Source organism: Citrobacter sp. Cb004 (assembly GCF_030337065.1).
Classification (GTDB): domain Bacteria; phylum Pseudomonadota; class Gammaproteobacteria; order Enterobacterales; family Enterobacteriaceae; genus Citrobacter; species Citrobacter braakii.
Genome location: NZ_JAOWCH010000043.1, coordinates 1 through 112,133 on the forward strand (window position 1 = coordinate 1; position 112,133 = coordinate 112,133).

At 50.8% G+C, this 112,133-nt stretch carries 129 protein-coding genes, 1 tRNA gene and 1 pseudogene (1 of these 131 running past the window's edge); 16 read left to right on the plus strand and 115 right to left on the minus strand.

The features are described from left to right. Positions 1-225: 225 nt before the first annotated feature. Positions 226-1,464, plus strand: coding sequence for an IS110 family RNA-guided transposase (locus tag OGV65_RS03960; protein ID WP_012291449.1), 1,239 nt, complete (start codon positions 226-228; stop codon positions 1,462-1,464). Positions 1,465-1,647: 183 nt separating this feature from the next. Here OGV65_RS03960 and OGV65_RS03965 read toward each other — a convergent pair whose 3' ends face one another. Genes OGV65_RS03965 through OGV65_RS03975 form a run of 3 tightly spaced genes read right to left on the minus strand, consistent with a single transcriptional unit; the run spans position 1,648 to position 5,067 of the window. Beyond that, positions 1,648-2,643 carry a DMT family transporter gene (locus tag OGV65_RS03965; protein WP_286454627.1) on the minus strand — a complete coding sequence of 332 codons (996 nt, stop codon included), beginning with the start codon at positions 2,641-2,643 and terminating at the stop codon, positions 1,648-1,650. A gap of 44 nt (positions 2,644-2,687) precedes the next feature. Then, positions 2,688-3,854, minus strand: coding sequence for a M24 family metallopeptidase (locus OGV65_RS03970; protein ID WP_286454628.1), 1,167 nt, complete (start codon positions 3,852-3,854; stop codon positions 2,688-2,690). 46 nt (positions 3,855-3,900) lie between these two features. Beyond that, entirely contained in the window at positions 3,901-5,067 is a 1,167-nt protein-coding gene (locus tag OGV65_RS03975; RefSeq protein ID WP_286454629.1) for a M20 aminoacylase family protein, read from the minus strand. Positions 5,068-5,412: 345 nt separating this feature from the next. Between OGV65_RS03975 and OGV65_RS03980 the strand changes: the two genes are divergently transcribed. Genes OGV65_RS03980 through dpaL form a run of 3 tightly spaced genes read left to right on the plus strand, consistent with a single transcriptional unit; the run spans position 5,413 to position 7,725 of the window. Next, positions 5,413-6,102 carry a helix-turn-helix transcriptional regulator gene (locus tag OGV65_RS03980; RefSeq protein WP_227636689.1) on the plus strand — a complete coding sequence of 230 codons (690 nt, stop codon included), beginning with the start codon at positions 5,413-5,415 and terminating at the stop codon, positions 6,100-6,102. Positions 6,103-6,104: 2 nt separating this feature from the next. Continuing rightward, complete coding sequence (locus OGV65_RS03985) at positions 6,105-6,497, plus strand: RidA family protein (protein WP_201435179.1); 393 nt, start codon at positions 6,105-6,107, stop codon at positions 6,495-6,497. Positions 6,498-6,537: 40 nt separating this feature from the next. Continuing rightward, positions 6,538-7,725, plus strand: coding sequence for a diaminopropionate ammonia-lyase (gene dpaL, locus OGV65_RS03990; RefSeq protein WP_286454630.1), 1,188 nt, complete (start codon positions 6,538-6,540; stop codon positions 7,723-7,725). A 1,019-nt stretch (positions 7,726-8,744) separates the two neighbouring features. Here dpaL and OGV65_RS03995 read toward each other — a convergent pair. The 19 genes from OGV65_RS03995 to OGV65_RS04080 all read right to left on the minus strand — a co-directional run bounded on the left by OGV65_RS03995 (position 8,745) and on the right by OGV65_RS04080 (position 25,337). Beyond that, entirely contained in the window at positions 8,745-8,975 is a 231-nt protein-coding gene (locus OGV65_RS03995) for a hypothetical protein (RefSeq protein ID WP_286454631.1), read from the minus strand. A 202-nt stretch (positions 8,976-9,177) separates the two neighbouring features. Beyond that, positions 9,178-9,771, minus strand: a complete 594-nt coding sequence (locus tag OGV65_RS04000; RefSeq protein ID WP_004109976.1) for a phage N-6-adenine-methyltransferase — start codon at positions 9,769-9,771, stop codon at positions 9,178-9,180. 185 nt (positions 9,772-9,956) lie between these two features. Then, on the minus strand, positions 9,957-10,799 hold the full coding sequence (locus OGV65_RS04005) for a hypothetical protein (RefSeq protein WP_286454632.1): 843 nt from the start codon (positions 10,797-10,799) through the stop codon (positions 9,957-9,959). A 128-nt stretch (positions 10,800-10,927) separates the two neighbouring features. Further along, positions 10,928-11,485: a 3'-5' exonuclease gene (locus OGV65_RS04010; protein ID WP_000208226.1), complete on the minus strand. Its 558-nt coding sequence runs from the start codon at positions 11,483-11,485 to the stop codon at positions 10,928-10,930. 9 nt (positions 11,486-11,494) lie between these two features. Beyond that, positions 11,495-11,914 (minus strand): hypothetical protein, encoded by a 420-nt coding sequence (locus OGV65_RS04015; protein WP_004109992.1) that lies wholly within the window; start codon positions 11,912-11,914, stop codon positions 11,495-11,497. A 63-nt stretch (positions 11,915-11,977) separates the two neighbouring features. Next, a complete protein-coding gene (locus tag OGV65_RS04020; protein ID WP_000386471.1) occupies positions 11,978-12,622 on the minus strand; it encodes an AAA family ATPase in 645 nt (214 codons plus the stop codon). Beyond that, a complete protein-coding gene (gene dfrA51, locus OGV65_RS04025; RefSeq protein ID WP_286454633.1) occupies positions 12,622-13,098 on the minus strand; it encodes a trimethoprim-resistant dihydrofolate reductase DfrA51 in 477 nt (158 codons plus the stop codon). The genes OGV65_RS04020 and dfrA51 overlap by 1 nt, the downstream gene beginning before the upstream one ends. Further along, positions 13,095-13,490, minus strand: a complete 396-nt coding sequence (locus tag OGV65_RS04030) for an HAD family hydrolase (RefSeq protein WP_160956520.1) — start codon at positions 13,488-13,490, stop codon at positions 13,095-13,097. The genes dfrA51 and OGV65_RS04030 overlap by 4 nt, the downstream gene beginning before the upstream one ends. Before the next feature lie 19 nt (positions 13,491-13,509). Further along, entirely contained in the window at positions 13,510-14,613 is a 1,104-nt protein-coding gene (locus tag OGV65_RS04035) for a thymidylate synthase (protein ID WP_286454634.1), read from the minus strand. A gap of 179 nt (positions 14,614-14,792) precedes the next feature. Next, on the minus strand, positions 14,793-15,671 hold the full coding sequence (locus tag OGV65_RS04040; RefSeq protein ID WP_286454635.1) for a pyrophosphohydrolase domain-containing protein: 879 nt from the start codon (positions 15,669-15,671) through the stop codon (positions 14,793-14,795). An 82-nt stretch (positions 15,672-15,753) separates the two neighbouring features. Then, positions 15,754-16,896, minus strand: coding sequence for a class Ia ribonucleoside-diphosphate reductase subunit beta (gene nrdB / locus OGV65_RS04045; protein WP_002231164.1), 1,143 nt, complete (start codon positions 16,894-16,896; stop codon positions 15,754-15,756). A 107-nt stretch (positions 16,897-17,003) separates the two neighbouring features. Next, a complete protein-coding gene (nrdA, locus tag OGV65_RS04050) occupies positions 17,004-19,319 on the minus strand; it encodes a class 1a ribonucleoside-diphosphate reductase subunit alpha (protein ID WP_168979028.1) in 2,316 nt (771 codons plus the stop codon). A gap of 77 nt (positions 19,320-19,396) precedes the next feature. Continuing rightward, complete coding sequence (locus OGV65_RS04055) at positions 19,397-19,966, minus strand: RuvC family protein (RefSeq protein ID WP_002214145.1); 570 nt, start codon at positions 19,964-19,966, stop codon at positions 19,397-19,399. Between the two features lie 12 nt (positions 19,967-19,978). Beyond that, on the minus strand, positions 19,979-20,725 hold the full coding sequence (locus OGV65_RS04060) for a hypothetical protein (protein ID WP_060453965.1): 747 nt from the start codon (positions 20,723-20,725) through the stop codon (positions 19,979-19,981). Beyond that, positions 20,715-22,631 (minus strand): AAA family ATPase, encoded by a 1,917-nt coding sequence (locus OGV65_RS04065; protein WP_006812553.1) that lies wholly within the window; start codon positions 22,629-22,631, stop codon positions 20,715-20,717. The genes OGV65_RS04060 and OGV65_RS04065 overlap by 11 nt, the downstream gene beginning before the upstream one ends. Next, on the minus strand, positions 22,628-22,864 hold the full coding sequence (locus OGV65_RS25405) for a hypothetical protein (RefSeq protein ID WP_000107766.1): 237 nt from the start codon (positions 22,862-22,864) through the stop codon (positions 22,628-22,630). Before OGV65_RS25405 ends, OGV65_RS04065 begins: the two co-directional genes overlap by 4 nt. Next, a complete protein-coding gene (locus tag OGV65_RS04070; protein ID WP_286454636.1) occupies positions 22,861-23,946 on the minus strand; it encodes a metallophosphoesterase family protein in 1,086 nt (361 codons plus the stop codon). Before OGV65_RS04070 ends, OGV65_RS25405 begins: the two co-directional genes overlap by 4 nt. Before the next feature lie 176 nt (positions 23,947-24,122). Next, positions 24,123-24,617, minus strand: a complete 495-nt coding sequence (locus tag OGV65_RS04075; RefSeq protein WP_168979027.1) for a GNAT family N-acetyltransferase — start codon at positions 24,615-24,617, stop codon at positions 24,123-24,125. Positions 24,618-24,692: 75 nt separating this feature from the next. Then, complete coding sequence (locus OGV65_RS04080; RefSeq protein ID WP_168979026.1) at positions 24,693-25,337, minus strand: hypothetical protein; 645 nt, start codon at positions 25,335-25,337, stop codon at positions 24,693-24,695. 744 nt (positions 25,338-26,081) lie between these two features. Between OGV65_RS04080 and repA the strand changes: the two genes are divergently transcribed. Further along, a complete protein-coding gene (repA, locus tag OGV65_RS04085) occupies positions 26,082-27,146 on the plus strand; it encodes a replication protein RepA (protein ID WP_115387008.1) in 1,065 nt (354 codons plus the stop codon). Between the two features lie 568 nt (positions 27,147-27,714). Here the strand turns inward: repA and OGV65_RS04090 are convergent. The 13 genes from OGV65_RS04090 to OGV65_RS04150 all read right to left on the minus strand — a co-directional run bounded on the left by OGV65_RS04090 (position 27,715) and on the right by OGV65_RS04150 (position 34,806). Then, positions 27,715-27,927 carry a hypothetical protein gene (locus OGV65_RS04090; RefSeq protein ID WP_006812558.1) on the minus strand — a complete coding sequence of 71 codons (213 nt, stop codon included), beginning with the start codon at positions 27,925-27,927 and terminating at the stop codon, positions 27,715-27,717. Then, on the minus strand, positions 27,927-28,262 hold the full coding sequence (locus OGV65_RS04095) for a hypothetical protein (protein ID WP_023180917.1): 336 nt from the start codon (positions 28,260-28,262) through the stop codon (positions 27,927-27,929). The genes OGV65_RS04090 and OGV65_RS04095 overlap by 1 nt, the downstream gene beginning before the upstream one ends. Then, on the minus strand, positions 28,259-28,438 hold the full coding sequence (locus tag OGV65_RS04100; RefSeq protein ID WP_004110036.1) for a hypothetical protein: 180 nt from the start codon (positions 28,436-28,438) through the stop codon (positions 28,259-28,261). The genes OGV65_RS04095 and OGV65_RS04100 overlap by 4 nt, the downstream gene beginning before the upstream one ends. Before the next feature lie 40 nt (positions 28,439-28,478). Next, entirely contained in the window at positions 28,479-28,754 is a 276-nt protein-coding gene (locus tag OGV65_RS04105) for a hypothetical protein (protein WP_004110038.1), read from the minus strand. A gap of 68 nt (positions 28,755-28,822) precedes the next feature. Beyond that, positions 28,823-29,233, minus strand: a complete 411-nt coding sequence (locus OGV65_RS04110; protein ID WP_032655922.1) for a DUF7238 family protein — start codon at positions 29,231-29,233, stop codon at positions 28,823-28,825. Next, the gene (locus OGV65_RS04115; RefSeq protein ID WP_060453946.1) at positions 29,217-29,588 is read right to left on the minus strand and encodes a DUF2591 domain-containing protein; all 372 of its coding nucleotides are present in this window, start codon (positions 29,586-29,588) and stop codon (positions 29,217-29,219) included. Before OGV65_RS04115 ends, OGV65_RS04110 begins: the two co-directional genes overlap by 17 nt. 162 nt (positions 29,589-29,750) lie before the next feature. Continuing rightward, positions 29,751-30,581, minus strand: a complete 831-nt coding sequence (locus tag OGV65_RS04120) for an SPFH domain-containing protein (protein WP_004110049.1) — start codon at positions 30,579-30,581, stop codon at positions 29,751-29,753. A gap of 3 nt (positions 30,582-30,584) precedes the next feature. Continuing rightward, on the minus strand, positions 30,585-30,785 hold the full coding sequence (locus tag OGV65_RS04125) for a hypothetical protein (protein WP_000589750.1): 201 nt from the start codon (positions 30,783-30,785) through the stop codon (positions 30,585-30,587). 91 nt (positions 30,786-30,876) lie between these two features. Next, positions 30,877-31,953 (minus strand): recombinase RecA, encoded by a 1,077-nt coding sequence (locus OGV65_RS04130; RefSeq protein WP_286454637.1) that lies wholly within the window; start codon positions 31,951-31,953, stop codon positions 30,877-30,879. A gap of 2 nt (positions 31,954-31,955) precedes the next feature. Beyond that, entirely contained in the window at positions 31,956-32,222 is a 267-nt protein-coding gene (locus OGV65_RS04135; protein ID WP_101700969.1) for a hypothetical protein, read from the minus strand. Beyond that, a complete protein-coding gene (locus OGV65_RS04140) occupies positions 32,222-33,166 on the minus strand; it encodes a 5'-3' exonuclease family protein (protein WP_181562214.1) in 945 nt (314 codons plus the stop codon). Before OGV65_RS04140 ends, OGV65_RS04135 begins: the two co-directional genes overlap by 1 nt. Positions 33,167-33,226: 60 nt before the next feature. Then, positions 33,227-34,255, minus strand: a complete 1,029-nt coding sequence (locus OGV65_RS04145) for a T4-gp32 family ssDNA-binding protein (RefSeq protein WP_071684166.1) — start codon at positions 34,253-34,255, stop codon at positions 33,227-33,229. 119 nt (positions 34,256-34,374) lie between these two features. Beyond that, positions 34,375-34,806, minus strand: coding sequence for a hypothetical protein (locus tag OGV65_RS04150; protein ID WP_000102109.1), 432 nt, complete (start codon positions 34,804-34,806; stop codon positions 34,375-34,377). A 254-nt stretch (positions 34,807-35,060) separates the two neighbouring features. Here OGV65_RS04150 and OGV65_RS04155 point away from each other — a divergent pair, with 254 nt between their 5' ends. Together OGV65_RS04155 and OGV65_RS04160 are read left to right on the plus strand one after the other, a co-directional pair. Continuing rightward, entirely contained in the window at positions 35,061-35,285 is a 225-nt protein-coding gene (locus tag OGV65_RS04155; protein ID WP_006812563.1) for a hypothetical protein, read from the plus strand. A 79-nt stretch (positions 35,286-35,364) separates the two neighbouring features. After that, positions 35,365-35,928 (plus strand): helix-turn-helix transcriptional regulator, encoded by a 564-nt coding sequence (locus OGV65_RS04160; protein ID WP_071684167.1) that lies wholly within the window; start codon positions 35,365-35,367, stop codon positions 35,926-35,928. A gap of 30 nt (positions 35,929-35,958) precedes the next feature. Here OGV65_RS04160 and OGV65_RS04165 read toward each other — a convergent pair whose 3' ends face one another. The 7 genes and pseudogenes from OGV65_RS04165 to OGV65_RS04195 all read right to left on the minus strand — a co-directional run bounded on the left by OGV65_RS04165 (position 35,959) and on the right by OGV65_RS04195 (position 44,840). Then, the gene (locus tag OGV65_RS04165) at positions 35,959-36,402 is read right to left on the minus strand and encodes a DUF7740 domain-containing protein (RefSeq protein WP_286454638.1); all 444 of its coding nucleotides are present in this window, start codon (positions 36,400-36,402) and stop codon (positions 35,959-35,961) included. Beyond that, positions 36,399-37,538, minus strand: a pseudogene (locus tag OGV65_RS04170) (helix-hairpin-helix domain-containing protein); the annotation flags it as partial. The gene OGV65_RS04165 and the pseudogene OGV65_RS04170, both read right to left, overlap by 4 nt. A 51-nt stretch (positions 37,539-37,589) precedes the next feature. Continuing rightward, the gene (locus tag OGV65_RS04175) at positions 37,590-38,285 is read right to left on the minus strand and encodes an NUMOD4 motif-containing HNH endonuclease (RefSeq protein ID WP_168188460.1); all 696 of its coding nucleotides are present in this window, start codon (positions 38,283-38,285) and stop codon (positions 37,590-37,592) included. 2 nt (positions 38,286-38,287) lie between these two features. After that, positions 38,288-40,651 (minus strand): DNA polymerase III subunit alpha, encoded by a 2,364-nt coding sequence (gene dnaE, locus OGV65_RS04180; protein WP_353655064.1) that lies wholly within the window; start codon positions 40,649-40,651, stop codon positions 38,288-38,290. A gap of 180 nt (positions 40,652-40,831) precedes the next feature. Continuing rightward, positions 40,832-42,067: an AAA family ATPase gene (locus OGV65_RS04185; protein WP_181562218.1), complete on the minus strand. Its 1,236-nt coding sequence runs from the start codon at positions 42,065-42,067 to the stop codon at positions 40,832-40,834. Between the two features lie 96 nt (positions 42,068-42,163). Beyond that, the gene (locus OGV65_RS04190) at positions 42,164-44,518 is read right to left on the minus strand and encodes a cobaltochelatase CobT-related protein (protein WP_286454639.1); all 2,355 of its coding nucleotides are present in this window, start codon (positions 44,516-44,518) and stop codon (positions 42,164-42,166) included. 109 nt (positions 44,519-44,627) lie between these two features. After that, positions 44,628-44,840, minus strand: coding sequence for a hypothetical protein (locus OGV65_RS04195; RefSeq protein WP_004110118.1), 213 nt, complete (start codon positions 44,838-44,840; stop codon positions 44,628-44,630). A 264-nt stretch (positions 44,841-45,104) separates the two neighbouring features. On the opposite strand from OGV65_RS04195, the gene OGV65_RS04200 reads away from it, so the two are divergent. Then, on the plus strand, positions 45,105-45,491 hold the full coding sequence (locus OGV65_RS04200) for a transcriptional regulator (RefSeq protein ID WP_000224608.1): 387 nt from the start codon (positions 45,105-45,107) through the stop codon (positions 45,489-45,491). Here OGV65_RS04200 and OGV65_RS04205 read toward each other — a convergent pair. From OGV65_RS04205 to OGV65_RS04305, 21 genes are all read right to left on the minus strand, one after another. Continuing rightward, positions 45,483-46,589 (minus strand): tyrosine-type recombinase/integrase, encoded by a 1,107-nt coding sequence (locus OGV65_RS04205; protein ID WP_181562220.1) that lies wholly within the window; start codon positions 46,587-46,589, stop codon positions 45,483-45,485. The two genes, OGV65_RS04200 and OGV65_RS04205, sit on opposite strands and share 9 nt — an antisense overlap. Positions 46,590-46,762: 173 nt before the next feature. Then, positions 46,763-47,179, minus strand: a complete 417-nt coding sequence (locus OGV65_RS04210; RefSeq protein WP_101700962.1) for a type II toxin-antitoxin system YafO family toxin — start codon at positions 47,177-47,179, stop codon at positions 46,763-46,765. Next, the gene (locus tag OGV65_RS04215; RefSeq protein WP_101700961.1) at positions 47,170-47,694 is read right to left on the minus strand and encodes a hypothetical protein; all 525 of its coding nucleotides are present in this window, start codon (positions 47,692-47,694) and stop codon (positions 47,170-47,172) included. The genes OGV65_RS04210 and OGV65_RS04215 overlap by 10 nt, the downstream gene beginning before the upstream one ends. Positions 47,695-47,790: 96 nt before the next feature. Next, positions 47,791-48,036, minus strand: coding sequence for a GrxA family glutaredoxin (locus tag OGV65_RS04220; protein ID WP_101700960.1), 246 nt, complete (start codon positions 48,034-48,036; stop codon positions 47,791-47,793). Then, on the minus strand, positions 48,036-48,401 hold the full coding sequence (locus OGV65_RS04225; RefSeq protein WP_286454640.1) for a Gp49 family protein: 366 nt from the start codon (positions 48,399-48,401) through the stop codon (positions 48,036-48,038). Before OGV65_RS04225 ends, OGV65_RS04220 begins: the two co-directional genes overlap by 1 nt. 15 nt (positions 48,402-48,416) lie before the next feature. Next, entirely contained in the window at positions 48,417-48,620 is a 204-nt protein-coding gene (locus OGV65_RS04230; protein WP_072643043.1) for a crAss001_48 related protein, read from the minus strand. 10 nt (positions 48,621-48,630) lie between these two features. After that, the gene (gene phoH, locus OGV65_RS04235; RefSeq protein ID WP_175538516.1) at positions 48,631-49,392 is read right to left on the minus strand and encodes a phosphate starvation-inducible protein PhoH; all 762 of its coding nucleotides are present in this window, start codon (positions 49,390-49,392) and stop codon (positions 48,631-48,633) included. Positions 49,393-49,491: 99 nt separating this feature from the next. Next, complete coding sequence (locus OGV65_RS04240; protein ID WP_072643045.1) at positions 49,492-50,883, minus strand: hypothetical protein; 1,392 nt, start codon at positions 50,881-50,883, stop codon at positions 49,492-49,494. Positions 50,884-50,970: 87 nt separating this feature from the next. Further along, entirely contained in the window at positions 50,971-51,840 is an 870-nt protein-coding gene (locus OGV65_RS04245; RefSeq protein WP_072643046.1) for a bacteriophage abortive infection AbiH family protein, read from the minus strand. A gap of 282 nt (positions 51,841-52,122) precedes the next feature. After that, a tRNA-Asn gene (locus OGV65_RS04250) sits at positions 52,123-52,197 on the minus strand. Positions 52,198-52,945: 748 nt separating this feature from the next. Beyond that, positions 52,946-53,251, minus strand: coding sequence for a hypothetical protein (locus OGV65_RS04255; protein WP_000067984.1), 306 nt, complete (start codon positions 53,249-53,251; stop codon positions 52,946-52,948). Then, positions 53,248-53,400 carry a hypothetical protein gene (locus tag OGV65_RS04260; protein ID WP_000613550.1) on the minus strand — a complete coding sequence of 51 codons (153 nt, stop codon included), beginning with the start codon at positions 53,398-53,400 and terminating at the stop codon, positions 53,248-53,250. Before OGV65_RS04260 ends, OGV65_RS04255 begins: the two co-directional genes overlap by 4 nt. Then, a complete protein-coding gene (locus OGV65_RS04265) occupies positions 53,400-53,612 on the minus strand; it encodes a hypothetical protein (protein WP_000605637.1) in 213 nt (70 codons plus the stop codon). Before OGV65_RS04265 ends, OGV65_RS04260 begins: the two co-directional genes overlap by 1 nt. Continuing rightward, positions 53,596-53,772 (minus strand): after-plasmid-ligase protein AplA, encoded by a 177-nt coding sequence (gene aplA / locus OGV65_RS04270; protein ID WP_023180936.1) that lies wholly within the window; start codon positions 53,770-53,772, stop codon positions 53,596-53,598. The genes OGV65_RS04265 and aplA overlap by 17 nt, the downstream gene beginning before the upstream one ends. Continuing rightward, on the minus strand, positions 53,772-55,094 hold the full coding sequence (locus OGV65_RS04275) for an ATP-dependent DNA ligase (RefSeq protein WP_286454641.1): 1,323 nt from the start codon (positions 55,092-55,094) through the stop codon (positions 53,772-53,774). Before OGV65_RS04275 ends, aplA begins: the two co-directional genes overlap by 1 nt. 34 nt (positions 55,095-55,128) lie before the next feature. Then, positions 55,129-55,605, minus strand: coding sequence for a hypothetical protein (locus OGV65_RS04280; protein ID WP_022649966.1), 477 nt, complete (start codon positions 55,603-55,605; stop codon positions 55,129-55,131). 81 nt (positions 55,606-55,686) lie between these two features. After that, a complete protein-coding gene (locus OGV65_RS04285; protein ID WP_286454642.1) occupies positions 55,687-56,481 on the minus strand; it encodes a hypothetical protein in 795 nt (264 codons plus the stop codon). A gap of 121 nt (positions 56,482-56,602) precedes the next feature. Beyond that, on the minus strand, positions 56,603-57,034 hold the full coding sequence (locus OGV65_RS04290) for a hypothetical protein (RefSeq protein ID WP_241165668.1): 432 nt from the start codon (positions 57,032-57,034) through the stop codon (positions 56,603-56,605). Positions 57,035-57,078: 44 nt separating this feature from the next. After that, positions 57,079-58,140 (minus strand): DNA primase, encoded by a 1,062-nt coding sequence (locus OGV65_RS04295; RefSeq protein ID WP_502874459.1) that lies wholly within the window; start codon positions 58,138-58,140, stop codon positions 57,079-57,081. A 212-nt stretch (positions 58,141-58,352) separates the two neighbouring features. Beyond that, positions 58,353-59,693, minus strand: coding sequence for a DnaB-like helicase C-terminal domain-containing protein (locus tag OGV65_RS04300; protein ID WP_006812582.1), 1,341 nt, complete (start codon positions 59,691-59,693; stop codon positions 58,353-58,355). Positions 59,694-59,753: 60 nt separating this feature from the next. Beyond that, entirely contained in the window at positions 59,754-60,479 is a 726-nt protein-coding gene (locus OGV65_RS04305) for a hypothetical protein (RefSeq protein WP_181562223.1), read from the minus strand. Between the two features lie 379 nt (positions 60,480-60,858). Between OGV65_RS04305 and OGV65_RS04310 the strand changes: the two genes are divergently transcribed. Next, positions 60,859-61,536 carry a hypothetical protein gene (locus OGV65_RS04310; protein WP_078028785.1) on the plus strand — a complete coding sequence of 226 codons (678 nt, stop codon included), beginning with the start codon at positions 60,859-60,861 and terminating at the stop codon, positions 61,534-61,536. Between the two features lie 37 nt (positions 61,537-61,573). On the opposite strand, the gene OGV65_RS04315 is transcribed toward OGV65_RS04310, so the two are convergent. The 35 genes from OGV65_RS04315 to OGV65_RS04485 all read right to left on the minus strand — a co-directional run bounded on the left by OGV65_RS04315 (position 61,574) and on the right by OGV65_RS04485 (position 96,666). Beyond that, positions 61,574-61,927: a hypothetical protein gene (locus OGV65_RS04315; RefSeq protein WP_160859104.1), complete on the minus strand. Its 354-nt coding sequence runs from the start codon at positions 61,925-61,927 to the stop codon at positions 61,574-61,576. A gap of 5 nt (positions 61,928-61,932) precedes the next feature. Further along, the gene (locus OGV65_RS04320) at positions 61,933-62,598 is read right to left on the minus strand and encodes a division plane positioning ATPase MipZ (protein ID WP_022649960.1); all 666 of its coding nucleotides are present in this window, start codon (positions 62,596-62,598) and stop codon (positions 61,933-61,935) included. A 154-nt stretch (positions 62,599-62,752) separates the two neighbouring features. After that, positions 62,753-63,502, minus strand: coding sequence for a hypothetical protein (locus tag OGV65_RS04325; protein WP_286454643.1), 750 nt, complete (start codon positions 63,500-63,502; stop codon positions 62,753-62,755). Continuing rightward, complete coding sequence (locus OGV65_RS04330) at positions 63,487-63,909, minus strand: hypothetical protein (RefSeq protein ID WP_101700947.1); 423 nt, start codon at positions 63,907-63,909, stop codon at positions 63,487-63,489. Before OGV65_RS04330 ends, OGV65_RS04325 begins: the two co-directional genes overlap by 16 nt. 350 nt (positions 63,910-64,259) lie before the next feature. After that, entirely contained in the window at positions 64,260-64,511 is a 252-nt protein-coding gene (locus OGV65_RS04335; RefSeq protein ID WP_058672013.1) for a hypothetical protein, read from the minus strand. 1 nt (position 64,512) lies between these two features. Next, complete coding sequence (locus OGV65_RS04340; RefSeq protein WP_181562224.1) at positions 64,513-65,205, minus strand: hypothetical protein; 693 nt, start codon at positions 65,203-65,205, stop codon at positions 64,513-64,515. Positions 65,206-65,218: 13 nt separating this feature from the next. Beyond that, entirely contained in the window at positions 65,219-65,542 is a 324-nt protein-coding gene (locus OGV65_RS04345; RefSeq protein ID WP_000064173.1) for a hypothetical protein, read from the minus strand. A 74-nt stretch (positions 65,543-65,616) separates the two neighbouring features. Then, entirely contained in the window at positions 65,617-66,405 is a 789-nt protein-coding gene (locus OGV65_RS04350) for a receptor-recognizing protein (protein ID WP_286454644.1), read from the minus strand. Between the two features lie 64 nt (positions 66,406-66,469). Continuing rightward, complete coding sequence (locus tag OGV65_RS04355; protein ID WP_181562227.1) at positions 66,470-70,651, minus strand: tail fiber domain-containing protein; 4,182 nt, start codon at positions 70,649-70,651, stop codon at positions 66,470-66,472. Between the two features lie 108 nt (positions 70,652-70,759). Beyond that, on the minus strand, positions 70,760-75,451 hold the full coding sequence (locus OGV65_RS04360) for a phage tail tip domain-containing protein (RefSeq protein WP_286454645.1): 4,692 nt from the start codon (positions 75,449-75,451) through the stop codon (positions 70,760-70,762). 21 nt (positions 75,452-75,472) lie between these two features. Further along, positions 75,473-76,060 (minus strand): tail assembly protein, encoded by a 588-nt coding sequence (locus OGV65_RS04365; RefSeq protein WP_001293197.1) that lies wholly within the window; start codon positions 76,058-76,060, stop codon positions 75,473-75,475. After that, positions 76,048-76,845: a C40 family peptidase gene (locus OGV65_RS04370; protein ID WP_286454646.1), complete on the minus strand. Its 798-nt coding sequence runs from the start codon at positions 76,843-76,845 to the stop codon at positions 76,048-76,050. The genes OGV65_RS04365 and OGV65_RS04370 overlap by 13 nt, the downstream gene beginning before the upstream one ends. Next, on the minus strand, positions 76,838-77,536 hold the full coding sequence (locus tag OGV65_RS04375) for a phage minor tail protein L (RefSeq protein ID WP_181562229.1): 699 nt from the start codon (positions 77,534-77,536) through the stop codon (positions 76,838-76,840). Before OGV65_RS04375 ends, OGV65_RS04370 begins: the two co-directional genes overlap by 8 nt. Before the next feature lie 89 nt (positions 77,537-77,625). Further along, positions 77,626-77,961 carry a phage tail protein gene (locus OGV65_RS04380; protein WP_000440566.1) on the minus strand — a complete coding sequence of 112 codons (336 nt, stop codon included), beginning with the start codon at positions 77,959-77,961 and terminating at the stop codon, positions 77,626-77,628. 41 nt (positions 77,962-78,002) lie between these two features. Then, positions 78,003-82,583, minus strand: coding sequence for a tape measure protein (locus OGV65_RS04385; protein WP_286454647.1), 4,581 nt, complete (start codon positions 82,581-82,583; stop codon positions 78,003-78,005). A gap of 7 nt (positions 82,584-82,590) precedes the next feature. Then, positions 82,591-82,815, minus strand: coding sequence for a hypothetical protein (locus OGV65_RS04390; RefSeq protein WP_000952684.1), 225 nt, complete (start codon positions 82,813-82,815; stop codon positions 82,591-82,593). Between the two features lie 125 nt (positions 82,816-82,940). Then, positions 82,941-83,258 (minus strand): hypothetical protein, encoded by a 318-nt coding sequence (locus tag OGV65_RS04395; RefSeq protein ID WP_000163862.1) that lies wholly within the window; start codon positions 83,256-83,258, stop codon positions 82,941-82,943. 59 nt (positions 83,259-83,317) lie between these two features. Beyond that, a complete protein-coding gene (locus OGV65_RS04400) occupies positions 83,318-84,064 on the minus strand; it encodes an Ig-like domain-containing protein (RefSeq protein ID WP_006812510.1) in 747 nt (248 codons plus the stop codon). A 74-nt stretch (positions 84,065-84,138) separates the two neighbouring features. Further along, complete coding sequence (locus OGV65_RS04405) at positions 84,139-84,522, minus strand: minor capsid protein (RefSeq protein WP_000469441.1); 384 nt, start codon at positions 84,520-84,522, stop codon at positions 84,139-84,141. A 1-nt stretch (position 84,523) separates the two neighbouring features. Further along, positions 84,524-84,997, minus strand: a complete 474-nt coding sequence (locus OGV65_RS04410; RefSeq protein ID WP_181562232.1) for a hypothetical protein — start codon at positions 84,995-84,997, stop codon at positions 84,524-84,526. After that, complete coding sequence (locus OGV65_RS04415; RefSeq protein ID WP_181562233.1) at positions 84,988-85,332, minus strand: basic helix-loop-helix domain-containing protein; 345 nt, start codon at positions 85,330-85,332, stop codon at positions 84,988-84,990. Before OGV65_RS04415 ends, OGV65_RS04410 begins: the two co-directional genes overlap by 10 nt. Before the next feature lie 97 nt (positions 85,333-85,429). Next, a complete protein-coding gene (locus OGV65_RS04420; RefSeq protein WP_071684144.1) occupies positions 85,430-86,263 on the minus strand; it encodes a hypothetical protein in 834 nt (277 codons plus the stop codon). Next, positions 86,263-86,697, minus strand: a complete 435-nt coding sequence (locus OGV65_RS04425) for a hypothetical protein (RefSeq protein ID WP_286454648.1) — start codon at positions 86,695-86,697, stop codon at positions 86,263-86,265. Before OGV65_RS04425 ends, OGV65_RS04420 begins: the two co-directional genes overlap by 1 nt. Positions 86,698-86,740: 43 nt before the next feature. Beyond that, positions 86,741-87,664 (minus strand): Ig-like domain-containing protein, encoded by a 924-nt coding sequence (locus OGV65_RS04430; protein WP_286454649.1) that lies wholly within the window; start codon positions 87,662-87,664, stop codon positions 86,741-86,743. 74 nt (positions 87,665-87,738) lie between these two features. Continuing rightward, a complete protein-coding gene (locus tag OGV65_RS04435; RefSeq protein WP_040110313.1) occupies positions 87,739-88,614 on the minus strand; it encodes a major capsid protein in 876 nt (291 codons plus the stop codon). 26 nt (positions 88,615-88,640) lie between these two features. Further along, the gene (locus OGV65_RS04440) at positions 88,641-89,537 is read right to left on the minus strand and encodes a DUF6651 domain-containing protein (protein ID WP_045339224.1); all 897 of its coding nucleotides are present in this window, start codon (positions 89,535-89,537) and stop codon (positions 88,641-88,643) included. A gap of 22 nt (positions 89,538-89,559) precedes the next feature. Further along, positions 89,560-91,134 carry a phage portal protein gene (locus OGV65_RS04445; RefSeq protein ID WP_071684146.1) on the minus strand — a complete coding sequence of 525 codons (1,575 nt, stop codon included), beginning with the start codon at positions 91,132-91,134 and terminating at the stop codon, positions 89,560-89,562. Between the two features lie 33 nt (positions 91,135-91,167). Beyond that, positions 91,168-92,424 carry a phage terminase large subunit gene (locus OGV65_RS04450; RefSeq protein ID WP_002211787.1) on the minus strand — a complete coding sequence of 419 codons (1,257 nt, stop codon included), beginning with the start codon at positions 92,422-92,424 and terminating at the stop codon, positions 91,168-91,170. 2 nt (positions 92,425-92,426) lie between these two features. Next, on the minus strand, positions 92,427-93,068 hold the full coding sequence (locus OGV65_RS04455) for a hypothetical protein (protein WP_006812517.1): 642 nt from the start codon (positions 93,066-93,068) through the stop codon (positions 92,427-92,429). A gap of 195 nt (positions 93,069-93,263) precedes the next feature. After that, positions 93,264-93,530 (minus strand): hypothetical protein, encoded by a 267-nt coding sequence (locus OGV65_RS04460; protein WP_000176291.1) that lies wholly within the window; start codon positions 93,528-93,530, stop codon positions 93,264-93,266. Positions 93,531-93,539: 9 nt separating this feature from the next. Then, the gene (locus OGV65_RS04465) at positions 93,540-94,430 is read right to left on the minus strand and encodes a hypothetical protein (RefSeq protein WP_002211789.1); all 891 of its coding nucleotides are present in this window, start codon (positions 94,428-94,430) and stop codon (positions 93,540-93,542) included. A gap of 5 nt (positions 94,431-94,435) precedes the next feature. After that, a complete protein-coding gene (locus OGV65_RS04470) occupies positions 94,436-94,690 on the minus strand; it encodes a hypothetical protein (RefSeq protein WP_286454650.1) in 255 nt (84 codons plus the stop codon). Next, positions 94,683-95,321 (minus strand): ATP-binding cassette domain-containing protein, encoded by a 639-nt coding sequence (locus OGV65_RS04475; protein WP_006812519.1) that lies wholly within the window; start codon positions 95,319-95,321, stop codon positions 94,683-94,685. Before OGV65_RS04475 ends, OGV65_RS04470 begins: the two co-directional genes overlap by 8 nt. After that, entirely contained in the window at positions 95,318-95,986 is a 669-nt protein-coding gene (locus OGV65_RS04480) for a ParB/Srx family N-terminal domain-containing protein (protein WP_000164561.1), read from the minus strand. The genes OGV65_RS04475 and OGV65_RS04480 overlap by 4 nt, the downstream gene beginning before the upstream one ends. Continuing rightward, on the minus strand, positions 95,986-96,666 hold the full coding sequence (locus OGV65_RS04485; RefSeq protein WP_023316007.1) for a ParB/RepB/Spo0J family partition protein: 681 nt from the start codon (positions 96,664-96,666) through the stop codon (positions 95,986-95,988). Before OGV65_RS04485 ends, OGV65_RS04480 begins: the two co-directional genes overlap by 1 nt. A gap of 82 nt (positions 96,667-96,748) precedes the next feature. On the opposite strand from OGV65_RS04485, the gene OGV65_RS04490 reads away from it, so the two are divergent. From OGV65_RS04490 to OGV65_RS04515, 6 genes are all read left to right on the plus strand, one after another. Then, positions 96,749-98,308 (plus strand): DEAD/DEAH box helicase, encoded by a 1,560-nt coding sequence (locus OGV65_RS04490; protein WP_006812522.1) that lies wholly within the window; start codon positions 96,749-96,751, stop codon positions 98,306-98,308. Positions 98,309-98,310: 2 nt separating this feature from the next. After that, positions 98,311-98,589 (plus strand): hypothetical protein, encoded by a 279-nt coding sequence (locus tag OGV65_RS04495; protein WP_001291547.1) that lies wholly within the window; start codon positions 98,311-98,313, stop codon positions 98,587-98,589. Positions 98,590-98,648: 59 nt separating this feature from the next. Continuing rightward, complete coding sequence (locus OGV65_RS04500) at positions 98,649-99,071, plus strand: hypothetical protein (RefSeq protein WP_181562194.1); 423 nt, start codon at positions 98,649-98,651, stop codon at positions 99,069-99,071. Between the two features lie 4 nt (positions 99,072-99,075). Then, entirely contained in the window at positions 99,076-99,603 is a 528-nt protein-coding gene (locus tag OGV65_RS04505) for a transcriptional regulator (RefSeq protein WP_286454651.1), read from the plus strand. A gap of 323 nt (positions 99,604-99,926) precedes the next feature. Then, on the plus strand, positions 99,927-100,577 hold the full coding sequence (locus tag OGV65_RS04510; RefSeq protein ID WP_286454652.1) for a hypothetical protein: 651 nt from the start codon (positions 99,927-99,929) through the stop codon (positions 100,575-100,577). Between the two features lie 83 nt (positions 100,578-100,660). Then, positions 100,661-100,888 carry a hypothetical protein gene (locus tag OGV65_RS04515; RefSeq protein WP_050194569.1) on the plus strand — a complete coding sequence of 76 codons (228 nt, stop codon included), beginning with the start codon at positions 100,661-100,663 and terminating at the stop codon, positions 100,886-100,888. Positions 100,889-101,535: 647 nt separating this feature from the next. On the opposite strand, the gene OGV65_RS04520 is transcribed toward OGV65_RS04515, so the two are convergent. The 10 genes from OGV65_RS04520 to OGV65_RS04565 all read right to left on the minus strand — a co-directional run bounded on the left by OGV65_RS04520 (position 101,536) and on the right by OGV65_RS04565 (position 107,212). After that, the gene (locus tag OGV65_RS04520) at positions 101,536-102,018 is read right to left on the minus strand and encodes a hypothetical protein (RefSeq protein WP_105625582.1); all 483 of its coding nucleotides are present in this window, start codon (positions 102,016-102,018) and stop codon (positions 101,536-101,538) included. A gap of 205 nt (positions 102,019-102,223) precedes the next feature. Beyond that, positions 102,224-102,505: a hypothetical protein gene (locus OGV65_RS04525; protein ID WP_064511562.1), complete on the minus strand. Its 282-nt coding sequence runs from the start codon at positions 102,503-102,505 to the stop codon at positions 102,224-102,226. A gap of 126 nt (positions 102,506-102,631) precedes the next feature. Beyond that, complete coding sequence (locus tag OGV65_RS04530; RefSeq protein ID WP_023316003.1) at positions 102,632-103,027, minus strand: hypothetical protein; 396 nt, start codon at positions 103,025-103,027, stop codon at positions 102,632-102,634. Positions 103,028-103,155: 128 nt separating this feature from the next. Further along, entirely contained in the window at positions 103,156-103,467 is a 312-nt protein-coding gene (locus OGV65_RS04535; RefSeq protein ID WP_006812530.1) for a hypothetical protein, read from the minus strand. A 140-nt stretch (positions 103,468-103,607) separates the two neighbouring features. Then, complete coding sequence (locus OGV65_RS04540; protein WP_162269381.1) at positions 103,608-103,823, minus strand: hypothetical protein; 216 nt, start codon at positions 103,821-103,823, stop codon at positions 103,608-103,610. Positions 103,824-103,836: 13 nt separating this feature from the next. After that, complete coding sequence (locus OGV65_RS04545) at positions 103,837-104,052, minus strand: hypothetical protein (protein WP_286454653.1); 216 nt, start codon at positions 104,050-104,052, stop codon at positions 103,837-103,839. Positions 104,053-105,658: 1,606 nt separating this feature from the next. Continuing rightward, complete coding sequence (locus OGV65_RS04550; RefSeq protein WP_048665949.1) at positions 105,659-106,219, minus strand: hypothetical protein; 561 nt, start codon at positions 106,217-106,219, stop codon at positions 105,659-105,661. 87 nt (positions 106,220-106,306) lie between these two features. Then, on the minus strand, positions 106,307-106,627 hold the full coding sequence (locus OGV65_RS04555) for a DUF5983 family protein (RefSeq protein WP_248281688.1): 321 nt from the start codon (positions 106,625-106,627) through the stop codon (positions 106,307-106,309). Next, positions 106,624-106,860: a hypothetical protein gene (locus OGV65_RS04560; protein WP_168979039.1), complete on the minus strand. Its 237-nt coding sequence runs from the start codon at positions 106,858-106,860 to the stop codon at positions 106,624-106,626. The genes OGV65_RS04555 and OGV65_RS04560 overlap by 4 nt, the downstream gene beginning before the upstream one ends. Positions 106,861-106,945: 85 nt before the next feature. Next, entirely contained in the window at positions 106,946-107,212 is a 267-nt protein-coding gene (locus tag OGV65_RS04565; RefSeq protein WP_168979038.1) for a hypothetical protein, read from the minus strand. A 187-nt stretch (positions 107,213-107,399) separates the two neighbouring features. On the opposite strand from OGV65_RS04565, the gene ydfZ reads away from it, so the two are divergent. Then, a complete protein-coding gene (gene ydfZ, locus OGV65_RS04570; protein WP_064511574.1) occupies positions 107,400-107,603 on the plus strand; it encodes a putative selenium delivery protein YdfZ in 204 nt (67 codons plus the stop codon). Positions 107,604-107,653: 50 nt separating this feature from the next. Here the strand turns inward: ydfZ and OGV65_RS04575 are convergent, their stop codons facing one another. The 7 genes from OGV65_RS04575 to OGV65_RS04605 all read right to left on the minus strand — a co-directional run. Beyond that, positions 107,654-108,025: a hypothetical protein gene (locus tag OGV65_RS04575; RefSeq protein ID WP_000766011.1), complete on the minus strand. Its 372-nt coding sequence runs from the start codon at positions 108,023-108,025 to the stop codon at positions 107,654-107,656. Positions 108,026-108,027: 2 nt separating this feature from the next. Then, positions 108,028-108,309 carry a hypothetical protein gene (locus tag OGV65_RS04580; protein ID WP_286454657.1) on the minus strand — a complete coding sequence of 94 codons (282 nt, stop codon included), beginning with the start codon at positions 108,307-108,309 and terminating at the stop codon, positions 108,028-108,030. Further along, positions 108,306-108,995: a hypothetical protein gene (locus OGV65_RS04585; RefSeq protein ID WP_016051692.1), complete on the minus strand. Its 690-nt coding sequence runs from the start codon at positions 108,993-108,995 to the stop codon at positions 108,306-108,308. Before OGV65_RS04585 ends, OGV65_RS04580 begins: the two co-directional genes overlap by 4 nt. A 58-nt stretch (positions 108,996-109,053) precedes the next feature. Beyond that, positions 109,054-110,739: a DUF4942 domain-containing protein gene (locus OGV65_RS04590; RefSeq protein ID WP_286454654.1), complete on the minus strand. Its 1,686-nt coding sequence runs from the start codon at positions 110,737-110,739 to the stop codon at positions 109,054-109,056. A 141-nt stretch (positions 110,740-110,880) separates the two neighbouring features. Further along, positions 110,881-111,453: a hypothetical protein gene (locus tag OGV65_RS04595; protein WP_071692168.1), complete on the minus strand. Its 573-nt coding sequence runs from the start codon at positions 111,451-111,453 to the stop codon at positions 110,881-110,883. A 117-nt stretch (positions 111,454-111,570) separates the two neighbouring features. Then, positions 111,571-111,759, minus strand: coding sequence for a hypothetical protein (locus OGV65_RS04600; protein ID WP_047055012.1), 189 nt, complete (start codon positions 111,757-111,759; stop codon positions 111,571-111,573). Between the two features lie 9 nt (positions 111,760-111,768). After that, positions 111,769-112,133 carry the 3' portion of a hypothetical protein gene (locus OGV65_RS04605; protein WP_171279068.1) on the minus strand. It continues 130 nt past the right edge of the window, so only the last 365 of its 495 coding nucleotides appear in the window; the start codon falls outside the window, past its right edge; it ends in the stop codon at positions 111,769-111,771.

Sequence of the window (112,133 nt, forward strand, 5' to 3'; positions counted from 1 at the left end):
TATAGTCATTCGCACCCTGAGAATTACACTTTGAAGTGATTCAGGGTATGCGCTTACTGGTTACGAATATTGAGCGAGAATCATGCGATGATCGCCGCTTTTCTTTCGAGCCAGTAGGTGCTCCACGTTCGCTAACGAATACTCAGGGCATGCAGATAACTGCTGGCTATATTTCTTTCGAAGAGCGTGGAATGCATACCAATCCCCGATAAAAAGGAGTTGGTGATGACTGAGACTAATCAATTTGCTGCGCACGTTGGTCTGGACTGGGCAGATAAAAAGCACGATGTCTGTGTTCAGTTTAAAAACGGTGAACGCACATTCCATGTGATTGAACATACGCCGGAAGCGCTTGATGTCTGGCTTACCGAGTTACACCAGAAGGTAAAAGGCAGGATCGCTATCGCCGTTGAGCTGAAGAAAGGTCCCGTGGTGTATGCTCTTCAGAAATATCCATTTATCACCGTTTTCCCCGTCCACGCTTTGTCTCTGGCTCGTTACCGGCAAGCCTTCTCGCCCAGCGGTGCTAAAGATGACCCGCAGGATGCCGAGCTGGCATTAGAGTTAATGCTGCGTTATCCCCAAAAGATAAAAGCCATTGAACCCGACAATGCCGATATCCGGTTACTCCAGCAACTGGTTGAGCAGCGTCGTCAGTTGGTTGAAGATAAGCGCCGTTTTGTGAACCGGCTAATCAACACACTCAAACAGTATTATCCTCAGCCCCTGGAGTGGTTCTCACATCGGGGTAGCTTGCTATTGTGTGAACTGATTATGCGATGGCCCAGTCTGCAACAACTAAAACGAGCCAGGCGAGACACGATCCGCAACTTTCTCAATGCCAAAGGTGGCCGCGCAATGGCCCTTACCGAGCAGCGTGTTGTGAGTATTGATAACGCCATTCCGTTGACGACAGACCCGAGTGTTATAGAGGCTAATGCTTTGATGGCAACAGCACTGGCGACACAAATTAAAGTCGTGAGTGAAATCATCAAAACCTATGACGAACGAATCGAAACGCTGTTTGACACATTGCCAGATTCGGGGCTGTTCAAATCACTTCCGGGCATGGGGCCGTGTTTGGGACCACGAATGCTTGCTGCACTTGGTGATAACCGTGACCGGTTTAACAGCGCTGAAGAAATTCAAAACTACGCAGGTATTGCACCGGTGACAGAACGAAGTGGCCAGAAATCCTGGGTTCACTGGCGATGGCAGTGTGCCAAGTTCGTCCGGCAAACCTTTGTTGAATGGGCTGCCAAGACGGTTAACTCATCATACTGGGCCAGACTTTATTATCGGGGACTGCGAGAAAAAGGAAAATCTCACCAGTCTGCAATCCGGGCTCTGGCCTTCAAATGGATAAGGATCATTTACCGCTGCTGGAAGACCAAGACCCAGTACGATGAAGCGAAGTATTTGCTGGCACTGGAAGCGCGAAAGTCGCCCTTACTGAAGCCATAAAAAAGCTTGTCGAATGTCTCAGGGCGTGAAGCGGACCTAATCAATAGCTCCGCTTGCATAGTTTTCAATTTTTAAACTGCCTCCTCTAGGGTTGCTTTCTTCTTGTTAGAAATCATTTCTTTATATTTAGAGAAAAAAAGCCGGAAAACTCTTCCGGCCGGACATATGCCCAAGTTTCAGTCATTACACATTAGAAGTTGGTGAATCTTTGTCCTTTACCCCATTATTATCTTTTGCCGGGGTTTCTGGTGCATCTGCGTATTTGGTGAATACATACAATGCCACGACAATGAGAAGAACAATGATGGTCTTGCTCAGAACCATTTCCTCACCGAGGGTGAATATGGCGACAACATAGCTAACCAGAGGCATAAGGTTCAGGGTCATTGTCGAGTTTTCCACGCCAATCTGCTTAAAAGAGTAAAGCTGAATCAGATAGCTTCCTCCTGAAATACCCATACCCAGGAAAATCAACAAGCCAAGGAGCAATGGACTGCTAAGGATGATATTAAACTGGGATAAATCAAGACCGAGTGCAAAGACCATCCCAATTCCGGCAATAGCCACAGCAATATATTGGTACAGCATTGAAACCACTGAACCATATTTAATCGCCAGGCTTTCCCGAAGGTATGCTGTCCAGGCAAGGGATAGCATTGAGATGGCGACATAAAGATATCCAAGCCAGGCCGTTCCTCCATGTACTAGATTAGTCGGCCCCACGCTCATAGCATAGATACATATAGCAGAGACGATAAAAGCACCCCATTGCCATTTGTTCATGCGGAAATTCATAAACAACATGCCAAAGAAGACGGTTGCAAAAGGTTGCATCCCCTGCACAACACCGTTTTCGGTAGCGCCGATATGTGTCAGAGAAAGAAAGTTGAAAAGCGAGAAACAACCCTGCCCTACAATCCCACAAAATGCAATTTTAACAATATCTGACTTGTCAATTTTTAATGATGAGCCCAGTTCAGTGTTAAGAGATTTGCTTTTATGTGTACATGTGAAAATAATGATTAATCCAATGACAGCTGTCAGATAACGAAAAAACACCAGTGTCATGGAATCTACAGCCATAGATAGCGGTTTAGATACAACCCCCGTTACCCCCCAGATAACAGCGACTGCCAGTGCAGCAATCCAGCCAGCAATAATATTCTTTTTACCTGTCATAATTAAGTCCATTAATAAAATATTAAAGTAATGACAAGAGTTTATTAGATGATAATAAGCTCAGGCGCGGCTCTTACAGATAACCATTCAGCTCCATTTTCAGTAATGACAATATTTTCTTCATGAACCATTGATTTACCTGGAGCATAAACCATGCCGGGTTCCAGAGTCATAATCATGCCAGGTTTTAGCAGAGTATTATCTGTTGCAGTATTTGAAGGACGTTCCGTCAGTTCCATACCCAGGCCATGTCCGATTCTACCAACGTCGTTACCCAGCGCGCCGTTTGCTTCTAATACTCCCCACATAGCCTGATAAATATCCGAGGTGGTATTACCCGGTCGGGCTGCCTCAAAGCCTTTCGTTGTTGCTTCGTAACAAGCACGATATGCCGCTTTAGTCAGTTCACTGGCATGCCCAAAAGCCCAGTTCCTGTCAAAGTCAGAGAAATATCCATCACGTTTAGCACCGGTATCAATAATCAGGACATCACCTTCCTGAATAACACGGTTTGTTGGCCCCATGATAATACTGTCATATCCATCCGGGCCTGAACCGGCAATAATATAGGGGCATTCATCAGCTCCCTCGAGCAGCATATCGATACGGAACTGTTTACAAATCTCACGCTCGGTCATCCCTGCTCTGGCATATTCCGGCACTTTGCTGAAACCGTGATTGGTAATACGGCATATTTCGCGTACTTTTTCTATCTCAGCAGAGGATTTAATTTGTCGAAGCTCATGTATATCCAGGGAAATATCAACAAACTCTTTCTTAACCGTATTTACCAGTTGATTAAAATTGTTATAAGGCATACGTAAGTGAGACTCAATACCTAATGTTGCCCCCACTCGTCCGTATTTGCATGATAAAGAGTTTAATGTACTGGCTACCAGTGAAATACCGTCATCTTCCGGGCGAGGAGAAGGCCAGGTAATGATGTTGTCAATCCAAGTTTCTGCCATTCCACTTGCGCCGATTTCTGGAATAATGGCAATTGGTTTACCACTGGCTGGAATGATTAAAAACCATGGGCGAGTCGGGCTATGCCAGAACTGTGTCAGGAACCCAGTGAAATAACGAACATTAGGTTCGGTTGTCAGAAAAATAGCATCCAACTGACGTTCACGCATTAACTTTTGAGCCCGAGCCGTTCTGTTTTCAAATTCTGCGTGTGTAAATCCACGAATTAAAGAATCTTTCAACATTATTGTATCCTCAATATGTAGGATTATCATTCCCGATGGGAGCTGATTAATCAGAGTTCAGTCTTGTACTGGCAATTTCCGCGAAGAAAAGGGCTCCTTGTTCAAGAATGTCATCATTAAAATCATATCCTGAGTTATGAAGTGGTAAATAACCTTTACCATCCAACTCAGTTCCATTTCCTATAAATACAAAGCAACCAGGCACCTTTTCCAGAAATGCGCCGAAATCTTCAGAGGTCATCATTGGCATAACATCACCGTTTATAGCATCAGCAGCAAAAATTTTTGATGCCGCTGCGAGCGCATATTTTTTTTGCTCTTCGGTATTAACGGTAGGAGAGAATTCATGCGTATAAATAAATTCGCATTCAGCATCGTTCATCATGCAAATTGAATTGCAGATTTTCCTCATTCTTGTTTCAATCAACTCCTGCACAAGCGGATCATAAGAGCGGGTATCTCCCTTTATTTCCACAAAACCAGGTAGAGTGTTTCGTACGCCATCTGTCTGAATTTCAGTACATGAGATAACTGCTGAGAATGCCGGGTCGAGATTCCTTGAGACTATAGTCTGAAGGGCAAGAATGATTTCAGCAGCGATTACCAGTGGATCACGACCCATATGGGGTCTTGCGGCATGGGCACCTTTAGAATGGATACGAATGATGAAATTATCTTCACTGGCCATGATCCCGCCCGTTCGTGTGGCAAATGAACCAGCAGGCATCCCAGGCATGTTGTGTACCCCGTAGATTTCGTCCATCGGGAAACGGTCAAACAAGCCAGCCGCAATCATCTCTTTCGCGCCATGTCCGTTCTCTTCATCCGGCTGAAAAATGAGATACACTGTTCCGTTAAAATCATAATCTGTCTTTAACAGCTTCGCTGCACCAAGCAACATGCTGGTATGGCCATCGTGACCGCAGGCATGCATCTTTCCCTCAAATGTCGAGGAATACGGCAAGCCCGTAGTTTCTCTAATACTCAGGGCATCCATGTCAGCACGAAGACCAATGGACTTTTTACCTTCTCCTTTGCGGATCACGCCAACCAGTCCGTTTCTGCCGATATTACGATGTACTTCAATTCCAAGATTTGACAACGTGGAGGCAACAAATTCCTCGGTTTCGTCAATATCAAATCCGGTTCCTGGAATCGAATGAAGATGATGTCTCCACTCTACTAGTTTGCCCACGAATTCCTGATTACTCATTATTACCCCTTAAATCAATGCATTAGCATTTCATAAAATGGTTATCAGCTGGATCTTAAGATGGAAAGAGAGTATGTCTCACGCCATCATGGTTCCCTTTATTTAACCGAAAGTATTCAACAACCCCCCGTTTAAATGCAATACTCACAATAGATTTAAGTTCAGTTTTGTGATCCGTATTGTATAACCGAAAACCACAAAATAACATAAGACATTGATTTTAATAATATTAAATTTTTATTTTATTTTTTTAGTCAACATATGTTTACCTTATATTTACGTGAAGGCTCCAAAGTAGTATCATCTTGTGGTGCAAAAAAGTTAACTAAGAGGTGGCGCATGGTGATGCAGGACGAAGTTGAAAGATACAAAGTCAGCTTCACGACAAAAGACCGCGAAATCCTGACATTGTATTTCAGGCTTGCAGAAATGGTTGCGGATTTAGTTGGCCCTCATTGTGAAGTCGTGATCCATTCACTGGAAAGTCTGGATAAGTCAGTTGTTAAAATAGTGAATGGTCATCATACAGGCAGAAAAGAAGGCTCCCCTATCACTGATATGGGGCTGAAAATGCTTCGGCTTTTTCTCCAGACCGGGGAAGTCAATTCTAGGAGTTACTTTACACGTAATAACAAAGGCGAGATGTTAAAGTCCACTACATGTGTTCTAGCCGGTGATAATAATAAGCCTGTAGGTTTATTCTGTGTAAATATGAATCTTTCAGCTCCATTCCCTGACATAATCAGAACGCTAATGCCCGATATGGCAGTAGCATTACCTATGAATGAAAACTTTGGCTCAAATGTCCATGATGTTGTGGAAAAATCGACAGATACCATTATAAATCAGGTATATAAAGACAGTTCTGTCAATCCTAAAGCCCGCAATAAAGCTGTAGTTTATCAGCTTTATGAAAATGGTATTTTTGAATTTAAAGAAGCGACATCAATAGTTTCGGAAAAATTGGGTATTTCGAAACATGCTATTTATAAATACCTCAGAGAATTCAAGTCTGAAATAAATGAAAAGGAGTGAACATGAAAAAACAAATTTCTACGGAACAGGCACCAGCAGCAATTGGCCCTTATTCTCAGGCCATTCAACTGGGTGATATGATCTTTACATCCGGGCAATTACCGCTGGACCCGGTGACGATGGCATTCCCTAAGGGCGGAATTAAAGAACAGACAATTCAATCTCTGAAGAATATCCAGTCCATACTGGAAAAAAGTGGTTCATCAATGAGTAATGTCGTGAAAACGACCTGTTTCTTGGCTGACATGGCCCACTTCGCCGAATTTAATCAGGTATATGAGGAGTTTTTTGGCACTGAATGCGCACCTGCCCGTTCCTGCGTACAGGCAGCTAAACTGCCAAAAGATGCACTGGTTGAAGTGGAAGTCATTGCATTCACTACAAAAGCATCCTGACAGTTGACCCTAGTGATCCACCCTGACTTAAGGGAATAATATGATTAAGTTACAGTCTAACCCTTTCTATAAAGGTTTAACTAGCCAGCTTTTTACAGACGGAATAGCCGCTGAAGTTCTGGCTTTTCATGAGAAAATTAATGGATATGATGCAACACCACTGGTTTCCCTGAAAAAACTGGCATCGCATATTGGTGTAAAGAATATCTTTGTTAAAGACGAATCTAAACGTTTCGGCCTTAACGCTTTTAAGGTACTCGGTGGATCCTACGCGCTGGGTAAACTCCTGGCTGAAAAATTAGATGTTCCCATTACCGAACTCGATTTTAAAACTGTCGGAACACTTTTGCCGGAACCGCTGACATTCACAACAGCGACAGCTGGCAACCATGGTACGGGTGTGGCATGGGCAGCCCGGGAATTGGGCCAAAAGGCAGTTGTATTTATGCCTAAAGGTTCAGCTCAGGCGAGTGTGGACAGGATCAAAAGTTTGGGCGCTGCCTGTATTGTCACAGATGTGAATTACGATGACACCGTACGCCTGGCCAGTATGGAAGCGGATAGCAAAGGCTGGACGCTTGTTCAGGATACTGCCTGGAAAGGTTATGTAAAAATCCCTTCATGGATTTCCCAGGGCTATATGACCATGGCAAAAGAGGCCTTTGATCAATTAGCTACCCGTGGCGAAGGGAAACCAACTCACGTTTTCTTACAGGCGGGTGTTGGTGCGATGGCAGGAGGCATACTGGGATACTGTGCCGACGTGCTGGGCCCCCGCAATTTTACCAGTATCATTGCCGAACCAGCCGCTGCAGATTGTCTTTTCCGTTCAGTTTCCACTGACGACGGGCATAGGGTGGCAGTTACAGGTTCATTAAACTCTATTATGGCCGGGTTAGCCTGTGGTGAGGTTAATCCTGTCACCTGGGACATCCTCCGCGATACAGGCAATTTTTATATAAGTGCTGATGATAGTATTGCAGCTGCAGGTATGCGTGTTCTTGGGAATCCGTTGTCAGGAGATACGGGGATTATCAGTGGGGAATCCGGAGCCCTGAATATGGGGGTGCTTTATTATCTCATGACATCCGCAGAGCCTAAGATACAGCAATACAGAGCACAGATCGGACTGACTGAGGAATCCGAGATCCTGATATTCAGTACTGAAGGAGACACTAACCCTGCCCGGTACCGCTCGATTGTATGGGATGGAATGCTTCCACTATGATATGTGGCCAGGAAGGTTACTTCCTGGCCACATAAATACAGAGTTATTATTAAAGAAATTTGTTTTATAGAGTAGATAACAGAACCGTTATTAAATATTCTTAACATCATCTAGTCGTGATTATTTTACCCAGGCCTTGAGTATCCATTCTGGCACCTGCGCAAACTCTCTTACATTATCTGTCACCAGCACGGCACTGCCGGTAATTGGCGTGTCGTTCGGCCAGTTGGTATTGCGGTCATGGCCAATGCAGTCTTTAGCTCTGTAGTGACATCAACCGCCGCCCGGTCCTAGACCGGCACAGGGTCAGCGGATGCAGGCGGGGCTGAATAAAAGTGAAAGGTTAAAAGTTGGCATAACATACAATAATTTTTGATATCCAAACTGTTCACTAACATAAATTTGAGGAATATGGGCATTATTCAATGTCCGCTCCTGGCACATTGAAGACATTACGATGGGCGATTTTTCCCCTCACGCGTGTGCGTAAATATTAAAATTTTTTCTAGAAAAGAAAAACTTACTTCCCAGAACAGGTTTTAATAAAACCTGAACTGAACGAACGAAGTGAGTGAAGTTCACCTCGAACGAAGTGAGAGGTTGTCTTTTCAGATAATACTCTCCCAGGGAGGTGAGTACAAAATTTCCTCACCAACCTGGTCGTTACATAACCTGAAAAGTTATGACCTAAGTCTACTGCCAGCTTAGGCTTGGGAAGTTATGGATGACAGCACCCCAGAACCGAGATCTTCCCACACTTTATGAAGGGGAGTACTGGATTCAACCTCTCGAAACACTCCAGACTCGACAATCATAAAGTGACCCTTCTCTCTGCCCACTTTGGTTCCCCCTTCCCCAACCCCTAAACGGTGCCGGTTCTACGCTGGTAGTGAGCTTTTTTAAACCTGACGCCAGTGACGCTATCCCCCACCCATCAGGTCGAGCTGCCGGAATCAATCCGGAAAGCGGGTAGATTTTATCACTGGCGATCTGTGTTTTAAATGGTAAGTACTTACCGATTATCTCGATTGATTATTTTCTCGACCATGAAGCTGGACGTTCAGGGCAAACACCTCATTGATGAGTTCCCCTAACAGCTGCTCCACCAGCTCTTTGTGCTCGCCTGAATGAAGACATTTGAGCGACCATTCGTAGAGACTGAAAGCCTTATCGCGATCTTTCATCATGTCACGCACTTTGGCCAGAAAATCGCTCTCAACGAGCGCTACGACGTTCGTCGGGTATACCATGATAGTTTTCCTTACTGTGGTTCATAAAATCGATTCTAGAGCGTATGGAGAGGGGTTCCAGTGGGTTCTGGAGGTGTAAAACGGTCTGGGAGTTGTTTGGAAATCACGTCTTAAAAAGCCTGCGTCTGTATATATTAATAATTAGTACTTAGTTATTTATATATACGGAAGCAGGTTCTCAAACTAACTCCCAGACTGGTGTTTACGCTGCCTTTTTACGTGGTCTCTTCTTCCTGACAACATTGGCAGGATCATAACCACCCAGCTTTTTCATCACCGCCAGCGGTATCTTGCTGATGGTGTGCCCAGCTTCCTGACAGTAGCCACGGAAGATAAGCAACATGCTGCCACCAGGGTTGATGTTCACCTCCACCAGCCCAAGTTCAACATCTGGCTCAACGAACGCCACGCGGCCGCCAGACAAGATGACGGTTTCGTTGGCGCATTCAGCCGCACGCTCGTACCACTGCGTATCGAGGGATTGTGGTATCAGCATGACCGTCGTCACTCCACGCGCCTGCTCGCGAATGGCTGCGTCTATCCAGGGGGTGATTTTGGAGTAGGGCGGGTTAAGGAACGCCACAGTGCCAGGTTCTCCCCAGCTGCACTTGAGCGCATCACGCTCAACACCGATAAAGTTCGGCAGGAGAGCATTATCTTTGTTGCAGGCGACGTCCACATCGAACTTTACGCCTATGTAACGTTGGATGGCGACAAACAACCACTGCGGTGTGCGCCAAAGGTCGCGAAGAGAGGCATCACGCTCTCGCTTTTTGATTTTTTCGGCTGCGATCATTACTTTGCTCTGATAGGTAAATACTTACCTATTTTTTCATTTAATCCAACGGATAGCAAACAAAGAAGAACGCGCCAGATTCGCAAACGGGAAGCTCTCTGGCGCGTTTTATCGATGCTGGGTATGCAATGAGCTTACCCAGCGTCCTAAAGCTCTCAGGGGGCTTTAGATCGGGTAGGGGAACATCATCCAATGGAATACTCCGCTATGAATTTTTTGACGATCGGCGACTCTTTATTAAGGGTTAGATTTCCACCTTCCCTGGTGGCGATGCCAGTGGCTGGAAAGACAGCCATCATCTGGCCAGCCTGAGTCGAAGCCGTGTTGAGCGGATATGGTTTCTCCGGGTTGCTCATTAGCGCCAGCTTAATGCTATTGCTGGTCGCCGTGTTCGCGTCAAGGATATGGCGCATTGCGATCACCGTGTAGACGCTGATTTCCGGCCCACCACTAAACCAGTTCAAAAGGTTTAAGATCTTGTCTTTCGCTTTGACTGGCGCCCCTTCGAATGCGGCAGTAAAACTCTCACTTTCCAGACCGGCTGTCGCATAGAACGATTCGTCCTTACCTTCCAGCGTGAAGCGAGGTTTGGCCGGCGCACGCTCTGATTTTGCTTTCTGGCGTTTTGGCTGCTCTTCTTCAGGTTTAGGCTCTGACTCCACTGAAGGTAAAGGAGTTGGATCTGCACCGGTAGTCTCAGTATTTCTAGCGTCAAGCTCAGGCGCTGGCTCGCTCACTATCTCCGCAATAAGGTCACGCTCTGGTTCCTCGACCTTCACCGATTCGTGCTCAATCTCCAGCTCTTCCAGAACGCTACTCAGATCGCCGGTAGAGCTGGCATTCATGACTTCATCCGCCACCGCCTCGACTGGTTTTGCGATTGCATCATCCAGACCAGAGAGAAGATCGTCGATCTCGTCGACACCGCTCATTTTCACAGCTTTCTGAACTGGTTCGTCGAGAGATTGCAGCATTGCAGTCAGTTCATCCAGGTCATCGTTTTTTACAGTGTTTGCATCTGCATTCATTTTTAACTCCTTATGTTTTTGTTGGTGCGTTTCCGCGTTTTGGTTGAGCGTATTTTGTCAAAACCTATCAGGCGGAAAAGTCATAATTACAGGCAGTTAGAAGAACTGAAGGCAAAGAAAAAGCGCCATCAGGCGCTTTCGAATGGGAGTTTGAAGAAGCCGTATTTCTCTCGGGCTTTGAAGAAACACTGCATCATCAGGTCAGTATCGTAGAGAGCACTGTGGGCCTTCTCACGGTCGTAAGTGAACCCAAGTGAGAACGCCAGCTCTTCCAGGCGCGGACGCTTCCCGTCCTCGGTAGCCCACAAGCCATCTAGCATTGAGTCAACCAGAGGGATATCTGGCAATTTCACCCCATAGCTACCGAACTCGTGGCGAATGAACGGAAGGTCAAAAGCCTCTCCGTTATGGGCGACTAACGCACTACATGCGCCCATGTACGCAGCAATCTTGCCTGCGTGGTCAGCCAGTAGCGGTTCCGTCGCCAGATCTTCCAGTGAAATGCCATGCACCGCCTGCGCCTTCGGATCGATACTGCGACGCGGGTTGAAGCGCATCTCAAGGCTGTCGATGTGCTTCTGGGTTTCCAGTTCATAACGGGTTATCGCGATTTCGATAATTTTGTGGCCGGATGTGAAGTCCAGCCCTGTGGACTCAATATCGACGCCACCGACAATCGTGGTCATTGGTACTCCTTACAGCTTCTTCGCGCCTTTCAGCAGTGCGCCACGCACAAACTGAGCAGCCTTTTTCAGTGCGTCCTCGCCACTTTCGCAGACGACCGGCTCGCGCCATTCGCCCGTTGATGTGTTGAGGATCTGGATTTGGTTGGTCTCCAGGCAAACGGACACGTACAGAACCGTACCGCCTGAGAGTTTGAGGTGCATAGGAAACAGAGGGCGCTTGGTGCCGCCATTGAACTGCGACATCGCCACATTGATGGCTTCGCCAACCTCTTCCCCAACAAGCCCTTGAACGGACTCAAACACTGCGCGGATAGCCAGACGTGCTTCACGTTCACTCATCAAAGAGCGGGATTGTTCGTCAGCAATGCGGATCAGTGCTTCAATCGCTTTACGATCTAATTCATCCGAGAGGGGAAGTTCGTCTATCATTCTGTTTTTCCTCGATTCATTTCGCGTGTCTTATTGTCACACTGCCCAACAGGGGAGCAACATTCAGTGGAAGGTCACTCGTCCTGTTATACGGCGCTCGATGTTTTCAGCGGCTCTGTCCAGCACTCGCAATACCGATCTGGCTCGCGCTTCAACCGTGCGGCACTTTTCAGAGATAACGAACACCTGCAGATCGCCGGTTTGGGGAAGTGTGTTGATTTTCGTCAGCTCACCGCACATAAGTGCGTCGATGCGAGCAACATAGAGACGGTCAAGCGATCCTCGCTGGGGACGCGCGAGATCTTTGCTGGAAAGCTCAACGCCCGGGCGAAGACCCGCGATAGCATTGAAGTTGGAAATGGCCGCTTTGTGGCAAAACTGCTCAATGTCGAGAGCCAGCTCAATGCAGCGGTCTTCGTTGGTCTGGCCGACAAGGTCAAGCGTATAAGCCATGACATCGGCCGGCGTGCGGTCAATGACAAAGCCTTCAACGCCGCGGGTGATCATCTCGATGTGTCTGGCAATCTCCATCTGAACCTGAAGACGTTCGTAAAGGGGCAAACGCTCGCCAACCTTCACCCCCAGACTGCTCATCAGCTTGCCAACGCCGGCATCCACATACGGAATGCCATAATGCGCATCGATGTACCTTGCCAGGGTTGTTTTTCCACTGCCCTGTGCGCCAGTGATTCCAATCCGGTAATCCATTACGACCTTCTGTATACGATCTGCAAAAAGCCAGGCTCATCCTCATTTGCACGTTGGGTATAAGCCGTTTCGACTGGTACGAACCCTAAAGAACGCATCATTGGCGCCGGGAAGAACGCATCCGCGCCCGGCACATCCACGCCAATATGCGACAGCCAGATCTCTTCTACGTGTGGCATAAAGAGCGAGTAAATCTGCCCGCCACCAATCACCCAGACCGGATCTGGCAGTCTCAAAACGTCATCGATGCCAGCGGGGTAGAACCCATTGGGGATATAGCCACGAGAGTGCGTCAAAACAAGGTTATGGCGCTCTGGCAGCGGGCGCTTGAGACTTTCCATCGTCTTACGTCCCATCACGACAGTGGCGTTTTTGGTGAGTTGTTTGAACAGTTTCAGATCGGTCGGGCAACGCCAGGGAAGTTCGTTGCCAATGCCGATTTCATAGTTGCGGCCGACAGCTGCAATCATCTTCATTGGCTTACCTCATAGATGGTTGGTCGCTGGTGAGAATCTGCCAGCGCAGAACGCAGACGCGGATCATGAACCAGTGCGGCGATAAGTAAGTCGCCTTTGTGCTCTGCCAGCGTGCGCTTGATATGGGTTTCAAAACTGACACCGCGCGGAACCAGGTGGAGCCAGTCATAATCAATGCCGAAGTCCTTCAGCCAGCGTTTGGTTGGGCCTTCGAGCGCTTCCGGACGACTACTGATAAGCACCACTTCAGCACCGGAGCGAGCAAAACCACGCAACATGCGGCTGGTGGGAAAGATGAGTTCATCACCGGCAATGAGAGCACCTGCATCCGCATCAGGCACTGCTTTGCGATGGCTGGCTCTCGCCAGCACACCTTCAATTTCACACAACACATACATCCCTCTGGCCATATCACACCGCCACTGGAACCTTGATCCACGGAAGAGGGCTGTAGCCGCACACCTGCACACCTTCCCACTTGAAGTCGTCCAGTTCGGCCCATTCATGCGGGAAAATGACAACCGGGTCGGACTCTTTGGGCGGCTCGCGCTTCATCAGTTCCTCAACGCCTTCCATGTGGTTGTCGTAGAGGTGAACGTCAAAGCCAAAATGCACGAATGCGCCAGCCATGTGGCCGGTGATCTTCGCGAGGAAGTGGGTGAGAATGCCGTAACCGGCGATGTTGAACGGCATACCAACAAAGGTATCGACGCTGCGCTGCACCAGGCATGAGTTCAGGATGCGTTTCGGGATGCCCAGCTCGTCCAGCAGGTTCTCCGTAATGCCGCCATCTCTTTCCAGAAGACACAACATCTGGGTGTAAATGGACTCGTGGCCGTGGCGGTTGTGCTGAATGCCAATGTCGGTGGCCATCGTCAGTCGGGTCTCAAAGTCCAGCTCGCGACTCCACAGTGAAAACACGAAATGGCATGGCGGCAGCTTCATATCTTCCAGTTCGCCAACATTCCAGGCATTCAGCAGGATGCGACGATCTGTCGGGTTGGTGCGAAGCGTGTGAACGATACGCTGTAGCTGGTCGATTTCACGGGACAACACAACGCGATCTTCACTTACGCCCAGATACCCCTCGACCTTGTACCCGCGCTCACGGAACGTGTCGATTTTGCGCAGATACTCGTTATGGCTCACGATGCGAGTGTCTTCCCACCGACGCCATTGCTTGCCATAGACCGGGCCTAAATCGCCATTTTCATCGGCCCAGGCATCCCAGATTTTGACGCCATTGTCTTTCAGGAACTGGATGTTGCCTGTTCCTTTGAGATACCACTCCAGCTCAACCAGTAACGGCTTCAGATTGACGGCTTTTCCGGAGATAAGTGGAACAGAGCCGCCCGTCAGCATGTAGTAGGAAGGGACATATGAAACACTTTTTGTGCCGGTTCCGGTGCGATCACCCGCGTGAACGCCAGTGTTGAGCACCGTTTCAACCACTTTGGCATACGAACCACTGGCAAACTGACCGTTCGTAAAGTCTCGATTCAGTAGGATAGACAAAATCAACCTCACACAAGATAAGTAAGTACATACATATTATTTTATACAAGTTTATCTGTCAGATGTGTGTAAGGCTAGGAGGGGAGTAAAAAAAATGGTGGCTCTTCGGCCACCATTGCAATGAGCAATTAAGAACTTGGACAATAAAACACGCCCGGGCAATATATAATGATAAGTACTCACTTACAATTATTTTTTACCATCTCGTAAAGAGATGAGGACTTCGCCTTCTCAACAAAGCAAGTCAGATCCACATCGCTGTAGGTCGGGGATTTGAGGATCTTGCCATCAGAAATTCTGAAGCCAATCATCATGTCAGTCCCTTCAGCATGGCGGAAGCCCAGGTCTTCCTTGTCGTATTTGCAATTCTCTACCGCCACACGACGCTCTTCGGCGTCAGCCGGCCACAGCTTGGTCATGTTGGAACGGTGGATTTCTGCCACCAGCTCAACAATATCGATACCGAGAAAATCAGCCAGGCGGTAGGTCATCATGCAGGCAACGTAGATTTTGTTCATCACGCGGCGCAGCTCCTGCACCAATTCGGAATCGCTTATCGGCTTCGCTTCGAGTTTGTCAGCCAGTGCATTTAGCATTAATGCAGCTTCTTTTGCTTCTTCAAACGGGATGGCCATATCGTCAAAGACCGTGTTGCCCGGAACTATGATGGTGTGGATGAAGCGATCAACACTCTGCTCTTGGGTGTAGTAGCTCATGCCCGTAGAGATTCCGCCTTTGATGGCCACCATTGTGCCGACGCCCACGTAAAGGAAGTCAGCCATCGCGTCCAGCAGTGCCGTCATATCCCCATTTTTGGCTGCCGGGATCCCCTCGGTAACAGCTTCTTCGTGGATCAGCTTGGCACGCAGACGCAGTAATGCCGGATCTGGAATGGCACGGCGTGGGTGCTGAAACAGTGTGTGGAACTGGTCAACCATCAGGTAGATGCTTTCCGTTGCCTTGCCAAAACCAGGATTCAACTCGTAAGGCTCTGGCTTAAATCCCACGAGTTTGTCTGCGGCAAGTTTCAGATGATCGGTCAGTTTCGTAAATTTCATGTCTTCTTTCTTTCCTTTGGACTTCATTTGATACGTCAATTGTGACCCAGCAGCGCCAGGCCACAAAGTGGTTAAACTCGGCTTAAAGGTCTGCGAACTGGCTCAGGCCGGAGCGATCGACAGCGGAGTCAATCTGGCCAACGAGGTAGTTGCTTTGTTCAGCTTCCTGCGGAGCGATCTGCAGGGTGTCTGACAGCAGCCATTTGTTCATCCATACCAGTGGATCGTCTTTGATTTCCGGGAACAGCGGTCGCAGCCCAAGACGACGCATTGCCAGGTTGGTGCGGTATTTCACATAGCTTTTGAGGATGTCGGCATTCAAGCCAATCATTGAGCCGTCTTTAAACAGATAGTCAGCCCAGCGCATTTCCTGGCCGGCCACGTCCATCATGGTCTGATAGATGAAACTCTCTTCTTCTGCGGCAATCATCTTCCACATCAGACCTTCACGACCGGTACGCATAAAGCGGATCATGCGTTCAGTACCTTCGCAATGCAGAGCCTCGTCGCGCGCGATGAAGCGCATGATCTTCGTGTTGCCCTCCAGCAGCTTCCGCTCACCAAAGGCGAACGTACACGCAAAGCTCACGTAGAAGCGAATCGCCTCCAGTGCATTCACCGACACCAGTGTTCGGAACAGCTGGCGCTGGAGAGGGTAGGGCTTGCCATCAAACTCGCTGACATACAGCCGTTCAAATTCGTCTTCGCCAAGATGCTGGCGAGCGCAGGTCATTTCGTACAGTCGGTCATATTCGCTTGAGATGCTTACAGCCCGGCTGATAATCTCTTCGTCCGTGACGATGCCGTCGAAAACGATGCTCGGGTCATCCACCATACCGCGGATAATGTGCGTGTAGCTGCGGCTGTGAATCGTCTCAGAGAACGACCAGGTCTCGACCCATGTCTCCAGCTCAGGAATGGAGATCAGCGGCAGTAGTGTTGCGTTTGGACTGCGACCCTGAACGGAATCCAACAGCGTCTGGTAACGCAGGTTGCTCAGAAAAATATGGCGTTCGTGCTCTTGCAGCTTGGTATTGAAGTCGATGCGGTCAGTGGTAATGTCGACTTCTTCAGGGCGCCAGAAGAACGAGAGTTGTTTCTCAATCAGCTTTTCGAAGTCACGGTACTTTTGCTGATCGTAGCGTGCTACGTTGACAGACTGGCCGAGGAACATAGGTTCCTTCGTTGCGTCGTTAGCGCCCAAACGGAAAGTAGAATAAGTCATGTGTTTCCCTCTGAATGTTATCGAGTGGCTTTAAACAAATTGTTATCTTATTGGTTTAAATAAGGTGCTCAACTCAATGAAAAGGTGGGGATTTCTCCCCACGCTCATCAGATTTTGCACGCGCCATCGCACTCATCTTCTGGCTCAACAACCTCCGCAGCGGAAGGTTCTAACACCTGATCGTCGTCATCACGCTTACCAGCGCCATCACGCGTGTTGTGGTAATAAAGCGTCTTCACACCTTGCTGATACGCAAACAGCAGATCCTCCAGCAGCTTCATCATTGGAACCTTGTCGCCAGGGAAGCGAGTCGGGTCGTAGTTGGTGTTCGCAGAGATGGCCTGATCGAAGAACTTCTGAATGATGGCCACCTTAGTCAGATAGCCGCGGTTGTCCGGCATATCCCACAGGTACTCGTACTGGTCTTTCAGTTGCGCGAAGTCCGGAACGACCATCTTCACGATGCCGTCTTTGGAAGACTTCACGGACACCGGGCCGCGGGGCGGCTCAATACCATTGGTGGAGTTGGTGATCTGGCTGGACGTCTCACACGGCATTTGAGCGGTCAGAGTGGAGTTACGCAGACCATGCTCACGGATACGGCCACGCAGTTCTTCCCACGGCATTTTCAGCTCGAAAGAGGTCTCCGGGTTGGTATCCAGCGTTTTGCGATAGTGGTCGACTGGCAGCTGGCCCTGTGCATATTTGGTGTGGGAGAACCAGTCACATGCACCTTTCGCTTCGGCCAGTCGGCAGCTCGCATCGAGCAGGTAGTACTGAATGGCTTCGAAGGTCTCATGCACCAGCTGGTTGCCCGCAGTGTCAGAGTAGTTAAAGCCGTTCTTCGCCAGATAATAGGCAAAGTTGGTCACGCCAATACCCAGACTACGACGTGCTTTAGCCGGGATTTCTGCAGCAGCCATCGGGTAGTCCTGATAGTCGAGCAGAGAGTCCAGTGCCGCCACAGCGTAGAACGCCACGTCTTTCAGTGAGTCCAACGTGCGGATCGCGCCCAGGTTAAACGCAGACAGAGTGCAAAGCGCGATTTCCCCGTTCGGATCGTCAGTGAACGCCAGTGGCTTGGTCGGTAGCGTGATCTCCATGCAGAGATTGGACTGGTGTACCGGTGCAATTTCCGGAACGAATGCGCCGTGATCGTTCATGTGGTCGACGTTGGCAATGTAAACACGACCAGTAGAGGCACGCTCCTGCATCAGCGTAGAGAACAGGTCGACGGCCGGGATAGATTTCTTACGGATGCTCTCGTCGGCTTCGTACTTCAGGTACAGCTCTTCGAACTTGTCCTGATCAACAAAGAACGCGTCGTACAGGCCCGGCACATCGTGTGGGCTGAACAGCGTAATGTTTTCGTTGCGCACCAGGCGGCGATACATCAGACGGTTAATCATCACGCCATAGTCGAGATGACGAACGCGGTTCTCTTCAATGCCACGGTTGTTTTTCAGCACCAGCAGGCTTTCTACTTCCAAGTGCCAGATCGGATAGAATGCTGTAGCAGCGCCGCCGCGAACACCGCCCTGAGAGCAGGATTTCACCGCCGTCTGGAAGTGTTTCAGGAATGGAATAACGCCAGTGTGGGTGGCCTCGCCATTGCGGATCTCACTTCCCAGCGCACGCAGACGCCCAAAGCCAATACCAATGCCCGCGCGACGTGACACGTAGTCGATGATTGCGGAAGACGCAGCGCTAATCCCTTTCAGACTATCAGCAGCTTCAATCAGCACGCAGCTGGAGAACTGGCGAGTAGGGGTGCGCACGCCGGCCATAATTGGCGTTGGCAGAGACAGCTTGAATGTACTGGTCACATCGTAGAAGCCTTTAACCATCTCAAGACGCGTCTTACCGGCGCAGCCATCTTCCCAATTCTGGAACAGGCACATGCCTACCAGCATGTAGAGTTGCTGTGGCCCTTCGTAGATAGCGCCAGTTACACGGTTTTGAACGAGATACTTGCTCGCCAGCTGCACGGTGGCGGCATAGCCGAAGTATTCGTCGCGCTTAGGCTTGATGTACACGCCCAGCTCGGCAATTTCTTCCTGAGAGTAGTACTTGAGAAGGTCTTCATCGTAAACGCCACGGCTGACGTTGCTGACGATGTGATTGTAGAAGTTCGGGTAGTCATACTGCCCGAAGGCGTCCTTGCGGATCTTGAACAGGCTCAGTCGCGCGGCAACCTGCGAGTAGTTCGGGGTTTCCGGAGAGATCAGATCGGCAGCGGACTTCACCAGCGCTTCATGCAGCTGGCAGGTGGTCATTCCGTCAAAAATGCTGGCAGCGGCGCCCATAGCGACAGCAGACGCGCTAACGTTGCGAATGTTTTCGACTCCCCACATCACAACGCGGTTGTATTTTTCCTCTGACAACGGCTCTGTGGAACCGTTACGTTTTACGATGCTTATCATGTATCACCCAATAAAAAAGGCCACTAAATATAGTGGCCTCATGTTAATAGATAAGCACTTACCTATCAATTACCGACTTATAAAATTCCAGCAAGAACATCGCGAACCTGGCGGAATTGATCAGTTTGCATACCGGTGTAAATCGACGCGACAGCGTCCGCAAGGTGCTCGTTTTTATTCACCAGCACTTCCTTGCCAGATTGCTTCCGGCGCAACCACGGGGCGTTTGGCTGCTTCTGCGTAGCCCACTGAATGATCTCTTCCTTCGACGTGGTCAGCTTATTCCCAACATAGTGCTTAATCTCGTTTGGCGTGACCTGTATCAGTGGCTTATCCACGCACGCCAGTACGCCAATGCAGATACCGTATGAGGTTTGTGCGCGACTGGACTGGCTACCAACCGGCAACTCGCAAAACACCATATGGGCCTGTTCGATTATGGGCTTGGCTGTACGCCAGATTTCGTTGGCGCGGCGCAGATCGTCGCTGTTTACGCGAACGGTCTTCTTGTTGCCGCCTGCTTTGGTTTCCACTAACGTCAGGCCATGAATATCCAGCTTATCCGTTTCCAGATCCAGCGTGCCGATCGCCAGACCAAAGTTGCTCATTGAAGGGTCGACGCCGACCACACGAATGGTTTTACTCATTTTTTGGTCTCCTTACCACGTAGCCCAGGTTGGGCATTCCATTAGTTTCTGTTCAAGTGTCTTCTCCGGCTCGCGACTTGGCGGCTTCGGAATGTCGCTAACAACATGAATGCTATCGTTGGTTAGAACGCCTGCAGCAATATCTGCATCAATCATGCTCTGGCCGATGAAATGCCGCATGATGTCGATCAGATGGCGTGCAGCCGTTTCATTCGCGCTGAATACATGGGGGAGAAGAACTTCAATAACCGCTACTTCACATCCCTCCTCGTAAAAGCAGAGTTTCGCACGCTTTGAAATTGGCGCGTGTCGGTCATAGTCAACAGAGAAGCTGGCGAAAGCAGCACCCGGCATTGCAACGTGATCCGCGCGTGCGTTAGCGTGTCGAATCAGATTAGTGAATGCGGTGCTGATGTGCGTCTCCATCGCATTGAAGAGCGCATTTTCTTGGATGTTCAGCGTTCCGGTTTCAGGAATCACAACGAACCCCGGCCCAGAATGTGGGAGATATCCACCTTCCGTAAATGGATTAATAAGGATCGGCGCAGTGCTTCCTGACGGCAGCATAGACAAACTCGGCATCAACGGAGTCGATGACAACAGACTGGTTAATACCGAGAACTGGTCGTCATTGATGTTTTCGTTTTTCCACAAAAGTGCAGGCGCAGCTGCTTTTGCCGTATGGTGGTTTATCAGCTTTATAGACTGCATCACGGCAAACATCTGCAAAAACTGCGTTCGGCTCAAGTTAAACGACATAGCTGCGACCCTCTTTGACTTCGACTGTGATGGTTTCCCGGAACCACGATTTCATCTCTTTGTGGGAAATGATCATCACTGTGCCGCGTTCACGCGCTTTGGCTTCCAGAATCCCCATGAGACGCTCCAGACCGGCAGTGTCGAGCGCGTCGTCAATTTCATCCCCGATAAACAGCTCGATATTCTTACTGGCGCGACTGGCAACCAGATCCTGCAAAGCAAGAGAGCACGCAATGCGTACCTTACGCTTCTCGCCACCAGACAACGTCTGGAAGGATTTGCTGGAGCCTGTTTTGGTTACGCTGATATTGAATTTGTCGCGATACTCGCCTTTCTTTGTTGTCTCCATTGTCGACCATTCGGCAACGATATTGCCGTCCGACAGCGTGTTGAGATACTCCGCAGTCCTGATGTTCAGGAAAGGCGTAACAGAAGTCAGGATGTGTGAACGCACGCCAGCTGGGGAGTAAACCTGGCGAGCTTTCTCCAGCAACAGAGCCTGTTCCTGAATGCTTTTTAACTCTTTTTTAAGTACTGCATGATTAGATTTATTGGCAGCCAGGTTGTCTTCATGGCGCTTAATGACAGCCAGAAATGGGTTTACCTCTGCCATGATGCGATTCACGTCAGTACGCGCCCGCGCCACCATCGCTTCGACGGCCACAACTTCACGTTCTCGATGACGCAGCGCACTTAGCTCATTGGTCAGGCGTTCGATTCTGGCGATGATTTCTGAGACGTCGGGTGTGGCTGCGACCAGTGCAGACTCGATGCCGAGCGCTTTCTCAAGACGAGCTTTGTGTTGAGCCACTGCCGCTGCTGATGCCTGCGCCTGGCCGATCTCATTACGCGCTTGTTCAATGAAACTCTCCTTCACGGTGGACAAATCTTCTTCGCAGTAGGGCTTTCCGCACGTAACACAAGGTGCTCCGACCTTTGTGTTGACCTCTTCTGCTTTGGTTTTAAACGAGCGAGCACGGTTCATGGACTCGTTCTGTGCCGCTTCTGAAGTGCGGATGCTTGAGCGGATCTCCGTAATCGCACCGCGCACCTTCAGCAGTTTGGCGTCATGCTCTTCTTTGGAGGCCAGCTTGCTGCGTTCGCCAGCAATCGCGTTTTCCGTATCCCGGATCTGTTCCGGCAGCGAGCGAATTTCCATCACGACTTCGGACAGCGTTACCTCCGCGCCAGCCAAATCGACGCGGGCCTTGTCCAGACGTTCGCCGCGATCGCGCTCCCAACTATCAGAGGACGCTTTGGCCGCCTCAATCTCTGACTGCGCGGTCTCGATAAGCGTGAGACAGGCGTCCATTTTGGATTTGGTAACGTCCATTCGTGCGGCTGCTGCATTAGCACGCTCGCGAGCAATGGCATAGGCTCGCGTTAACCGGTCGACGCCAGCGGCTTCTTCAACGATGGTTTTGAGGTTCTTGTCGGACATACCCGGCAGATCTGGCATTGCTTCCTGACTGGCGTAGATGGACGCCATGAACACCTCTTTCGATGCACCAATCAGGCGTTCAACGAACTCCTGCGTCAGTGTGTCTTTGCCTTTGGTCATATCACCGTCTTCGCCACGGACGATCAGCCGGTTCTTGAACTCTTTGTGTTTGCGGTGGCGAATGATGGCGTAACGCTTTCCTTCATCTTCAACAGTCACCATCACACGACAGTTTTTCTCGTGGCCTGTAGAGAGCACGTCGTCACCTTTGACGCCATGCGCAGTTTCGCCATACAGACACCACATCAGGCTGTTCATCAAAGTCGATTTGCCCGCGCCATTGCTGGCAGCAGAAGAGTCGCCACTGTTAACACCCTGAATGAGCACCAGACCGCGTTGGTCTAACTCAACTTCGGCGCTGGCTAACGCCATGAAGTTCTCAACCTGGAGCTTTAGAAATTTCATACAATGCCTCTAACTTTTTGATTCAAATGCTGGCCTTTTCGCAGTTGAAACTCCGTGTGGGCTGGGAAAGATCTGCGTTTCAGTACGCCTTGTTTGCTCAGTCTTCCCAGATAAAACGCCACAGGGTTTCCGTTGGGTGGGTAGGGCTTGTGGAACATCACCGTCTGGCCTCGTTCAAGTCTTTTCATCGTGGAGATGAAGTCCCGAAAGCTCCCAGAATGGCTCGTACTCACATTGCCTCCGCACTCTCCGCTTCGGTCAGGATCTCCTGACACAGCATGTCCAGCTTGCTCAGGTCGAAGCCGCCGTCAGTGTCGTGAACGATCTTGCAGTACGCCGCGACGGACTCGCCCAGGCTGTCTATTTTGCTGGTCTCCGCAGTACTGGCAGTGCCTTCCATCATCGATGCCTTGCGGATGAAGTTGCAGACGACACCCTTCGCGCCCATTGTTTTCAGGACGTTCTGGAGTTTGATGCCTTCTTCATCGCTCTCAACAACGGCACGGAAACGCACGTAGTTACCGCGAATTTGGTCGTCTTCCACATCGTCCTCAAGGTTGACGAACTTGGGTGCGGAGGTTTCGTGGTGGGTGAATGTGCCGTCAGGGTTGACGATCATGAAGCCAGCCAGCGAGCCAACATCGCCCCAATTCTGGTGCGTCAGCGCCCCGATGCTAACCACTCCAGGCAGCACTTCTTTGTGGTTGTGGTAGTGTCCGGACAGCAACAAACGGAAGCCGATATTTTTCAGTTCCTGTGCGTCGATGCCGACATCAGGCATGGTTGGGATCGCTTTGTTGATCGAGGTATGCACAACGACATCGTGGTTGTCGCCATCCAGCCCGGAACGCAGTGTTTTGAGGTCGCTGATAAGCTCTGCGTGGTTATTGCGCCAGCTAATCAGGTGGACGGTAACGTCGCCCATTTTGATGGAGTGAGGGCGTTTGCCGCAGACGATTTCCACACCGATTGAGCGCAGAGAGGCCGCTGCATTGGCGCTGTATACGGAATCGTTGGTTTCGAGGTCGTGGTTGCCGGCCAGCATGACCACTTCGAGGCCCAACTCTTTGATGATCCACTCGTAAGTTTCGGTCACGAAATGCAGGACGGAAGGCGATATAGCACCACGAACATGGAAAGTATCACCAGCCACCAGCATGTGCTTGCAGCCCGCAGCTTTCATGGCTTTGGCAGCTTCTTTCGTGGCGTCCAGTTGGATCTCCAGTCGAGAGTTCAGCCCGTCAGCGTTTGTTGTCGCAAAAGCATCCCAACGATGATAATGGGGATCTGATATCACCCCGTATGGCAATGTCATGTGTCTTTTCCTTTGTGGTTATTTTGATACAGATGTTAAGCGTGCTTGAGAGGCGAACAACCCAGACAACACGGAACAGAAGAAAATCTACAGGCACATGATTATGACAAAATATATAAGTAAATACCTACTTATTTTTATGGTGGTGACAATATCTAAACCGTATGGGGTGTTTATTACTTCGGATCGCGAAACAGCATCTGCGTGCCTTTGGGGGACGTGTCGAAAAGGTGAAAACCTCTGCGTTTTAGCATGTCGGCCATTTGCGAGGATTTGACGTAGCACTTCGCCATCATCGGCTGGCTCGGGTTTGAATCGATCATGTCGGACACCAGCATTGACCCATAGCCTTTCCCGCGCAGCTCTTTGACGATACTGACGGCACGGAGTTCAAGTCGTGGTGCACCGGTTGGATCGAGTGCGGCACAGAACCAGATTAGCCCGGCTTTTTTGTCATCAGAACGGCGCAGCAGGATGTAGATAAAATGCCCCGAGTATTGACCCTGCTCGTTCGTCTTGATTGCCAGCCTGGTCTGCTTCTCAAAGGTTTTACAGCCCTTAGACGTGAGGATTTCTTCGTAGAAGTGACCTTTACGCGCGCCGTCTTCAAACTCACCCATGATAAATGGCATGTCTGCCACAGTTGCTGCCCTTGAATAAAATTCACTCATGTATTAATCCCTAAAGCTCTCAGTGTCTTTCTAAGACACCATATTTTATGCCCCGGTAAAACCATGAGTTTACGTTTAAAACGTCTCATGGGGCTTCTGACGCGCTACGCTGATGTCGATTACCCCAGCTTTTGGGCGAGGGTCGACAAGATTCAACTCTTCAGCGCTGTGATACTCCGTATCGAACTCCCGATCGACATGGCGAATGTAGATGGCCGTGAGAAGGCTGTCGTCGTTCAGGAAGTGTCCGTAGGATTTGCGGATCACTTCGCCAACCTTCTCGATCTTCTCTCCACCCATGCAGAGATGGTTAAACCGGCTGTGTTTCCGCAGCATCTCGTCCACCGGGCCGGAGTAGACCTTATCGACTCTCCCGAACCGGATGATATTTCCAGTATCAGCCTCAACCAGACAAACGAGCTTGCCAGGTTCGACACGGTCTCGCCATGTTACACCAGAGCGGAGTGTGTTGAAGTAGGGAGCGTCTAATCCGATGATCGGTTTACGAAATGCCAGCAGTGGCACGTAACGTATGCAGCTGTTCAGGTGGAAGTGCGCACCGGCGTCGTGGAGTTTGAGCCGGGTTTCGTTAATCGGGCACTTCGACGCAATGCCACACAGGTCGCAGAGCAACTTCTGTTTGTTCAGGCTAGTGTTCGATTCAATGGTGTAGGAGCCATCTTCAAGACGGCGAACCCAGCGCGTGCGTTTGAGATCCATAATTCTTATTCAAATAGTTTTGTCCGGGGCAAAGATAACTGACAAGGCGCACCGATGTTTGCAAATGCCTGTTTTACTTATACCCATTATTCACAGGACCGATCCAATAATTAGATCCCCAGAGAGATCCTACAGAAGATCAAAAGAGATCCCCGATCGTCTCCAGCCGTTGCGGTTACTGGCCTGAGAGGGGGTTACTATCCACTATGGGGAGGAAAGTAACCTCTGTAGAGAGCATAATAACCGCTATGAAGAGCAAAACAACCTCTCTGGAGAGTGGTCGGTATCCACTGTAGTGAGTAGGAGACATTGTCTTAACTGGCTAACTCAGTGCCTGTTTTTCTACGTCAGGTGGCTGATATTCATAGAGATGTTGGAAGTTTTGCGTTCAGGCGTGTTTGTTTCGACCACACATTATCCCCAGAAGGGGAGTGATGGCTGGTTTTGCAATTACCTGATTTTTATACACAGGCCCGATCCAGTAATTCAGATCCCAAAGAGAACCAAAGAGACCCACAAAGACCCAAAAAGATCCCCGCACCCCGCAAACCGTTGTGCCACATGGTCTTAGAGGTGATCGATATCCACTATAGAGAGAAGATCAGCCACTATGAAGAGTAAACCAACCACTGTAGAGAGTAGAAAAACCACTATAGGCGGTAGGATAACCGCTGCGATGAGTGCTACTATCCACTGTAATCAGTAAAGGCCACCAAAGCGGTCGAATAAAAAGAGACACTTGGAATGAGCGAAAACGGCAATAAAAACATAGCGATCGTTGAAGCATTCTCAGAAACAGACAAAAAGACCGGTGAAGTTGTTACGTTAGTTCCTAACACCAACAACACAGTTCAGCCTGTTGCTCTGATGCGTCTTGGTCTCTTCGTTCCGACGCTGAAATCGACCGCCAGGGGCAGAAAGGGGCAAATGGTCTCTATGGACGCCTCTGCTGAACTCAAACAGCTGTCTCTGGCCAAAGCCGAAGGGTACGAGGACATAAGGATCTCCGGCGTTCGTCTGGATATGGATAACGACTTCAAAACGTGGGTAGGCATCATCCACGCGTTCGCCAAGCACAAGGTTGTTGGCGACACCGTCACGTTACCGTTCGTCGAGTTCGTCAGGCTCTGTGGCATACCAACGGCCAGATCGTCCGCGAAGTTACGCAAGCGCCTGGACAGTTCTCTAACTCGTATTGCCACAAACACTATCTCATTCCGCAGTAAAGGCTCTGATGAGTATTACGTGACGCACCTTGTGCAGACAGCAAAGTACAGCACAAAGAACGACACGGTCTCGCTGCAGGCTGATCCTAAGATTTTCGAACTCTACCAGTTCGACAAAAAGGTTCTTCTGCAACTCCGGGCAATTAACGAACTCTCCAGAAAAGAATCCGCGCAGGCGCTCTACACCTTCATCGAAAGTTTGCCACCTGACCCGGCACCAATCTCGTTGGCTCGCTTACGCGCCAGACTTAACTTAACCAGCCGCACCATTACCCAGAACGCGACAGTCAGGAAGGCGATGGAGCAACTTCGGGAGATCGGCTATCTCGATTACACCGAAGTGAAGCGCGGCAGCTCGGTCTACTTCATCATCCACTATAGGCGGCCGAAGTTACGCCCGGCATTGCCACCAGTTAAAGCTGCGCCGGAAGAACCAGAAGAGCAGGAAGATAGCTTGCTTGGTGATGATCAGGAGGACATCATCGATGTTGTTCCTGAAGAAAAAGACGGTGAGATGGTCATGTTGAGCAAGGAAGAACTGGCGATTCTCGAAGAGCTACGCAAGGCAAAAGCTCGCAAATAGCCCAACCACTGTAGAGAGTAGAAAGGCTCACTATCCACTGTAGTGAGCCTTTTGATTATCTGAAATCCGCTATCCACTGTAGTGAGTAACAACAACCGAAGAGTAACCACTGTAGGCAGTAGCGCTCAAATAACGAAATAAATGTTAGTGGTTACAAACCTAGATGAAACAAGGGCTGCGAGGTTAGTGGTCACTGGGTATCTTGTTAAATCCACTCTCTATAGTGGTTATCGTTGTTCCCGTCGTTATTGGCTATCCACTGTGGAGAGCAGAATCGGTTGGCCGTATTTACTAACCACTGTAGTGAGTAGATATCCGCTGAAAACAGTGAAGGTTTACTCTCCATAGTGGATACCCGCTGGAGAACGCATTCCATCACTCTCTATAGTGGTTGTTTGCTGCGGATGAACGCCTGTTTACTCCCTAAAGTGGATAGCGACGTCGATAATCGCCACTTTACTCACTACAGTGGATACCGGATGTCACGGCAGGCGTTTTACTCACTACAGTGGTTATGGGCCGGATACGCACGCGGTGAGCTGGCTACTCACCGCAGTGGTTAGGGTTATCAGTGGATTTTCTTCAGCAGACCCCAGAGTGTCCCGGCCTTCGTCGTGAGCTTACCTGTTTCCGGATCGTACATGCGCCATTCGCGACGCTGGTGGACAATGACACCGTCCTCACGTTCCAGTCGCTCCAGCACGCCGGGTTGCTTAAACCCTTTGGCACGCCAGTAGCCGCTTGTTTTTTCGATTTCCAGACCTGCCAGTGTAACCGCCATCAACCAACCTCCTTGCAGTCATCGAAAAGGTAGCTGGCGTTCTTCGCGTGAACGCCGTAGACATCACCTGATTTGTTGTAAACGAACTTGTCTTCACCCACGCCAGACAGTTTGCCGTTACGTTTGGTGAGATAGGGGGAAGACAGGACGCGATCATCGCGCACAACATAAAACTGTTCGCCGCTGTCCACAACCATCGCGCCGTAGCTGGCTTTGATGACATTGCGGATCACGTCGTTCTTCACTTCGGCCACTGACATCTCACACTCATAGACGTGCGTGTCCGCGTAGACAGGGAGGGAGAGCAGCGCCAGAGCCAGGGCTATTTTCTTCATGCCACGACTCCTTTGATAACGCCGAATGCTGAGTCGAATACCAGCACTACGGCCAGCGCATTTACCATCGCACCATTAACAGGCGCCAGCGCTTTACGGATTGCTCCGGTGAAGATGCAATCGAGCACAAAAGCTATCGAGACAATAAGTAATAAAGTGTCTAATACAGTTTTCATGATAGGTAGATACTAACTTATATATTTTTTGCTGTAAATATCACTCAAAAGTGCTGATGCCTAAGATACGCTCAAGATGAGCCGCGTCTTCATCGCTTACCGGCATCGTGTCGTCGACGTACCAGCAACTACCGTTGTGCCAACAAACACCGTCATCATCGACATACACAGAATCCGCATCCATGCCTGTGTACTCAACGAGATTGCGCTCAATTGCCGCTTGAATTTCTTCATCGTTCAGCCCATCACACTTGACCATGAACAACGGGTAAACGTCATAGTCGGTGCTGGCTGAAATGCGAACCAAAATCTTCATGTGTTTTCTCCTTGTTGGTAAGTACTTATTTATATTAATGTGCGCCATGCGGCGCACAATCATTGTGTTCAGGCTGGTGGAAAGAACTTCTCCAGCGTGCGGTCGACAGCCTTATCAATGTGCATCAGATGCCAGACGACCATATCTTTGCTTCCCAGACCGCGGGTGTAGATCACGTCGAACTTACGCCAGGCGGCGTGAAACCAGTGCGGTGTATCATCAACCGGCAGATTCTCTCCAGCCTCCTTGAAGTACTTGAGCAGCATGGCCTGTTCAGCGGTGGGCGTCGGGCCAATCTCTTCCGCGTACATTCTGATGAAACGCTGCCAGTCGGCTTCATCTTCTGAAGGTTCCGGTGCGTTCATCTCTGCAATCGCCTCACGCAGCTGCGTCGCCCATTCTGGCTCCGGGAAGCCCTGGGCAATTTCGGTATCCACTACATCCAGCGCAGCGTTGGCCGCGTCATACAGTTTCTTCACGCTTTTTCTCCTGCATTAAAAGGAACACGGTCATTGCCGCTCTGAAAGGGTTAGGGTTCTGGATCAGATGTTGTGGCGTTGAGCTATCCACCGTTCTGTGGGCCGCTCTCCACTCGCCAGGCTGTCTGGCAGGGATTACGCCGATTCTGTGTCGGTAAATAATGTCCCACGCATCTTCCGGATCGTTACACCAGTCGAAGGTTCCGGCTCCGTTCGGGCCGATGGCGACCACTGCTGTGTAATCGCCTTCCTGTGAGCCTTTCCAGCCATATTGTGAGATGAGCGGTCGATGGCCGGTGGCTTCCGCGACCAGGCAGTTAATCTCAAAGTCCGTCATCTCGCTGTAATTTTTCATTCCCGATCTCCTTCTCATCCGTTGCCGAACAACTATGTGGCGTTGTCACTTTGTACTTCTACGGATGGTAATTCCGTATTAGTAACCAATTTGTTTTCTTGTTGGTGATAATACGGAAATAAAAAAGGCGTCCAAGTGGACGCCGTATCTTTGAAAAGGCTGTTACTTCAACGCGATAAACGGAGTATTGGCCCCTTCAGTCATGTACTGAGGCAACTGGCCATTCCATTTGTTGATGGCTTCCAGCTCCATGACGTTCGGATTCTGACGTAATGCTTCACCGCGCAACTTGATGGCATCAGCTTCTGCTTGAGCACGCTTGCGGATAGCGTCGGCTTCACCTTCGGCTTGTTCACGCAGCATGTTCGCTTCTGCCTTGCGCTGTTCAACTTCCTGCTGGCGCTGGAGCGTTTTCTGGTTCGCGGTCACTTTGGCATTGATAGATTCGATGACAGTGTCCGGGTAGTCTGGTTTGCCCACCCATGACAGGCTAATAACCTCAATACCTACCGGTGACATTTCTGCCTGAATGTCTTTCAGCGCATTGTCGAGCAGAGACGCCTTGCCACCGTCGATGAACGTGTCGGTAGTCATGCGGCTGGCCAGACGGTTCAGTGAGTCCGCAATCTTCTGGCGCAGATCAGTGTCGGTAATGTCATCAACACCTTTGCGATAGGTCTGGAATACGGTAGTTACTTTGTCGCGATTAACCAGATATGCCACACCAATTTTGTGGCCGATGGCTGTACCGTCGCTCATCTGGAATGTGAACGGCTCATCGTAGGTTTTCATCTGTTTGAAAGTGGGGAAGGTGTACAGCTCGGTATTCAGACCAGTCCACTGACGGCCAACGCCGACAACTTCACCGATACCTTTGTCTTCACCCAATTTGTTTACCTTAATGCCAACGTATCCCGGTTCCACGCGATCGCAGCCGGTCAGACCCATTGTGCAAATAGCAGCCAAAGCCACCGCCAGTAAACCTTTCTTCATTACTTACTTCTCCTTAGTTTTATTGAGTGAGTTGATATACCTGCGGCCAGCTTTTAACAAGGCAACCGGGAAGACTACAGCGATGGCAAGTCCGATAAATAAGGCCAGATCGCTTTTAGCTGAGATAAGCGATGGAACCAGTAAACCGTAGATAAAGCAGACTGATATCACCGCTGAAACAGCCATGAGATAACCCTTGATCATGTGTTTCCTTTTGTCGTTTTGGTGCAGAAATGATAAGTAAGTACTTATATATTTTCAAGTATAAAAAGGGCGTCCAACGGACGCCTTGTGATTACGCTTCTTCTGTCTCTGCTGGGGACGACTCTTTCGCTCGCCGTTCGTCTATCGCCTGGAGTGCTGCGATGATTTCCGGGAGTGGCTTCTCGCGGTACATCTCGACGATCTGCGATTTGGTGTATCTCTTATCGCCAATTTCCACACGCCCGCTGGTGTTCTTTGGCAGGTATCCTTCCTCCAGCATGTACTCAACCAGCGATTCGATGACGTCCAGCCCGCGAGTCGGGTCGAAGTAGAATTTCCATGAGCATTTGCCAAACGGAGGCGCGACTTTGTTTTTAATGCACTCGGCGCCAACGTCCTGTCCGATCTTCTCTTTGCCATCCTTCATAACGGATGCGCCAAGACGGATGCGCACCGACGCGTAGAACTTCGGAGAGTCGCCACCCGGAGACGTAGTCGGATCGCCAAACATCACGCCAATTTTGGTACGCACCTGGTTCAAGAAGATGATGCACGCGTTGTACTTACGCGCCCAAAGCGCCAGAGTAGGGAAGTTCGCGCTCGTCGCGCGCGCCAGCGCTGTGTTGTCGTTCATGTTCAGCTGATCTTTGTCCTTCGCAGTGCCTTCTGCCATCTTGTCGAACTTCTCAGCTTTCGAGTTCGGAACCATCGACGCCAGAGAGTCGGCAACGATGCAGATAGGGGCTGTTTCCGGGATAAGCTCTTCGTCGCGCACCAGCTTGAGGATTGTGCCGATCAGCTCGACGGAGTCTTCGAAGGTATCCGGTTGTTTGTAGACCCACTGACCGTCGTCTTCGTCTGCGTTCAGTCCGTTCGCCACCGCCAGACCAACGTCGAAACTGTTTTCGTGGTCAAGGAACACGGCCAGACCATCCTGTTTCTGTGCTGATACCATCGCAGCCGTCGCCAAAAAGGTTTTACCAGCGCTTGGTGGCCCGAAGACTTCAACGATACGCCCACACGGAAAACCACCGTCGTAACGTCCGGAAATGGCTTTGTTCAGTGGAGGGAAACCGGAGTCAATCCAGTGGGAGACCTTCTGGATCTCGTCATTGCTGCCGATTTTCTTTTTCAGCGCCAGTGCCAGTGCGGATTTGCCTTTTGCCATGATTAGGCTCCTTTTGTTTCGTTGATTCGCTTCGAAGCAGCGGCTTCGTCAAACTTGATTGCGTCGTGGTTCAGGTGTTTGGCGACGCGAGCGATGATCTTCACAACCTGCTCGCTGACCAGCGCGAACTCACGCTCAGTTGCAGAAATGCCAGCGGCGCCCAGAATGTTCGGCAGCGCCACTACAGCGTGCTCGCCGTGGCAGAAGACAATCTCTTTAGCCAGCATGGTTGGCGTAGTTGCCCCGCCATTAATGATGGATTTCAGCATCAGCAGTACCTCTCAAATGGCAGAACAAACACTTCCAGATCTTCCAGAAACGACCGGAAATTCAGCTCGTAACACATCTGTTCGAAGGCATTCATGTCGCGTGCGCCTTTAATCGACTCGATATCGCTGGGTGGGAATTTTGTGTCGATAAGGTTCATCAGCATCATGTTGCGCTTAAAGGCTTCGAGCATCCGGCAGCCCGTCTTCTCGTTGAAGGCGTTCTTTGCCAGCTTGTTGAATGCCGTCTTATAGCGACCCTTATTGATGACAATGGAGCCGTCGTTAATGCCGCGTACCATTGCGGCCACGCTTCCCCATTCATGAAGCAGCTCTTTCGCGCCACCATCACCAATGCCACCGACGCCTTTGATGTTGTCCGAGTTATCGCCCTGCAACGCTTTCGCTTCCAGAAACGCGCGTGGTGTTGGCAGACCTGTCAGCTCTGCGAACTGTTCGAAGTTCACCTGCTTGTGCTTGGCATCTTCACGCAGGCTTACCCAGCTCACATTCTCGCGAACCAGCTGGAGCCAGTCGCCATCGCCAGTCAGCAGGTAGATGTGATCGACGGTCGGCTGTGGAGCCAGGCGAGAGACCAGCATTCCAGCCAGGTCGTCCGCTTCTGCGTCCTTTGCAATGAGTTGGTTAACGCCCAGCGCGGTCATCATTTTCAAGATGTACGGCTTCTGGATGGCAAAGCCTTCTTTCATCTTCTTCATATCCGGGTCGTCATCGCGATTCGCTTTGTACTCCGGGTAGAAGTCGCGACGTTTGTCGCTGAATCCATCCCACAAGATCATTGGGCGGGCATGGAGAATTGAGGCGTAACGACGAACGTTCTTCACGAAGCCAAAAGCAGCCTGAACTTCCATCTCGCCGTTGTGTAATTTGTCGGATTGCTGGTGGTAATAGCCCAGGCTGTTACCGTCCACAAAGAGATAATTCACCGGTACACTCCTTCCAAAAAGTAAGGCGTCCGTAGACGCCTTACTGGTCACGTTATGGGATTACAGAGCGTCCAGTTCAGCCAGCAGGTCGTCGAGACCTTCGTCAGCTGGTGCAGATGCAGTGGCAGCAGATGCTGAAGCACTTGCAGCTGCGGCGGCTTCCGGAGCTTTAACTTCTTCCGGTTTAGTTTCCGGCTTGAACTCAGCTTCAGCGGCACGCAGGATCTCTTCATCAACCAGGCTGGTGGACTCTGGAGCCGGAGTGTGTGCTGTAGCGACAGCAGCTGCACCTTCCGTATGACCAGTGATAGAGCCAAAGCCTGGCAGTTCAGCAGCAGCTGATTTTGCAGCGGAAGAAATGGCCGGAGAGGACATTGTTGCTGCCGGAGCCGCGATACCAATCAGACGACCCATAGTGCGAGCCGTAGACAGCAGACGGGTTTCGTCAGCCTGGTTCGCGTATGCGATCAGATCGTGTTGGGTAGTCCAGAGCTTCTCAGGAATGTCGCCTTTGTAGACTTTACGTTTCGGGGATACGTCGTACTTGGTGTCACGACCGGAACCGGTACGCTTAATCAGGAACGCATAGCCTTCTTCTTTGCTCAGTGGGTTGCCGATATCATCCGCAATATCTTCTGACATCACTTTGCAGATATCGTCGAAGACCGTAGACGGCAGCTCAATCAGCTGGCATTTCTCTGCGTCTGCAAAGTCTTCACGCGCAGACAGAACACCGTTGACCAGATAACGCGGTGTAGCACGCATACTGTTAATGCGCTCTTCCATCGCTTTGTTGCCCTTAAAGCGAGCACGACCTTCCATAACCATCTCACACAGCTGGCAAGCGTGGCCGTGGGTGTGCTGTTCGCAGATGTAGGCGGTGGTTACATCTTTGCCTTCCTCATTCTGATGCTTAACGTAGTGCATACCGAAAGTCTGGAAGAACACGCCATTCGGGTCGTCCTTGTTCGGAAAAATGCGCAGATAGTTATTGCCGTCTTTCAGACGGGTTAAATCAACGTTATTGCCACGTTTAGAAGCAATATCGCCACGGGTCTTGTTAAGCAGATCAAGTAATGACTTAGACATGTATTTCTCCTTGTTGTGATTGTGGCCATTGGCGCTATGCGCGTTGGGCGTTCGTTTATTCGTGGCTCTTTCGAACGAGAAGAATGATAGATCAGTGCTTACTTACGATCTAGCATAAATTAACGGGGAGAGTGGAAACGTTCGGCGCCCAAACGTTCAATCTCCACGATAGCCATTTTGGACGCCTGGACAATCATGTCGCGGCGGTGAGAGAAGGCGGCTACAGCGTGCTTGTACAGATCCGCAATGTGCCGGGCATCGTCGAGTTTCTGGCGCTTTGCGAGGTATTGCGGGTTGGTTCTTACCTTCGCCTCCAGTACGGATTCATTGAACTTAATGCCGTTCATACTCAGGTTCTTACGCTCATTGTCGTAGATTTTCGCCTCAATCGCATCGAGGGAGAGTTTTGCATCTGCGACTTCGCGTTCTGCCCGCGCCAGCTTAGAGCCGTACTCCATCAACAGGCGCGGTTGCTGACGCCAGACTTCCTCAAGATTGTCGCGGTCGAACTCCAGATCGGACATGATTTTTTCGTAGATATCGGTGCTCATGGTGTTAATTGCCTGCTTATTTATATATATCAATTTTATCATAGTGGCAGCAGGCGGTGGAGATTATGACACGATGAAATGGAGGTTATGAGATAGGCAAGCCAGTGAAAAATCAGGTGGTTCTGGTACTCTATGCGCCGTTAAAAGCTGGCCGTAGACAGCGTGCGACAACAGGGCGGGGACATGGACGGATGAATTTCATTCGCCGTTGACAGATGTCAACGCTGGTAATAGTATAATATTGTCGGAGGCGAATGAAGAAACATTCGAACAAGCACATTCAAGCGGCCATTGAATATGCTTTAGACCAAGGCTGGGTTTGGGTTGCACCGGGCGATTCTGCTCACTGCTTTTGCAGGTTGCGTTGTGGCAATCCAGAAGGTGAACACCGAGATCACCAAATGAGTGTATGGTCGACGCCGAAAAGTGCTGAAAACCATGCCAAGCGAATCATAAGCACCGTAAAACACTGCAAGTGATTTTGCCCGGTAAGGAGTGGCGACAACCGCTCCTTACCGAATATAAGAGAATACTCTGAATACTAAACGAAGAGGTACTATGGCGCTTTATAACTTCACTCTGACACTCTCAGGCGTAACGTATGAGACCGAAGGACTGGAAGACGCGCTGTACGAAAGCGGCTGTGACGATGCGCTGATTTGCGCATATGGAAACTCCGTCTATGTTGAGTTCGACCGCGAAGCTGAATCGCTGGATGCAGCTATTGCATCAGCGGTCGACAATATCGAATCAGCCGGAATCGGCGCTATTGTTGAATCTGTCGACTCTGCCCTTGTAGGCTTGAGCGACATTGCAGAAATAACAGAAATGTCTCGCCAGGCGATTGCGATGCTGAAAGATGGCACCCGCGGTAGCGGCGACTTCCCTTGCCCAGTCCAACGCATTAAAGGCCAATCTCCACTCTGGGATTGGGCTGATGTAGCCGAATGGCTACTAAAGAACGGTCGATTAAAAGAAGACAGCAACTTGGTAAATAACGCTCGTGTGCTGAGTAAATGGAACCTTGCCTTACGTGCAAGCGCTTCAAAAGATTTTCAAGAAGTTGAGTCGATCGCGGTAGCACTTATCGCACGTCGACGTCATCACGCCGAATGCGCATAAAGCAAAACCCGCCAATCGGCGGGTTTTGCTTTATGCGACTTTCTTACCAAAAATGTTGGATAGCGTGACTCTGGTCTGGCGTTTCAGCCTGTACTGTCTCACATCGCCAATCTTGTTCACTTCCATAAACTCTTTGGCCACCTTCAGTACCAGCCGATTGCGGAACACTTTGAACGCCTCCAGCTGTTCCTCTGGGTTATCCGATTCGTAGATCTCCAGCAGATGCTGGCACGCCTTCGGATCTTGCGTTTTAAGCGCCAGCGCTCTGGCACATTTACGCAGACGACTGATTCTATCGGCGCCATCCAGCCCGGCGAACGCCAGCGCCAAATCTAACGTGACCGGGCAGTCGATGATTTCCCAGAACTGCGACCGCATGGTGGCCGCAACTGCTTTATCCTGAAAATCCGCTGGGATAGCCGCCAGCGCTTGTGCAATCTTCTGTGCCTCGTTCATGGTGTTCTCTTTAATCATTTGCTAATAGTCTCCGCTACCTCTGCCAGAATTGCTTCCAGCTTTTCGCCTTCTTCTGGGCGAAAGTACAAAATGTTCGGGTTAAATCCGTAGAAAACGGTCACATCCAGCTCTGGCAGATACTCTTTGCGTCCAACCAGGTCGGATGGTTTGCTCTTGTTGTTGAAGAGTGACGTCGCCCGGCTGCCACACGTCAGCACATAGGTCGGACGCACCAGATTGATCTCTTCACGCATAAAGTCGGTGAACTGGCCGATCTCGTCTTTGGTGTAGTCCTTCTCTTTGTCCTTCACCTTTTTGCACACGCCGGTGACGTAGAGATCGCCCATGCGCAGATCGCCTGCAGTAAGCAACTTCGCCTTAAAGTCGTCGTAGCCGTTCTCCATGAAGTAACCGGTACGCCCATCATTGCCGTTCGCGTTGTCCAGAATGACCATGATTTTCGGCTTAATGCCAATGCTTGGGCGGATCAGGTCGTCTCCCAGACCCATTTCGGCCGCCATGCGAGTCATCAGTACATTCACTTCGGCAGAGCGCTTAGGGTTCATCTCGAACGGTCGAGAGGCTTTTACAGCGTCGATCACCAGATTGCCCATCAACTCTGCCTGGTCGCGCAGTCGTTCCGGATCTGTCGCTGGCAGACTGCCAGGCTCAATCGATGCGAACGCACCAACTTTTTGCAGTGACTCGCGTACCCGGCTGTTACACGCACGCTTCTCGACCGCTTCCTCAAATTGCTCAAGTGACTCGAATTTGCCGCCAACTTTCTCACGCGCTCTCATGATGGCCTGGCAACCATTCTCAGAGCAGCCTTTCACAGCAGAGAATGGCGCATACAGTACCTGGCTGCCGTCTTCCAGCGTGCGGATCTCAATTCGGTTAGATGACACGTTAACATCTGGTGGCAATACGCGAATGCCATAGGTCAGCGCATCCTTAACCAGCCCCTGGTGCTTATCCTCGCCCAGAATGGTGAGCGCAGCAGCGAAGAACTCAGCAGGGTAATGTGTCTTTAACCACATAGACTGATAGCTGATTAAAGAATAAGCAACACTGTGTGATTTGTTGAAGGCATATCCACCGAACTTCTCAAAGGCGTCCCATATTTCTTGGGCTTTCTCAGGGCTAAGACCTTCCTGCTCGGAAATAACTTTTGCAATTTTCATGTGTTTTTCCCGTCGTTATCTTCAAATGCTTGCTTTTTTTAAGATATTTGCGATTTGAGTGTTAGAGATGCCGAATTTTTCTCGCAACTTTTCATAGGTTGCGCCAGCCTTGCGCAAGGCGACCAGCTCAGCTCTTGCTTCGGCATCCAGCTTTTTGGATGCTCTCGAGACAACGATCGGCCCACCAACACGTGCCCATTTCTTCCCGGTGACGATATGGTGAATATAAAGCTCCGTTAAACCATATTCGGCCGCGAGATCTTTGTTCAGAGCGCCCTCTGACTTTTTAATGCGAATAGCAATGACGACTTCGTTGGTTAGCTTGGCGTTGTAGCGCCTCTCACCAAACTCAACGGTATCGTGTGCAATGGCGTCAGCCATGTTGTCGACTTGAGTACCATACGCGAGATTGAAGGGCGCATTGTTTGATGGTTTTCCGTCAAGATGACGAATAAGTAAGCCTTCTGGTCGTTCTCCGTGGAATGCAGTTGCTACCAGATAATGAACTGTGCGGTCGCATTTGACGCCGTTGACGCTTAGTTTCACACCCAGATGTCCAAAATCATTGATTACGCGAGGTTTGAGGATTTGCCCCTTCTTCACCCATTCGCCCCCTTTGGGGGATGTTTGTATAACATCTAATGAGCGAATGCGCCCTAAACTGGATGCTTCGTAATAACCTTCAAATTCAGGAATAGATTTCCAAACTTCTTCCACCGTCAAACTCCAAAATCAACAATATCAGCGTTGTCACTCATCGCTTCGTCATAGGTTCTGCGTTTGCCGTCAGAGCACATCAGCTTTGCCTTTTTGTGGACTTCTACTGTGCTTCCGTCTTCAAGTGACAGTGTCACCCAGCCTGCTTGCGCTCGTTCTACAAAATCGCTGCCGATCGCTTTCATCTTTTCCATGTTCTTCTTACCGATGGCGGAACGCAGAGCATCAGCCTCCGCCATAGAGAATCCAGCGAGCACACGAGAGCTTTTCATAATTTGCTCTTGATAGAGTAAAACGCCGTTAGTTTCTTTGGTTGTTTCCTCAAGACGAGGATGAATTGAATGTGGAGCCATGAAGCCTTTGGCCACGGAGACATAGTCGTCCAACATGCCGGATTGGATCGGGCCAGGTCGGAAGAGTGCGGTCGTGGCGACAACGGTTTTGAAGCTCATTGGCTCAATGCCACCGCCCAGATCTTTAAGCAGCTTGCGCATGGGGCCGGACTCCAGCTGGAATACGCCCTGCGTGTACCCTGCAGCGAACCCATCCAGAACCTTGCGATCGTCCAGTGGGATAGCATCGAGATTGATGTCTTCCCCGGTACTCTCTTTGATGTAGCGTTTCGCGCTATCCAGCAGATCGAGCGTTGCCAGACCGAGAACGTCCAGCTTAATCAGCCCCATCGCCTCGCAGTAACGTTTATCGAACGCAATACAGCGAGCATTGCCACGCAGCTCGACGGGCGTGCGCTCTACCAATGGAACACCAGCGACGATCATCCCCGCAGCGTGACGACCAAAACCACGCATCAGGCTTTGCAGCTTACACGCCGCTTTGAACGCTTCCGGGTTTTTCGTGGCGTATTTGTCCAGGCTGGCCAGTTGCTCGCGCAGCTCTTCCAGCGACAGGCTATCGTCTTCAAGATTCTTGAACTCTTTGGATACCGCCATATCCGCAGCGTCGACACCGTAAATACGAGCAGTGTCACGCAGCGCCGAAGCAGCGCCCAGATAGGTGAAGTTCGGAATACCGGCAACGTAATCTTCGCCATAGCGTTCATTCAGATACTCGATCACCTCATGACGACGTGCCTGGCTGAAGTCCAAATCCGCATCCGGTAAGTCGAGACGTTCAGGGTTGATGAAACGCTCAAACAGAAGACCGTGACGGATAGGATCGACGTTGGTTATACCTATGCACCACGCCACCAGAGAACCGGCAGAGGAACCACGACCTGGCCCGACAGGAATGCCAGTTTCACGGCTGTGATTCATCAGGTCGCGCACCATCAGGAAGTAGCCGCAGAAGCCCAGACGGGTCAGCGTGTCCATTTCGTACTTCAGGCGATCAACATACACACGGTGGTCAGAAGCCGGTGGTGTGTAGCCAAACTCTTTGGTAGTAAGACGCTTGCGCAGCCCCGCGACAGCCAGCTTCATCAGCGTTGCAGGCTCGTCGTCTGCCATCTTGGGTAGTGCTGGTGGCAATTCATGCCAGCGCCATGTGCAGGCTTCAATAATGGTGTCCTGCGTTGTTGAGGCCATTGCAGCTGTTACCGGCACATCCATTCGAACGGAGAAGGCTTTCAGTGCTTCAAGGAGATGGCGGCGACCATTAACGGCGTTATCTCGCTGGTGGGGAATACGCAGACGATGCGGCTGGTCTATTTTGATGTTGTTCGTAACCATGTGTGCAATGTCTTTAATGTCAGCGTCGTCGACCGCTTCGTAATAAGCGGGATAGAACGCCACTGGCTCTATTTTCAGTGCGCTCGCCACTTTCATCGCCCGGACGTTAATCTGGTCGTAGAATGGGGTAGGGTGCGGATAAACCACGCTGTAGAAGTTATCGCGTCCTCCAGCTGTCACCAGCGTCCCGATAATCTTTGCGAAGTCCCGGCGCTGGAATACACTGCCAATGTCGGACGTCAGCAGGATGATGTTGCCTTTGGCATATGCGGCCGCCAGCTGGTCGAGTGCCAGACGCGGGACAAAATAGAATTGCTCGCGCTTGTTCGCAAAGGTCATCAGTTCGCACACGTCGCGATAACCTTGCTCATTCTTTATCAGTGCCGTGAAGCAGTAGCTGCGATTACGTACCAATGATTCCATACATCCCCCTGACTCTTTCGCAAGGCGGGCGCGGTGCTCGTATGTCGGATCGTCGACAACATTCAGCTTAACGCCACAAATAACCGCCATGTCGTCGCCAGCGGCACGTTGCAGGGGGATCACACTGGCAATGTTCATGCTGTCAGCGGAAATGACAGCGGTGTAGCCAGCGTCTCTCGCGATTTTCACCGCGTTTTCTGCTTTTAGAGCCGACTCTCCCAGGGAGAAGTCAGTTCTGACCATCAGAGCCTTCATGTGTTTTTACCTTTCTGGTTTTCTTGATTTTGTCATTGGGGAAGCCAACGAACTTCCCATACATCGAAATCGCAACCTCTTTGGCTGACTGGTGGCACTCGGGCCTATCCGGACACGCCAGACAAGCCCGGCCAGTTTCAGACGCTGCGATAAGAGAGCCGAAACATCCTTTACGCACGATTAACCGAAGATCTTCTGAACCACTTCACGCGCTGCCTGTGCAGACGTGGATGGAAGTTTATTGATAAACGACTTTTCGATGCCGGCAGAGAAATCACCGCGCATCATTCCGATTTTTGCGGACAGCAGCAGCTCGCGAGGGCCGATTGGCTGGCTGATCAGATGCTGTTCATAACCTTCACGGACAAGGTTCGCGAATTTCACCATCTTCTCGGCGTATTCGCGGATGACGCCAGCCTCAGCCAGCATGTTGACTTCAGCCTTAGTGCTCATGTACTTCACGTTCGAAACAATGCCGAAGCGCGAGAAGTTCGCCGCGTTCTGGATGTTCGTTCCTTGATAGAGACCCGTTTCGTCGCCAGAGCCGTTAGTGTTGCCAGTGCCAATGAAGGCAAAGCGTTTATGCGGAGTGATACGGCGCCAGTCCGGAGTTGCCTCTTTGATGATCAGCGGCTCTCCTTCAAGAACTGGCTGGTACACACCCAGAATCTGCGGGAACGCAAAGTCATATTCATCAGCGAGGTACACCCAGCCATTTTTCATCGCCAGCGCCAGCAAACCCGGCTCGAAGTAGGTGGAGCCATCGCGAGCGAGGATCTGGCCTGTAACGTGTGCTTCTTCCATAGACGCCGTATGCTGGGCGCGGATCAGTGGTCGATTCAGCAGAGCGCATAGCTGCGTAGGAAGAGAAGATTTACCGGTTCCTGCATGACCCCAGAGATAGCCTGGGATTCCGATTTCCAGCATCATGAAGATGTCTTTAATCAGGTCGAAGTCGCCATACACATAGTTCTTCTTCGCTTCCGGTACGAACTCCGGATATGGCGTGTTGACGTTGACTGTCACCTGTAGTGGTTTTCCGCGTGGCGTTCCCAGCTCTTTGATCGTTACGCCAAGCAGCTCGTGCGCGGCCACCAGTTCGGTCTTGTATTCGACCGTTCCTGCGTAGCCCGGATGTGCGCTAATGTCCGCCACTTTTCCTTCACCTGAATGCTTTTCGGCACGCTTCTCATTGAGTTTGGCCAGTGCCGTGCGAGAGATCGTTGGTTCATCCGGAAACGCAGTGGTGTACATTTTCACCACCTCGTCCACGTCTATACCTTTCGCGGACTCAGGAATGTTCTCGCAGCGGCCCATAGAGATATGGGATTTCAGGTAATGAAAGGATTTGCCACACCACTTGCAGACGATGGCTTCCGGCAAATGTTCTTCTTGCTGTAGTGCAGTAGCGGTCATGTGTTTTTCCTTACTGTTTGTCGTTCGTGGGGTATATCTTATATAAATATATTAGGCTGTATGGTAAGTGATTACTTATTTTTACGGGTAAAACAATTACCCAAGAATGATACGAGATAGCTCAGTGACGACTGACGGCCCTAACTCTTCTACGCTGTTTACCAGTGCGTAATTTTTGTAGTAACGCCGTGGTGCGTCAGTCAGAACGCCGATAGCCATCAAATCGATGTCACTCAACGTCTCAATTTCTTTGGTGACGGTTCGCAAATGCTGATGGAACCCATCGCCTGCAGCACATGGCGCCCCGTCGCTCATAACCAGCATGATCTTCTTGTCCTCCATTCGCCCTGCAAACAGAGTCGCCAGCTGCGCGACGCTCTCACCATCGACGTTATTGAGCAGGGGGAACGTCTCACACACGCAGCCCATGCGGGCGCGGATCTCTGGAGAGTTAGCTTTCTCATTCCAGTTTTTGATAATGGGCAGCATTAGCGCCTCGAAACGAGTAAACCCGCGCTTCGACATGGTTTCATAATCCGGACTACCAAACGTGGTAAAGCCGGTGATGATGTTAGGCACATTGATACGATCCAGAGCATCCGCAATGGTGTAGGCGCTGGCGAGTGCCAGTTGAATCTTCCTGCCGCCCATTGAGCCGGACAAGTCGATCACCTGCTGGACGCACGCGTTCACGGCTCTGTGGTCTTCTTTCTTGCGGAATACGCGGTCGTCGTTCATTGCCAGACGATACAGGTTCGCGCCATGTATCCGCCCACGTCTCTGGCCTGGGATAAACTGAACTCGGTTGCGGCTGGCGATAGCTCGCTCCAGGTCTTTGGCCAGAGTCGAAGAAACGCCTGCTGACAGATGTTTTTCGATTTTCAGTTCAAAGAGCTTTCTGCCTTCCGGAACCATGCGGTAGCGATCGACCGGTGAGTGCATTGGGATTGCGCCGAACGTCTTTCTGGTGCGCTTTACATGCTCTTCAGCCTCATCAATCAACCCGATAAAGTCGTATGAACGATCGTATGGGCGATACTCAGAAAGTGAGGTACTCATAAGCTCTTTGCTGATGGTGGCCGACAGCGCGTCTTCGGTCATTTCGCCTGTTCCGTCTTCCATCTCGTCGAGCGCCTTGAGTGCTTCCTCCAGAGTCATTTCATCCGGAGCGGGAACAAAACCTGACTCACTGTCTTCAGGCGCTTCCGCGGCATCTTCATTTTCTTTGCCTTCGCCGTCTGTGTGATCGGCTGCGTCATCTTCCTCTTCTCCTTCTCCTTCGGACTCCCCGTGACCAGCATCAGAGTCTTCGCCGTCATCACCATCGCCATCGTCGCCAGAGCCATAACCATCGGAGTCATCGGCGTCTTCGCGAATGCCATCACCAAGCGTTGGAGAGCCAGTGTCATCACTACTACCTTCGTCATCAGAATCACCTGATTCCATGCCGGCATCATCGGATTCTGGGGTGTCTCCTGATTCCTCTTCGCCTGCTTCTGTATATTTACTATCACTAATTTCTTTATCTTCTGTAGGTAAGTCCATATCTACTGATTCAGGCAAATCAGAATCCCCAGACTCTTCCTCTTCTGAGGCATCATCTTCTTGTTCTTCCTTGTCGTCGTCTTCGCCTTTGGTACGCTTTGGTGCTGATTCACTATGAGTCGGTTCATCACCGGCTTCTGGGGTTTCCTCTGACTCGTCCTCACTCTTCGACGGCTTCCTAGCAGACGATTTCAGCTCTGGTAATTTGCCCTCTGGCTTGTCTTTCATATCCTGCATGATTTGGGCGATAGCAGCTGCGACCTTCACACAGTCTTCTGTGTTCGACATATTGCGAACGGCCACGTCGATCCCATGCTCTTTGAGCAAGGCTACAGGCTTATCGATGAGGTGCCAGTGTACTTCCATAAAGTCGATGAAAGGGCTTTGGCCATCCCAGGCGCGGACGACCGGGCAAAGGAAGAATTTCAGGAACAATTCACGCTGGTTGCCGTGGCAGATTGAAACCGCCTCAGACACTTTGCCCTTGAAGTATTTGTCGATCACCAGGTTCTGTGTGGCCAGCAAATTGCGACGAGTTCCGTTGAATACCTGTCCCATTCTGCGTTCAATAAAAACGTCTTCCAGCGCGTTCCAAAGCCCGGTAGACTGAGCCTTTCCTTTCTCGCGCATCTTCATTGCGACTTTCGGATCAGTAAAGAGGATATGGGCTACCTCATGGTCGAGAAAACCACGCACTGCGTTCATGAGGGTTGGCGATGCGTCGTCAGGTATAGATGGGATATTTACCAGCACTGGTTCGCCGCGCCGGTTGTAGCGGACATATGCTTCATTGCCTCGCTCTGCAACAGGTATCTGTTTACCTGAAAGCATCGCTACAACTCGTTTTACGCAGTCGCGGAAGTCCTGTACCTCTTTCAGCACAGATCTGGTCATGGCTTTGGGCATGAGATTTTCCTTGTTATTAAAACAATTTGTTTTCTGATGTGCGTAATTTATCACTGTACGAACAGGCGACTAAGCTGTTCGTACAGGCTTCTATCGGCAGGAATGTGTTTTAAATGGTTCTCACGGCAAGAGAGCCGCAACCAGTATTGATGAGAGTGAAATGTTTATTTTTTAGCTCAAAAGTGAAAACCGTCGTATCAACCATCTCCACGGGAAGCTCTTCGGATTCCAATTCCGTCAGGATCGTCGCCACGCCATCCAGTCCAATCGCATACGCGTGTCCAACCTCAAGGGCGGTCAATTTAGAAGTTATATTTTTCATTTCATATCATCCAACTGAACACATTTGAAAGTTTGGCAATACTACTACCTATTGTATCAATATGGAATGCATCTATATCAGATACGTCTTACTTTTGTCTGTAAGCTAATAGTGACAAATTGCCTAAAAAACATAGTATAATAGCGGTGTTCCAGGGACTTAGTACCTATCGAAATTAAATAGATAAGTCTTTACAACCCTGGCCTTTGCTGTAATATCAGTAAGCACTTACCAGAGATAAACAAAACACGCAAGGTTCACTACATGGCTACCAACGAAACAGAGATCAAACAAGGTCGCTACGCAGCTTACATTGACTCGTTAATCACAATCTCGCCTAAAAGTCAGGCCACCATTGCCAAAGAGGTTGGGTACAAGAACGCCAACAACCTCTCCCTCATTAAAAGTGGCAAAATCCCTCTGCCGGTAGATAAAGTTCGAGCTTTAGCTAAAGCGCTGGATGCAGACCCGGTTCGACTGATGCTGATGGTTCTGGAAGAACGCCACCCTGAGTTACTCGAATTTTTTCGCGAAGAGGGAACTGCGCCTCTCTCCGCTGATGAAAAACTTGTTCTAGAAGCGTTCCGTAACCGTTTTAACGGTCAGCAGGGCGCATCAGAAAAGGTGGTCGAGGCCATCAAGTCACTGTGAGAAATTTACACGAATAAGCTCGGTGGCTAGACGATCTCCCTTGAATTTGTGGTCTATCTCGTCTAAGTCTGTTTGATTAACGATAGATGCGATGTACGCTGAGAAATTGTTCAAGGCGTCTCGCATCTCATCCATATAATCGTGGCGATCATAGACGCGATCTATCCCTTCAAGGCTGTGGTTCATAATCTTACGAGCAACTTCCTGATTGATCCCCAGCGCGGGGAAATAACTACGCGCTGTACGTCTCAGGTCGCGTGGAGTAAATGACTCAACCTCCATCAACTCAGGTCGTTCTAGTATCCTTCTCAGTGCCTGGGCGATGGCCACCTTAGACATTGGCGTATCCACGCCCTTCTTCTTATTCGAAGGAACGAGCCACTGGCTGCCTTTCCCGTACTCGAACAACTCTTCCACGCATTGACGCATCAATGGGCTTAACGGCAGCGCGTGCTGTCTGGCTGATTTGTTTCGCGTACCTTGATTCCATACATCACGTTGAAGGTTGAACTCATCCTTTCTGGCCCGGAGCACTTCATCGGGTCGTCTGGCAGCAACAAGACAGAGCCTGGCCGCCCACTTTGTGCCTTCGCACACATTGAAGTAATCCCAGACGTTCCAGAATACCCAGACCTCGGCGTCGGTCAGCTTACGTTCGCGCGGTACTGGCTTTGCGCCACCGGCAACTCTGTTGAGCGACATATCATTCAACGGTGATGTATCAATCAGCCCCTGAAAGGCGCACCAGCTCAGGAACTGTTTCATCAGGGAGAACACACGTCTGCCCTGGACGATCTTGCCTTCCAGTATCAGCGGGTTCACCAGCTGGTTGACCATGACCCTACTTATATCACTTACCTTTACATCAGAGATATGCGGCATTACATGTATCAAAACACAATGAACGGCTATTTCAGGTCGACGTCTCGTTATCAGTAAAGATAAGCGAGTGAATAACATGAAGGCGGAAGAAAACGACATGTCTCCGTCGAATTTGGCGGTCGACACTGCCGACAAACCGGAAGCGCGTTCGAGGTACTCGATGGCTTCCCGAGAGGTGTTTTCTGCTGCGCGTGCTTTATCAAAGGTGTTTTTCATCGTCCACTCACTGAGTGAAGCCCTTTTTACTGTATGTATAAACAGTATATTAGGCATAAGTTTTTGTATGATCAACCATAAAATAGCCTGTTTTGTACAATGATTCCATACTTAATAGGTATGGAATCATTAGAGGGCGATTTCTTTAAATCTGAGAAACAAGCAAGATGATTTTAGCGCTTGTGAAAATCTTCAGCGCAGGCCGAAAAGTGGGAGATTAACTGTGTGTTGGCGGCGCTCATGAGATCGTGTGCAGGGGTAACAAGCGCGAGTATGGAGTACCTATCCGGATGCCACAAATACTGTGCATAAACTAAATAAGTATTACTCTTCTTCTGCCGATCTGGAGTGCGAGGTGGCCAGGGCTGTTCGTCGGGTAGCTTGATGTGGATGCGAGCGAGTTGAGCGTCTACGGCATAAGGTGGAAAAGTGAAGACGGCGTCATTGCCGAAGATATCCGTTGTGGCGTTGTGCTCCTTGCAGTAAATAAATTCGTCTATGAGCTGCTGTTCCAATCCAGGGAACTTATTGAAAGTGGGGTCTAAAAATTCGGCGCGTGTATCGGGGTTTATCTCGACAATCAGAGCCATTTGGTCGAAGCCTCTGTGCCACTGGCGGCCAGAACAGCAAGAGCCGCATGGCTAATTTCTGATTCGCGAAGAGGGCTAACTGTCAGGATCTGATTAACCAGATTATCGAGATTTTTAGCCCCGTGACGCATCTCAGCGACAGCCCTGCATAGCTTGTATTCAGTGGAGTTTTTGTCGTAAGACCGGATGATAGACATCTCTGGTAATGCCTGGAATAAGAACTCGGCCATTGCCAGGGAGCCTATTACATCAGCACGCAAGCCTTCTGCGGCAAACTTTGCCTGCTCAAAATCATGTTCTGCCAGCGCATCCAGCCTGGCGTAAATTTCACGGCCATCAGCGGTGATTTCCTGGATTTTGCCCACACTTTCGCGCAGTTCTGCGAGAGATGGTGCGCTCGCACCTGAAGTAATAGCGCTGCGTTCATCGGTGTGATCTTTGGCATAAGATCCTTGTGACAGGCTGCTTAGTGCCAGTGCCACAACCATTGCGATTTTGGTGATTGAGTCTTTCATGATTTATCTGCCTGCTTTTTGCTGGCTCGTAACTAAGTGTACGCGTTCCCTGAAACTGCGACAAACAGAAACGGCCCCAAAAGGAGCCGTATTGTATTACAGGGTGCTCGCAAAAGCAGCAAATTCCGTATAACCCCCGATAGGTTCGCCATTTACGAACACTTGCGGTATGGTCTCCACCGGCTTGCCAACCAGGTCGCTCAACTTCTCTTTGTTGATCCCGGCAGACACAATATCGATGTATTCGTAATCGCCAAAGCCGTGGACGTACAGCTGCTTCGCCAGCTCGACCGCACGTTTGCAGTATGAGCAATTATCGCGTCCGTAGATAACGACCTTCATCACTTCACCTCGTGCAACTGCTGCTTGAGAAGATAGCCTTCCAGGGGCCAGATTTTGGCAATCGCGTTCTGGCGTGCAATTTTACGTCCGATCTCCGGATCAAAGTTCTCCGGGCTGGCGCACGCAGACTCGCCGGTTACGGTGTAGCCGTTCTCCAGCACAAGAACGCAGAAGGTCAGCAGTTCGAGTGATTGCGGGGCCGGTTCAGGTTCTTCCTGTTGCAACCATAACGGGGAGCTGCGATATCCATCCGCGCCGGTAAAGTAAAACTCGCCTGAGATAACGGCTTCAATGCGTTCCGGGGTAACACGCGCGGCCGTTTTGCCTTTGGCCACAATCTCTTTTTCGATATCCATATCGGTCATTTTGGTTTCCTTACGTTAAAAACGAGCGATCCGGGCACGAAGAATCAGGTCATACGCCTTCATTGTGTCCAGCTGCTTAATGAGGATGATGCGGTCGACATACAGCAGGCGAGCAAATTCGTCGCCGGCAATGTACGCCTCCAGTTCTTTGATGCGGCCACACAGTTCTTCGCGTTCATCCATGACACGTTTCTGGTGTGGCAGGTACTCTTTGGTCATTGGCTTTCCCTTACTGATAGGCTTCCAGTGCGACTTTGCATAGTTCAGAACGAACACAGTCTTCGGTCGCAAACTCAATAAGGCCAACATGGGCAGAAGGTTTAAAACGCTCCAGCGCATCTTCCAGACCGGACTTCACATTGCCAGGCAGGTCGCATTGCGTCACGTCTCCATTCACAATGACGGTTACGTTCTCGCCCATACGGGTCAGGAACATTTTCATTTGTGACGCTGTAACGTTTTGCGCCTCATCGAGAATGACTACAGCGTTCTCGAACGTGCGCCCACGCATGTAAGCGAAGGGGGCAATCTCTACTTTGGCCACCTCTGGCTTTAAGCAATATTCAAGGAATGATCCACCCAATCGCTTCTGTAGCACGTCATAGACGGGCCGAAAGAACGGGGCAAACTTCTCGCTCATGTCGCCCGGGAGGAAGCCCAGATCTTCTTCTGCTTGCAATACCGGACGTGTCACGATGATCTTCCCGACTTCCTTATCCAGAAGACGCTGCGCTGCGATGGCAGCAGCCAGGTAGGTTTTGCCGCAACCGGCTTCGCCAGTGGCGAACGTCAGCGGTTTGGTATCGAGAGAGATAAGATAGTGGGCCTGGGCCTCGTTACGCGCTTCGATGGGAGAGTTGTCGCGTTTAGGTTTTGGTGGCGCAGCCAGCTCGTCAACGATGATTGTGTCAATTTCGTAGCCGTGGATGCGTGGTTTTGACTTCAGTGCCTGACGAGCTGCGCGACGCGCCTGTTTACGTTTGTTTCCCATATTGAGTCCTTTCAAGTGAGTCACTGAAAGAACTATACCTGTAAATAATAGGTAAGTCATTACCTATTATTTGTGATTCTGGACATCCCATCCAACGGCTTATGCTTCATGTTGCTTTTTGAGATCGCTTCTAGCATAGCTCCACTCAATAATGTTGTCGGGTCGTTGCTGATCGAAAAGGATTCGGGATTCAATACCATTACCTAAAAAACTGGTATGCCCATCTACGTAAGAAGCGATCCCTTGCGAACCAACATGAAGAATATTTTCTAATGGTTGCTTTGTTCTTGCCGTATTGCTAAGGAGAAATAAACCTGGGTACGTTTTGTTAGCACGGTGAAAAAAAAGTTCATTGTCAAAACACATGACGATGATTATTTGTCCCGACATGAGATCGGAGAGCATTTCAGTTGGCAGATGCAAACTCATAAATGGCCGAGACAAAGGGTCAAAAAATGAATCGTTTATATTCACAACAGGGCTTTTTATACCGAGACTATCCATCCATCCATTGAAGGCAACAAAGCCCATTTTAGAATCACGGTACATACCTAAGAACAAACATTCATCAATAGTATCAATAGCCCAATTCTTTCCTCCGCGAATAATCTCCCACATTTTAACTAAGCGGTGGGTATAAAACTCAGATGGATGATCTATCTCATCGATTTTAACTTTAGACTGATGAAGGTTGTCAAAGCCCTCGCCAGTATTAATCGCCTCCAGCACATTCATGCCACGGACGATTTGCCTTTTTATGCGATTAAATTGCTTAACATCATTTTCAGGCATATTGTTAATGAAGTTTTCTTCAAAGTGCGGACACTCTGAGATAACAGAAAATTCGGCAGCTTCATAAAGCTCATTATTCTTTTTACCTGTTTTAACTTCCACGAGCTGGAAGCCATCCAGTGGATTAAAGGTGACTAAATCCCCCACATGAACAAATGTACTCATGTCAGAGACAATCGCTACGGCGTGTTTGTCCTGATTGATAAGATCGGCTGCGACCATAGAATCAATTATGTTATCTTCTGATAGATTGTCATTGCCTGTATTAATAGGTAAACGCCGCAAACTAGAGTGATCCTCATCAAGTATGCTCCAAATTAGTGAGTCAATACAACGGCGAAGAATAAGAATTTCAAATTTTTTTAAATTTATTTCATCAATACACTTTTCTTTCTTTTCTTTATCCTTGTTTCGATGATGATCTTTTTTTTCAACTTCCAATCTTTTTATATCTCGCAACCGAAAAATAATCTCAAAAGATATAAGTTTCTGTGCGTCTTTCCAATTTTTGAGACAGGTTTCATACTCTGCAAGAAAACTTTCATCATTGGAAGGTTGTTCTTGAATTGGATCTTCCCCCCTTATCATTTTGGCAAGTGAATGCAGTTGAGATACAAAATGAGGTGACAAAATTGTCCAAAACTCTCTAAACGGTTTGTATTTTTCAATAAAAGTTGATTCGTCAGTATAATTTATCATAACTAAACTGCCTCTTATCTATTTTTCTTAAAGTACAAACTACCAGACTTATTTTTACACAATTATAATTATAATGTGAAGTCTCATTCAGATATCTTCATACTGCACGTAAGAAATATTTGAGTCTCTGACATCATAATCTTCTAAGCTGCCTGACTTTTCCTCACCTCTATATAAAGCAACTATCCATCGAGCATTTTCTTGGATGCTTTTATTTATTTCAGCGAAGTATTCACCGTCAACTTCGGCAAGCGAATGGCCTAAAATAATGACCTCATCCACATTTTTAAGCGACGAAAAAAAAACGCTCTCTTCTTTAATTATGTTTTCGCTGGGCTTGAATGTATTACCGAAGTATTCGTCTATGCTGTCGTATGCCTCTGCTATTCTTGTATCTTGATCCGGCCCTATATATGGATTTAGTGACTTTTCAACCCTAAAACTGTGACCTAGTATGAGATCGTCATCGTAAATACAATTGCCGTGAATATGTATGATTTGCGCGTCTGGAACGGCATAGATCTGCTGCAAGGTATTTGTATAATTAAATGAAAAATAGAGACTTTCTCTTGGTATAGGCGGGATGTATTGCTCAGAATTGCAAGCATCGGCTATGTTAATCCCTTTAACCCAATCAGCGAATTGCTCCTTCAAGCGAGCTGACAGCATCCGTGTGATTTTATCTACTTCATATTGGTAATCGTGATGATAGGCATCGCTCCAATCATCGGTATTGTACGAAGCCAAAAACATCTCACTGTTTTGAAGGATAAGCTCATAATCAATTGCACCTAAAGCACTTTCTAACTCGTTCCACTCGTCTCCAGCAGGCAGGTATTCTTCTATCGCGTCATATAGTTCTTGGTCATGTTTTGCTACATACGACTTAAAGTGCTTGTATCCTGTTGGCAAGCCATGTCGAATATCAAATCCGTTTCCTATTATGTAAAGCCTCATCGTTTTTCCCTTAGTCGAATGGTAAAAAGATACTAACCGACTAAAGAAAAACATAAAACCAAAAGTCGCTATCAAATACAACCATGACGACCAGCCTCCAGAGACGCAAAAAAGGGGCCGAAGCCCCTTTGGAATTTGCGCTAAAAAGTGTTGATACAATGCTAGGAATCAATGGTTAAGAACGTCTGCCGTGTCTATCACAGCGCTGAACGGTCTGGCGACATTTGCGGAGTCTTTCCGTTCGGACGGTGGTGGCGAACTCCAAACCGTTCAGCGCTGTGTTGGCGATGGTGGGTGGACTCGAACCACCGACCAGTTGATTAACAGTCAACCGCTCTACCACTGAGCTACACCATCATTTTTCGCGGCGGTACTTGTTCGTGGACAACCAGGCAACCAAGAACTTTCCCGCAACTTGCACTTTACGTTAGTGCCAGACGAGGCTTGTGGCTCGCTCACATAGAGCGAAGATCTGGAATCCTTCTCGGCGGTTGATGGCCGCCAGACTCTTCGATCTTATTGGATGTATGGAATCATCCATGTTGTGAAACCAGGGGCTACATAGGCAACAATGATTTCACCAGAGGGTTAAAGAATCCTGCTTTCACAACGTTGAGGCCACTGAACCGATTTATGTTCGACCCAACATATTGATCAGTCACTACAGCTCTGTGGAATCACCTGTATGATTAAAAGAAAACAGTGACCTCAACGTTGTGCGCTGGCTAACCAAGCCAGCCGGGTTACGTCGCCGCTTTTAACCCAAGATCAAACGACATAAGTAATGGAAATGACGTAACAGGATGGACGGTCAGCTGGCTGAAACCGGGATGATGGAATGGAATGAGGAAAACCAACCGCCCATCCTGTTACTTCATCGAATAGGGCATGGGTGGTGCAACATGCCCTATCCTGCGTTCTGCAATCACACTCGCTCAGTGTGTCCCATTTTGGTGACGAGGCTGGAAACTGACCTCGCTGGTGTTTGGCTTCTTAGGCTACTGCCAGGTACGTATCTTCGTTTGCAGTTATATTTAACGTTCAAACAGTCGCGTCTCAACGAAAACAAGTGAATCTTATACATATAAGATAAGTAAGTAAATACTTATTTTTCTGTAACTCGTTCAGTTGCTATCTTTTTGATCAAACTCACCTTCTGTTCCGGCGTTCTCGTGATGATGGCCGTAAAACGCTTCGCTTGAATAGTGATAGTTTCGTTCTCCTTCAGTTCGCCGTAGTGGGTCTCCAGCAGAGAACCCAGGCGCCACAGACCGTCGTCTATGCGTTTATGGCTGGCAAATCTGATCAGCAGTAGCTTTACGATTAACTGACCAATGTAAAAGGCATATCCGACGCCGGCCGCCACAAGGTAGGTTGCCAGCCACCAGTCGAAAGAGGTCAAATTGCTCATTTCTGCACTCCCGTCTCGTGAACAACCCGATACAGACGCTTACCGATGCGAAGCGTTTTGGTTTTCAGTTCCTGCCTGACCAGGTCGCGACAGATACTGAAGCCGAGGGCCACGCCCCCAGCAAAAGATAATAGGATGTATGGAATCATCAGAACGCCCCAGCCTCAGTCAATTGCTGCAACAGTGAGTGTCCTTTTTCAGTGAGTTGATAGTTCTCCACACATCCCTTTGGCGAAACGTTAGCGACAAGATTCATACGTTCCAGTTTGGCGCGGGTCTTTGGCTTCCAGTTGGAATAGAACTCTTTCCATTGGCTGATTTCACGCAGAGTTTCCTTCTCCCGTTTACTTAACATGATCATCCTTAATCTCCTTCAGTGTGTACGTGATATCTACAATGCGGTAAATGCGGCCGCGTCTCTGCATGACACCGGCTTTTACGTAATCGTTGATGCAGCTGGACGTAACCAGACTGCCGATAACAATGCCGACGACCAAAAATACAATCATCCAGCCGAGCATCAGTCTTTATCTCCAATACGGTCTTCGGTATCTCGCAGACATTTCGGCCACTTCAGACGTGGGTGGCGTAAGCTACCGTCTGGCGTTTTCTCATGGCAGTGAACCTCGACGATGCGTCCACGATACTTCTCCTGATTGTTCCAGATCTCATCCAGGTACTTATGCTTGATACCGCTGGCACGAACGATGACGCCGTTCTCCAGACGAATCACTATCTTGCCAAGCGTATGCGCAAAGCCAGAGTCCGGGTCGCCTGGCTCGAAGTCGATGATTTCACCGTCTTCGGAATCCTCGTCTTTCAGCTTCCACCAGCTGCGGGTACGCTTGAACTCGTAAACAGAATCCGGATCTTTGCCCATCTCCCCCTCTTCGTTCTCGTCCAGGCGCTTCATGAAGCGTTCGATGAAGTCTTCATGACTATGGATGATGTAGAACGGATGCAGGTGGACATCTTGCGCGTAATCTTCCCCGCAAGTGTTGCGGAACAACGCCACCAGCATAGCCAGGCGCTCTTTCAGCTTCATGCCGGTCTTCAGGTACTCTTTGCTTTTTGCCTGAGCACGCCACTCCGGTAAGAAGAAATCGAAGATGTGGTAAACGGCACCAATGGCTTTCACGTTCTTCTTGCGAAGCGCCGATACGGACTGGTTGAACGTACCTGCAGTACCCTCACCATCGAAGAAGATGTGCTTGAAACCGGAGAGTCTGCCTCGCTCCAGCATGGCTGGTTTAAGATGATCGAGTGACGTAATCGGATTGCCGGTACGCGTCAGGAAGTTCACCTCTTCCTCGTCAACGATGACTTCGCAGATAACCCGGAGACCATCGAGTTTGAGGCTGCCGATCATTGGCCACTTGGCCTTTGGATTTGGTTTAAATGGGTATTTGTCGTCTTTCTCCTTGTACGGAGACGCCAGCTGTACCTCAAACTTCGGAATTGGGTTTTCGAACACCTTGTTGCACAGGCTGATGCCGACGCCGGCTTTCGGATCTTTCAGCAGGAAGCGACGAAACACGTCCTGCCCGTCAGCGCACATTGAGGCAACGAGTGATTCGACAGCAGTAATGGCCGCGTTCCCGGTCAGTTCGCGCGCCGCCAGCTTCTCCAGCAGCTCGACTACCTTCTGGTCGCTGGGTACGGAAGTATCGAGTGGCTCGGCCACTTTGTACTTCTTCACACCGAATCGAATGAATGGGTTGAGCATTAGCGAGACCATGCTCTGCTCAAATTCATCAAGGTTGGCCAGCGCCTCTTTTTTGGCGTTGGTTCCCATCGTTTTTATGGCATCCAGCTTGTGCTTTAGGGCGATCAGTTTTTCCATTAGTGTTTAACCTCCATCGGTCGCTCGGGAGTTTTCATGTGTTTTCTTTGGTTGCTTCTTCAATGAGTGCCGCGTACACGTCAGTGACGGGCGCCAGTGAATCGGTGGACGTGGTTTCGGGTTTGGCTGGTTCTGTTTTCTTCGTGCGTTTAACCAGACTGTTAATCGTCATGGTGTTGCGCTTCCGGGTAAGCGTTCTGGCGTGGTCGTTTTGCTCTTCCACTTCTTTGATAAGCGCAGCCATATCGATGAAGTAGAGCTGTTCGCCTTTGCGGATCTCTTCGACCATCATCTTCAGCGCCTGGCATTTTCCAGCAGCAATGGCCGCAGCGCAGGACTGGAACGATGTAGCCGGGAGACGCTTCTCTTTGTAGGCGAGGATGGTGTGCTGGCAGACTGTATAGCTGCAATGGGCCTCATGGCCGTTGATCTTCACTTCCGGACAGCGCAGCGAATAACCGTTGTTTCCGGAGATAGACGGGATTTTCGACAAATCTGTTCTTGTGGACATGCTTCTAACCGTAGTCGTGTACTTACTTATTGAGCGCAGTTTAAAAAAGCCCCACCAGGGGGCTAAATGGTTTATCGAGGCTTACCAGGTCGCCCAGCCAGTCATTTTGTCCTGAGCGGCTTCGAACCTGTATGGCTCCAGTAAATCGTTGGCATGGTGGACGGCGTAGGATTTTGCCTCCTGTTTAATCATCGGCAGCTCGTTGGCCAGGCGTGCCACCTGCCCTGCAAAACTGGCGAGCACACCGTCACATGCCTGACCCGCGTCGACAATGATGCGCACCAGGTCTAAGTCGCTGCGGCACATATCGCAGATGATGCCGTATTCAACCTCTCGAATGCGCTCAACGGCTTTTTTGGTATCACCACTGACCACCAATTCCAGCAAACCAGGTGGTGTTGTCAGATCTGTAACGCGTTCGGTAACTTCAGGCAGTTCGACAATGCTCAGGAACGCCGCGATAGACGGATCATCCTCTACACCAGCCCTCCCTTTGATCGCGCGAAGAGTCGCGTCGACAATTTCCTCAAACCGTTCACCTTCATCGCGCACCGCCTGATTGGTGTAGACAACGCGGCCGTCGTACCATGCACCGACGCGTACTTCGACCGTTGCATCCTTCATCTTGCGAGTGAACGCCACGAGTGCAGCGCGTTTCTGCTTAACACCAGGCAGCTCCGGGGACTCGCCAAAACGAACCCAGACCCGCATGTATTTTGAGCCTTCCCCAAGAGGTGCGGTGCTCACAGACGTGGCGATGTGCTCCAGCGCAGTTTGGATCGCCTCATCGATAATCTTCTGGCGCTCTTCTGTATCAATTTCTACGCCTGATTTGTCGATGATTTCGGTAACGGACTTCTGAATATCTGCTTTCATAAAGGTTCCTCAATTCCTTCGTCGAGCATATTCTTACAGAAAAATAAGTATGTATCTACTTATCATTAAGGGCGAACAAAACATTCATAGAGATGGCCCGGCAAACTGCCGGGCCAAAGGATTAACTTGCAGAGGTGGCTTCTGATTTACAGAACTGGCGATAAATCTGTTTGAAATTATGCAATTCATGAGCACCGTTAGGGGCGATCGCCATCCACGGAACCTTGTACTCAACGCCTTTGGAGAATGTGCCTTTCGGGGTCATCTCAAGCTCAACCACATAGGAAGCAAAGCCAACATACGCACCGTAAGCATTTTTAGCATTAACTTCGCCGCAGACATATCCCACAACTTTGCCGTCATCGAGGTCTTTGCGACCAACAAACTTGTCGTTCCGGAACATTACCGATGTAGGATCTTTCATTGCGTCGGCAATTTCTCTTTGCCCAAGCTCAATGGCTTTTTCGTCACTCGGCTTGCACCCAGAAAGCAACAATGTTGCCGCTATGGTGGCAACCGAAATCATAGTCTTTTTATACATTTTTAAGTCCATTTGTGTTCTCTCATGGAGGTAATTAGTTAATCAAATCAGAGTACTTATAACAACGCCTTTATCCCCAGAACCTTGCTTTGTAGCTCCAACTGTCTGGAGTAAGGCTTGGCACGATAATAGGCTTTGAGGATCTGCTCTGGCGTCGCGTCGCCGGGGTCGAGGCCTTCTTCGCCCAGACAGGCCACTTTGACATTCAGTCCGATGCTGGTGAGACGTTTGGCCGCCGACATGGTGTTGCGGATCGCTTGCTTCTCGCTGTCCCACATCATGATGATGTTGCGTAATCCACGCGCCTTGAGCGTCAGGAATGCGCCCAACTGATCTTCAGCGTCCTCATTCATATTTCCGGACAAGTGCATCCCGAACGTGCCAATTGGCTCTACATAATCCCGCAGCGTCTCTTCGTCGAAGATGGCTCGCTTCACGCCCATTACGTCAAATGCCCCTTCACACACAACGACCGTTTGTTTTCCGACTGCGTTGTGGCCGTTGTAGAGAAACTTACCCGACGCCGGCAGCTGCATGGGGAAGAGGTAACGGCGTTCTGCTGCACCGGTAATGTCACGCCCCTGGAAGGTCTTCATCACGCCATCCAGATCGTAAACCGGTATCAGGATGCGCATATCAAACACCTGCCCTTTGACCTGGTCTGTGTACGGATCGACGTATGCGTGCTTGCCTTCGACGCAGTAACGCAGATCAAAGTATTTGGCCAGCTCCGGGGAGATATGGCGCTCCACCAGATAATCAGGAAGACGACCGTCAATGGGGAGTTCGTAATGGCGCGGGAGAGCTACTGGCCCTTCGAGTTCAACCTTGCTGGCCAGCACGACCTCTTCCTTCTTCGGCGCCCATCCTTGTGAGATCAGCGCGTTCTGGACGTACTCTTCAAAATCGCGACGGGATTTGCCGCTGTAGTGCTTGAGGAAGACCAGCTTGTTGAACTGAATCTCTTCGGGATGATCACCAGCAAAGCATTTGCCGACGCCATTGGTCAGGTTGAAATAAACCTTCCAGTTTGAGCTGCCGCATACCGGACACTCCTTGATATTCACCTCACGTCCACGAGTACTGACGCCACCACGACGGTAGATGATTCCTTCCATATCGAGCCATTGTTCAAAATCCAGCTCGGTCAGTAATTCTTTCAAGTCGCTCACGTTCTTAACCCTACTTTTTGCAGGTAATATCTTGATAAGCCTCGGTATTTGAATACCATAAAGGCTCATGTGTTTTTTCTTTTGTGGCTTTGGCAAAAGAGAAAATTTGTTCTCTTATGGAGACCGGCGTGGGGAGCGTTTCCCCACGCCTTCTTTTTTTAGAGGACGTCCATAATGCGTTCGATGAATCGCATTTGTTCGAGGTTCTGCTTAACGCGGATGCTTACGCCGCCTTTCTGGTTACGTGAACCAGCGAAGTACAGACGCGCTTCGCCTTTCGCTTCTTCCTCTTCCGTTTTGTTGATCGTGATAACGAGGTCAGCGATACGCACCTTCTCGATGTTGTCCGCTGCGTGCATCATTGTGGCCACCTCTGAAGCACCGCCTTCCCTGTTAGTCTGCGATGCAGTGATGCCGGCAACGTTGTGTTTGTCGTACAGCGCACGCAGGTCAGTGTAGATGCTGCGAATGTTGGCTCGGTCGTCGCGGAGGTCGTAGCTGGCACGCATCAGGTCAGCGTAGTCGACCACGACCATGTCGGGGATCATGCCATTGGCTTTCATGCTGCCCAACATACGATCCAGATCTGCAGGCGACATGCTTCCGGACGGTCGTTCAACAATCCACAAGCTCCCCACGCCTTTCGTCGCGCCCAGCTCTGCCAGTTTGCGATGGACGTCGTCGCGGCGCTCCACCAGCTTTGACATTTCGGTCTCAGACAGACGTGCGTCAAAGCGATCTGACAGAATGGAGGTGTGAACTTCCAGCGACAGATACAGGACGTTGTAACCGGCAAGCGTGGCGTTGATGGAGAACTCACCCATCGCCGTCGATTTACCAGACTTCGCGAAGCCCATGAACAGCACCATTTCACGCTTTGCCCAGCCTTTCTGGTAAAGCAGCTTGTCGAGCAGCGGTAGGCCCGTTGTGATGCTGTTTGGCACGTAATCGTCGGACGCTTCGTACTCACGCGCCTTGTAACGCTCTGCTGACTCAGAGAAGTAATCGTAGATGCCGGTCGCTTCGTTAGAGCCGATTTGCTGGACTTTGGCCATGATTGCCATCGCGCCCTGGAAATCGCCCTTCTCTTTCATCTCAGCCGCTTTAATCAGCGCGTCGTCGAACGCTACGCTTTTGGCAAACGTCGCAACCTGGTCGACCATGTACGCCGTATCTGACAGCTTCTCAGCGAGGATCCGCTTAAACGCCTCAACGACGTCTGGGAACAGCTCTTCGCGGATCGTCTTATCGCGTTTGGCACGTTTGAGCATGTCGAGGATGGCCGACGATGATGGTGCGCTCTTATACATTCTGTAGTAGCCCGACACCATGTTCACCAGAATGGCGTTGGCCGCATTGGAGAACTGGTTTGGCGCAACCAGATCACCGGCGCGAGTCAGAAACTCATGGTCGCGACAGAAGTAGGCTGCGAGTCGATTCTGGAAGTCGTCGTCGAACTCTTCAGACAACCCTCGTCCTGTGTGGCAAAGTTCGGTCATGTGCTTTCCTTTGATGCTTAAACAATTTGTTTTCTAATACTAAAAAAGCCAAATAGGGGATCAACAGAATCGCCGTGCTTCTTCCAGTTCTTCCGGGAAGTGCGCGTAAATCACACGCTCAGGCACGATTTCCATCAACCAGACAGCGGAGAAGATGATGCGGACGCGCTTGTCTCGGGTAATGCCACGCAGACGCTCCAGAACCCACTCAAAATAGCGTTCTTGAATCGGGTCGTGCTGCATGTCTCCCAGATGCTTAAAACTCACCAGAGAGTCATCCAGACGGGTTACAGTGCGTTTGGCTAACTTCTCTTCGAATATCCCGATCAGCTCGGGCTGCCAGAGATGCTGGGGGCGAGGTAATTTGTCCCACAGACGGCGTGCAGCTGCGGAAAGAACGGTAGAAATGAAGTAGTCATAAGAGCAGCAGTACTGGTCGGCAAACTGGCGTGCTTTCCAGAGAGACGTTTTGTTGGCCGTCGACAGCTCCTGATACGGCACACGTTTCAAACCGGTGGTGAATTGGGCCGTCTCATAGTGTTCGCGGCCATGCGAAAGCATGATGTATGAGTACTGGCGCTTGTATGCCTCAGTGAAAAGGCATGTGGCCATAAGCGGATGCATGTCGCGGTAATCAAACCACTTTGTCTCGAACAGCTCCGCCTCATCCTTGCAGCGTGACAGCCCAATATTCTCGGCCACCCACTTGTCCATGACTGTGGTGTCCCACTCGGTCATGAAGTCGTACTGGTCGTTGTTAATAGTGTTAAAGAAGATCTGGCTCATGTGCTCCGCCTGATAGATAGGTAGTTACTTACTTATCATAATGGGCGAATCATAGCGATTGGAGACTGTTTTTGGAAGTGGCAACAGAAGGGAATGTGTCTGGGAAGTCAGCAAAGAAAGACCTGCTTCCGTATAAATAATAATAAGTAACTTAGTATTTATATATACAGAAGCAGGTTCAAAAGTACCCACCAGACCTGGTTTTAGTCTCATGGTATGCAGCCTTAAGATCTGCTTCGAAGCACCTGCGCGCCAGACGGTTGCATCATTGTTAAATGTAACAAATTATTGTAGATTACCCAGACACAAAATAGCGTCAACAACTTAAGAAACGTCCAGAAATAAACGATGTACCAATCACGTAGAAAGGGAATTAAGAATGAAGACGAATAAGTCAGCGGCACTTTTGGTTTTATTATTAGCCGGTTGCGCACAGCAAAGTAACCCACAACAAAATACCACTGTAAAACCGATCTTAACCCAAGAAATATCGCCGGCATCTAACGTAGAGTCAAAGGCAAAAATGGGCGACCTTGCCGTTTATAACACGCTTGTGTCCACGTTAAAAACCGACATGGTCACTCTTGGTAACGCTTCTGGTTCGATGTCTGAGATTAAAGCAGGCAACTATTGCCACGTTGGTGGTGGAGTCTACCGCAACTTTGAAGACCCAAATGCTGTGGGCCTTAAGACCATTGCAGGGCAAGTAGTGAGCCATACTGATAGCGTCAAGTATGACAAGGCCAAAAACACTATATCACCCCCTAACACCACGACGTTCGACGCCACCGAAATATCTATCAAATTCACACAGAATGCCCCCTGCCATGTGGTAAAAAAGATTGTACAGTCTATTTCTTATAATGGTAAAAGCGGCGACGACCTTAAATTCATTTATTCTGAAAGCTACCCAGGCTTAGATGAGACTAAGACCGAGTTTTCTGTGCCTCTTTCCGATGCGAAAACAAGAGTCGAATATAAAAACCTGGCATTCAAGATTGTTGAAATGGAGGGTACTACAATCCGCTACTACGTATTACCGTCTGGCAATAAATAAACCACTTTAAATAAAGGCGCCAACAGGCGCCTTATTCTCAACCCTTCTTCATCAGCTCACGCTTGATTTCATCGGTGCGCATCGTGACGTCGGCAGCGGTGATCGCCTCGTTCAGTTTCACGATGTCTTCGATTTCCTGCGGTGACTTCTCTGCCAGATGGAAAATGGCTGCACGAATCACGTCAGAACGGGTGAACTTCTCGAAACGAGGGATGAACTTCATCATCTCCAGCAGATCGAAGTACTCGTCTTCCAGCGACATTGTGCGGCTCTTAATCTTCTCTTTCCCACGAGTCGGACGCCCCTGCGGTCTGACTGGCTGGCGCATTGGGGTGCTGCTTTTTACCGGTTCTTCCGGATCTTTGCGCTTTGCAAGGTCTCCCATTCTCATGGACATTATTCTTCCTCCAGACTCATGATGTAATCTACAAACTCTTCAAACTCGGCTTCTGCCTTCTTATCGCGTTCGGCGCCAGTCATTTCAAAGATAGAACGGCCAGCCTCTTCCGCGTCGTCATAAACGTTACGGTTGTACAGGTTAACCGGCGCAGCCTCGATGCCGAATGTCTCGACAATTTCTTTCGCCGCCAGAATACGTGACGCCTGGGAAGGCAGTGACGGACACTGGTTCACTACCGCGCGGATCTTCACAGTCTCGTTCACGTTGCGAACGTTGTCGATAATCGGGTCGATATCGCGCAGGGATTTCAAATCACGACGTTTAGGGCGCAACGGGATGATAATCACGTCAGCCATAAGCATCGCCAGACGCTGAATTTCGGAGTCAAAGCCACCAGCATCCACCACTACATAATCGGTGCGCCCCTGAAGCGATTTAAGATGTTTGACGATGTCGTCCTGAACGTATGCGAAGGGAATCAGCTCAAGATCGTCGTTCTGGCGACGGTCTTCACACCAACTCGTAGTTGTGCGCTGAATATCAATATCGGTTACATGAACCTTCTTTTTCTTTTTAACTTTGAGGCATACCGCAATTTGCTGGGCAACGGTAGATTTGCCTGGGCCGCCTTTTGTGCCGCCAACCACAATGATCTTGGTCATTGGTGAGTTCCCTTTGCGTGAATTATTGTCGTATGAAACAACTTGTTTTCTTATATGTGATATAGCCTAAATGCCTACGGCTGCGGTGTAAAGGTTAAATGATAGGTACTTGGGGAATGTGAGGCGTGGGATCAAAAAACCCGCCGTAGCGGGTTTATGGGAGAGAGATGATGTTGACGATGTGCGTACAAGAGCCTTTCTCAAGTCGCAGCTCGCGGTCTCCCCACTCGTCTGTTACGCGACTTAAAGGCAAACTGCCAATATCCCACGGCAGGAAGCCGGTGGCGGAACCCTTTGCCTTGTCGCCGAGCTGGTCAAGACAGCATTTTTTCACGGTATCGTAGATCATAACCTCGCCATATCTCCGCATAGTACCTGACCACATTGACGCGCCCAGAATGGTTTGCATATTGTCACAAACGAGGTGGCGGTATTTATTCAGTATGAAGCGATATGCCGTAGAACCTATGCGTGCTGATTCATAAGGCGGTTCAAGATAAGCGCCTTTGATTTGCTTACCGAGGTATTCATTCCCATCGACGCCGATAAACGGAAAATTGTTATAGGCAAACCGACCCACAACCTTCAACTCTTCTGGGGGGAGAGTCGCATCTACGATCTCAATTTTGATGATGTGTTCGGCAGCCTCAAACGCACTCATCCCCTCGTCATCAATAACCCGCGTGATTTCGTCAAATTGATAATCTGAGTTATAGGAGGGCAAAAGATACACAACGATAAAGTTGTCGAACTCACCATTATCGGCACGCATCTCCACCAGACGAACAACATCGCCTTCTGGTGTCGCGAAATGAAAGGTCTCTAAAATAGTATAGCCGCCCATAGAGAGCGGCATTTTGTTCAACTGCTTGCTGTAGCGTTCATCAATTAAAGAAGGTGCCATTGTTCTTTTTTGCGTTCTGGTAAAACGCTTTCCTTGAGGTCGTTGAACTTATTCTTCATGAATTGTACAACGGCTTTCTCAATTTTTGGAACAATGGATTCTTTAACATCAACAATTTCGGGGTACTGTTCTTGCGGCTTGAGGACAAAGCGCAATTTGTTATTGCGCACAACGACCTCTGCCAACGGTGTTACAGTTGAGGTGCTATTGGAGATGTTCTCTGCGCGAGCAACATCACTTTTGAATGTGACAATGAAGTGCTGGCGGTCAGCTGTTTCGCGACATAACATGCGGCGCACTTCCACTGAGTCTTCACTGTTGTGAAAACGCATAGGGAAGCTATCGACTACCGCAGTGTTCGTGCGGATCGTTTGCATAGTACGTGTTTTGTCATGATAGTTGAGCATGTTTCCACCTTAGCCGTTAAGACGTTGATGTCGTTGCGGCGACCCCATCGGGGGTTTAGAGGCTACGAGAATGCAGCGCTTCTTTGAAATAATGTATGAATGTCTTGACACTCGTTGATTAAATCTACATCAGTCACAAACTAATTGCAACCTGACCAATCCCCAAAACCCCGCTAACCACGGGCGCTTACGCGCTTTCTTCTGCTTTTTTGCCGCTCCATTGGCACAAACGCTCGCCCACCATATTGTGAGTCAAAATCTGTCGTTCTGTCTCTTCTGTCATTAAATCCTCATTACTCACATAGATAGGGTTAGCAACATCGCAGAAGAGCACGCCTGATGTCTGTGTCTTAATCACGCAGCCACTTATCATGCAGCTCGCGATGAACAGCAGAAGCATCTTTCCGCCGCACCTCATTAAGTGTCTCATTTTTGACGTCCACTGTGCTTTGAAGCCTTTTCCTGTCCTCCTGTCTGGCCTTCTCTTCGATTGCTTGCCGGGCCGCACGACCTCCCATCGTATAAGCACCGACAAGCACGAAAAGAGCGGCAGCCAGAGTCATCAGAGCAAACTTCAGCTTTGAAAATAGGCTGCCTGTCATATCAGACCATCCCGTTCTGGTGTTTTCGCACCTGTGACCAGGCGATAAAGCCAGCCACCACAATAGTAGCGATACCGAAGATGATCCGAACCGTATCACCACTTGTGATGTGTCCCTGCGCCTTGTCCATTGCCGCGGAGACCTGTGGCATGACGTCGGCCAACTGTGCCAGACCAAGTCCCGCCGTAACGGTCGCACCGGCAGTCTCTTTGGTTACAGGAACAGCCTTCACGGTTTTCACCGGCTTAACGACGCCAGCGCGGCGCAGACCTTCCTCAATAACTTCTGCCGCATACCAGGTGTTCGGCGTTTTGAGCGGGCCACGGCCATTTTCATGACGGATAATCGCCTCCACCAGCGGACGCAGAGTGGAGTAGTCGTGCAGATCGATGATCATGTCCGGGGTGACACCAACGGCTTTAGATACCTCGTTCACGTAAGCCACGGTGTTGTTTTCATGCGGAGGCGCCCAGCGTTCGATGACTTCGCGGATCGTATCGATGCTGGAGCCATCCTTCGCGCGGCGCTTGTCGTGGTAGGTAATGAGCGTTACTGCCAGCGCTCGAATGCCCCATACGGGATCTTTGAACGTGCAGAAACGCGGTTCGGCAGGGTTGTCAATTAACCCCTGCCACGGCGAACCTTTGTCGAGGTTGCCAGGGTTGTTATTACGAATACCTCTCGGAGTTTTCATCCTTGATCTCCTGTTATTGCAGTCCATTCTTCACGCCATAAGCGGCCAGACCCAGCAGCAGCGCGGTAATCAGGAACGACGTTATCTTTGAGATAATGCCGCCAAAGAACCCACTGGAGATGGCGTCTAGCCGATTAAGTAGTTTGTCCAGGTTGGAGTGCTGAATGCTGTGTTGCGAAGGCGTCATATCGCCAAAGTAGGTTTTGAGCTGGTCGTTGACCTCCTGGCCAATTTCCTCACGCAACTCCTTACCTAATTTGCCGACAACTTCACGCGCAACGATAGCGGCAATGCGCTCTACCTGCTCTGGCGTTACGCCTGCCATCTCGTTCGACATTATTTCCTCCATGAATCGTCAAATCGGGATGGCGGTTTTATACCACAAATCACTCTTTTTTGATAGGTAAGTACTTACATACGAGCACCATAAATTGCACCGACTTTAGTCCATGTAGGCACGTTCCCCGTGACAGCCTTACCAGCCGCGCCACCTCCGTACATTGTCCCCAATCGTCCAGTGGCAGCGGCACCAGCAGCCCCCACATTGCCTCCACTGCCGCATGTGTATTGAACAGCAGTAGAGCCGATCAAATATTGAGCACCAATCCCGGCAGCGGTTAGAGTGCCAGAAGTTGCCGCACGCGAATTTGAAGCTGGTGGCCTTGTAGTGTTTGCAACACCAAACGGGCGACCGCCCCCACCCATACCACCATTGGCTGAGTTACCTCCGCCGCCACCTCCGCCACCGGCAATAGCACCGTTATTGGTTATTCTTAAACGAGTCCCAATCCCGTTGTTAATAGCAGTGCCACCGGAAGCACCGCCACCATTAACGCCGCCATTACCGCCACGGCCATAGACAGTTACACCTGCGTTGATTACAAGGCTGATATAAGAGTTGGTAAGTGAACTCGGGAAATCTAAACATGGCACGCCGCTACTGGACGACACCAGATCCCCTGTAATGGTAACAACGACTGGCGTCGCCCCCTGTGATTTTAAATAGTTGATCAGTGTGTCTTTGTTGTAGTTATGATTCGCACCGATGCTGTAATGAATTTCCTTAGAACGACCTGCTAACTGAGACATACTCCCAGCCGCAGACAATTGCACCGCAGTTCGGGCAGCACTCATCCATCTCTGGCCGGTAACACTTACAGCCGAAGACCCAATCCAACCGGGAACACCGACAATTGGCACACCTAATCTCCTTATTCGATGTGAAAATCGATAATTGGTGGGGAAGCCCCACCAATCGTCTTGATTACATTCTCGCCTTCAGTTCGCGCACTTCCTCGCGCAACTCCTTGACGGCCTCAACCAGCATACCGATAACGCCGTTGTAGTTAAGACGCAGACGAGGCTCTCCGGACTGATCGTTATGGTCGACCGTTACCAGTTCAGGCTGAACATTCTGGACGTCCTGAGCGATGAGGCCACCAGACTGCTCATAACGGTCACAGACCTGAATCTCGTACAGAACACCTTCGATCCGATCCAGCTTGTCGAGCGCCCGTTCAATCTTGCGAATATTGCGTTTGCTACGACGGTCAGAGCGGATATAAACGTCATTGAAGCTGCCATTGCCTCCACAAACCCAAGTACCATCATTCTGGAGGTATGCGTTCGCATCCGTGCCGTTTGCGGTACGTGAGTTGTTGATCATGTAAAAACCAAACTGACTGTTTCCCAAGCCACCCAAGAAGAATTTGCGATCTGCGTGGTCTTGTCTCAACAACGCTTGTGCAGAGCTTGTACTTACAGCGTTCATCCCGAAGATGACGTTCTGGTTACGCATATCGATCCACGCGCCAGAACCGCTGTTGATGGAAAAACGGTTGGCGTAAATCCACGCACTTGACGTGATGTCACCCGTTACACTCAACGGCTTAAGGCTTTGCAGCGTGCTACTAATGAACCTAAAAACATGGGCGCTATTGGCGTAAACATCCAGAATGCCATCTCCGTTCTGTTTAAAGCCGGTGTCATTGTCACCCAGAACAATGGAATTACCGCCAAGACCATTGACCACACCCAGCCCAAGACCACCGTTAACAACAGCACCATTGCCCATTGTTACTCTGCCATTAGTGAGATCTACATAAAATGGACGAAGCGAACCTATATCACCATTTTCTCCCTGGTCTTTTGCTGTCGGGATAAGGTAAAAATTATTTTCGGAACGGCGAAAAATCATCCCGTATGCCGCATCGTAAATGCGTAACCCATCCGTAGAGCGGATCTTAAGCGGTCCGGACATCGTACCGCCGCTGTTTTTCATAAATAGCGCATCAATCCAGCCTGCAAATCCCGACTTATTGATGTATAAATTTCCGTCATTTGCCAGAATGCCTCCACCTGGCGTCTTGAGGGGCTGACTCACATTTTGCAGCGTCAGCACACCAGTCATTGTTCCGCCAGAAATCGGTAACGCACCGACATCAGCCGCAGTGGGTTTGAGCGCAGTGTTGTAATCTCTGCGCCAGGCAGGGGAATACATGCTACCGTGATTAATATAGGTGAACTGAGCACAGGCAATCCCACCACCGGTAGTCGTTGTAGGCGTAGTAACTCGGATGGTCATTGCGCCTTCGGTACCTAAAACCTCGATAACCGCACCAGCAAGACAGATATTGCCGACACCTGTATCAGTGATAATTTTATTGTCGGCATATGACCAGGAACCCTTCATCATCCAGTACGGCACTTCGAAAGCACCACGCTCCTTCAGCCATGCGATAAATTCAGCGGTAGTCCAATTGCCAGCCCCTGTGCTGTAAGACGCGCTAAACGCTTGCGCGGCCCCAACATCTTTCGCTGTGGGTTTATGAGCAGTTGTGTAGACCTGCGCCCAGCCAGACCAGTTCGCTGTCGAAGTATCACGGCGTGAACGAACATAAACCGGCGCATGAGCACCATCTGTTCCACTCCAGCCAACAAGTAGCTCGCCCTCACCAACCGCTCCTGCACCTTTCATGTGCAGGATGTTGCCGTAGGCTGTCGGGTAGCCATTGTTATAGGCTTCGTACATCTCGATACCAGTCATTGCCCCTTGGGTACTGCCTGCTAGTGCAGTCATACGCCCACGAGATACTAATGTTGGAATAGAGATATTTGCCGAACCATCAAACGCGACGCTGTTAATCGACCGAGGTGTTTGCAACTTAGTTGCAGTAGCCGCATTGCCTGTGGTGTTCTGATTGCCTGGCGCGTTTACACCCGGCAGGTCGATGTCGGCTGAACCGTCAAATCTCACTCCACCGATCTGGCGTGCAGTCTGAAGTACGGTCGCAGTGCTGGCATTACCCACCAGCGAACCGGTAATAGAGCCATCCTGATCAGAAATGACGCGATGGTAGACAGTCCCCTCTACAGCGTCTTCAGGCAGCGAATCCACAACCTCCAGTGCTTCCAGAGTTTCGACCACTGCACCGGCTGATTGCAGGTTGACGACCAGCTTCTGAGAGCCTGCGCCTGCTTTGAGGTAAATATCGTAGTTATCGTCAGCCGTGTTAACGGTAGCTACAGACAGCACAGCCGAATCCATTGTGCGATAAGCGACCGCATTCACCGATTTCGGATCGCCTGCAGCACTTCGCAGCACGATATCAGCCATTGCAGCAAGCGCTGGCCGCCCGGCTTCGTACCCTGCCCCGCCGATCACTTCGATGTATACGGTGCTGGTCGACTGTGGCATACGTGCCGTGGACACTTTCACCCACTTCGGCGCGTCGGTAGCCATGTCCATTTCAGCCGAAGTCCCTTTCCACTTCACACTGGCAACACTGGCCTGGGCGTTCTGGGCGTACTCATAAGCCTTCGTTTCTGATTCTTTAGCATTCAGCTCAGAAGTCTTGGCTTCAGCAGACGCATCGGTCGCCTCAGTTGCTTTCGTAGATGCCAGAGCAGCAGAATCGGCGGCATCTTTGACTTTGGCTTCAACCACAGCCATCGCTTCGGTCGTAGTCGTTGCAGAAACAGCGGCCTCAGCAGCGGAGTTTGCAGCAGCTGTTGCAGATCCTTCAGCGGCGGTCTCAGAAGACTTCGCGTTGGTCTCAGAGGTTTTGGCGGCTGCGGCAGATGCCTCAGAAGCGGTTGCCTGTTCAGTGGCAACGTTGGCCTTCTCTGTTGCTGTTGTGGCCGAATCGGCAGCCGCAGTAGCGGATTTGCTCGCAGCATCAGCACTGCCGGCAGCGGCAGCGGCACTTTCCCCCGCGTGCGTTTCTGCGTTCAGGGCAGCCGCTTTTGATGCTTCGGCAGCCGTTGCGCTCTCCGATGCGGCTGTCTCGGACGCCTTTGCATTGGTCTCCGAAGTTTTTGCCTTCTGTTCGCTGGACGCAGCAGCATTTTTACTCGCTAAAGCGGCGTCAGCAGACTCACCTGCAGCGGTGGTGCTTTCGGAAGCGGCGTTCGCGCTGGATGCGGCAGCTGACTCGCTGGCAGCAGCAGCCTTCTGTGATGCGTCGGCGTTGGTTTCTGACGTTTTGGCAGCCGCAGCACTTGCCGCCGACTCACCGGCACTCGAGGCTGCATGGGTTTCTGATTCCTTAGCCGCATTTTTTGAGGCCAGCGCATCAGCTGCACTGCCAGCGGCGGCCTGCTCTGAGGCAGAGGCATTGGTTTCAGAGGTTTTGGCAGCAGTAGCAGAGTCAGACGCAGCAGACGCTGAAGCAGAGGCTTCGGACGCGCTGGTCGCAGCCTGAGTTTCAGATGCTTTCGCCGCATCTTTGGATGCCGCGGCACTCGTGGCTGATTCTCCCGCTTCAGTCGCTTTGGTAGACGCTGTCGCGGCAGACGCAGCAGCATTTACCTTGAAGCTCTCAGCATTGGTTTCAGACGTTTTGGCAGCGGAAGCGCTTGCACCGGCAGCGTTTTCTGATGCAGCAGCTGCGGCAGCACTCTGGCTTGCTTCGGTAGCTTTGGTAGACGCTGTATTGGCACTTTCCGCAGCGGCAGCAGCACTGGCAGCAGCTTCCCTGGCCTTGTCGCCAGCGGCGTTGATGGCGTCGGCGTTATCCGTATACCATTTCTGGTTTGCGTTATGCTCATCAACGATCTGCGTCAGCGACTTCACGGTCACTTCCGTACCGTCTTCACGCTCAAGCGTTACCTCATCAACTGCCGTCAACCAGCTGCGCACCGTCTTCGAGTCTGCTGACATTCGGGTCATGAGCGCGGTAAAGCGTGCGCTGAACTGCGTTAAGTCGCCTTCATAGGTTGTGATGATGCGGCACGGAACTTCCGTCTGAGTCTCGCCCGTGTACGACTCCGCGAGAATCAGGCTTGTGTCGCTGATTACGCGCTTAATTTCGTACAATTTGTTGTCAGGGCCGATGACGATCATGCCCGGCAGAACGCCGTTGGCGGTCACATTCCAGTACGTTCCAGTGCCAGAAAGTGCGTCACTTCCCTGTGTAAATGTGATAGTACCTTCCCTGTACCACATATTCTCTCCTTGAAATGGCAAATACTCACATCATAAGTAAGTAGTTATCTATTTTACTTATTATACAAACGCATTTCCATATTGAATAAGGTTAAAGAAAACAATAAGTTAGTAAATCGAGATACCTGAAATATTCTTTTTGACGACCATAACAATCAGATTGTTAATGTAAGCACCTGCACCGCCCCCATAGTTGCGTGACCTGACCGTAAAAGAAAGGTTTGCAGCGCCGCTACCAGCTGGCATATCAATAATAGTACTGAATGACAAAGCAGCTACAGTTGTCTCTTTCTTGTATATCTCTCTGCCGTTGTGGGTCACCACAAGTTCGCAAGTTGTCCATATTTCGTTGCTTGTCTGGGACTTTAATTTCCCTCCTGCAAAAGTGATAGGCGGGATGATTATTTGTCGATCAAAATGGTGGTCATCCTGAATCTGAACGGTGATGCTGCCGTTCGGATTAGCCTCACTTCCCGGAAAGGATTTCCCTACGGCTTTAACGATGTCGCCAATAATTCGTTCAGCACGTAGCGTTCCGTTAATCGTACAATCTTCTGCAATAGTTACGCGGTGGAGCGTCCCTGAGATCGCATCAATATTCCCTCTGAATGTGCCGTTGAGAAACTCTGCTGTTCCATCTTTGCGAATACTCCATCCAGCTCTTCCCTGAACATAGTCGTTGGACTGAATCACGTTTCCAATTTTGGCATTATCGATAGTGCCGTCCTTAATCCAGGCGCCATTCATGTAAGCAACACCATTCTCAATAACAAATGGCGTGGTGATCTTCCCGTTTACAGAGTTGACCAGGCCAAAACGGTCTGCCTGAACCAAAAACTGCGATAGACCGGTGCTGTCGATACCCAGCGCGATACCTGCAACGTACTTCTGGCCGCCACTGGTAGACGTTTCCATCTTCAGCGTCCAGGCTGCAGAAACCTTCTTATCCGTATCAGCAATTGCCTTCGCTTGCTCCTGAATGAGAGCCGAGTTTCCATCAACTTCAGCCTTAACCGTATCAATTCTCTTACCAAGAGCACCGTCAGCGTTCGCTCGTGCTGTGGCTTCGGATGTGATAGCTGCATTGATATCTTTGCCGGTCTGAGCCTGGAGATTGGTGATCTGCCCGGCCAGAGCAGAGTCGGCATCGGTACGCGCTTTCGTCTCTGTGTCGACAGCGGCTTTAATGTCCTCTGCCGTTTGAGCCTTCAGAGAGCTAATCTGCGAAGCCAAAGCACCATCAGCATCGGTTCGAGCCTGTGTCTCTTCCGCAACGGCTGCTTTAATATCCTCGCCAGTCTGTGCCTTCAACTGGGTGATTTGCTTCGATAGCGCCTCATCCGCTGTGGCTCGGGCAATCTGCTCTTCAGTGAGTGCTGCGCTGATATCCCCTTCAACTTTCGCCTGCAACGTGGTGATCTGTCGAGAAAGCGCTTCATCCGCAGTCGCACGCGCCTCTTGTTCAGCAACGATGGCCGCTGAAATATCGTCGTTGATCTGGGCTTCCAGCTTGGAGATATGCGTCGTAATAGCCTTATCAGCCTCTACACGAGCCGTTGTCTCTTCCAGAATCGACGCCCGGATATCCTCACCAATTTCTGCGCGGATCTCTTCCACTTTTGATGCCATTGCAGACATATCATCGGCAAACGTCTTCTGAGTGGTGGCGATCTTCGCGTTATTGACCATCTGCTTGTGCTGGTCTTCATCCTGACGCAGAGCGAGGTCAATATTGGTTTTGGCCAGAGCCTCGATATTGGTCGACACTTCCGCGCTGGCGCGTTCGACTTCGGCAACGGTCTTTTTCATCTCTTCGACGGCAGCAACGCTGTCATCGACGGAGGATTTCATTGCCTCAATCTGTTTGGCATTTGCCTTATCGCCTTCGACACGGGCTTCACGCTCTTCAGCAATCAGCGCGGAGGCATTGTCGAGCGCAGCGTGTGCCGCTTCCACAGCGCCAGCGACGGCTTTACCCTGCTCAGAAACGGTCTCCTGCAACTCAACCAGAGCCGCATTAGAGTCCTCAACCTGTTGCAACGCGTCATTGACCTTGTCCAGCGTGCCAGAGACTTCATTTTTGAGGTCGTTCTGGGCCTGCTCAAGTTTTCCACTGGTGTCTTCCAGTTTGCTGTCCAGATCGGCAACGGACTGATCAAGCTCTTTCAGGCTTTCTTCCATCTGTTTGTTGATGGCGTCGACCGCATCCTGAGAGGCTTTAGAGTCGATTTCCTCCAGCAGCTCCTGTCCCAGCTCGGAAGAGGTGATCTTTCCGGTAAGGAACGAGAGGACGTCTCGTGTCATCGCTTCCGTACCCAGATTGGAGTTCGGCGGACTTAACATGCCACGCTTGTTCACCGCGCGAACCCAATAGTACCAGGTCTCGCTATCCCCCAGACCGGCATGGGTGAACGTGGTGCTGGCAGCCTCTGCAATCAACTTTGCCGTTTCCAGATTGTTGGTCTGGGAGGCGTACACGTTGATGTGATCGAGGTCGATTGAGTCCGGGTTGACCCAATTCAGAATCACGTTGCGGTAGTCACCAACGGCCGTCAGAGAGGTAGGAGAGCCTGGCGGCGTCATCGTACCTTTCACCCGATAAACGGTGCTGATGATGTCCGTCTTCTTGCCGCTGAACGAAACCGCATAGAGCTGAATGTCGTACTGTCCATTCTCGGCAATATTGAGGATCTCGAACTGCTCTTCGGTAACGCGTGCGGACTGCCAGTTAGAGACGTTGTTTTCATCGGAACGGCGCCAGCTGATCCAATATTCCGCAGACTTACCTTCCCAGGTGGCAACGAGCTTGATTGAGAGGTTGCCCGGACTGGAGATATACGTCCCTTCCGTCACCTGCAGGTTGGTCGGCTTCGAATAAGTCGGGTCGAGAACGGTGTTGTTCTCGGGGATCAGCGTCGCACCGTTGTCGATGGCTTCGTACTTCGAAGCATTATTCTGGACAACTGTAACGTCAAACGTTCCCTGGGCATCCCCCTGAGCAACGTTAACAACGCGCACACGCATTGGCTCCAGATCTGGCTCGGCAATCGTCCAGACACCATTTATTACCGGCATATCACCGGAGTTGAGCGCTTTGGAGAAGGTCACTTTGGTAATGTCTTCCCCGGTCTCAAGAATATCGCGCTCAACGATTTCGCCTTCCTGATTCAAGATCCGGATGTAGCTACCAGCCTTATTCAGCGTAACCGGTGCGTCGAGAGTGATGCTGTTCTTTGTGAACGCCACAATGCGGCCAGAGTTGCGTTTACCAGCGCGATATTTGTTCTGAATCAGCACCGTTTCGCCCGGCATCAGGAAGGAAGCATCCAGACCTGCCGTAAAGCTGATAACGTCCGATTCCATGCGTGCGGTATACAGCAGCCACAGACCGACACGATGCGCCTGGCCACGGCTGGTACAGCCGAACGCAACCACTTCGGTTTTGCGCTCGCCATAACGACGCATCGCTTCCTGGTCTTCGACGTACTCGATGTTCTGCTTGTAGCCGTCTTCCTTGTTGTTGTAGGTCACAAGAGCCACTGACGGACGGTCTTTACGCGCAGATCCCTTATAGCTGAACATGCCGTCTTTGACGTTCGCGTTGGTGAACATCATGACCGGATCTGACGGGCTATCCTGCATGACGTTAACCATGCCGCCAGCCCAGAAGACCATACCGCGGAAGGCACCAGCGATATCCTGAATCAGTCGGTACGCGTCCTGACGGCTGGTGATCTGGGTGTTGATAGCAAAGCGCTTCTCTTTGCCACCGAATCCATTGTCAACCTCTTCGTCGCAGTAGCGCCCAATCTGGTAGATCTGCCCGAGGTCAATCATGGACTCAGAAACAAACTGCCCCAGGCCATAACGAGCGTTGGTAAGCACGTCGAAAAGAATCCAGGCTGGGTTTGAAGACGAAAGCAGCTTAAAGGTGCCATCCCATACGCCGATATAGGTATTTGTATTCTCATCGTAGTTGGACGGGACGCGGATCTTCAGGCCACGAACCAGATACGAACGAGACGGCATCGAGCTGCCGAACTGCTCTGAGTTAACCCTCAGGCCAACCAACGCGGAGTTCGGGTAGTTCATCGGCGTATCGACGATCTCACCGATAGAGTCCACCCACGTATCGTTAAAAATGTACTGAGTGTTGCTGTCTTCGGTAATACGAATCACGCGAATCTTGTAGGCACGACCTGGCTTTGGCAGTTTCAGTTCATAACTGCGGTAGTAGGCGCCTGTCTTTTTTGCCGTCAGCGTAACTTCGGAACTGCTCTCCCCTTCTGCGATGGCGTCCTTGAAGGCATTGTCGCCATTGGCAATCTGGAATTTGTACTTCACGGTCGTACCGTTGGTATCACCGGTCTTTTTGTCGACGCTACGCAGTGACGGGAACTTCAGAATGATGCGGACACGGTCTGCCTCATCGTTATCAATGGCAATCGTGACGTCGTGAGTTCTTTTCAACTGGATGTTGACCGACTTCGGCGTTTCAACGAAATCGAACCCGGCCATCGGCGTCTGGTCTTGTGAACCATCACGGAAATCCCAGGTGATACCGCTAAAGTTTGGTGACCCGTCTTCGTTGAGGATTGGCAGATCATCAATGAAGATCGATTTTGCGCCGTCCACCAGCCCGCCAATGACACCTTCCCCGAGCAGGTCGAGGATTGACGCCATAGCACGCGAGTTTACGGTATCGTCAGCTTCAACCGGCGTGCGGCTGGAGCCACTGCTTTTCTTACCGCCAGCACCTGCAATCAGGAGAGGCAGTCTCTTCTTCTTGAACTGTTCCATGTTCAAAAATTTCCCTTCTTATTAAAGCTGGTCGATGGTGATCGATGAACTCACAACCTGTGAGCCGACAAGAATTTCCTCACCATAAATGAGCTGAACCGGGTTGCCCTGGTTAGTGGTGTTTTGTGGCCCGTCGAAATAAAACGAGTTCGAGTTATCTGCCTGTCTTACGCTGTCATTGGTCGCCTGTGGCGAAATTAGCTGAGAAATACCGCCCATCATCAGTGATAAGCCGAGCGGGGCCAGCGCTGGAAACCAGAATGAAGTAACCATGACGAGTGCCCCTACGACTGTCTGGAACCACCCGAAAGCCTTGCCACCGCTACCGCGAGGAACCGGCGTGATGCGGATCTTCGCGATGTTGTCGGACTGCCCCATCATTTGAAACTCGCTCTCATCAACCGACCACTTATGCCCCTGCTTATTGGTGATCTGGATGTGATATTTGTCATAGGTCTTCATGTTGCGCTTCATCCAGGCTTTTAAGCCCGGACGGTTGGCTTCGACCAAATCCAACGCCTGTTTGGTGTTGCGCACTTTTAAATGCCAGTGGCGGCCGAAATGTCTGGCCATCGGGCCACCAAGTTGCACATGAACTAACTCAGACACGTCTCATCTCCCTTGAGTAAGTCTCTGTGACGCAGGTGGTGCGTCGTGTGTTTCTGGTACATTCCACCGTAATAAGCGCGACAGCTCAGGCGGTCGATCTGGTGGTGCAGGATCATTCCGTCTCCGATGTACACCGCGCAGTGGTCAGGCATCTTTCCGTACTGAATGAAGAAAACGTCACCACGCTGGGGTTCCGTCCCCGGCGCCAGACGAACAAGCCCTTCATTGCGGTAGTTCTGATCGAGAATGTCGGTATCGCCCGTGTACCACGATGGAATATGCAGGTGCGGGTTCGGATTCAGCTCGACGTTGAACTCACGCTTCAGGTAGTCGCGGCACAGCATCCAGCAGTCGAAGACACCAAACACATAGGGTCGTCCCAGATAAGGCATCTCAAAGCCGTCTGGAGTGATCACATTCATCTCACTGAAGTGAAATGGCGCATCGCCCTCGACGTTCTTCCGAACAGCCAGAATCAGCCACGGAACTTCCGTTGCCTCGCATCCGGCGCGGTCGGCATCTGACGCTTCAGCTGATTCGTCAGTGTGGGTGTGCCAGATGGCAACCACGTCTCCCGCATCTTCCGCTGCGATAATGTCGTCAGCGTGCATAACAAACGTGTTTTCCGGGTTTTCCGACACGTTCCGGGATTCCATGAAGCGATATTTCTCGCCAGTGGTACGCACCAGAAAGCCACACGCTTCGTTCGGGTAGCGTTTGATGGCTGTCAGATAGATTTCCTGCATAACGTCCGAACCAAGCTCAGGGAAAGCTCTATTACCCATAACGTGTTGCTCCAATGAATCCGCCAAAGTGGATTACGCCATTGGCAAAGTAGTTACGGCGTGCGTTGCATGAGTCATAGCGTTTCGTGCAGTAATCCGCGCCTGACATGGTGGTTTGCTGGTTGTTTTTGTCGAAATAGGGGCCGGTGTAGCCGCACTCTGGGCCGCGGTATTTCCACGGGCAGGTGTTTTTGATGATCTGGCGGTACGGCAGCTGCACGCCCATCAGATCGAACACACTCGACAGCTCAAACTCGACAACCTCATGGGTTTCGAGAGTCTTCTGTTCGATGAACCACATCTCATCCGGGAAGTGCTGGTTTGGATCTGCGGTTGGATTCCCGTCTTTGAAGTTGGCCGCGTCGAGAAAACGCGCCAGCGTCATCTTGCGGATGATGCGGCAGCCCACCAGATCGTCGTTTGCCTGAACTTCAGCGGAGACAGTTCCGGCAAAGTTGGAGACCTGGATTTTTGGACGCGGCAAAGTACCCTGACCTGTCTTATCAAAGCCTGACGCTTTGATTGGCCACGGTTCGTAGGACACACCTTGCCAAACGACTGGCTCCATCAGTTCGTTTGTACCGGCGTGGAAAAACAGCTTGCCCCCAGAGGTGGTGTTCGACATATCAAGTTCGAACAGCTCGATGTGCGCCGAAGGCGACAAGCTCTGAATATCAGCTTTAATACCCATCGTTTCTTCCTTGAAATAAAGAGGCGCCAACATCCTGTCAGCGCCTACAAATAATAATAAATAAGCACTTACTTATCTAGTAGGTTAAATTATCCTTCATAAATTTGTCGGAAGGTCGCAGTGAGAACGAGATAGCCCTGGTAACGCTTCACAGTATGGCTGTCGCAGACCACAACCATCTTTTTGCCACGAGGGTTCGTCCAGTAGAACGACTCAACGGCCGCGCGTGCCGTCAGAAAGTCATCGACGGCATTAATAACGTCGTAAGAGCGCGTAAATGTCAGGCTCCACTCTTCTTTAATGCGATTGAGACCTTTGGCCTGGCGCTGTTCGTAATCGTCACCGAAATTCAGCACCGTCACGTTAGGCTTCACGGTCTTTTCCGACTCGTAGTCGGGATACCAGTTAAAAGTCAGTCTTTCCATCTCACATCCTTGTGAGACTGCCCCTTACGGGGCAGCCGTGGTTAGTTACGTTGAGAGTTAGGGTTGAGCGAACCGCCTGGTCGTTTCTCCTGAGCGATGGTTTCAAGCGCGATCGCCTTCATGCGCTGCGCTGCCTGACTCCATGCGCCTTCGGAATTGCTGTTCTCCGAGACACTGCCGTCGCTGTTGACGTTGATCTCAATGCTGACAGGTGAGAAAACGCCGCCACCGCCTTTAACACTCTCTGCGTTGAGCGTGACCGGGATGGAACGCCCATCCGGAAGCGGAACGTAGGCTTCGTTCATATCCCCTTCACCAAACAGCGCCAGCTGTGGAGAGTCAGCGATGCCACCTTTCTGGTACGCACGCAGCGGAACCACGCCGTCTTTCCCGAAAATGCCGCCTTTGGCGAACTTCGGAATTGCCGGGATGCCGCCAGTACCATCAGATGCCGATCCGGTGAGATTGTTGAACCCGGAGTTAGAGCCGGAGGAACCAGATCCGATGTTGTCGAAGCCACCACCAGCCCAGGCAGACACCAGCCCGGAGGCAATGGTTGCGCCGAAGCTCAACCACTTATTGCCAGAGCCGGACATGTTTGCTCCCAGCATGGCAAACGCGGCAGAAAGCGCCCCCGTGACAGAGCTAAGGTTCTGCATGGAGAAGATGGATGTCTTCACCGCTTTGGTTTCCGCGTCTTTAGCTTCAGTACTGGTAAACAGTCCATTTACCCAGCTGCCGATCGCATTGGTTGCAGATCCAATCGCGCTGGTCGTCTGCTGAGTTGTCTGCCCCAAACCGGAGACTGAGCTGGAGGTCTCTTTCGTCGCCTCACCCACGCTCTTATCGCCATTGATCGCATTCATCCGGACGCCCTGGTTGGCAACCGCTGACGCGACACCAGAAAGCAGATTGCCGCTCTGAGAGCTGCCCGCTGCCGTCGTTCCCATCCCCAGCATGTTCATGAGTGGCAGGGTGATCTGCGTCTTCACAACCATGTTGGTGATGTCGCGGAGAATGGATTCTGCCAGGCTGGAGAAGTCCAGTTTCCCCTTCATGACGAAGTCGGTCAGCGTATCCGTCATGTTGCTGAACAGGTTGCTCCAGCTATTTTCCAGCTGATCGGCCAGATTCTCGTACTCAAGCGCCAGCTTCTGTGTCGCCGTACCCGTCTCTTTGATGAGAGCGGTGTTGCCTGCCGCCACCAGCTGGTTAATCTGCTTGGTGTAAAGCGCCACGATTTTCGGATCAGAAGCCTGGTCACGCAGATCCATCAACGCTTTCAGGTTACGGTTGTAGGTGTCGTTGAAATCGGCCACCTTCTCTTCACGAGACGGCTTGTAACCCGCGCTGATGATGGAATCGGATTCCGGCGCCCAGGTGGAGATCATCTGCTCGACGTTGCGGCGGTTGAACATCTCGCGATAGTCGTCGCTCGCGTTCGCCAGGTCAGCCAGGCGTGACTTGGCTTTGTCGATCATCTCCTGAGTGATGAACTCATTCGGTACGGCGCTGGCCAGTTCGGTCAGCGATTTGGTGGTATCGCGGAGAGACTGATCAAACGACACGGTCGCTTTTGAGCTTTCACCCATCTGCCCCATAAGCTGATCGGCTTTATCCAGAGCTTTCTGGTAGCCCGCCGCCAGCTTACGCTGCGCGTTTTCTTCCTTCCTCGCTGCACGTTGAGAAGCATTGGCAGTACGCTGCCCGGCTTTTTCCGCTGCTGCGGCGTCCTGCTCACGCGCTTTGGTCAGTGCGGCGATCGCGGCAGCACGTTCCTCGTCGCTCATTTTCTCCAGAGAGCTGGCGCTGGAGGCTTTCTGCAGGTTCAATTGGGTTTTGAGCTGTTTCGGCCCGATGATCGGCTTGCCTTCGAAGTCCAGCATCGCCGTACCGTCTGGCAGTGTGCGCTGGTAGGTCGCGGAGTCCATCTGGTTCCGCATATACTGCGCCAGTGCTTTCTGAGCCGCTTTATCGGTCGTTCCCAGCCCCAGAACGGTTCCCTGGTTGGACATTACGCCCTTACCGGTTTTCGCCGCGCTATCACGCTCGAACTCCGCCTGAGTCAGCTCCTGAGCAACAGCTTCAAGATGCTCCTGATACCCACGGATGCTGCCTTGTAGCTTCTGAACCTGCTCGGTGTTCCCCTCTTTCTTCGCTTTCTCCAGCATGTCGCTGAAGTGGGCAATTTGCTTCTCGGTGGCGTTTTTACGAGAAGACAGGTCGTCGACCAGCTTCTGTGCCGGTTCCAGATAGGACTTGTTCACCTTCTCGCGAAGCGGCGCGAGCAGCTTGTTCTTCTCGTCGTCCGAAAGCGATTTGTCGTCGTTGATTTTCTGGATCTTATCCAGAGCCTCCTGACGGGCTTTCACAAACGTTGCAGAGAAGACCTGGTTATCTGCCCGGATTTTCTCAATCTGGGATTCAGCAGCCTCTTTTGCCAGGCGTTTGGCCACCGCGCCATCACCCAGCGCCATCGTGCCTGTGGTTCTTTCGTACTCTTCCTGATTTTTCTTCAGGCGAGCCTCAACAACCTCTTTGGACTCCTTCACGGCGACAGGGCCAGCCGCTGTGGAGTAGTAGTTCACGCTTTCGCCGGTTTTAAGCGCCTGCTGGTCTCGCTGGATCTGCTTTTCAAGCTCGGCTGCACGTGCTGCCATCTGCGCACGCTTGGCCGCCGTCATCGCCTCCGGAATTTTGCGGATCTCGTCCACAACTTTGGACGTTTCGCTGCGGAGCATGGTCATATACGTGATAAGACCGGCTACAGCCACGGTAGCTACGGTGAACGCTGCACCAATGGGGTTTGCTGCAATGAACGCAGTTAGCCCAGCAAACGCGCTCTGAAGCCCCGTAATCGCGCCGCGGATAGCGAAGATCAGCGATGGGATTGGAGCCAGCCCCATACGAGCCGCACGATTAAAGCGGGTGACAGCTGTCGCGCCCAGATTGAACGGAGCCTGGAGAACGGTCGACATCTTGGTAAATGTGTTAACCATTTGCCCGGCAGTGCCAATCACGCCTGCGATCCCAGCACGCATCAGCTTGAACGCCACCATTGCGGCAACGACTTTGCCCAGGCTGATAACCAGTTCCTGGTTTTTAGCCAGCCACTGCGCCAGCTCGCGTAAGCCGTCGATCGCCGTGGTGAGTCCGGAACCCAGCGAGTTAGCGAACGAAATGCCCTCTGCGCTATTCATGATGGAGGCCAGCTCTTTCATCCCCTTTGAGAGAGAATCCAGATAGCCCGCCTGACCGACACGATCAGCAAACAGCGTAAAGGAGGTTTGCAGTTGCGCCAGCGCACCAGTGTAGGTTTGCATCATGTCTTTGGCGGCGTTTTCGTTCTCCGCACGCAGACCAACGAACATCAGCGATAGCGCCTGTTTCGCTTCCACAGTACCGGTGGAGACTGCTTTGGTCAGTTCCCCCATAGTGATACCGGCAGCGTCTGCCATCGCCTTCATCGCGTTAGGAACGGCTTCACCTAATTGCTGACGCAGTTCTTCCATCGACACGACGCCCTTACCGGACATCTGCTGGACAGCCACGGCAGCACGTTTAAGCAGCTCGCTATCGCCGCCGAAGCGTGCAACGGAGTCCACCAGTGCTTTCAGCGATCCGTCAGTAGGATCGAGACCTGCCGAGCGGAATTTAACGAAGGAATCGGTCAGCGCCTGCATCGCAAACGGGGCGTTTTGCGCCATATCCACGATGTACTGCATATCCTCTGCGGCTGCTTTGCCAGGGTTGGCCTTGTCCTTGTTCAGCCCGCGCAACATGACGCGCATACGCTCCATTTCGGAAGCGGCTTCGACGATTGGCTTCTGCCAGCCAAACAGGATGTCAGTTACCGTTCTTGCCGCATCACCAATCTCGCCCAGCAGGAAAATATTACCGCGCAGACCAGAGAACACGCCATTTTCAGCACCGCGTCCGCCGTGGCCATTTGTGCCGCCACGTCGACCACCGCCACCATTACCACCGCCCTCACCGTAGCCGCTGGTGCGCACACGTACCGGCTTGCTGATCAGTTGCTGGCGGCCAATAACGGCATCCATCTGATCGCGGACTTTCTTCAGCCCCTCGGCAGCCTGGCTCGTTGTGACGCCCCAATTACTGAGACGCTTCGTCGTGGTGTTAAGGCGCGTATTCATGCCACTCACGGAGGAAGAGGCTTCTTTTACCTCCGTACCGAAGCGGCTGGCGCTCTTGCCAGCGAACGTTGCCCAATCGGAAAACTCGTTGAGTTCAGACTGAACCTTGCGCAGCGATGTGGTGAGTTTATTAACGGATGAGGTGGTTGTGTCGACGCGCTCAATCAGGGTTTTGAGACCTGAGTTGAGGCTGGTAATGTTGCCTCGCGTCTTGCGCGAAACATCAGACACAAGCTCGAAGCCGGCAGCTACATCCTGTAGTTTGTCTGCCGTGGCATCGAGCTTGGACTCCAGAACGCCGATGATGCGGGAGACCGAACCCAACGAGCGTTCCAGATTGTTAATTTTCTGAGCTGGCTTTGTGGCCTGCTCCCCGAATCTGGTAAGTAGCTTACCCGCCCGGTCGATTGACGCTGTAAACTGCTTGTCTTCCAGCGACAGGATAAACTCTACGTTTTGTGACATTCCCTTGTCATCCTCTGCCAAAAATTTGCATCAGTTGCTCTTTGGCGTCAGGGTCTGCCTTATCCTTGCGTGGATCGTAGACTTTATCGGTTACGACTGGTCTTCCAATCCTGAGTTGCAAACCCTCCATGAACGCCTTCACGCCCTCGCCATCTGCCTGGGCAGCGCGAGCGACTTGCAGGTTGCGGACATCCTCTTCCGCGCGCAGACGGTCGATGTTGCGACTGAGCATCCAGAACATCGTTAGAGGGACGCCCAGCAGCTCTAATGGCGACACGGCGTAGTGAGCAACTACACGACTGAAATAGAATCCGAGATCTATCGATACGGTCTTTACCCCGGATTCATCGCGGGAAATTACTTTGCCCCTTCACCAGCCGCTTTTTCGTTCTCTTCATCAATCACTTCCATAGCGAAGGTGAAGATCTGCTGGAGCTGCGGAACAGTCAGTTTTTCCAGTACAGCGTCCGGCACGGATGGGATAACCTTGCGAACCAGGTCGGCGTAAGCAGTAACCTGCTCAACAGGCGACATGTTCTGGAGGTCTTTGCCTTCCATCTGCTTGATGGAGACGAACAGGCCAACAGTCATTTCAACGATGGGGTATTCCTGACCGCCGAACTTGATGCTTTTCTTCGGAGGCAGAATGGAGTCGAGATCGAGTAATTTGGTCATTGGTTAAAGTCCTTTTAAAAGAGAGGCTCTTCCTGAGCCTCTGCTTAGTTACGTCGCGATTATTCGGCAGAATTAACCGTTACTGCTTTGGTCGCTTTCTTGCCGCCGCTATTGCTGGTAAAGGAGATATTTGCCGAACCTTCAGCTACTCCGCGAACCAGACCAGTCTGGTCAACGGTGGCTTTCTCCTGATTGTCGGATTCCCACACACCGGTTTTGTCGCCGGCATCTGCAGGGGTGATCTGGGCAGTCAGTTGCACGGTCTCACCGGCTTTAACTTCCGGAGATTCCGGAGAGATAGAGACGGTTTTAACCGGCTTTGGGCCACTCATTTTCCCCAGCACGCCGTCGTCATCCGGGTAAGCGGTGAACTGAACGGAGAACACGCGAACATCATCAGACTGGTAGGTCATGGTGAAGTTACCTGCGGTCGCAGCTTTCGGGATAGTCAGAACGTAGTCGGTGGTATCCTGCGGGGTCAGAACCAGCTCTTTGGCTACGTCGATCAGGTTGACGCCCTGTGCGGAAGTGATGGTCACAGCGTTATCTTCTTCGCTCAGGGTAGAACCCGGCATCAGATCGACCATATTCTGCAACACAGACTCGGCCAGCGGCGCAGTGATAGTGATGTTACGACCCTGCACCAGCTCGGAGATGGTGGTCTGCCCCAGCTGGTCTACGGTGACTTTCAGAGTTTCGGTCGCAACTTCAACCTGAACACCGCCTTTGGTGTAACCCAGATCAACGCCACCAAACGACACTTTGCAGGCGCCAAGTTTGATGTTTTTTACATGGGTATTGGACATTATTGGAAAACTCCTTTTTCCGTTAAATCAGCACCTTCATGGTGCTAATGGTAAGTATATACTTACTTATTTTATTAATTCAACAAATAGCCCGCAAATTCAATCGGGATACCCGCTTCAATCAACGAACCTTCGTTTTTGGGATAAGTAATCGGCATCGACATTGGCCGAACCAACCGGAAGTAAACGCCCTCTGACACGGTTTCTTCGACCGGGAACATGTCCATGATCTTATTGGCTTTCGCCACCGCCTTTGTGATCGTCGCATTACGCACGATGACGGTGAAAGAGTCGTGATAGAAGCCTTTTAACTCATGGTCAATGGTGATCCCCGTATTGGGAGTAACCAACAGAACACCGGACTTCACATTGGCTGGCATGTAGTGACAGAAAATGTCAGTGCCGACTGTACCGATCTTCGCCTTCTGCATCAGGCTCGCAAATGCTTCAATAAACACATCAACCTCTCGTAAAACCTGCTTTCCTTGCCGCTTCTGCTATCGTCTGAGTGAACTGCTTCTCACTGATCTGCACGGCTCTCTCAAGGAACAAAGGCCCAACTCGTGGCCTCACACCAGCAACTGGCGGGTTGGTGACGCTCTTCATGCGGGAGAGATAGCCGAGACGATACTTGCCCAACTCCATGTACTCCGCATAATCGCCAACCTCAACACCCGGATGCCCTTCGCGTGGTTTGGCTCCAGATACCGATAACTCAATACGCAGCCCGGTATAGCCTTCTTTGACCACTCTCGCGAAGATCGCGCTTTCGAGTGAGCCAGTCTCCAGCGGGGCCATTGCCCGCGCCAGACGCTCAACCAGACGCGCCAGCTTCTCCATGTCACGGATGAGATAACGCTTAAAGGCTTTCTGGCTGTTATTGAGCCTGTCGCCAGCACGCTTAAACTGATGCGCGTCGTACTTCAGACCCATATGTTTGCCCCTACTTCCAGATGCCCAGGGCGCCCACGCAGTCCCCAGCGACGATGCACGCTGGATACCTTCAGCCTTTGCCCCTCCAGAATGAGAACGTCATCAAGCTGCACTGCGGCCTCAAGTGGGATCACCAGAACAGCATCGAACAATTCCAGATTCGCTTTACCGCGACTGCCGGAGCTGTCCGCACGTACCGATGACTTCTCGTTACTTTGCTCAAACTTAACGACGCCGACGTTCGTCTTCCTGACGAACTGCAATTGCGCTTCACCGTAGACGTTCTTCGAACCCAGACGGTAAATCGCTATCTCTGCTTGCCATGAAATGTTCATGCACTCTCCCTGTGGTTGGCAGCCGCACTCATTACCAGGCGAAGGCGCGATTGCTCGTCTTGAGCCTTTCGACCAGAAGTAAATAATGCGACTGGCGTTACGCACGGCGAACAATCATGCGGTTATTGATGTAACTGACCAGCAGTCGCCAGGTACTGCGAGCCACATGCACATTTGCCGCTTTGCCGGTGCGGTACATATTGGTCGTTTCACCAATGGACTCAGACAGAATGCCGTCCTCGCGGGCTGCCGCTACGTCATTACCGTTAGCGATTTCGCAGGCTTCATTAACCACGGCCAGCATTAATGCCTGTTTGAAATAGTCCGGGAACTCGTCGAATTTCTCAGGCGTCATCTGCTCCCAATCGATCAGATCGTGACGATATGCCCCGTCAGCGCCCCACGGAATGTCATAGAAGTTCAGCATGTTTTGCGGGCGATCGTACCGGTCGAAGTCGATACGCAGGACTTTGCGGATTGAGAACGGCAGCGTTTTGACGCGTCTGGTGGCCTCAATGAGACGTTTGCGCATCAGCCCTTCGCCATCAGCTAACAGGGTGTCGCCGTTCAGCATATCGATAGCTTGCATCTGGGCGTCTGCGACCGTTGCGAATGACTGGCCTGGAATTGACAGCTCGAAGCTATTCAGCAGAACGTACATCTTGCGCTCTTCATGCGTCAGCCCGGATGCTACCGCTTTGACAATGACGTGTCGCAGATCGCGCTCTTTATCTGAAAGCAGGTTGTGTTCGGCCGACACGACAACCGGAATGGACATCTGCCCCTCAGTAATATCGAGAGGTTCGTTATCGACGATGATCGCACCTGCGCCATCTCTGACGGTATACGTGGCCGACTCAATATCCAGAACGTTAAATGCAAACGACAGGGAAACTGCTTCCCCGCTACGGTACGTGTCGATCTGCGCCATTACTCACCGCCCTGTGCTTTCAGGATGCCTTCGATCATTTCAACGATACCTTTGGCTTTCACGCCAATCTGGTTGCCGATCTGACGCAGACCCGCAATACCTTCACAGTCCGCAATCGACTCCAGCTCTTCACGAGTAAAGCGCTGTACCGGTTTGGCTTCCACTTCAGCCGTACCACGTTTCATTGGCACAATATCCGGGGCCGCCGTCTCGACAATGTCGTCCGCAGTCAAATCATTGCGGCTGCTGTATGAGGCAGAAGGAGATACATTTTTGCCTTCAACGGTAGTGGCACGCATGGAGGCACAAATCCGCTGCTGATCGATGAATGGCAGTTCGGCAACCGAGATGCCGTCGACAAACTGGATACCGCAGAGAATGCCCGTGTACTCCAAAAACTGAGGCTCCAATAAACGAATTTTTGCTGGTTTCATTCTTCTTCTCACTTAATGGGCGGCATAGCCGCCCATGTGTTGGTTACGCAGCCGGTGCTGCGGTCACTTCAACGGTCGCAGTGGCTTTGTGGCTACCGTCTTCCGTGGTGACTTCGATAGTGGCAGTACCTGCAGCCACACCGGTCACAAGTCCAGTTGCGCTATCAACCGTCGCGAACTCGGCATTTTTTGACGCCCAGGTTACGCGCTTATTGGTTGCGCCAGCCGGTTCGATGTTCGCGGTCAGCTGTACCGTTTTGTTGGCTTCAACGCTGGTGGTGCTCGGATCGACAGAGACGCCAGTAACAGCAACGACAGGCTCAGTGACTTTCACCGTGGCAGTGGCTTTATGGCTGCCATCCTGAGAAACCACTTCAATGGTTGCCGTACCAACGGCTACGCCAGTTACGTTACCGTTCTGGTCAACGGTCGCTTTGTCGCTATTTTTGGAAGTCCAGGTGACTCTTTTATTGGTTGCGTTTGACGGTTGTACATCAACGCGCAACTTGACCGATTTCCCCTTCTCAACGGAGGTAGAGTCTGGCGTTACCGTAACGGACTCCACGCTGACAGGCTTAACGGTCACTTCGACTGATGCAGAAAGCTGAGTCTGCTTATCGGTGGCGGTGATCTTCACTTTGCCCGGAGTCACGCCAGTAACCAGACCCGTACCGCTGACTGTGGCGATCTGGTCATTGGCCGACGTCCAGGTGAATGAATCTGCGCTTTTGCTCATGGTGATACCTGCACTAAGTTGAACGGTTTTGCCCACCAATACGGACGGCGCAGCCGGTGTAATGGTGACAGACTGAGTGAACGGAATTGCCCGGAAGCAAGCCGCAAGATGGTTCTGCTGGCGCTCGCTCAGAGGCTCGTTGGAGATGGAATTGGTGAATCCGGCACGGCACATATGCCCCGTGAAATCCGCAAACGCCTCTTCCGTGATCTTCATCTTTTGTTCTGGCATTTCTCGCTCCTACAAAAAGGGTGGGCGTATAGCCCACCCTTAGACGGTAGATAATTACTTACCTACTATACTGATCAAATTTTTACGTTGGTCAGCGCGGCGATAGCCTTGTCGTGCTTGTTCGCCAGAGAGCAGTACCACTTAACGCGGGTACGGGTTGCGTCTTTGTTCTGAACAGTACCGATGTTCTCAACAACGATACCGGCGTTTTCACCGCCATACAGACCAGTCACACCGTTCTCTTCGGACAGGTGCAGGCAGTAGATGCTTGCTTTGCCCGCGTCAGTCGGGATGAAGTCGTTCACGATGAACGGTACACCGTTGTGGCACAGCATCGGACGGCCGAAGTTTTCCATCATGATTTCGGACGGGCCGAGGCTAACGGTACGCAGCAGAGCGCGATAAGCACGCAGGTGCTCGGAACGCATCATGATGCAGTCTGCGCCCAGATCTTTCACCGCGTCGACCAGCTCGTCGAACATGGAGAAGGTCATGGAAGCGCCTTCGATGTCGATCTTCTGATCGTCGTGCATCAGCTTCGGAATACCGTCGAACGCTTTGTTGTTGGTGCTGGAGTCGCCCAGAATCAGGTTGCGACGGAATGCGCGAGCCAGACCTTTCACCTTCTGACGAACCTGGATTGCCAGCTGGTTGTTGGTGTCGGACATAGTGGTCGCCAGGAATTTGTCGACGTCTACGTCGCCTGCCAGGATACGCAGCTTCGCAACGTGTTCGGTGAAGGTTGCAGCGCCTTCGGTGATGGTGTCATTCACATCAATGAAGGTTGCTTCGCTCAGGGTAGCTTCGCGGTTGTAGAGGTATGCCTTAGAATTAATCTTCATGAAAGGCAGAACAGCGAACAGGTCATCGCGATCGATAATGGTCTCGATCACACCCTGCTCAAGTTCGTTGTTAGACAGCTTTTCAGCTTCATCACGCAGTAATGGCATCTTTCATTTCCCTATGATTTAAGATGTTACTTGAGTCCGATTTTCCCCAGACCGGAGGTCAACTTATCCATAGTCGACTTGCTCTTCGGCTGGTTTACTTTGTGGGTCGGTTTGCTATTGGAACCAGCACCCTGCTTGGCTTCGCTGCGCAACAGTGCGTCAGCTTCCGGATCTGCACGCAGAATGCGCTCAATCGCGGATTCGAACGGTAACGGTTTGCCTTCACCGTCAACCAGAACTGCACGTTCTTTCTGACCGGCTGGCTTATCAAAGCCCACAACACTACCGTCTTCACCCACTTCGAAATGAGAGCCGTAGATAACGCGAGCCTTAGCCGGAGTCATCAGAACTTTGTCACGCAGGAAGGCAGAGCCGCTGAAGGAAGCGCCAACAGTCATTTCGACCAGTTGAGCCTTCAGTGCGGCGTTCTCGCTCTCCAGAGCGGAGTAGCGTTCGTCGCGCTGTGCCAGTTCAGCCTGGTGCGCTTCGATCATCTGCTTTTTCACAGCATCGAACTCACCACGGCGTTCCAGTTCAGCCTGCTCCGCCTCCCGACGTGCGGTTTCTGCGGCTTGTTCAGCTTCGAGAAGCTGGCGAGCACGCGCCGGGTCAATATCACCGTACTGAGCCAGCTGATCGGCCAATGTGCGCTCTTTCTCCTTGCGCTTCATGTTCTCTTTCAGCAGGTCAGCACCGGCTTTCTTGGACTTACGCAGTTCTGCCAGCAACTCTTCCTGAGTCATACCGGCATACTCGTCGTCGTCACCCTTCGGCTGCTCTTTTTGCTCGCCCTGTTTGCCTGGGTCTTGATTGCCCTGCTCATTGTCTCCAGCAGGAGCACCGCCACCAGCGCCTCCACGCTCATGCGCTTCAGCTACATCCATCAGGCCACGACGGGCCATAAGCATTTGCCACAGATTCATAGAAATTCCTTTTCGTTACTTATCACTCGGTCTCTTGAGTAGATGAGTCCCCATTCCCTCGGGGTTGATCTTGCCCGCTTTCTTGGGCTGCATCTCGATCATAAGTAAGTACTGACTTATTTTCAAGGGTATTAAGATCATTTTTTGGAGGAAATTTCAAGAGATCTTTTTGAAATTCCTTCTGCATCGCCTCGGAAATGTTCGGGAAAACCTTCTCGATGAGCATTTCCATCTGATGACGACGAACAGAATCAGGCGCCTGGAGCAGAGACAGTTTCTCAGCAACGGCAAATTCGTCAGTCAGACCGCGAATGTCGAAACTTTCCGGGTACGCGATCAGAGAGTGGTCTTCATCCAGTTCGACCCCCATCCATTTCGCTGCCAGCTGCATCATCTGGCGCTCTGCCCTTTCGAGGCGCTCTGCTTTTGTCACCAGCAGACTATTAACGCGCTGGAAGTCGTACATCTTCGCTGCGCCCGAAGAGTTATCGATGCCCTGTGCGTTATCCTGCTTGGTTCGCTCACCTGCCACACCAACGGAATGGTAGATCTCGTTAATCACCGTCTTAATCGTGGTGATGATCATCTGAGCCTGTTTCGGGTCTGGAGACAGGTAGAACGGCTGATTACCGCTCTCAGAGTCGAAGGTGAAGACGCGTTTTGTCCCCATTTCGAGCACTTTGGTGTGGTTTTCATCGCCCGGCAGCAGTGACTGAACCGGGATAGCCAGCTGGCTGAATGTCTGATCCTGAATAATCGCGTCAAGGTTCGACAGGTAGTTGGCCACAGCGCGATCAAGATAGGCGATATCATCAATCAACGACGGGCTGAAATACGGAGACTCGCTTTCGCCAATGCAATCCACCGGAAACACCGGCACCACGCCAAGATTATGCTGGCCGCTATCCTCCAGAACGACTTTGGCCTGACGACGACCGCTATTTCCGGAACCTTTCTTCACTTCTTCACGGAAGAGATACCACTCGTTTTGCGTCCACAGACGGTAACGCTGGTATTCCTGCCCGGTTGACGTGAACGGATCTTCGTCGTCGCGCGCGATTTCAACAATCAGCGCCCACAACATATTGCCGTCTTCATCCCAGGCAACATCAAGCAGCTGCTGCGGCGAAATCCAGTAAGCGTAGGCACGAGCATCATTTTTCTTCTCGTCTGCAACAGACTCAACATCGACGTTCATGGTGCTGTCCACAACAACCCAGATACGGCCATAGATGGATGATTGCAGGTCGATAGCCGCCATAAACGCATCGATGGAGGCGTTCTGGCGTGTGGCTCGCTTCCAGAAATTGCGGATCTGCTCCGGTGCTTCATCAACGTTGCGGTGAATGACCTCTTTGAAGAGGTATTTGTTGATGAGGTTTACCACTTCACGAGTGTGGTTGAAGCGATAAGCGCGTTCCAGGCGCTCTTTGAACTCCTGATCTCCCTCTTTGAAGTAACGGAAGATATTGTCGTTGAACCAGGCTCGCCCGCCAGCGTAGGTGCTGGCGAGGAAGTCCCAATGTTCTTTTTTCTTCTCATATTCAGGGTGGCGTCGTGCCACAAGGTCTTTGATTTGCTTGTCAGTCAATTCCATTTGCTTTTCCTTTCCGTTTAGGTAAGTACCTACCTATCTAGATCCACCAAGAATAACACGATTTTTCACCGGATACCTACGATGAACCGGATAACCCAACGCATCCGCACTGTGTTCGATGCCGCCAGTCTTATCCATATCGCGTGAGCCTGGCTTGTAGATCACCTTCTCTAGCGAGTCGATGAGGTGTTTGCACTTCGGATCGATGTACAACCGGGTTTCGCCCGAGGCACTCATCAACATACGGTTCACGGCGTTCACACGGTCTGCGATCGGCGGGTGCTTCTTCGGATAATCGACTCGAAGGAAGCCTTTTTCCTTGAAGATGTCGACGTCCGATTCACCGCGTGCGTGCTGGCGATACGCACCTGCCGGGTCAGGGAAGATAGTGACCTGAGACTTCCAGCGCCAGAAACGACGCTCCAGCTCATCACACACTTCAGCCGTGTTGGAAGAGAACAGCACAACCTCGTCCACGGCCCACAACTCACCATTTGGCTGCGGCTGCAGGATGACCGATGACATAGGGTCGATGTTGAAGTCCTGACCAACCCAGATCGGCAGTTTCGGATTGAACTGGAGTGGCTTCACATGCACATTGCGGTCGAACGGGTAGTACACGCGTCCGGACATGTTTTCGAAGCTGGCCAGGTATTCCTGTGCGAACGATTTAGGGTCCATATCGTTCTTCGCCGCTTCGATTTCCGCGCTCGGTACGAACGGAGAATCAGCCGTAACGAACTGCCAGCTCTTCCACTGCCCTTTGCGTTGTAAATCTTTGTTCTGACCGATAGTCCACAGCTTGTGGAACTCGGAGAAGCCTTTTGGCGTACCGATGATCAGCGCACCGCCACGGGTAGAGGACAGTGTCGGACGCAGTACCTTGTACCAGGTGTCCGGCTTCATATCCTGAAATTCATCGAGCACCACAAAGTGCAGTGCCACACCACGAAGCGTATCGGGCTTATCCGCACCTTTCAGCGCGATTTCAGAGCCGTTCTTCAGCACGATGGTCATCGTGGTGTCGTTTTTCTTACGAACCCATTTGCGCGGCAGAACTTCCTGCAGGTCATCCCACAAGATTTGGCGAGCCATCTGGTAAGTCGGTGCGACGTACCAGACACGTTGCTTCTTCTCTTTGGCTGCCGCGCGGATGATGGTGGAGATCGACAACCGGGATTTACCCCAGCGTCGACCCGCACACACCACTTTGAAACGATGTGGCGACTGGAAGACTTGCATCTGCCCAGAATGCAGCTGTACGAGACTCAGAGATGACGGGATGGCCATAGTTAGACGCTCCCATCACTTTCATCACCAGACGCGTCAGAATCGCCCTCTGCTTCGCTCAGTGCTTCCTCTTCGAGTGACTCAAGCAGATCGTCATCAATCAGATCCGGCTCATCATCTTCCTTACGCAGCTGCGCCACCTGGGAAGGCGTAAGTTCGCCAAATACCAGGTTCGGGATTTCGTCTTCTTCGTTCTCAGCGCGATCCATACCGAGCGCTTTCGAGGATATTTCGAAGCACTTAGCGAGTGTGCCGCTGGCACGCTGGAGACTCTTCAGGTCATCTTCGATGGTTGCGAGTGGCTTGCCGTCCTTCTTGGCTGTGGCCACCTCATGCATCACCATCCGACCGAGTGCGAATGCCCAATCGTCGTAACGAGTCCGGCGCTCTTCGATTTTCTCTGCGCGCGCCTTCGCACGCAGCTCTGCGTCGGATTTGAGCGACTCGCGCACCATCTTCCCAACGGAGTCCGCGCCTTTCTCTAATCCACGCTTTTTGAAATGTCTGGAGAGCGTTTCACGACGAATGCCGTACTCTTCCTCCAGCTTGGAGAGTGTGTATTCGCCGGAAGTCCACTTTGCTTCGGCTTCTGCCCACTCAGCTGGCGTCAGGCGAGTTTTGCTCTCGTCTTTTTCTACAGTCATAGATCCCTCTAAAACACTCAGAGCGCATCCTTGCGCTCCTAAACAACTTGTTTAATTCTGTGCCTAACCAATTTGTTTTCTGGGTGTTTAAAACCGGGCTGGGGAGTATTCAGAACCTGCTTCCGTATATATTTAATAAGTCACTTAGTATTTATATATACGGAAGCAGGCTCTCAAACTGGCTCCCAGACCGACTTACATCACCAGTAATTTGGCTCTGGCACGACCTAACGTGGTCAGTCCCAGCGTGCGACGGTGGTAGCCAGAATCACCGCGCTGGCGGCACATTCCTTTCTCCACCAGCCCCTTCTTCACCAGTGCGCGGATCGAGAACTGCATACTCTGTTTGGTCGTTTTGTACGGCAGCACTTCCAGTAGCTCGTCCAGATCGAGCAGATGCCCACGCTCATGGCCTAAATTGATGGTTTTGATGATGTCTTTTTGTTTGTCGGTCAACGTCATGGCAAATCCTTATGCCGGTAATGCAATTTCAAGAGGTTTATTCAAAGGCTGTTTGTCGAATGCCAGCAGTGGCAGAGTGTCAGGCAGCTGACGACCAAAGTCCGGGTTTCGGTACACGCCATAGAGCGGAGACGTGAAGCTCAGGTTGTGAATATCCTTGAGCAGCTTCACGATGCTGGCCTCGTCCACCAGACTGTCGGCAATGTCCTGAATCGTCGTGCCACGATTACGCCCGGCTTTGGCCAGGGAACTGTTCTTGTGGTAGTCAGCGACCAGATCACGCAGCGCACGACGGCGGCGAGACTCACTCATGGCGAACAGCTCTTTGACGATCGCTTCGTTGTCGCCAGGGTCGGAACGGAAATGACGCTGGAAGACGCGCAACGCACTCTCATAGCTCTTCGGACGCTCCGGACGGATGAACTGGAACCCTGCTTTCATGGCGAACGGGTTGTATTTGCTCATCGACGACTGGATCTCGATGATTGGCCGGTCGTGCATCCTGCTAACCAGGTTAATCATTCGATAGGAGACACCGACGCCGCGGTACTGAGTGTCCACAACGGAACGGCTGATCACCGCAAAGTTGTTGTTCACGTACCGACCCCAATACTGGTTGGCCACGGTGGTATTGGTGGTTGGCTTCAGCTTAGGAAACATGCGATGGCGAGGCGCCAGCAGCAGTTTCGGGTAAGCCATAACCACGACGCCCACCAGCCGGTCGTCCAGTTCGCAGCGATAATACGTTGGCGCGAACGGCTTACCATCCGTCTTGTAGTGCAGCGACTTCAGCGCGTGCCAGTCTTCAACCGTGCCTTTGGTAACGGTCATACGCTCCAGAAAGTCCAGATGACGCGGGAACTCTTCCGGGCGGTAGCGTTTGATGATGATGTCTGTCATGTCGATCACCTGCGCTCGATATTGGCATTGATGAAGTCCAGGCGAAGCGATTCCATCGCCCCAACCATGACGTATGGACGCCCACCGTTATGCCAGCAATCCAGAACACTGCCGTCGTTGTTGATCATCAGCAGCGCCAGGCTCTGGCTTTTGCCTTCTCTGGCGTACTGGAGTGCTTCTTCCAGCAGGCGGATGACTTCAGCGTTGTTGTTGTCAGCCTCTTTCGATGGCTTCAGCTCTACGATCTTCAAATCAGGCATATTCCACCTTCACGCGTTCTTTGTAGTGCTTGGTGATCTGCATATCCGGGCGCAGCGCGTTCTTCAGGTCTTCGTGGGTCGTCGCCACCATTACCGTCGCACCAACCTTACGGGCGGCACGCTGGAGGTTCGACGCCACAACCTGGGCGGTTACACGGTCGAGAACAGCGCCAAATTCGTCGGCTGCCCAGACTTTGGCGCCTGACTCGATCAGCTTGGCGATCTTGAGACGGTATTTCTGGCCGTCAGACATCTCGGATGGCTTGCGCACAAAGAGATAGGCGTCATTCAATCCGGCCATAGACAGCAGCCCCAGCGCTTCGCTGGTGGTTTTGCCCAGCTGGTCGATGACGTTAACCTCATTGTCGAAGGTAAAGTCATCGATGGAGGCTACAGAAAGCCCTTCATCCTTCATCTGGCGTTGCAGCTCGCGCAGCACAACGGATTTACCGGAACCGGATTGGCCGGTGATGTACACCACATCGCCCTGCTTCACTTCCAGCTCCAGATTATCGTAAAGCGTCCACTCTTTTTCGTCCAGGCCAAGACCAAACGATTCGGCAATCTCCAGCGTGCGCGTGGTTTTGTTCACGCGGGTCTGAAACGATACGTTGATGGTGTATTTGCTCATGCAGCCAACTCCCCAGAAGAAACTTTCTCCGCATACGCCACAAAAGCGTCTACCCCGCTTTCTCCCGTGATTTCTTCCATGTGTGCAAGCAAATCCCCAACCACAATGGCAGAGCCAGCAGGGAGCGTTTTAAAGCCCAATACGTCGATGACGCGTACTTCTTCAGAGGCCACTTCACGACTGATCTCGGTGTGCTCTTCTTTCTGGCGTTCCGTCTCTTCGCCCAGATCGAGCACCAGAGAGCCGGTTTCCATCTCTTCGGTCATGCTGCCGACAAGCACGTTCAGCTCGCGCTCTTCAAAACCGAAGACCTCGACGTCGCCAAGCACCAGGGATTCCAGTTCCTGCTGCAATTTGATGGCGTCGTAGTCAATACTGGCCAGGCGGTTGTCTTCCAGACGCTTCGCCTTCACTTCTTCTTCGCTCAGATCGTCTCGAACGATGACCGGCACACGCTCCAGACCAGCCAGAAGTGCCGCCTCGCGACGACCGTGGCCAGTAATGATGACGTCGTGCTTGTCGACAGTGATCGGCTGGTCAAAACCGCGCTTTTTGATGGCGGCCGCCAGGTCGCGGATCTGCTGTTCGTCATGTTTTTTGGCGTTCATCTCATACGGGATGAGTTCTGCCGGGTTTCGATAGACGATTTCAAAGTTTTTGGTCATTACATACGCTCCTTGTAGTAGTCGACCAGCCAAACCAGGGCTTCCCCGGCGTTCTCCATTTCGTTACCGGTATTGATTCCCTGCTCTTTGATGATGGTTTTGATGGTGTCGGCGACGCGATCTGACGCATCAAACGTCACCTTGAAGCGCATCGTCTGGTGTTCAGCGCCGACTCGCTCGGTTTTCTCGCGTTTGTCCTCATCGACCGGCTCGTCATCGCCACGGGATAGCGCTTCCAGCGCTTCAAGATCGATAACGGACGCTTTGGCGAGTGTTGCAGCCATTTCGTCGTCATACGGGGCGATATCGGACAACCGGTAGTCGATTTCAGACTGGATTTCTTCGATTAAGCGCTGCAAAGCGACCTGATCGTCTTCGCCGTAGCGCTCGTTATCGACGAGGGACATCTGCTTGGCCACCAGGTCGTTAATTTTGCCCACGGAGATGACGGGAACCGTTGAAATGCCCTGCTCCATCGCGGCACGCCAGCGGTGTTCGCCACCGAGGATCTCAAAAACTCCACCGTCCAGCTCCCGCGCCAGAATTGGCTTAAAAAAGCCCAATTTTTCGATAGAGCCTTTCAGTTTTTCGAAGTTTTGCGCCCCAACGGAATTGGTATTCCAGGGATTCGGACGCAGGTTCGCGACTTCCACCTGCAGAATCGTAATTTTCACATCCATAATTCTGATACAATCCATTGCATAAGTACTTACTTACTATAATAGCCAATTACCATACAAAAGGCACGAAGGAAAGAGGTTTATGACAGTTCGGATTGTATCGAATGCAGTCAATGCGCTGATTTCTGGCGCTGATGACAACGTGAAACGGCTCGTTCAGGAGATGTTGAGCTATGAAGTGGAGGCTGGTGACTGGAAAGGAACCAGCACGATGTTCAACTGGAGCAAAAACGCGTTCCCGGCTGGGTTTGCGAAGCCAGTTGCAGCTAACCTTCTGAAAGCTGGCATCAAATGCGTGCATGTGCGCAAGGAAAAAGCCCCCGCGCTGGGCAAGCCGAACCCGGTAGTTAACCCATTCCCGTATAACCCGGACTATGCGTATCAGGATCAGACTGTGGAAACACTGGTGCGCGAAGGGATGATGATTGCCCAGATTGCGACGGGTGGCGGTAAATCGAACGTAGCGTGTAAGGCAGCTGCTCGCATTGGTCGTATGACGCTGTTTTTAACCACGCGCTCGGTTCTGATGTTCCAGATGGCAGAGAACTTCCAGAAATCCATCGATTACCGCGCGGAGAATGGCGAGCCGTGGCTGAAAGGTCAGAAAGTTGGGGTGATTGGATCTGGTGAGTTCCAGGTCTCGCGCCATATCAACGTTGCCACGGTGCAGACCCTGGCCAGTTTTCTCGAAGAGCCACCGCGCGACGCATCACCGGAGAAAAAACAGTACCACCTGAAGCGCCGGGAACTGGTTAAGCGCTTTCTGTCCAGCGTTTCTCTGCTGATTCTGGAAGAGGCACACGAATCATCTGGTTCAAACTTCTACGATATCGCCCGGTTGTGCATCAATGCCGATTACCGTCTGGCGCTGACAGCTACGCCGTTCATGAAGGACTCGACCGAGGCAAATATGCGTCTCATGGCCGTTGCCGGCCGCATTGAGATAAAGGTAACGGAGAAATATTTGATCGATCGAGGTATTTTAGCGAAACCATACTTTCTATATCATAAAATCGCGTACACTCCAGACGAGGTGCGGATTAGGGCCGAACTTGCTTCGAAACACCTGAACTTTCGGGTTGGAATGAGTACGGCTTACCAGAAAGCCTATCAGTTAGGCATCGTTTACAATCTGGGCCGCAACGAGGCTATTGTGCGCGAAGCGTTAATGTACAAAAGTCACGGTCTGAACTGTATGACGCTGGTTCGTTTGAAGCGTCATGGTCAGATTTTGATGGAAATGATGAAGGAAAGCGGCCTGAAGGTCGATTTCATCTACGGAGAATCAAACCAGACTACCCGACAAGCAAAGCTCAACAGTCTGGCGGCAGGCAAGATAGATGTTCTGATTGGTTCAACCATTCTGGATGTTGGTGTCGACGTTCCAAGCGTAGGGGCGGTGATTCTGGGTGGTGGCGGCAAAGCCGAAGTTGAGATGCGCCAACGTGTTGGTCGCGGTCTTCGAGCCAAAAAGAATCAGGCTAACGTGTGCTTTATTACCGACTTCATCGACGTGAGCAACAAATACCTCATGTCACATTCATATGAGCGGAAGCACATTATCGACACGACGCCTGGGTTTGCCGAGGGCGTATTGCCGGTGGGTAGCACATTCGATTTCACTGTTTTGAATAGAGAGTAAGCATGAGCGAGAAACGCGCTATACACTGCCAGGTTCAGTTAACCGAAAAAGCAAACGACAAGCTGGAAACCTTTCAGAATCGACTGCGTGAACGCAATATTAAGCTGTCAAAGGCAGACATCATCAATCTGGTGCTGTCCAACATGACGATGGCTGATTTTGATAAGGCAGCTACGTCATTAGAGGCTTCTGCAAAGGCCCGTGAAAAGGTCATGAAGATTTACGAATCCTCTGGCATGACCAAAGAAGATCTGGCCGATATTCTCAAACGTCTCGATTAAGCATTAAGGGCGTCGCAAGACGCCTTGTTCGTTGAAGTGATAAGGATTTAGTTCAAGCCATGAAACACGTTCTACTTCCACTGATTACCATCCCCGTTTTACTCCTGAGTGCATGTTCATCCCGCCCTGTGTCTGTAGCCGATGCAAAACCGGCGCCGCAGGCCAGAGTTTTCAAATACCAGACGTCTGCACCAACCACGCTGGTGGTTATGAGGGACAAAGGTATGATAGGTGCGGGCTGTGACGCGTCCATCTTCATCAATGGTGAGACGGTTGCAAAACTTGAGACCGGTGAAAAAGCGACGTTCCATCTTGATGTCGGGCAATGGATTGTTGGCGCTTCACTGGAAGGCGCCGGGCTGTGCGCACTGAACCCTGCTCGTCAGGAACGCGAGACCATCACCAAAGCTGGCGAGACGAAAGTCTTCCGGGTGTTCACCAGCAACGCAGGTGACATCGATATCCTACCAACGACACTGTGACGATATGACGAATATTACTGACATCACCTACGGGATTCCTGCAGAAGTCTGGCCGCGCGATTACACCAACGTGGAGAAGGCGCTGATGTTCTGGCGTAAGTCTCTCATTCCTGTAAGGGTCACGATGGAAGATGGTCAGGTGTTCTGCATGTACGTTCAGGGTCTCATGTCGTCGCGCAACAAAGTCGATCTTTGCCCTGCCCCGTTCGACAAAGAAAATCGTATAAGGCTCCCACTTGAGCGAATCAGCACGATTGAATCAGGTGTGACAGAAGGTATTGCGCACGATTTCACGGGTCGGACAACGGTACACCCAGACTATGTGGACAATCGGCCATCTCGCCGTGATTTCTTCAAAATTTGTCGCCAGGCTCATGAGATGCAGAAGTCTATAAGGGTCTACATGGCGGATGGCCGTGAAATTGAGGGTGTGTCTTCAGGCGTTGACGCTTGCCAGGTCAAACTCAACATGGGGGACGGTCGGAAGACAGTCGTCATGTTCGATTGGGTCGAACGGATTTTACCGTTTTAAATCTATAAGGGTAATAACCGGCTAAGTCCGGTTATTATTTTATGTGTCACTTCCCGTTATATTTATTTCCCCTAATCCCGATTCCGTTTTAAATATATAAGGGTGATTGACCGAATAGGGAATTTATTTAGGCAACACCTTCGAGAAAACGCGTTTTATTTCTAAGACTTTGATTTTTATTGAAGAAAAATTTTTTTCGTTCCCGCGTAAAAAACTCTTGATTTTAATTTCTGTATATCGATAATTACTCACATCGAAAGCGAACACGCTGACGATAAACAAATAACAAATTAAGTTATCAATATTACATAAGGATTAATATCATGTCTAACGTTGCTATCTCTAAAAAATCCATCATCGACGCTGCTGTAGTTATCGCTAACGAATTACAAGTCGCTGCCAACAATGCTACTCAGACTTATAACAATCATTATCAGAATGGTACGCACACAAAAGCAGATAAAGCTAACATGCTTGCAGCGACTACAAAACTGGCTTATTTCACCAACAACGTTTTAAACGCTGTTAATGATGATAAACTGGCTGGCGTGTTTTACTACGCGATTAAAGCAAGCAAACAAGCGCCAGAAGTGTTTTTCCGCGAAGCTATGACAAATAGCTATTCTCTCGAAAAATTGGTTTATCTGGTTAAGTCTATCAAGTCTGGTAAATGCGTTTATTCCGTCGCTGATATGTCCGGATCTCGCGTATTCGCATTAATCGAAATGATTAATGATGAACTTGAAACATTCACAAATGGCGCTGTTTTCGATTTGATGAATGAAGCCAAAAAAGAAAACGAGATTAAATTGGACGCTGGATATACTCAAGCCAACCAGTTAATCAATCTCTGCGAACGTCTCGGACTAGTGGAGAAGATCAAAGGAATGGGCGCAGCGAAAAACGGATCTCAGCAATATCGCTTTATCAAAAATGATTTTTATAACTATCTGGCTGATGCTTTCAAAGCGTAATTAATTGAATATAGCGCCCACTATGGGCGCTTATTCAAAAATCTTAAATCTGTATTCAATTTTATTTTTTAAGGAACGTTTTTATGATTATTTTTATCGCTGGCGTTAACATCCATAATCATACTCTTGTTTATGATATCGCTGGTTTGGCTGGATACGCTCTCAGCTCTGAAGTAGTCGACGAAACCACGTTTAAAATAGATCTGAATAGCGCGGAGCATAGGAAGCGCGCAGGAATCAAGGAATCAGATGTTCTGTTAATGATTCAAGAATTTTTAAACGCTGGTTTTAAAATTCACTTAGAAAAATAAAAACAAAAGCGCCCACTATGGGCGCTTTTTTCGTTTCAAGATCCGCACACCATAACGCGCCATTGTTGGCGTGTTTTTTATTGTCTGAAGTCAGCCAAAACAGACCAAAAATAAGCGCCATAAACGCGCCAATTTAACGCGTTTTTATGTGTGGTGGTACATACCCATTACCCACAATAAAAAACACGTTATAGCGCGTTTTACAGCGTTTTAGCGCGTGGCTTATTTTGTCGTGTCGTGGGCGTGATCGTCTGGCGATATCTGGCGACGTGATCCGCGCCATCCTTCGGGACGTGTCGGCAATATTGGCGCTATCCGTGGGCGCTCGCGTATCATTGGCACGTTGGCGCGACGTGTACGCGCTTACAGTGGTTTACCCACGGATTCACATAATCACATAGCGAAAGCTATCTGGATGGCTCAGGGGCTGAAACCCCACCAGCGCTACCCCAGCGCCCCTGCGATATTTTCTGGCAGGATTCTGGGCTTCTCCCGCTCTGTTTTCTACATAAAGGCAAACCCCGCCGTTTCCCGAAAATTCCCTGGCCGTTTCCCTTCGGTTCCCCGGACAGCTCTCTGGCCGTTTCTGAAATTCCCTGCGGCAGCTGGTGGACGAAAAGAAAGGGGCGTTTCCAGCCCCTCCCCTCTTACTTGCCAGCCAGGATGTGAATGCGGTTCTTTCCGTACACCTCTTTCACGTATTCCCCGCACGAGACACTCCACGAGTCGATTCCTGCTTCGTAGGTGACGTTTTTGCACTTGATGGCATTGTTGGCGATACGCATCCCCTCCCCCACTGCTTCCTGTTCGCTGAAGTCGAACCCGGATTCTGTTTTAACCCATAGCGCGATCTGCGTGGCGAACTCAATGAGTTTCGACTGGCAGAAGCGACCGCTGCGCACCGGGAAGATGAATACGCCAAATCCCGAAGTGGAGACATACGCTTTCTCAAATACGCGTTTATGGCGACGGTTGCAGATAATGTCATTGGTGATCTGCTGTTTCTCTTTACCGGACAGCTCGATGGTTACATTGTCACGCCAGGCGCCCAGCACGCTTTTCTCGTTATCAGAGAACGTCACAGAAATATGGCCATGCGCAGGGGTGTTAACAGTAGCGATAAAATTCATATCATCAATCCTTTAAACAATTTGTTTTCTTGTTGGCTTAATTATCGCTACGCGCATAAGGCGTCCAAGCGTTCTGTTCCGGCTGCTGGTGGCCGGCAGGGAGTCGGAGGGTTGTTCGGTAGCCTGGCGGTAAGAGGTGGGTGTTTTTAGCCTGCGGGAAACAGGATGGTCATTTAAGGCCACCAGCATGGGTGGCCTCGTTCTCTTAGTGGAGCAGACCGACGTCGATGGTATCGCCTGAGCCATCCACGCGGATCATCAGCATGGCGAAGGCATTTAGTGGGTAGCCTGCGTGCCAGTCCGGGAAGCGGTCATCGCGCATGAAGTCGGCAATGTCATAAACGCTGTCCTCAAAGTGGAAGAAGCGGGCATCACATTGTTCGTCCTGTTCAACGTGATCCATTTCCTGCTGCTCTTCCGGCGACAGGTCGAGCCAGGATTCCAGCCATACGTTTTCAGCTTTAGGGGAGATAGTGAAATCGGTCATGTGCATATCCTCCATGCGTAAACATCTTGTTTTCTTGTTGGTGTAATTATCGCAATGCGGATAAGGCAAAAAACATTTTGTTATCGGGGATAAGAAAATGGCGCGGGTTACGCGCCATTGGAGGGATTACTCGAATACGCTTTCCGGGATGTAGTTTTCAACCGGTTCGTTGGACACGATGCGCAGACCGTATTGTCCAAGCCAGGTGTTGCTCGGGTTCAAGTAGGAGGTGTACAGCTCGTCTGCTTTCACCATCATCTTCTCAAACATCTCTTTGTTTACGCCGCGGAAATACGTTTCCAGTTTCAGCAGCATTGGTTCGGATGCGTTGCTGATGCTCTGGAAGCCTACGGTGTACACCCCATCCTCTTCTGTCCCGGTGCGGATCAGGGTGGTGGTGAGCACTTCAGTCCCGTTCGTGCTGTCACGCAGAATAGCGGTCAGTTTTGCAACTTTTCCGCCTGAGGTTGTTTCTGACGCATAGTACAAATCAAGAACCAGGTTTTCACGAATTACAGTCATTTTTGGTCTCCCTGTTGTTGACCTGATTATATTATTGCCATAGGTAAGCACTTACAATACAGGCAAACAAAAAAGCCCCGAAGGATGGACGGGGCTGTCGTAGGGTCGACTAATCGCTTTTGCACATGTCAGGCTGTCGCCAGGAGAGAGGCACGCTGGATTTCTTGCTGGGCCACTTTGTTCGCTTCCAGTAGCGCCTGTTCCAGCTCTCCTTCCGGCCAGATGATCTGTTTTGCCATCCACCCTCTTCCACTCTGGCGACGCACACTCATTACGTAACGCGTGCGGGAACCATTGTCGAACGAGACCAGCGTCTCTTTGAACAGGCGAATGGCAGTGCCGTTGGCGATGATATCGAGCAGGGTCAGCTGGCTCATTACGGTTGGTTTTTCTTTACGTGGCTGGCCCGCGCTCAGTTTGGTGATCATCGCGTTTTTCATAATTCACTCCGTAAACAACTTGTTTTCTTGTTGGTGTAAATAATACCAGCGAGAAAACGGCTACAAAGCATAGCGTTACGGTGTTGCGCTGCCCCGGAGGTTGCAAACAGCAAAAAGCCACCGTGCTGGTGGCCTCACTCTTAATCTTCGTCGTCCGGGAACTCGATGTGTACCGCGTCCACCAGCTCCCGCTTTTCATCTTCACTCAGCAGGTGCCAGATGTCCTTCCCTTTGGGTGATTCCCCTTCAGCCGGGACGAACGACCACAACTTGCGGTACAACTCCGGCCCCACAGCATCCAGGCACTCAGCCAGGGAATCCACGCTCCACACCTCAACCATCACAGGCATCTTAATCATCTCTTCACCCTCACTTCGTTTTTGACGTTGTGCAGTTCCACGCGACGGACATTGGGTTGTCCTCGATATGGAAATCAAACGTCCCTTCTCTGTATCCTTCAGAGATGAGCGTCGCCACGCGGCCAGCAACATCCTGAGAGCGGATAACGTCATCGAGGGAGATCTCACACTCGGAGGACGCTTCCTCGCCACAGAGGGTGATGCTGATATTCAGATGCTTGTACATGTGTTTCTCCTTTGTCTAAACACGTTGTTTTCTTGTTGGTGTTATTATCGCAATAAGACATAGGCGAAAAAGGATTTTATGTAGGGAAAGCCAGGCTGGGCAGTGAGTATCCGGGAACGACACGGGAACCAGTATTTACGATATTCTGCTCTACGCGCGCCGCAGGGCTGGTGGGCAGAATTTTCTTCTTCCCGAAAACCTACTGAAATCGCTTGAGACCCGAGGATGGTCTGGCAGAATGGAGTCCAGCAGCTGTACGAGAGGGAACGAAAATCCCCCGCGATTTTCAGGCGAGCGAAGAGTAAGGCACACTCCCGCGGATTTCCCGCACCGCTCCCGCAGCCGTCCCTCGCTCTGTACCGGGATGTACCCGTTTCCCGACCGGCAGCCAGCCTTTTCCCGGTTCGTATAGCGGGATTCCCACCGTTTCCCTGAAAACCTCCAGCCTTTTCCCTGCGGCGACGCTCCCGTTTCTGAAAAGGGACATGGCCTTTTCCCTGGATGGCCCGAAGGCTGACCGAAGGGGTGGAAAGGGACGTTACGGGGGATGAAAACTATGGCTTGAATTCCTACGGAGAAAGTAGCGATACCCATCTTCCCCTTCCCACTTATACCTCCAGTTAAATCTCTACGGATTTTCTCTCCTATGGGGGCATATACCTTCCCCCTGATAACGCTCTATACGGCGAGTATTCCTTTGGGTGAAATGGGAGGTTTGTTCTCTCTACCGGCGTATGTGGTTTCGTTGTTCTTGAGGTGGTTCTTCTCTGTGTTTTCGTCTGGGTTGTTCTCGTCGTTTTGGTGAGTGTTCTTCTCCGTGTATTGAGTAATGGCAGGTGCGCTTTTCTCTTCGTTTATGTGAAATGATGGAAGTGTGGGTAATGGCAGTAGGGCGCTTTTGTTGTTCTCCGCATATGAAGTAATGGCGTTCCCTGCTATTCAGGGATTTGCGCTCTCTTCCGGGGTAATGGTGGGTAAGCGAGATTGCGACGGTTCCTGTTCTGGTCTGGGTTTGTCCGGGGTTTCGTTCTGGCTGTTCTTCTCCGTGTTTTGGGTAATGGCGTGCCGGGTTTGCGTGCGCGAGCTGCGTTCTCGGTTGCCTGGGGAGATTAGGTGGGTGCTCTGTAGCCTGGGGCAAAGAGGTGGGTCTTTTCGGTAGCCTGACAGGAAGAGGTGGGTCTTTCCGGGATTGTGGGTAATGGCGTCTCTGGGTTTCCTGTGGGTGTGGTTAACTTGTTTTCTTATGCCTGAAAACAACTTGTTTAGATATCCAATATAACGCAACGGGAGCGCTTCTGAGCGTGTCTGTTTTTGGGTGGTATCACGAGTCGTTTTTGACGTTTTGGTCGCAGGGAGATGGATTCTGGTGCGCAGGATTTTGGATATAAGAGATGGCGTCGAAAACGTCAACTTTTTAGACCAAATCAGGGGAAAGCGTTGACTTTTCGTTGATGTGTTATTTATTTGTTTTCTTATGGGTGTAATTATCTTAAATGCCTTGTCACGCCTGGGCTGGGGTAGGTTGGAGGGGTGGAGAAAGTGGCGATCAACGGACTCTTATAGAAATCCTCAATTTGTGACCGCCAATGTCAACGAGTTGCAGCCGTTAGTTGTTCAGATAGGCATCAGGAACGCGGACATAAAAGTTTCTGTCGCCGGTAAGTTCCAGAGTAACGTTAATATCATTGCCGTTATCCAGCGTAGCCGTCGCTTTATAGAACTTGTCCGTAACCTTGTCCTGAATTGTCACCTTCATACATTTCGGCGCTGTGGTTCCGTTATTCTCTTTCAGAATGGTCGTTACGAGAGGACAAGCCGCTTCTTCAAGAGCAACCTCTTCCTGGTGCGGGATGCCGATGAAGATGATGCAAGCCAGCGAAGCGACAATGACGATAAACGGAATCCTACTCCCTTTTGTGATGGTCGCACGCTTCCAGAGATAGACCGGCAGGAAGAGTACGCCCCACAAAATGGCCGGTGGTTCATAGCCTGCTTCTGAGAGTGCCATTCTGTCGGCCACCAGCAAACCGATGACTGCAACACCGCCAATGACCATTGCGTAATTGAAGTACTCGTCTGGCGGTACGCCAAAGAAGAGAGGCACGAACGCTAATATCCACGCATAAATATTTTTCAGAGGTTTTGTTTGTTGGTTCTGGGTTTCCATCACATCCATTCCATCAGATAAAAAAAAACAGTCATATGTTACCAATTTTCCTCGCTTATATGACCTGTTTACTCAACGGGTGGGCAATCACCAATCCCATGCAGGCAATCCGTCCACCAGCTCGGCGTCGCTATCGAATTGCACCGCGTCAAAGCCGGCATCCAGTATGGCCTGTATGTTGGAGATCGCCTCTTTCGAAATGCCGTATTCACTTAGCTCTTCTTTCCAGTCACTGCCACGCATTCCAGCACGAACAATCCAGCCGTACTGTGTACCGTGTACCCAATTCAACCCGCGATCGGTAAGTGGATCGAAGCAGGCAATGGGTAGCCGCTCTGAATCCGCTGCCGTTACGTGGGCGGTGCTGATCACTGCCGTCTTATACGATTCGGTGATTTTCAGCATCATGCCTTCTCCTTTGGAAACAGAATGTCGGCCGTGTCAGAAATGACGTCCCAATTCACGCCGACACTGGCGTCATGGCACTCTTTGATTTTTCGCAAAACCTGAACGCACTGTTCGTCAGTCAGGTCTGGTCGCACTTCACCTACATCTTCCTTGTGCCACATCACCAGCAGCAGCAGCTCGTCTTCTGGGTAGTTCTCCAGCTTTTCGATAATCTCTTTTGCGGTTCCGAACATGATTAACTCCTTAAACAACTTGTTTTCTTATTGGTGTTATTATCTCAAATAACGAAAGGCAGAAAACAAGATGTTTAAGGGATGACTAGGTGAGTTTGAAGTCGTCTATGCCATCAACAAACTCCATATACCTGGCTTCGACACTCGACAATCTGATCAGATACGCAAGCCCGTAACTTAGTGAAGTGGGTTGCTCCAGCACAAATTCGAACCCATCCTCATGCGTTTTACCAAGCCAGAACCCCCCACCGTATTCTTTTTCACGTTGGAAGAAAACGAACTGTCCGGGTATTAGGTGCTTGAGTGCTTCGCCCCTATAGACGATCACATATTTGGAAGTCTTGCTGCCCATTGCTTGCCCCTCAATACTGTATATATAAACAGTAGTATTTATTACTATACCGGTCAACTTTGCGGGTTAAGGGAATAACAAGGTGGTGAAAACAATTTATTTCGGCACTTGAGATTTTACAAATCGCACATACATGGAAAACGGCAATTTTTGAAACCTGATTTGGCCCATGTGAAAGGAGGAAACGATGAAGACCTATGATCGCAACCGTAACGCTATCACTACCGGCAGCCGAGTGATGGTGGCAACAAATGGTGCAACGGGAGTCATCAAGGAAATCTGCGGAGAAGGCAAATCAGAAGAACAACTACGCCGTTCTGACTGCGTGTCTATCGAAGGTGTGGAAGGTCTGTTCTGCCCAATAGATTTAGTTCGCCTGGGATTCCATTAATTTAATAATCTAGAAAACAAATTGTTTAAGGCCACTACTGTGGCCTTCTTTTACTCAGCGATAAGCGATCCAATCATCGCCTGTAGCTCTCGTTCTTTTTCTTTGGCTACGCGGAGTAATTCGGCATTTACATGACGTTGCAGCTTATCCATTACACGGAACGACGGACGGCGCATAACGCTCTCGTCGATGGCTTTGGTATTCAAGCTAATAAGATGCCCGAAGTGGTTGAAGCCAGCCCCGACGAACACTTCATATAGCTGGGCGTCGCGCTCAAACAGCGCGATCCCATTTCGCACCTCAAGCAGCGTTCCTTCCTCAATAAGCGTATCCAGCGCCTTATCCCAGACCGGACAAAAACGATAATTGAAACCTTCCAGTAATGCTGTAAAAAACAGCGAAACGGCATTACCCAACTTCATAGTTACTCTTCCTTACTCCTTGCTCTGTTAGCCTGCACTTCCTTAGCCAGCTCGTAGGTAATTTTGCACGGCACAATCATCGCCCAGCCTTTTTCGTGGCTGTTAATCACTTGCTGAACATGGCCGTCTGTAATGGGCAGATCCGGCAACTGTTTAAAAACTTCCATCTGCTCATGGATATGCAGAAACCACCTTGCCAGCTCCATCTGCTCACCGCGGGTGAGGGGATTGTCCAGCAGGGACTTAACAAAAGCGGAGACTCGCTCGACAAGCAGGTCATTCATGCCGCGCACCTCTCTGCTTTCTCCTGCAATTCGCGAACATACTCAACCAAAGAGCCGCCTGGCGGGATCTGGCATTCCTCAACCAACTGGAAGTAGATGTCTGCGGCCGCGCGTGTGTTCGAGCCTTTGTTCAGCTGTTCTTCGCGCAGCGCATCACGTTCGTTGATCAAACGGACGCACTCGCCGTTACGCTGATCCACAACGGCCTCAAGTTCAGCGATACGTTCGCCTGGCGTCTTACCTTCTTTGCGCTGGATGGTGACGGTAAACTCGCCCATTTCAGGAACGTTGTACCCCAGCTCCAGGTAGTTTCTGGCGCCGCTGCGGACAAACTCACCTGCGAACATGGTGGCGAACATCGCAGAGGCCATCTCTCCTTTGAAAAGCGACTCCAGATCTAACGGAGTGCCGGCAGCCAGAGCCTCTTTTGCTGTGTCCATTGCGTCCATGAACCGGTCAAACTCATTGGCGCGTTTCTCAAGGTCTCTCCACTGCTGGCTCCAACGGCGTGCCAGATGGTCGATAAAAACCTGCGCCGATTCATCAAAGTTACCTTCGAACGTCACAAGCTCCTTGTCGATTTTGATGGTTCCGGCAGGCGCTCCTGCATTCCCCTGTAGCACTAAATTAAATGGCAGCTTCGCCTGATCAACGCTGGCGAATGTAATTCTCGATTTTTCGCTCATGTGTTTACCTCTGATAAAGTGGCTCTATTCTTACATAACTTAGGTAAGTATTTACCTATCATTTTACACGTTTGAAAACGTATACGCTGACAGTGATTCCGGTGTCTTCAAACTCGTCAGTAAACGACTTCCCTTTGGCATAAACGAAATTATCCAGCGTCATCCAGTTCAGAACTGGCGCATCACCCGGCAGTACAGCCACCAGTCGCCCGCCGACTTTAAGATGCTCCAGCGCGGCCAGCGTATGCTCTCTGTGACGGCCAAGAGAGTAGGGCGGGTTCATGACGATTTTGTCGAACTGATAATCTGCGTTGTCCTCAGACCACTTCATGAAGTCGCAGCAGACCGTATTTGTGTACCCCTTGCCAAGCAGGATATCAGCGAAGAGAGGTGCGACTTCTATGCAGGTAACGTCTTCCGGATTGGCGTCGATGCAGGCCAGCAGATCTCCGCGCCCGGCTTCAGGCTCCAGCAGCTTCTCACCTGGCTTCAGCTCTATGGCTCTGGCAACGTACTCCGCTATCAAACGTGGGGTAGGGTAGAACTGGTGTGATTTCGTATCCGGTATTAAACCGGTGGCCACAATCGTATTGAGCGTATGGCCGATCTCATACGGGAACTGCCAGTGCTTTTTCTCCTGCACGCCGCCAATGAAGTTCAGTGTGCGCTCAAGCTCTTCCACCTGCGACTTCTGGAGGTTGGAATCAGAGAAGTACCAGACGCCTTTGTCTTTGCTGAATCGCCCGTCGCGCAGCGCGGTACGAACCGGCTCGGAGATCGTCTTCTGGATTAACCCGAACTCTTTTGGTGCCCGTGTTTTGGGTGCAGTACGGCATGGCGCCGGGATTGCTGCAGGCATAATGTAAGCCAGCACCTCATTCAGCTTCCAGGCCACGTCAGGATGTATTTCAAAGTGAACGTTGCCGTTCTTGAACATCTTTACGCGCATCAGGTTTCCGTCGACATTCATCCAGTCACCGGTCTGGCAGTCGTTTGCCCGGTACGCAGCTGATAGCATCTCAGTTGTGCGGTTGATGGTGATGAACTCTTTGTGTGCGAAGAAATGAAGCATGACGCGCAGGTCGTCGATGTAGTCCTCTTTCCGGTAGTTCACGCTGACGCTGTCCCGCCAGAACTCGGAAATGCAGTTGGCGATGATCAGACGCTCGCTAAAGCCGTTCGTCTTGTTGGTCTTGTGGGCAGGACTCAGCGCCTTAAACAAGCCATACACGCGCTCAGAGAGGTATTTGTGCCTGTCATTCAGCAGATTGAGCATCGTGGGGATGACCGTTTCTGCTTTGAACTCCGGCACGCCAACGAACTCCTTAACTTTCATCTGGTAGCCGGTTCTGTCAGTCCTGATGGTTTCCTGCTTGCCCTCGATGAACTGCTCGCGCCACTCGTCGCGGCGGGAAGCTGGCATGATCAGCAGAACATTTGTCATATCCGTGACCTTCTTCCAGTACTCGGCCCAGATATTCTGTTTCACCCATTCCAGGTCGACTTTGTCCAGCCAGGCTCTGTTAAAGCGTGTGCGCTCGTCATCCGGCCGGTGGTTGAGTCGCAGCAGGCGGTTAATCATGTTGTGGCGTTCGTCGCCATAAACGAAGTCGTGAACCTGATACATGAATGCGATCTCTTTCTCGCACTCGGCCACAATTTCGTGGATGACGTTCATTTCCTGCCGGTAGTCGATATCAGTGTTTGGGGTGATAGCGTCAATGATGGAAAGGGCTGTATTCATGATTGCACCATTAAACAAATTGTTTTCTTGCTGGTGTTATTTTCCCAAAGTTGAAAAGGCGTAAAAGCAGCATTCACAGGCGTTGCAGCTGATTTAAAGCGTAAAAAAGGGGGCTTTCGCCCCCTGTCGGCAGGTGAGAAATTAGTGGTGTACGTGCTGCGTTTTGTGCGGCTGTTTGTTCAGGTCGTGGCGATGCGTAAGCTCGCGCATCATGTCTTCAAGACGACTCTTGGTGTCGTCAAGCTGGTCGGCCATTGCCCCCAGCAGCTGGCGAACGGCCATCGGATCGTCGCTGTTCAGCTCAGGCATTTTGAACCCAGACTGTGAAGACATCAGTTTGAAAGCGGCCAGCAACATCGCCAGAGAAGACTTCAACCCGGCGATTTCACGATCTTTGCTGGCGTTGGTTTCATCTGCCTTGACTGAATCCGGTGAGCACTTCGGCTTGCTTACCATTTCCAGAGTTGCCTGAAGTTTGTCGGCGCGTTCTTTCTCTTCCAGATACGCTTCGCCGAAATGACGCGCCAGCATCACAATTTCAATCGGATCATCAATCATGCTAGAGAACTTGAGAGCGCTGAAAAGGCGGTCGATAGGGGAGGCGTAGTCTTCGTGACCAACCACAAGACCCATGATCTCAACCAGTTCGGCCGCACCAACTTTTTTAATCACGCTTTCAACTTTGGCATTAGTTTTTTTGCATTTTTCGCACATGTGTTTTTTCCTTATGTTTTTAAACAAGTTGTTTTCTAGATGGCGTTATTATGGCGTGACTGAAAAGGTGGGCAAACGCTACGTAAAGGCGGACGCCCACGCTGAAGGTCTTCATTGTTAAAAAAATCCGAGAATGCTACCCACCGGAACAACGAAAATTCCCACGACACGCGCAAGTGTCATTCCGGCATCAAACTGAAGATCGCCACCGTTCACGAGTTTCACCAGATTCATGATCCAGCCACCAAGCAGAAAAATGGCGAAGCCAACAATCATCTCGATGACTTTCTGGAAGCTCCATTTCATGCAATAGCCTCAGTCACAGCAGAAGGAAGATCCGGAGTTGCAGGTCGAGCTGGAATCGTGTCCAGCAGCATCCCATCCAGAGAGACAGGGGGTCGTTCTGGCAGTGGTGTCGTCTGCAGGGTTGTAGTGGAAGTAGTTGTGTCCGGTATCAACAGACTCTGACCGGCTGGTACGGCTACCGCTGCCAGGGTTGCTAAAATTACTCCGTAGGCCATTGGCTTCAGTCGATTTCGTTGAAAATTTTCCATGAGAACTGTCCTTGTGTGCCTGGGATTCACGCAACACACGAGAGGCGACGGAATCACGCACCTTCTCCATGCCTACTGTCGCGCCCAGATTTGCTATGGCGGTAGCTTGCGCATCAATGCGCTTCT

Bases quoted from the DNA above. Each gene is read 5' to 3' on its own strand.
- OGV65_RS04495 (WP_001291547.1), top strand. From the start codon at position 98,311: ATGAGCGAGAAACGCGCTATACACTGCCAGGTTCAGTTAACCGAAAAA.
- OGV65_RS04295 (WP_502874459.1), bottom strand. From the start codon at position 58,140: ATGGAAGGAATCATCTACCGTCGTGGTGGCGTCAGTACTCGTGGACGT.
- OGV65_RS04240 (WP_072643045.1), bottom strand. From the start codon at position 50,883: ATGATAAATTATACTGACGAATCAACTTTTATTGAAAAATACAAACCG.
- OGV65_RS04020 (WP_000386471.1), bottom strand. From the start codon at position 12,622: ATGGATTACCGGATTGGAATCACTGGCGCACAGGGCAGTGGAAAAACA.
- OGV65_RS04165 (WP_286454638.1), bottom strand. From the start codon at position 36,402: ATGATTAAAGAGAACACCATGAACGAGGCACAGAAGATTGCACAAGCG.
- OGV65_RS04380 (WP_000440566.1), bottom strand. From the start codon at position 77,961: ATGGAAAGACTGACTTTTAACTGGTATCCCGACTACGAGTCGGAAAAG.
- OGV65_RS04265 (WP_000605637.1), bottom strand. From the start codon at position 53,612: ATGATCATGTTAAGTAAACGGGAGAAGGAAACTCTGCGTGAAATCAGC.
- dpaL (WP_286454630.1), top strand. From the start codon at position 6,538: ATGATTAAGTTACAGTCTAACCCTTTCTATAAAGGTTTAACTAGCCAG.
- OGV65_RS04430 (WP_286454649.1), bottom strand. From the start codon at position 87,664: ATGCCAGAACAAAAGATGAAGATCACGGAAGAGGCGTTTGCGGATTTC.
- phoH (WP_175538516.1), bottom strand. From the start codon at position 49,392: ATGGGAAACAAACGTAAACAGGCGCGTCGCGCAGCTCGTCAGGCACTG.
- OGV65_RS04510 (WP_286454652.1), top strand. From the start codon at position 99,927: ATGTCTAACGTTGCTATCTCTAAAAAATCCATCATCGACGCTGCTGTA.
- OGV65_RS04095 (WP_023180917.1), bottom strand. From the start codon at position 28,262: ATGAAGAAAATAGCCCTGGCTCTGGCGCTGCTCTCCCTCCCTGTCTAC.
- OGV65_RS04435 (WP_040110313.1), bottom strand. From the start codon at position 88,614: ATGCCATTACTGCGTGATGAAGCTGAAAAGCTGTCTAACAACGAACTT.
- OGV65_RS04055 (WP_002214145.1), bottom strand. From the start codon at position 19,966: ATGAGTAAAACCATTCGTGTGGTCGGCGTCGACCCTTCAATGAGCAAC.
- OGV65_RS04100 (WP_004110036.1), bottom strand. From the start codon at position 28,438: ATGAAAACTGTATTAGACACTTTATTACTTATTGTCTCGATAGCTTTT.
- OGV65_RS04450 (WP_002211787.1), bottom strand. From the start codon at position 92,424: ATGGCCATCCCGTCATCTCTGAGTCTCGTACAGCTGCATTCTGGGCAG.
- OGV65_RS04475 (WP_006812519.1), bottom strand. From the start codon at position 95,321: ATGAGCAAATACACCATCAACGTATCGTTTCAGACCCGCGTGAACAAA.
- OGV65_RS04445 (WP_071684146.1), bottom strand. From the start codon at position 91,134: ATGGAATTGACTGACAAGCAAATCAAAGACCTTGTGGCACGACGCCAC.
- OGV65_RS04040 (WP_286454635.1), bottom strand. From the start codon at position 15,671: ATGAAATTTACGAAACTGACCGATCATCTGAAACTTGCCGCAGACAAA.
- OGV65_RS04545 (WP_286454653.1), bottom strand. From the start codon at position 104,052: ATGTACAAGCATCTGAATATCAGCATCACCCTCTGTGGCGAGGAAGCG.
- OGV65_RS04115 (WP_060453946.1), bottom strand. From the start codon at position 29,588: ATGAAAAATTACAGCGAGATGACGGACTTTGAGATTAACTGCCTGGTC.
- OGV65_RS04010 (WP_000208226.1), bottom strand. From the start codon at position 11,485: ATGACCACGATTGTCGGTGGCGTCGATATTGAGTCCACAGGGCTGGAC.
- OGV65_RS04385 (WP_286454647.1), bottom strand. From the start codon at position 82,583: ATGTCACAAAACGTAGAGTTTATCCTGTCGCTGGAAGACAAGCAGTTT.
- OGV65_RS04535 (WP_006812530.1), bottom strand. From the start codon at position 103,467: ATGAAAAACGCGATGATCACCAAACTGAGCGCGGGCCAGCCACGTAAA.
- OGV65_RS04465 (WP_002211789.1), bottom strand. From the start codon at position 94,430: ATGACAGACATCATCATCAAACGCTACCGCCCGGAAGAGTTCCCGCGT.
- OGV65_RS04155 (WP_006812563.1), top strand. From the start codon at position 35,061: ATGAAGAAACATTCGAACAAGCACATTCAAGCGGCCATTGAATATGCT.
- OGV65_RS04420 (WP_071684144.1), bottom strand. From the start codon at position 86,263: ATGGCGCAGATCGACACGTACCGTAGCGGGGAAGCAGTTTCCCTGTCG.
- OGV65_RS04490 (WP_006812522.1), top strand. From the start codon at position 96,749: ATGACAGTTCGGATTGTATCGAATGCAGTCAATGCGCTGATTTCTGGC.
- OGV65_RS04345 (WP_000064173.1), bottom strand. From the start codon at position 65,542: ATGTCGAACGAGATGGCAGGCGTAACGCCAGAGCAGGTAGAGCGCATT.
- OGV65_RS04075 (WP_168979027.1), bottom strand. From the start codon at position 24,617: ATGAGTGAATTTTATTCAAGGGCAGCAACTGTGGCAGACATGCCATTT.
- OGV65_RS04210 (WP_101700962.1), bottom strand. From the start codon at position 47,179: ATGGCTCTGATTGTCGAGATAAACCCCGATACACGCGCCGAATTTTTA.
- OGV65_RS04360 (WP_286454645.1), bottom strand. From the start codon at position 75,451: ATGGAACAGTTCAAGAAGAAGAGACTGCCTCTCCTGATTGCAGGTGCT.
- OGV65_RS03965 (WP_286454627.1), bottom strand. From the start codon at position 2,643: ATGACAGGTAAAAAGAATATTATTGCTGGCTGGATTGCTGCACTGGCA.
- OGV65_RS04280 (WP_022649966.1), bottom strand. From the start codon at position 55,605: ATGTCCACAAGAACAGATTTGTCGAAAATCCCGTCTATCTCCGGAAAC.
- OGV65_RS04400 (WP_006812510.1), bottom strand. From the start codon at position 84,064: ATGTCCAATACCCATGTAAAAAACATCAAACTTGGCGCCTGCAAAGTG.
- OGV65_RS04580 (WP_286454657.1), bottom strand. From the start codon at position 108,309: ATGAATGACCTGCTTGTCGAGCGAGTCTCCGCTTTTGTTAAGTCCCTG.
- OGV65_RS04260 (WP_000613550.1), bottom strand. From the start codon at position 53,400: ATGATTCCATACATCCTATTATCTTTTGCTGGGGGCGTGGCCCTCGGC.
- OGV65_RS04190 (WP_286454639.1), bottom strand. From the start codon at position 44,518: ATGCCCAAAGCCATGACCAGATCTGTGCTGAAAGAGGTACAGGACTTC.
- nrdB (WP_002231164.1), bottom strand. From the start codon at position 16,896: ATGACTTATTCTACTTTCCGTTTGGGCGCTAACGACGCAACGAAGGAA.
- OGV65_RS04315 (WP_160859104.1), bottom strand. From the start codon at position 61,927: ATGAGAATGGGAGACCTTGCAAAGCGCAAAGATCCGGAAGAACCGGTA.
- OGV65_RS04105 (WP_004110038.1), bottom strand. From the start codon at position 28,754: ATGAAGATTTTGGTTCGCATTTCAGCCAGCACCGACTATGACGTTTAC.
- OGV65_RS04195 (WP_004110118.1), bottom strand. From the start codon at position 44,840: ATGAAAAATATAACTTCTAAATTGACCGCCCTTGAGGTTGGACACGCG.
- OGV65_RS04355 (WP_181562227.1), bottom strand. From the start codon at position 70,651: ATGTGGTACAGGGAAGGTACTATCACATTTACACAGGGAAGTGACGCA.
- OGV65_RS04255 (WP_000067984.1), bottom strand. From the start codon at position 53,251: ATGAGCAATTTGACCTCTTTCGACTGGTGGCTGGCAACCTACCTTGTG.
- OGV65_RS03985 (WP_201435179.1), top strand. From the start codon at position 6,105: ATGAAAAAACAAATTTCTACGGAACAGGCACCAGCAGCAATTGGCCCT.
- OGV65_RS04395 (WP_000163862.1), bottom strand. From the start codon at position 83,258: ATGACCAAATTACTCGATCTCGACTCCATTCTGCCTCCGAAGAAAAGC.
- OGV65_RS04600 (WP_047055012.1), bottom strand. From the start codon at position 111,759: ATGAAATGGAGCTTCCAGAAAGTCATCGAGATGATTGTTGGCTTCGCC.
- OGV65_RS04455 (WP_006812517.1), bottom strand. From the start codon at position 93,068: ATGACTGTAGAAAAAGACGAGAGCAAAACTCGCCTGACGCCAGCTGAG.
- nrdA (WP_168979028.1), bottom strand. From the start codon at position 19,319: ATGATAAGCATCGTAAAACGTAACGGTTCCACAGAGCCGTTGTCAGAG.
- OGV65_RS04340 (WP_181562224.1), bottom strand. From the start codon at position 65,205: ATGAAAACTCCGAGAGGTATTCGTAATAACAACCCTGGCAACCTCGAC.
- OGV65_RS04290 (WP_241165668.1), bottom strand. From the start codon at position 57,034: ATGGACTTAAAAATGTATAAAAAGACTATGATTTCGGTTGCCACCATA.
- OGV65_RS04525 (WP_064511562.1), bottom strand. From the start codon at position 102,505: ATGACCGATTTCACTATCTCCCCTAAAGCTGAAAACGTATGGCTGGAA.
- OGV65_RS04410 (WP_181562232.1), bottom strand. From the start codon at position 84,997: ATGGGTCTGAAGTACGACGCGCATCAGTTTAAGCGTGCTGGCGACAGG.
- OGV65_RS04470 (WP_286454650.1), bottom strand. From the start codon at position 94,690: ATGCCTGATTTGAAGATCGTAGAGCTGAAGCCATCGAAAGAGGCTGAC.
- OGV65_RS04015 (WP_004109992.1), bottom strand. From the start codon at position 11,914: ATGATAGACGAACTTCCCCTCTCGGATGAATTAGATCGTAAAGCGATT.
- OGV65_RS04120 (WP_004110049.1), bottom strand. From the start codon at position 30,581: ATGAAGAAAGGTTTACTGGCGGTGGCTTTGGCTGCTATTTGCACAATG.
- ydfZ (WP_064511574.1), top strand. From the start codon at position 107,400: ATGAAGACCTATGATCGCAACCGTAACGCTATCACTACCGGCAGCCGA.
- OGV65_RS04590 (WP_286454654.1), bottom strand. From the start codon at position 110,739: ATGAATACAGCCCTTTCCATCATTGACGCTATCACCCCAAACACTGAT.
- aplA (WP_023180936.1), bottom strand. From the start codon at position 53,772: ATGCTCGGCTGGATGATTGTATTTTTGGTCGTCGGCATTGTTATCGGC.
- OGV65_RS04575 (WP_000766011.1), bottom strand. From the start codon at position 108,025: ATGAAGTTGGGTAATGCCGTTTCGCTGTTTTTTACAGCATTACTGGAA.
- OGV65_RS04460 (WP_000176291.1), bottom strand. From the start codon at position 93,530: ATGACGTTGACCGACAAACAAAAAGACATCATCAAAACCATCAATTTA.
- OGV65_RS04390 (WP_000952684.1), bottom strand. From the start codon at position 82,815: ATGCTCAGTCGCAACATCGACCGTCTGCGCGCGGAAGAGGATGTCCGC.
- OGV65_RS03995 (WP_286454631.1), bottom strand. From the start codon at position 8,975: ATGGTATACCCGACGAACGTCGTAGCGCTCGTTGAGAGCGATTTTCTG.
- OGV65_RS04515 (WP_050194569.1), top strand. From the start codon at position 100,661: ATGATTATTTTTATCGCTGGCGTTAACATCCATAATCATACTCTTGTT.
- OGV65_RS04070 (WP_286454636.1), bottom strand. From the start codon at position 23,946: ATGACATTGCCATACGGGGTGATATCAGATCCCCATTATCATCGTTGG.
- OGV65_RS04505 (WP_286454651.1), top strand. From the start codon at position 99,076: ATGACGAATATTACTGACATCACCTACGGGATTCCTGCAGAAGTCTGG.
- OGV65_RS04595 (WP_071692168.1), bottom strand. From the start codon at position 111,453: ATGTGCGAAAAATGCAAAAAAACTAATGCCAAAGTTGAAAGCGTGATT.
- dfrA51 (WP_286454633.1), bottom strand. From the start codon at position 13,098: ATGAAGATGATTGCAGCTGTCGGCCGCAACTATGAAATCGGCATTGGC.
- OGV65_RS04335 (WP_058672013.1), bottom strand. From the start codon at position 64,511: ATGACAGGCAGCCTATTTTCAAAGCTGAAGTTTGCTCTGATGACTCTG.
- OGV65_RS04555 (WP_248281688.1), bottom strand. From the start codon at position 106,627: ATGATGCTGAAAATCACCGAATCGTATAAGACGGCAGTGATCAGCACC.
- OGV65_RS04560 (WP_168979039.1), bottom strand. From the start codon at position 106,860: ATGTTCGGAACCGCAAAAGAGATTATCGAAAAGCTGGAGAACTACCCA.
- OGV65_RS04330 (WP_101700947.1), bottom strand. From the start codon at position 63,909: ATGCTCAACTATCATGACAAAACACGTACTATGCAAACGATCCGCACG.
- OGV65_RS04130 (WP_286454637.1), bottom strand. From the start codon at position 31,953: ATGGCAAAAGGCAAATCCGCACTGGCACTGGCGCTGAAAAAGAAAATC.
- OGV65_RS04530 (WP_023316003.1), bottom strand. From the start codon at position 103,027: ATGACTGTAATTCGTGAAAACCTGGTTCTTGATTTGTACTATGCGTCA.
- OGV65_RS04305 (WP_181562223.1), bottom strand. From the start codon at position 60,479: ATGAGCCAGATCTTCTTTAACACTATTAACAACGACCAGTACGACTTC.
- OGV65_RS04415 (WP_181562233.1), bottom strand. From the start codon at position 85,332: ATGAACATTTCATGGCAAGCAGAGATAGCGATTTACCGTCTGGGTTCG.
- OGV65_RS04425 (WP_286454648.1), bottom strand. From the start codon at position 86,697: ATGAAACCAGCAAAAATTCGTTTATTGGAGCCTCAGTTTTTGGAGTAC.
- OGV65_RS04090 (WP_006812558.1), bottom strand. From the start codon at position 27,927: ATGGCGGTTACACTGGCAGGTCTGGAAATCGAAAAAACAAGCGGCTAC.
- OGV65_RS04480 (WP_000164561.1), bottom strand. From the start codon at position 95,986: ATGACCAAAAACTTTGAAATCGTCTATCGAAACCCGGCAGAACTCATC.
- OGV65_RS04200 (WP_000224608.1), top strand. From the start codon at position 45,105: ATGGCTACCAACGAAACAGAGATCAAACAAGGTCGCTACGCAGCTTAC.
- OGV65_RS04205 (WP_181562220.1), bottom strand. From the start codon at position 46,589: ATGAAAAACACCTTTGATAAAGCACGCGCAGCAGAAAACACCTCTCGG.
- OGV65_RS04585 (WP_016051692.1), bottom strand. From the start codon at position 108,995: ATGAGCGAAAAATCGAGAATTACATTCGCCAGCGTTGATCAGGCGAAG.
- OGV65_RS03960 (WP_012291449.1), top strand. From the start codon at position 226: ATGACTGAGACTAATCAATTTGCTGCGCACGTTGGTCTGGACTGGGCA.
- OGV65_RS04065 (WP_006812553.1), bottom strand. From the start codon at position 22,631: ATGAAATTTCTAAAGCTCCAGGTTGAGAACTTCATGGCGTTAGCCAGC.
- OGV65_RS04220 (WP_101700960.1), bottom strand. From the start codon at position 48,036: ATGAAGGTCGTTATCTACGGACGCGATAATTGCTCATACTGCAAACGT.
- OGV65_RS03980 (WP_227636689.1), top strand. From the start codon at position 5,413: ATGCAGGACGAAGTTGAAAGATACAAAGTCAGCTTCACGACAAAAGAC.
- OGV65_RS04485 (WP_023316007.1), bottom strand. From the start codon at position 96,666: ATGGATGTGAAAATTACGATTCTGCAGGTGGAAGTCGCGAACCTGCGT.
- OGV65_RS04145 (WP_071684166.1), bottom strand. From the start codon at position 34,255: ATGTCTAAGTCATTACTTGATCTGCTTAACAAGACCCGTGGCGATATT.
- OGV65_RS04215 (WP_101700961.1), bottom strand. From the start codon at position 47,694: ATGAAAGACTCAATCACCAAAATCGCAATGGTTGTGGCACTGGCACTA.
- repA (WP_115387008.1), top strand. From the start codon at position 26,082: ATGAGCGAAAACGGCAATAAAAACATAGCGATCGTTGAAGCATTCTCA.
- OGV65_RS04285 (WP_286454642.1), bottom strand. From the start codon at position 56,481: ATGAAAGCAGATATTCAGAAGTCCGTTACCGAAATCATCGACAAATCA.
- OGV65_RS04080 (WP_168979026.1), bottom strand. From the start codon at position 25,337: ATGGATCTCAAACGCACGCGCTGGGTTCGCCGTCTTGAAGATGGCTCC.
- OGV65_RS04060 (WP_060453965.1), bottom strand. From the start codon at position 20,725: ATGTCGTTTAACTTGAGCCGAACGCAGTTTTTGCAGATGTTTGCCGTG.
- OGV65_RS04225 (WP_286454640.1), bottom strand. From the start codon at position 48,401: ATGACCGATATGGATATCGAAAAAGAGATTGTGGCCAAAGGCAAAACG.
- OGV65_RS04230 (WP_072643043.1), bottom strand. From the start codon at position 48,620: ATGACCAAAGAGTACCTGCCACACCAGAAACGTGTCATGGATGAACGC.
- OGV65_RS04310 (WP_078028785.1), top strand. From the start codon at position 60,859: ATGAAGACGAATAAGTCAGCGGCACTTTTGGTTTTATTATTAGCCGGT.
- OGV65_RS03975 (WP_286454629.1), bottom strand. From the start codon at position 5,067: ATGAGTAATCAGGAATTCGTGGGCAAACTAGTAGAGTGGAGACATCAT.
- OGV65_RS04300 (WP_006812582.1), bottom strand. From the start codon at position 59,693: ATGACCGAACTTTGCCACACAGGACGAGGGTTGTCTGAAGAGTTCGAC.
- OGV65_RS04500 (WP_181562194.1), top strand. From the start codon at position 98,649: ATGAAACACGTTCTACTTCCACTGATTACCATCCCCGTTTTACTCCTG.
- OGV65_RS04000 (WP_004109976.1), bottom strand. From the start codon at position 9,771: ATGATCGCAGCCGAAAAAATCAAAAAGCGAGAGCGTGATGCCTCTCTT.
- OGV65_RS04150 (WP_000102109.1), bottom strand. From the start codon at position 34,806: ATGAGCACCGATATCTACGAAAAAATCATGTCCGATCTGGAGTTCGAC.
- OGV65_RS04275 (WP_286454641.1), bottom strand. From the start codon at position 55,094: ATGGAAAAACTGATCGCCCTAAAGCACAAGCTGGATGCCATAAAAACG.
- OGV65_RS03970 (WP_286454628.1), bottom strand. From the start codon at position 3,854: ATGTTGAAAGATTCTTTAATTCGTGGATTTACACACGCAGAATTTGAA.
- OGV65_RS04185 (WP_181562218.1), bottom strand. From the start codon at position 42,067: ATGACCGCTACTGCACTACAGCAAGAAGAACATTTGCCGGAAGCCATC.
- OGV65_RS04375 (WP_181562229.1), bottom strand. From the start codon at position 77,536: ATGGGTATTAAAGCTGATATTCAGAGCTTGTCGCCTTCGGCGCACATC.
- OGV65_RS04005 (WP_286454632.1), bottom strand. From the start codon at position 10,799: ATGAATGCAGATGCAAACACTGTAAAAAACGATGACCTGGATGAACTG.
- OGV65_RS04325 (WP_286454643.1), bottom strand. From the start codon at position 63,502: ATGGCACCTTCTTTAATTGATGAACGCTACAGCAAGCAGTTGAACAAA.
- OGV65_RS04245 (WP_072643046.1), bottom strand. From the start codon at position 51,840: ATGAGGCTTTACATAATAGGAAACGGATTTGATATTCGACATGGCTTG.
- OGV65_RS04160 (WP_071684167.1), top strand. From the start codon at position 35,365: ATGGCGCTTTATAACTTCACTCTGACACTCTCAGGCGTAACGTATGAG.
- OGV65_RS04370 (WP_286454646.1), bottom strand. From the start codon at position 76,845: ATGGGTAATAGAGCTTTCCCTGAGCTTGGTTCGGACGTTATGCAGGAA.
- OGV65_RS04320 (WP_022649960.1), bottom strand. From the start codon at position 62,598: ATGACCAAGATCATTGTGGTTGGCGGCACAAAAGGCGGCCCAGGCAAA.
- OGV65_RS04520 (WP_105625582.1), bottom strand. From the start codon at position 102,018: ATGAATTTTATCGCTACTGTTAACACCCCTGCGCATGGCCATATTTCT.
- OGV65_RS04135 (WP_101700969.1), bottom strand. From the start codon at position 32,222: ATGCTGAAATCCATCATTAATGGCGGGGCAACTACGCCAACCATGCTG.
- OGV65_RS04440 (WP_045339224.1), bottom strand. From the start codon at position 89,537: ATGAATCTGTGGCAAATGCTTATGGCCCGTCGTGGCCTGATGGATGTA.
- dnaE (WP_353655064.1), bottom strand. From the start codon at position 40,651: ATGAAGGCTCTGATGGTCAGAACTGACTTCTCCCTGGGAGAGTCGGCT.
- OGV65_RS04565 (WP_168979038.1), bottom strand. From the start codon at position 107,212: ATGGGCAGCAAGACTTCCAAATATGTGATCGTCTATAGGGGCGAAGCA.
- OGV65_RS04125 (WP_000589750.1), bottom strand. From the start codon at position 30,785: ATGATCAAGGGTTATCTCATGGCTGTTTCAGCGGTGATATCAGTCTGC.
- OGV65_RS04550 (WP_048665949.1), bottom strand. From the start codon at position 106,219: ATGGAAACCCAGAACCAACAAACAAAACCTCTGAAAAATATTTATGCG.